The organism is Corynebacterium guangdongense, from assembly GCF_030408915.1.
GTDB lineage: Bacteria > Actinomycetota > Actinomycetes > Mycobacteriales > Mycobacteriaceae > Corynebacterium > Corynebacterium guangdongense.
In genome coordinates, this window is sequence record NZ_CP047654.1 from 2,096,676 (window position 1) to 2,210,786 (window position 114,111).

104 protein-coding genes (2 of these 104 running past the window's edge) are annotated in these 114,111 nt (G+C 69.2%); 34 read left to right on the top strand and 70 right to left on the bottom strand.

The annotated features are described in order from the left end of the window. Nucleotides 1-1,632, top strand: the 3' portion of a protein-coding gene (locus tag CGUA_RS09875) for a TPM domain-containing protein (protein WP_290195213.1). The gene continues 423 nt to the left of window position 1, outside the view; the window shows 1,632 of its 2,055 coding nt (coding positions 424-2,055); its start codon lies off the left edge, out of view; the stop codon is at nucleotides 1,630-1,632. On the opposite strand, the gene CGUA_RS09880 is transcribed toward CGUA_RS09875, so the two are convergent. Genes CGUA_RS09880 through CGUA_RS09890 form a run of 3 tightly spaced genes read right to left on the bottom strand, consistent with a single transcriptional unit; the run spans nucleotide 1,629 to nucleotide 4,051 of the window. Then, nucleotides 1,629-2,123 carry a hypothetical protein gene (locus CGUA_RS09880; protein ID WP_290195215.1) on the bottom strand — a complete coding sequence of 165 codons (495 nt, stop codon included), beginning with the start codon at nucleotides 2,121-2,123 and terminating at the stop codon, nucleotides 1,629-1,631. The two genes, CGUA_RS09875 and CGUA_RS09880, sit on opposite strands and share 4 nt — an antisense overlap. Nucleotides 2,124-2,156: 33 nt before the next feature. Further along, nucleotides 2,157-2,669: a hypothetical protein gene (locus tag CGUA_RS09885; RefSeq protein WP_290195217.1), complete on the bottom strand. Its 513-nt coding sequence runs from the start codon at nucleotides 2,667-2,669 to the stop codon at nucleotides 2,157-2,159. Then, nucleotides 2,669-4,051, bottom strand: coding sequence for a glycine--tRNA ligase (locus CGUA_RS09890; protein ID WP_290195219.1), 1,383 nt, complete (start codon nucleotides 4,049-4,051; stop codon nucleotides 2,669-2,671). The genes CGUA_RS09885 and CGUA_RS09890 overlap by 1 nt, the downstream gene beginning before the upstream one ends. A 268-nt stretch (nucleotides 4,052-4,319) precedes the next feature. Here CGUA_RS09890 and CGUA_RS09895 point away from each other — a divergent pair, with 268 nt between their 5' ends. Continuing rightward, complete coding sequence (locus CGUA_RS09895; protein ID WP_290195221.1) at nucleotides 4,320-4,874, top strand: ArsR/SmtB family transcription factor; 555 nt, start codon at nucleotides 4,320-4,322, stop codon at nucleotides 4,872-4,874. A 73-nt stretch (nucleotides 4,875-4,947) separates the two neighbouring features. Beyond that, nucleotides 4,948-5,388, top strand: a complete 441-nt coding sequence (locus CGUA_RS09900; RefSeq protein ID WP_290195224.1) for a Fur family transcriptional regulator — start codon at nucleotides 4,948-4,950, stop codon at nucleotides 5,386-5,388. Here CGUA_RS09900 and CGUA_RS09905 read toward each other — a convergent pair. The 13 genes from CGUA_RS09905 to hemW form a co-directional block, all read right to left on the bottom strand. Continuing rightward, entirely contained in the window at nucleotides 5,385-6,485 is a 1,101-nt protein-coding gene (locus CGUA_RS09905; protein ID WP_290195226.1) for a VIT1/CCC1 transporter family protein, read from the bottom strand. The two genes, CGUA_RS09900 and CGUA_RS09905, sit on opposite strands and share 4 nt — an antisense overlap. Beyond that, nucleotides 6,485-7,246: an isoprenyl transferase gene (locus tag CGUA_RS09910; protein WP_290198368.1), complete on the bottom strand. Its 762-nt coding sequence runs from the start codon at nucleotides 7,244-7,246 to the stop codon at nucleotides 6,485-6,487. The genes CGUA_RS09905 and CGUA_RS09910 overlap by 1 nt, the downstream gene beginning before the upstream one ends. 22 nt (nucleotides 7,247-7,268) lie before the next feature. Then, nucleotides 7,269-8,015, bottom strand: coding sequence for a DNA repair protein RecO (gene recO / locus CGUA_RS09915; RefSeq protein ID WP_290195229.1), 747 nt, complete (start codon nucleotides 8,013-8,015; stop codon nucleotides 7,269-7,271). Nucleotide 8,016: 1 nt separating this feature from the next. Beyond that, nucleotides 8,017-8,937: a GTPase Era gene (gene era / locus CGUA_RS09920; RefSeq protein ID WP_290195230.1), complete on the bottom strand. Its 921-nt coding sequence runs from the start codon at nucleotides 8,935-8,937 to the stop codon at nucleotides 8,017-8,019. A 158-nt stretch (nucleotides 8,938-9,095) separates the two neighbouring features. Then, nucleotides 9,096-9,944 (bottom strand): pyridoxal kinase PdxY, encoded by an 849-nt coding sequence (gene pdxY / locus CGUA_RS09925; protein WP_290195232.1) that lies wholly within the window; start codon nucleotides 9,942-9,944, stop codon nucleotides 9,096-9,098. A gap of 48 nt (nucleotides 9,945-9,992) precedes the next feature. Beyond that, nucleotides 9,993-11,369 carry a hemolysin family protein gene (locus CGUA_RS09930; protein ID WP_290195234.1) on the bottom strand — a complete coding sequence of 459 codons (1,377 nt, stop codon included), beginning with the start codon at nucleotides 11,367-11,369 and terminating at the stop codon, nucleotides 9,993-9,995. After that, nucleotides 11,369-11,974: an rRNA maturation RNase YbeY gene (gene ybeY / locus CGUA_RS09935; RefSeq protein ID WP_290195236.1), complete on the bottom strand. Its 606-nt coding sequence runs from the start codon at nucleotides 11,972-11,974 to the stop codon at nucleotides 11,369-11,371. Before ybeY ends, CGUA_RS09930 begins: the two co-directional genes overlap by 1 nt. Beyond that, nucleotides 11,971-12,963, bottom strand: a complete 993-nt coding sequence (locus CGUA_RS09940; RefSeq protein ID WP_290195238.1) for a PhoH family protein — start codon at nucleotides 12,961-12,963, stop codon at nucleotides 11,971-11,973. The genes ybeY and CGUA_RS09940 overlap by 4 nt, the downstream gene beginning before the upstream one ends. Before the next feature lie 31 nt (nucleotides 12,964-12,994). Next, nucleotides 12,995-13,705 carry a 16S rRNA (uracil(1498)-N(3))-methyltransferase gene (locus CGUA_RS09945; protein WP_290195240.1) on the bottom strand — a complete coding sequence of 237 codons (711 nt, stop codon included), beginning with the start codon at nucleotides 13,703-13,705 and terminating at the stop codon, nucleotides 12,995-12,997. Further along, nucleotides 13,702-14,829 carry a molecular chaperone DnaJ gene (dnaJ, locus tag CGUA_RS09950; RefSeq protein WP_290195242.1) on the bottom strand — a complete coding sequence of 376 codons (1,128 nt, stop codon included), beginning with the start codon at nucleotides 14,827-14,829 and terminating at the stop codon, nucleotides 13,702-13,704. The genes CGUA_RS09945 and dnaJ overlap by 4 nt, the downstream gene beginning before the upstream one ends. Nucleotides 14,830-14,856: 27 nt before the next feature. After that, nucleotides 14,857-15,888 carry a heat-inducible transcriptional repressor HrcA gene (gene hrcA / locus CGUA_RS09955; protein ID WP_290195244.1) on the bottom strand — a complete coding sequence of 344 codons (1,032 nt, stop codon included), beginning with the start codon at nucleotides 15,886-15,888 and terminating at the stop codon, nucleotides 14,857-14,859. Between the two features lie 155 nt (nucleotides 15,889-16,043). Next, entirely contained in the window at nucleotides 16,044-17,000 is a 957-nt protein-coding gene (locus CGUA_RS09960; protein WP_290195245.1) for a type IV toxin-antitoxin system AbiEi family antitoxin domain-containing protein, read from the bottom strand. Nucleotides 17,001-17,010: 10 nt separating this feature from the next. Continuing rightward, nucleotides 17,011-18,138, bottom strand: coding sequence for a radical SAM family heme chaperone HemW (gene hemW, locus CGUA_RS09965; protein ID WP_290195248.1), 1,128 nt, complete (start codon nucleotides 18,136-18,138; stop codon nucleotides 17,011-17,013). Between the two features lie 117 nt (nucleotides 18,139-18,255). On the opposite strand from hemW, the gene CGUA_RS09970 reads away from it, so the two are divergent. Both CGUA_RS09970 and CGUA_RS09975 read left to right on the top strand, forming a co-directional pair. Further along, the gene (locus CGUA_RS09970; RefSeq protein WP_290195250.1) at nucleotides 18,256-19,653 is read left to right on the top strand and encodes a hemolysin family protein; all 1,398 of its coding nucleotides are present in this window, start codon (nucleotides 18,256-18,258) and stop codon (nucleotides 19,651-19,653) included. Next, entirely contained in the window at nucleotides 19,653-20,723 is a 1,071-nt protein-coding gene (locus CGUA_RS09975; protein WP_290195252.1) for a CNNM domain-containing protein, read from the top strand. The genes CGUA_RS09970 and CGUA_RS09975 overlap by 1 nt, the downstream gene beginning before the upstream one ends. Nucleotides 20,724-20,731: 8 nt before the next feature. Here the strand turns inward: CGUA_RS09975 and CGUA_RS09980 are convergent, their stop codons facing one another. Next, on the bottom strand, nucleotides 20,732-21,418 hold the full coding sequence (locus CGUA_RS09980) for a hypothetical protein (protein WP_290195254.1): 687 nt from the start codon (nucleotides 21,416-21,418) through the stop codon (nucleotides 20,732-20,734). A 138-nt stretch (nucleotides 21,419-21,556) separates the two neighbouring features. After that, complete coding sequence (locus CGUA_RS09985; RefSeq protein WP_290195256.1) at nucleotides 21,557-23,413, bottom strand: AMP-dependent synthetase/ligase; 1,857 nt, start codon at nucleotides 23,411-23,413, stop codon at nucleotides 21,557-21,559. Between the two features lie 142 nt (nucleotides 23,414-23,555). Between CGUA_RS09985 and malQ the strand changes: the two genes are divergently transcribed. Then, nucleotides 23,556-25,697 carry a 4-alpha-glucanotransferase gene (malQ, locus tag CGUA_RS09990; RefSeq protein ID WP_290195259.1) on the top strand — a complete coding sequence of 714 codons (2,142 nt, stop codon included), beginning with the start codon at nucleotides 23,556-23,558 and terminating at the stop codon, nucleotides 25,695-25,697. A 59-nt stretch (nucleotides 25,698-25,756) separates the two neighbouring features. On the opposite strand, the gene CGUA_RS09995 is transcribed toward malQ, so the two are convergent. From CGUA_RS09995 to CGUA_RS10005, 3 genes are read right to left on the bottom strand one after another with little or no spacing between them, the layout of a single operon-like run. After that, nucleotides 25,757-25,897: a hypothetical protein gene (locus CGUA_RS09995; RefSeq protein WP_290195261.1), complete on the bottom strand. Its 141-nt coding sequence runs from the start codon at nucleotides 25,895-25,897 to the stop codon at nucleotides 25,757-25,759. 44 nt (nucleotides 25,898-25,941) lie between these two features. Beyond that, nucleotides 25,942-26,127: a hypothetical protein gene (locus CGUA_RS10000; protein WP_290195263.1), complete on the bottom strand. Its 186-nt coding sequence runs from the start codon at nucleotides 26,125-26,127 to the stop codon at nucleotides 25,942-25,944. Beyond that, nucleotides 26,124-28,136, bottom strand: coding sequence for a M3 family metallopeptidase (locus CGUA_RS10005; protein ID WP_374725042.1), 2,013 nt, complete (start codon nucleotides 28,134-28,136; stop codon nucleotides 26,124-26,126). Before CGUA_RS10005 ends, CGUA_RS10000 begins: the two co-directional genes overlap by 4 nt. 48 nt (nucleotides 28,137-28,184) lie before the next feature. Between CGUA_RS10005 and CGUA_RS10010 the strand changes: the two genes are divergently transcribed. Then, nucleotides 28,185-29,474 (top strand): carboxylesterase family protein, encoded by a 1,290-nt coding sequence (locus CGUA_RS10010; protein WP_290195265.1) that lies wholly within the window; start codon nucleotides 28,185-28,187, stop codon nucleotides 29,472-29,474. Nucleotides 29,475-29,601: 127 nt separating this feature from the next. Here the strand turns inward: CGUA_RS10010 and idi are convergent, their stop codons facing one another. Then, the gene (gene idi / locus CGUA_RS10015; protein ID WP_290195268.1) at nucleotides 29,602-30,150 is read right to left on the bottom strand and encodes an isopentenyl-diphosphate Delta-isomerase; all 549 of its coding nucleotides are present in this window, start codon (nucleotides 30,148-30,150) and stop codon (nucleotides 29,602-29,604) included. 10 nt (nucleotides 30,151-30,160) lie between these two features. Beyond that, nucleotides 30,161-30,727: a hypothetical protein gene (locus tag CGUA_RS10020; RefSeq protein ID WP_290195270.1), complete on the bottom strand. Its 567-nt coding sequence runs from the start codon at nucleotides 30,725-30,727 to the stop codon at nucleotides 30,161-30,163. Between the two features lie 142 nt (nucleotides 30,728-30,869). Here CGUA_RS10020 and CGUA_RS10025 point away from each other — a divergent pair, with 142 nt between their 5' ends. The 5 genes from CGUA_RS10025 (at nucleotide 30,870) to brnQ (ending at nucleotide 38,508) form a co-directional block, all read left to right on the top strand. Continuing rightward, nucleotides 30,870-32,768: an ABC transporter ATP-binding protein gene (locus CGUA_RS10025; RefSeq protein WP_290195272.1), complete on the top strand. Its 1,899-nt coding sequence runs from the start codon at nucleotides 30,870-30,872 to the stop codon at nucleotides 32,766-32,768. 35 nt (nucleotides 32,769-32,803) lie between these two features. After that, nucleotides 32,804-33,943 carry a MalY/PatB family protein gene (locus CGUA_RS10030; RefSeq protein WP_290195275.1) on the top strand — a complete coding sequence of 380 codons (1,140 nt, stop codon included), beginning with the start codon at nucleotides 32,804-32,806 and terminating at the stop codon, nucleotides 33,941-33,943. A 181-nt stretch (nucleotides 33,944-34,124) separates the two neighbouring features. Further along, a complete protein-coding gene (gene treS, locus CGUA_RS10035; RefSeq protein ID WP_290195277.1) occupies nucleotides 34,125-35,927 on the top strand; it encodes a maltose alpha-D-glucosyltransferase in 1,803 nt (600 codons plus the stop codon). Then, nucleotides 35,920-37,032, top strand: a complete 1,113-nt coding sequence (locus CGUA_RS10040) for a phosphotransferase (RefSeq protein WP_290195280.1) — start codon at nucleotides 35,920-35,922, stop codon at nucleotides 37,030-37,032. Before treS ends, CGUA_RS10040 begins: the two co-directional genes overlap by 8 nt. A 69-nt stretch (nucleotides 37,033-37,101) precedes the next feature. Then, entirely contained in the window at nucleotides 37,102-38,508 is a 1,407-nt protein-coding gene (gene brnQ, locus CGUA_RS10045) for a branched-chain amino acid transport system II carrier protein (RefSeq protein ID WP_290195282.1), read from the top strand. Between the two features lie 58 nt (nucleotides 38,509-38,566). Here the strand turns inward: brnQ and CGUA_RS10050 are convergent, their stop codons facing one another. From CGUA_RS10050 to CGUA_RS10080, 7 genes are all read right to left on the bottom strand, one after another. Further along, the gene (locus CGUA_RS10050; protein WP_290195284.1) at nucleotides 38,567-40,411 is read right to left on the bottom strand and encodes a BCCT family transporter; all 1,845 of its coding nucleotides are present in this window, start codon (nucleotides 40,409-40,411) and stop codon (nucleotides 38,567-38,569) included. A 154-nt stretch (nucleotides 40,412-40,565) separates the two neighbouring features. Beyond that, complete coding sequence (locus CGUA_RS10055) at nucleotides 40,566-41,585, bottom strand: zinc-binding dehydrogenase (RefSeq protein ID WP_290195286.1); 1,020 nt, start codon at nucleotides 41,583-41,585, stop codon at nucleotides 40,566-40,568. 3 nt (nucleotides 41,586-41,588) lie between these two features. Continuing rightward, entirely contained in the window at nucleotides 41,589-42,269 is a 681-nt protein-coding gene (locus CGUA_RS10060) for an HAD family hydrolase (RefSeq protein ID WP_290195288.1), read from the bottom strand. Between the two features lie 33 nt (nucleotides 42,270-42,302). After that, complete coding sequence (phnE, locus tag CGUA_RS10065; RefSeq protein ID WP_290198370.1) at nucleotides 42,303-43,931, bottom strand: phosphonate ABC transporter, permease protein PhnE; 1,629 nt, start codon at nucleotides 43,929-43,931, stop codon at nucleotides 42,303-42,305. Between the two features lie 35 nt (nucleotides 43,932-43,966). Beyond that, entirely contained in the window at nucleotides 43,967-44,827 is an 861-nt protein-coding gene (gene phnC / locus CGUA_RS10070; RefSeq protein WP_290195290.1) for a phosphonate ABC transporter ATP-binding protein, read from the bottom strand. A 42-nt stretch (nucleotides 44,828-44,869) separates the two neighbouring features. Beyond that, on the bottom strand, nucleotides 44,870-45,796 hold the full coding sequence (locus CGUA_RS10075; protein WP_290195292.1) for a phosphate/phosphite/phosphonate ABC transporter substrate-binding protein: 927 nt from the start codon (nucleotides 45,794-45,796) through the stop codon (nucleotides 44,870-44,872). A 136-nt stretch (nucleotides 45,797-45,932) separates the two neighbouring features. Continuing rightward, nucleotides 45,933-47,054 carry a TIGR03364 family FAD-dependent oxidoreductase gene (locus CGUA_RS10080; RefSeq protein ID WP_290195294.1) on the bottom strand — a complete coding sequence of 374 codons (1,122 nt, stop codon included), beginning with the start codon at nucleotides 47,052-47,054 and terminating at the stop codon, nucleotides 45,933-45,935. A 212-nt stretch (nucleotides 47,055-47,266) separates the two neighbouring features. Here CGUA_RS10080 and CGUA_RS10085 point away from each other — a divergent pair, with 212 nt between their 5' ends. The 6 genes from CGUA_RS10085 (at nucleotide 47,267) to CGUA_RS10110 (ending at nucleotide 54,296) form a co-directional block, all read left to right on the top strand. Further along, a complete protein-coding gene (locus CGUA_RS10085; protein WP_290195297.1) occupies nucleotides 47,267-48,025 on the top strand; it encodes a GntR family transcriptional regulator in 759 nt (252 codons plus the stop codon). Nucleotides 48,026-48,157: 132 nt separating this feature from the next. Next, entirely contained in the window at nucleotides 48,158-49,192 is a 1,035-nt protein-coding gene (locus tag CGUA_RS10090; RefSeq protein WP_290195300.1) for an LLM class flavin-dependent oxidoreductase, read from the top strand. Between the two features lie 388 nt (nucleotides 49,193-49,580). Then, the gene (locus CGUA_RS10095) at nucleotides 49,581-51,107 is read left to right on the top strand and encodes an ABC transporter substrate-binding protein (RefSeq protein WP_290195301.1); all 1,527 of its coding nucleotides are present in this window, start codon (nucleotides 49,581-49,583) and stop codon (nucleotides 51,105-51,107) included. Next, complete coding sequence (locus tag CGUA_RS10100; RefSeq protein WP_290195304.1) at nucleotides 51,108-52,058, top strand: ABC transporter permease; 951 nt, start codon at nucleotides 51,108-51,110, stop codon at nucleotides 52,056-52,058. After that, nucleotides 52,055-52,888 (top strand): ABC transporter permease, encoded by an 834-nt coding sequence (locus CGUA_RS10105; protein ID WP_290195306.1) that lies wholly within the window; start codon nucleotides 52,055-52,057, stop codon nucleotides 52,886-52,888. Before CGUA_RS10100 ends, CGUA_RS10105 begins: the two co-directional genes overlap by 4 nt. A 1-nt stretch (nucleotide 52,889) precedes the next feature. Continuing rightward, a complete protein-coding gene (locus CGUA_RS10110; RefSeq protein WP_290198371.1) occupies nucleotides 52,890-54,296 on the top strand; it encodes an ATP-binding cassette domain-containing protein in 1,407 nt (468 codons plus the stop codon). A 101-nt stretch (nucleotides 54,297-54,397) separates the two neighbouring features. On the opposite strand, the gene thpR is transcribed toward CGUA_RS10110, so the two are convergent. The 3 genes from thpR to CGUA_RS10125 are packed head-to-tail and all read right to left on the bottom strand — an operon-like array spanning nucleotide 54,398 to nucleotide 55,601. Next, nucleotides 54,398-54,934, bottom strand: a complete 537-nt coding sequence (gene thpR, locus CGUA_RS10115; RefSeq protein WP_290195308.1) for an RNA 2',3'-cyclic phosphodiesterase — start codon at nucleotides 54,932-54,934, stop codon at nucleotides 54,398-54,400. Beyond that, the gene (locus tag CGUA_RS10120; protein WP_290195310.1) at nucleotides 54,931-55,446 is read right to left on the bottom strand and encodes a hypothetical protein; all 516 of its coding nucleotides are present in this window, start codon (nucleotides 55,444-55,446) and stop codon (nucleotides 54,931-54,933) included. The genes thpR and CGUA_RS10120 overlap by 4 nt, the downstream gene beginning before the upstream one ends. 14 nt (nucleotides 55,447-55,460) lie before the next feature. After that, nucleotides 55,461-55,601 (bottom strand): hypothetical protein, encoded by a 141-nt coding sequence (locus CGUA_RS10125; RefSeq protein WP_290195312.1) that lies wholly within the window; start codon nucleotides 55,599-55,601, stop codon nucleotides 55,461-55,463. A 124-nt stretch (nucleotides 55,602-55,725) separates the two neighbouring features. Here CGUA_RS10125 and CGUA_RS10130 point away from each other — a divergent pair, with 124 nt between their 5' ends. Next, complete coding sequence (locus tag CGUA_RS10130) at nucleotides 55,726-56,490, top strand: aldose epimerase family protein (RefSeq protein WP_290195314.1); 765 nt, start codon at nucleotides 55,726-55,728, stop codon at nucleotides 56,488-56,490. A 4-nt stretch (nucleotides 56,491-56,494) separates the two neighbouring features. On the opposite strand, the gene CGUA_RS10135 is transcribed toward CGUA_RS10130, so the two are convergent. After that, entirely contained in the window at nucleotides 56,495-57,913 is a 1,419-nt protein-coding gene (locus CGUA_RS10135; protein WP_290195316.1) for a YeeE/YedE thiosulfate transporter family protein, read from the bottom strand. A 214-nt stretch (nucleotides 57,914-58,127) separates the two neighbouring features. Between CGUA_RS10135 and CGUA_RS10140 the strand changes: the two genes are divergently transcribed. After that, nucleotides 58,128-59,852 carry an FUSC family protein gene (locus tag CGUA_RS10140; protein ID WP_290195317.1) on the top strand — a complete coding sequence of 575 codons (1,725 nt, stop codon included), beginning with the start codon at nucleotides 58,128-58,130 and terminating at the stop codon, nucleotides 59,850-59,852. Nucleotides 59,853-59,889: 37 nt separating this feature from the next. Here CGUA_RS10140 and CGUA_RS10145 read toward each other — a convergent pair whose 3' ends face one another. Then, nucleotides 59,890-60,525, bottom strand: coding sequence for a DsbA family oxidoreductase (locus tag CGUA_RS10145; RefSeq protein ID WP_290195320.1), 636 nt, complete (start codon nucleotides 60,523-60,525; stop codon nucleotides 59,890-59,892). Between the two features lie 239 nt (nucleotides 60,526-60,764). On the opposite strand from CGUA_RS10145, the gene CGUA_RS10150 reads away from it, so the two are divergent. From CGUA_RS10150 to CGUA_RS10160, 3 genes are all read left to right on the top strand, one after another. Then, entirely contained in the window at nucleotides 60,765-62,585 is a 1,821-nt protein-coding gene (locus tag CGUA_RS10150; protein WP_290198372.1) for a BCCT family transporter, read from the top strand. 186 nt (nucleotides 62,586-62,771) lie between these two features. Then, nucleotides 62,772-64,667: a BCCT family transporter gene (locus CGUA_RS10155; protein WP_290198373.1), complete on the top strand. Its 1,896-nt coding sequence runs from the start codon at nucleotides 62,772-62,774 to the stop codon at nucleotides 64,665-64,667. A gap of 152 nt (nucleotides 64,668-64,819) precedes the next feature. Continuing rightward, complete coding sequence (locus tag CGUA_RS10160; RefSeq protein WP_290195322.1) at nucleotides 64,820-65,968, top strand: alpha/beta hydrolase; 1,149 nt, start codon at nucleotides 64,820-64,822, stop codon at nucleotides 65,966-65,968. A gap of 25 nt (nucleotides 65,969-65,993) precedes the next feature. On the opposite strand, the gene CGUA_RS10165 is transcribed toward CGUA_RS10160, so the two are convergent. Genes CGUA_RS10165 through lepA form a run of 3 tightly spaced genes read right to left on the bottom strand, consistent with a single transcriptional unit; the run spans nucleotide 65,994 to nucleotide 69,650 of the window. Continuing rightward, entirely contained in the window at nucleotides 65,994-67,007 is a 1,014-nt protein-coding gene (locus tag CGUA_RS10165; protein ID WP_290195324.1) for a DNA adenine methylase, read from the bottom strand. After that, nucleotides 67,004-67,786: a DNA adenine methylase gene (locus CGUA_RS10170; protein ID WP_290195327.1), complete on the bottom strand. Its 783-nt coding sequence runs from the start codon at nucleotides 67,784-67,786 to the stop codon at nucleotides 67,004-67,006. Before CGUA_RS10170 ends, CGUA_RS10165 begins: the two co-directional genes overlap by 4 nt. A gap of 16 nt (nucleotides 67,787-67,802) precedes the next feature. Then, nucleotides 67,803-69,650, bottom strand: a complete 1,848-nt coding sequence (gene lepA / locus CGUA_RS10175) for a translation elongation factor 4 (RefSeq protein ID WP_290195329.1) — start codon at nucleotides 69,648-69,650, stop codon at nucleotides 67,803-67,805. 133 nt (nucleotides 69,651-69,783) lie between these two features. On the opposite strand from lepA, the gene CGUA_RS10180 reads away from it, so the two are divergent. After that, a complete protein-coding gene (locus CGUA_RS10180) occupies nucleotides 69,784-70,428 on the top strand; it encodes a type II toxin-antitoxin system PemK/MazF family toxin (protein WP_290195331.1) in 645 nt (214 codons plus the stop codon). A 174-nt stretch (nucleotides 70,429-70,602) separates the two neighbouring features. Further along, nucleotides 70,603-70,866 (top strand): 30S ribosomal protein S20, encoded by a 264-nt coding sequence (rpsT, locus tag CGUA_RS10185; protein ID WP_290195333.1) that lies wholly within the window; start codon nucleotides 70,603-70,605, stop codon nucleotides 70,864-70,866. Nucleotides 70,867-71,088: 222 nt separating this feature from the next. Here the strand turns inward: rpsT and CGUA_RS10190 are convergent, their stop codons facing one another. The 15 genes from CGUA_RS10190 to obgE form a co-directional block, all read right to left on the bottom strand. Continuing rightward, nucleotides 71,089-71,736, bottom strand: a complete 648-nt coding sequence (locus CGUA_RS10190; RefSeq protein WP_290195335.1) for a LysE family translocator — start codon at nucleotides 71,734-71,736, stop codon at nucleotides 71,089-71,091. After that, nucleotides 71,733-72,152 (bottom strand): ankyrin repeat domain-containing protein, encoded by a 420-nt coding sequence (locus CGUA_RS10195; protein WP_290195337.1) that lies wholly within the window; start codon nucleotides 72,150-72,152, stop codon nucleotides 71,733-71,735. Before CGUA_RS10195 ends, CGUA_RS10190 begins: the two co-directional genes overlap by 4 nt. 20 nt (nucleotides 72,153-72,172) lie before the next feature. Continuing rightward, nucleotides 72,173-73,141, bottom strand: coding sequence for a DNA polymerase III subunit delta (gene holA, locus CGUA_RS10200; RefSeq protein ID WP_374725043.1), 969 nt, complete (start codon nucleotides 73,139-73,141; stop codon nucleotides 72,173-72,175). A gap of 10 nt (nucleotides 73,142-73,151) precedes the next feature. Further along, nucleotides 73,152-74,780 carry a ComEC/Rec2 family competence protein gene (locus CGUA_RS10205; protein WP_290195342.1) on the bottom strand — a complete coding sequence of 543 codons (1,629 nt, stop codon included), beginning with the start codon at nucleotides 74,778-74,780 and terminating at the stop codon, nucleotides 73,152-73,154. Between the two features lie 4 nt (nucleotides 74,781-74,784). Further along, nucleotides 74,785-75,417 (bottom strand): ComEA family DNA-binding protein, encoded by a 633-nt coding sequence (locus tag CGUA_RS10210; protein WP_290195344.1) that lies wholly within the window; start codon nucleotides 75,415-75,417, stop codon nucleotides 74,785-74,787. A gap of 88 nt (nucleotides 75,418-75,505) precedes the next feature. Next, nucleotides 75,506-76,345: a DegV family protein gene (locus tag CGUA_RS10215; RefSeq protein ID WP_290195347.1), complete on the bottom strand. Its 840-nt coding sequence runs from the start codon at nucleotides 76,343-76,345 to the stop codon at nucleotides 75,506-75,508. Between the two features lie 3 nt (nucleotides 76,346-76,348). Next, nucleotides 76,349-77,005, bottom strand: a complete 657-nt coding sequence (locus CGUA_RS10220) for a histidine phosphatase family protein (RefSeq protein WP_290195349.1) — start codon at nucleotides 77,003-77,005, stop codon at nucleotides 76,349-76,351. A 26-nt stretch (nucleotides 77,006-77,031) separates the two neighbouring features. After that, entirely contained in the window at nucleotides 77,032-77,526 is a 495-nt protein-coding gene (rsfS, locus tag CGUA_RS10225; RefSeq protein ID WP_290195351.1) for a ribosome silencing factor, read from the bottom strand. Between the two features lie 105 nt (nucleotides 77,527-77,631). Then, nucleotides 77,632-78,249: a nicotinate-nucleotide adenylyltransferase gene (nadD, locus tag CGUA_RS10230; RefSeq protein ID WP_290195353.1), complete on the bottom strand. Its 618-nt coding sequence runs from the start codon at nucleotides 78,247-78,249 to the stop codon at nucleotides 77,632-77,634. Between the two features lie 72 nt (nucleotides 78,250-78,321). Further along, a complete protein-coding gene (locus CGUA_RS10235; protein WP_290195355.1) occupies nucleotides 78,322-79,269 on the bottom strand; it encodes a hypothetical protein in 948 nt (315 codons plus the stop codon). Between the two features lie 101 nt (nucleotides 79,270-79,370). After that, entirely contained in the window at nucleotides 79,371-80,666 is a 1,296-nt protein-coding gene (locus CGUA_RS10240; RefSeq protein ID WP_290195357.1) for a glutamate-5-semialdehyde dehydrogenase, read from the bottom strand. 24 nt (nucleotides 80,667-80,690) lie between these two features. Continuing rightward, complete coding sequence (locus CGUA_RS10245; protein WP_290195359.1) at nucleotides 80,691-81,611, bottom strand: D-isomer specific 2-hydroxyacid dehydrogenase family protein; 921 nt, start codon at nucleotides 81,609-81,611, stop codon at nucleotides 80,691-80,693. Then, entirely contained in the window at nucleotides 81,612-82,523 is a 912-nt protein-coding gene (locus CGUA_RS10250) for a D-isomer specific 2-hydroxyacid dehydrogenase family protein (protein WP_290195360.1), read from the bottom strand. A 20-nt stretch (nucleotides 82,524-82,543) separates the two neighbouring features. Then, entirely contained in the window at nucleotides 82,544-83,773 is a 1,230-nt protein-coding gene (gene proB, locus CGUA_RS10255; RefSeq protein WP_290195362.1) for a glutamate 5-kinase, read from the bottom strand. Nucleotides 83,774-83,819: 46 nt separating this feature from the next. After that, nucleotides 83,820-85,334 carry a GTPase ObgE gene (gene obgE, locus CGUA_RS10260; protein ID WP_290195364.1) on the bottom strand — a complete coding sequence of 505 codons (1,515 nt, stop codon included), beginning with the start codon at nucleotides 85,332-85,334 and terminating at the stop codon, nucleotides 83,820-83,822. A 104-nt stretch (nucleotides 85,335-85,438) separates the two neighbouring features. On the opposite strand from obgE, the gene CGUA_RS10265 reads away from it, so the two are divergent. Continuing rightward, complete coding sequence (locus tag CGUA_RS10265) at nucleotides 85,439-86,173, top strand: hypothetical protein (protein ID WP_290195366.1); 735 nt, start codon at nucleotides 85,439-85,441, stop codon at nucleotides 86,171-86,173. Between the two features lie 210 nt (nucleotides 86,174-86,383). Here CGUA_RS10265 and rpmA read toward each other — a convergent pair whose 3' ends face one another. The 6 genes from rpmA to CGUA_RS10295 form a co-directional block, all read right to left on the bottom strand. Next, a complete protein-coding gene (gene rpmA / locus CGUA_RS10270; protein WP_290195368.1) occupies nucleotides 86,384-86,686 on the bottom strand; it encodes a 50S ribosomal protein L27 in 303 nt (100 codons plus the stop codon). 20 nt (nucleotides 86,687-86,706) lie between these two features. Continuing rightward, nucleotides 86,707-87,012, bottom strand: coding sequence for a 50S ribosomal protein L21 (gene rplU, locus CGUA_RS10275; protein ID WP_290195370.1), 306 nt, complete (start codon nucleotides 87,010-87,012; stop codon nucleotides 86,707-86,709). Between the two features lie 187 nt (nucleotides 87,013-87,199). Then, a complete protein-coding gene (locus CGUA_RS10280; protein WP_290195372.1) occupies nucleotides 87,200-90,775 on the bottom strand; it encodes a translation initiation factor IF-2 N-terminal domain-containing protein in 3,576 nt (1,191 codons plus the stop codon). Nucleotides 90,776-91,213: 438 nt separating this feature from the next. Further along, nucleotides 91,214-91,828 carry a TetR/AcrR family transcriptional regulator gene (locus CGUA_RS10285; protein ID WP_290195374.1) on the bottom strand — a complete coding sequence of 205 codons (615 nt, stop codon included), beginning with the start codon at nucleotides 91,826-91,828 and terminating at the stop codon, nucleotides 91,214-91,216. Between the two features lie 120 nt (nucleotides 91,829-91,948). Then, entirely contained in the window at nucleotides 91,949-92,359 is a 411-nt protein-coding gene (gene ndk / locus CGUA_RS10290; protein WP_290195377.1) for a nucleoside-diphosphate kinase, read from the bottom strand. A gap of 28 nt (nucleotides 92,360-92,387) precedes the next feature. After that, entirely contained in the window at nucleotides 92,388-92,708 is a 321-nt protein-coding gene (locus CGUA_RS10295; RefSeq protein WP_290195378.1) for a hypothetical protein, read from the bottom strand. Nucleotides 92,709-92,742: 34 nt separating this feature from the next. Here CGUA_RS10295 and CGUA_RS10300 point away from each other — a divergent pair, with 34 nt between their 5' ends. The 4 genes from CGUA_RS10300 (at nucleotide 92,743) to CGUA_RS10315 (ending at nucleotide 96,236) form a co-directional block, all read left to right on the top strand. After that, complete coding sequence (locus CGUA_RS10300) at nucleotides 92,743-93,774, top strand: pirin family protein (protein WP_290195381.1); 1,032 nt, start codon at nucleotides 92,743-92,745, stop codon at nucleotides 93,772-93,774. After that, complete coding sequence (locus tag CGUA_RS10305; protein ID WP_290195383.1) at nucleotides 93,771-94,085, top strand: GNAT family N-acetyltransferase; 315 nt, start codon at nucleotides 93,771-93,773, stop codon at nucleotides 94,083-94,085. Before CGUA_RS10300 ends, CGUA_RS10305 begins: the two co-directional genes overlap by 4 nt. Further along, nucleotides 94,082-94,570 carry a carboxymuconolactone decarboxylase family protein gene (locus tag CGUA_RS10310; RefSeq protein ID WP_290195384.1) on the top strand — a complete coding sequence of 163 codons (489 nt, stop codon included), beginning with the start codon at nucleotides 94,082-94,084 and terminating at the stop codon, nucleotides 94,568-94,570. Before CGUA_RS10305 ends, CGUA_RS10310 begins: the two co-directional genes overlap by 4 nt. A 328-nt stretch (nucleotides 94,571-94,898) precedes the next feature. Further along, nucleotides 94,899-96,236, top strand: a complete 1,338-nt coding sequence (locus CGUA_RS10315; RefSeq protein WP_290195386.1) for a PhoX family protein — start codon at nucleotides 94,899-94,901, stop codon at nucleotides 96,234-96,236. A gap of 134 nt (nucleotides 96,237-96,370) precedes the next feature. On the opposite strand, the gene CGUA_RS10320 is transcribed toward CGUA_RS10315, so the two are convergent. The 5 genes from CGUA_RS10320 to CGUA_RS10340 form a co-directional block, all read right to left on the bottom strand. Further along, the gene (locus CGUA_RS10320; RefSeq protein ID WP_290195388.1) at nucleotides 96,371-96,802 is read right to left on the bottom strand and encodes a DUF4233 domain-containing protein; all 432 of its coding nucleotides are present in this window, start codon (nucleotides 96,800-96,802) and stop codon (nucleotides 96,371-96,373) included. Continuing rightward, nucleotides 96,799-98,214 (bottom strand): bifunctional tetrahydrofolate synthase/dihydrofolate synthase, encoded by a 1,416-nt coding sequence (gene folC, locus CGUA_RS10325; RefSeq protein ID WP_374725075.1) that lies wholly within the window; start codon nucleotides 98,212-98,214, stop codon nucleotides 96,799-96,801. Before folC ends, CGUA_RS10320 begins: the two co-directional genes overlap by 4 nt. 219 nt (nucleotides 98,215-98,433) lie before the next feature. Further along, the gene (locus CGUA_RS10330) at nucleotides 98,434-101,154 is read right to left on the bottom strand and encodes a valine--tRNA ligase (RefSeq protein WP_290195390.1); all 2,721 of its coding nucleotides are present in this window, start codon (nucleotides 101,152-101,154) and stop codon (nucleotides 98,434-98,436) included. 58 nt (nucleotides 101,155-101,212) lie between these two features. Next, a complete protein-coding gene (locus tag CGUA_RS10335; RefSeq protein ID WP_290195392.1) occupies nucleotides 101,213-102,694 on the bottom strand; it encodes an Hsp70 family protein in 1,482 nt (493 codons plus the stop codon). Between the two features lie 61 nt (nucleotides 102,695-102,755). Next, nucleotides 102,756-103,736 (bottom strand): malate dehydrogenase, encoded by a 981-nt coding sequence (locus tag CGUA_RS10340; RefSeq protein WP_290195394.1) that lies wholly within the window; start codon nucleotides 103,734-103,736, stop codon nucleotides 102,756-102,758. A gap of 310 nt (nucleotides 103,737-104,046) precedes the next feature. Between CGUA_RS10340 and CGUA_RS10345 the strand changes: the two genes are divergently transcribed. Next, on the top strand, nucleotides 104,047-104,847 hold the full coding sequence (locus CGUA_RS10345) for a TetR/AcrR family transcriptional regulator (RefSeq protein WP_290195396.1): 801 nt from the start codon (nucleotides 104,047-104,049) through the stop codon (nucleotides 104,845-104,847). A 53-nt stretch (nucleotides 104,848-104,900) separates the two neighbouring features. Here the strand turns inward: CGUA_RS10345 and clpX are convergent, their stop codons facing one another. Beyond that, a complete protein-coding gene (clpX, locus tag CGUA_RS10350) occupies nucleotides 104,901-106,217 on the bottom strand; it encodes an ATP-dependent Clp protease ATP-binding subunit ClpX (protein ID WP_290195398.1) in 1,317 nt (438 codons plus the stop codon). Between the two features lie 216 nt (nucleotides 106,218-106,433). On the opposite strand from clpX, the gene CGUA_RS10355 reads away from it, so the two are divergent. Next, nucleotides 106,434-107,729 carry a benzoate/H(+) symporter BenE family transporter gene (locus CGUA_RS10355; protein WP_290195400.1) on the top strand — a complete coding sequence of 432 codons (1,296 nt, stop codon included), beginning with the start codon at nucleotides 106,434-106,436 and terminating at the stop codon, nucleotides 107,727-107,729. 11 nt (nucleotides 107,730-107,740) lie between these two features. On the opposite strand, the gene pdxR is transcribed toward CGUA_RS10355, so the two are convergent. Next, a complete protein-coding gene (gene pdxR / locus CGUA_RS10360) occupies nucleotides 107,741-109,003 on the bottom strand; it encodes a MocR-like pyridoxine biosynthesis transcription factor PdxR (RefSeq protein ID WP_290195402.1) in 1,263 nt (420 codons plus the stop codon). A 68-nt stretch (nucleotides 109,004-109,071) separates the two neighbouring features. On the opposite strand from pdxR, the gene pdxS reads away from it, so the two are divergent. Then, nucleotides 109,072-109,968, top strand: coding sequence for a pyridoxal 5'-phosphate synthase lyase subunit PdxS (gene pdxS / locus CGUA_RS10365; protein WP_290195404.1), 897 nt, complete (start codon nucleotides 109,072-109,074; stop codon nucleotides 109,966-109,968). On the opposite strand, the gene CGUA_RS10370 is transcribed toward pdxS, so the two are convergent. The 4 genes from CGUA_RS10370 to CGUA_RS10385 all read right to left on the bottom strand — a co-directional run bounded on the left by CGUA_RS10370 (nucleotide 109,969) and on the right by CGUA_RS10385 (nucleotide 113,931). After that, nucleotides 109,969-111,102 (bottom strand): RNase H family protein, encoded by a 1,134-nt coding sequence (locus tag CGUA_RS10370; RefSeq protein WP_290195407.1) that lies wholly within the window; start codon nucleotides 111,100-111,102, stop codon nucleotides 109,969-109,971. 78 nt (nucleotides 111,103-111,180) lie between these two features. Continuing rightward, the gene (locus tag CGUA_RS10375; RefSeq protein WP_290195410.1) at nucleotides 111,181-112,314 is read right to left on the bottom strand and encodes a saccharopine dehydrogenase family protein; all 1,134 of its coding nucleotides are present in this window, start codon (nucleotides 112,312-112,314) and stop codon (nucleotides 111,181-111,183) included. A gap of 235 nt (nucleotides 112,315-112,549) precedes the next feature. Next, entirely contained in the window at nucleotides 112,550-113,188 is a 639-nt protein-coding gene (locus CGUA_RS10380; RefSeq protein WP_290195411.1) for a 3-oxoacid CoA-transferase subunit B, read from the bottom strand. Continuing rightward, a complete protein-coding gene (locus CGUA_RS10385) occupies nucleotides 113,188-113,931 on the bottom strand; it encodes a CoA transferase subunit A (RefSeq protein ID WP_290195413.1) in 744 nt (247 codons plus the stop codon). The genes CGUA_RS10380 and CGUA_RS10385 overlap by 1 nt, the downstream gene beginning before the upstream one ends. A 70-nt stretch (nucleotides 113,932-114,001) precedes the next feature. Between CGUA_RS10385 and CGUA_RS10390 the strand changes: the two genes are divergently transcribed. Beyond that, nucleotides 114,002-114,111, top strand: partial view of an IclR family transcriptional regulator domain-containing protein gene (locus tag CGUA_RS10390; protein WP_290195415.1) — the 5' end (the start) only. The gene runs 604 nt beyond the window's last position; only the first 110 of its 714 coding nucleotides appear in the window; it begins with the start codon at nucleotides 114,002-114,004; its stop codon lies off the right edge, out of view.

Sequence of the window (114,111 nt, forward strand, 5' to 3'; positions counted from 1 at the left end):
TGGAGCTCCGCGGAACTCGATGACGTCTACAACGCGATGTACGGTCCCCTGGTCAACTCCGACTGGGCCGGCGCCGGCTTCGCCGCCGTCGAGGCGGCCGCCAGCTCGGGGTCCATCTCCGGTGAGTCCGCCGCCTGGCTCGGTGCGGCCGGCGTCGGCGTGGTCGCCGCCGGCGGCGGCATCTGGGCGGCCAACAACCGCCGCAAGAAGCGGGCCACCGCCGACAACCTCGCCACCGCCCGCGAGCTGGATCCGGGCGACACCCACTCCCTGGCCCGGCTGCCCATCCCGACGCTGGCCGCCCGTGCGGAGGAAATCATCGTCGGCACCGACGAATCCGTGCGCCGCGCCCGTGAGGAGCTGGGGTTGGCCGTCGCCGAGTTCGGTCCCGAGCGCACCCGCCCCTTCAACCGCGCGATGAACAACGCCAACTCGGCACTGCAGCGCGCCTACGAGACCCGGGCCCAGCTCAACGACTCCATCCCGGAGACCGAGCCGCAGCAGCGCGCGATGTACCTTGACATCATCTCCTCCGCCGGGCAGGCGGAGCAGGCCCTGGGCGAGCAGGCCGCCCAGTTCCAGGAGCTGCGCAACCTGCTCATCAACGCCGAGTCCAAACTGGACGAGCTGACCCAGCGCACCGTCGACCTGCGGGCCCGCCTCGCCCCGGCCAAGCTGACCATGTCCGACCTCACCGAGGAATTCTCCGCGGACATCCTCGAATCCATCGCCGACAACGTGCCCATGGCCGAAGTCTCCCTCGGCGAGGCCGAGAAGCACATCGATGCCGGCCGCGCGCTCGCCGCCAAACCGGCCGGCCAGCAGCAGGGCCTGGTCGAGGAGATCAAGGAGTCCGAGCGCGCCATCGAGCTGGCCGACCGGCTGCTCGGTGGCGTCGAGCGGGCGGAAGCCAACATCGCCGCCGCCCGGGCCAACCTCGGTGCGCTGATGCAGGAGGTCGCCCAGGAGCTCCGGGAGGTTGCCGATCTCAAGGCCAGCGGCACCGCCAAGGGCGTCACCGCCGACTGGGCGGCCCTGGAGTCCGCCGCCGACAACGCCGCCCAGGTGCTTTCCCAGGCGCAGACCGACGGCGAGCGCAACCCCCTCGGCGCCTACACCGGCCTGGTCTCTGCCGACACCGCGCTGGATGAGCAGCTCGACCTGGTCCGGGCCGTCACCGCCGACCACGATCAGCTCCTGCGCCTGCTCGACCAGCAGGTCGCGGCCTCGGCGGCCCAGATCCAGTCGGCGGAGGATCTCATCGCCACCCGGGGCCGCGTCATCGACGCCCAGGCGCGCACCTTCCTCGCGCAGGCCCAGCAGCTCAACGCGCGGGCGCTGAACATGCGCACCACCCATACCCGCGAGGCCATCACCGCCTCCCGCCATGCCAGCCAGGCCGCCCAGCGGGCGATCGGCCGGGCCCAGGCCGACATCCGCGCCTACCAGAACCGGGTCAACGCCCAGCGTGCCTCGGGGGTGGGCGACCTGGTCACCGGCATGGTGCTCGGCCAGATGCTCGGCGGCGGAGGGCGGGGCGGCTTCGGCGGTGGGTTCGGCGGTGGGTTCGGCGGCGGAGGCGGCTTCGGTGGCGGGGGCGGCGGCTTCAGCCACCGCGGCGGAAGCTTCTAGATCCGCAGGTTATGGCCCGGTGAGTCGACGAGCTTGCACCCGAAGGACATGAACGCCACGTCCAGCAGGTTCACGTTGCCCAGGCCGGAGCCGTCGTGCAGTTCGACGGTGCCGTCGAAGCGGGGACGCACCCGCGCGACCCGGTCTCCGGAGGCCAGGTCTGTGATGATCCGTTCCTTGCGCCACGGCTTGTGGCGGGTGAGCACGTAGCGGCGGCCCTGGCAGTCCGCCTCCAGGTGGGCGACGGTGAAACTGCTCTGGGTCAGCAGGTAGACGGTGCCGTCGACCGCGGTTCCGCGCAAACCGAAGGACATCCGCTCGGGTGAGCGTTCCAGCAGCAGCCGGTGCCGGTCGGCGCGCAGCACCTCGGCCCGCACGTCGGCGATCATGACGCCGTGCTCGTCGTAAAGCTCATCGCCGCGCCAGGCCCAGGACCCGTTTGCGGGCCGGCCGTCGAAGCGCCCGGCCCGGTGGGTGGAGGTGTCGTTCACAGCCCTCAGCTTAGCGGAGCCGCCGAAGAGTGCTTAAGTCAACCAAACAATCACGGCGACGAGCGCGAGCAGCAGCATAAAGATGATGAGGACGTTGTTGCCCTTCTCCATCCTCGACTCCAGCACCGTGCGGGCGAACCAGCTCAGCGCCACGATTTCGTTGGGCGCCAGCTCCGTCTCCCCCTCGAATTCGAGGATGGCGGCACGCACGCCGGAGTTCTGCCCTGAGAACTGGGCGACCTTGTCCCCGTTGGCATCCTCGATGATCCAGTGGCTGGAGTTCTCGTTGATGAGGGTGAACGAGCGCCCGTCGAGCGAGGCGTTGAGCTCCTCGTCCTTGGCGAGCCGGCCCGCCAGGCGGTAGACACGTCCGTCGTCGAGCGTCGCGGACGCGCCCATGTCCTTGTCGACGGCCAGGCTCCAGGTCTCCGCGCCGACACTGGCCGTGCCGGCCTGGGTGTCGAAGACCCCGAGCTCCAGCGGGCCCTCCTCTGCGAGCAGACGGGGCTTGTCGCGGTCGCCGCGATCCCAGCTTGTGTAGCGCATCAGCAGCCGATCAGTCGGGCCGCGAGGTATGCCTCGAGCTCCTCGAGCTTGACGCGCTCCTGCTCCATGGAGTCGCGCTCACGCACGGTCACGGCGTTGTCCTCGAGGGTGTCGAAGTCGTAGGTCACGCAGAACGGGGTGCCGATCTCGTCCTGGCGGCGGTACCGGCGGCCGATGGCCCCGGAGGTGTCGTAGTCGACGTTCCAGAAGTCGCGCAGCTTGTCGGCGAGCTCGGCGGCGGGCTCGGCCAGCTCCGGCTTCTTCGACAGCGGCAGGACGGCGACCTTGACCGGGGCCAGGCGACGATCCAGCTTGAGCACGACGCGCTTGTCGACGCCACCCTTGGAGTTGGGAGCCTCATCCTCGGTGTAGGCGTCGATGAGGAAGGCCATCAGCGCACGGCCGAGGCCGGCGGCCGGCTCAATGGTGTACGGGGTCCACCGCTCCTCGGCCTCCTGGTCGTAGTAGGACAGGTCCTCGCCGGAGCCCTCGGAGTGCACGCGCAGGTCGTAGTCGGTGCGGTTGGCGATGCCCTCGAGCTCGCCCCACTTGGAGCCGGTGAAGCCGTAGGCGTACTCGATGTCGACGGTGCGCTTGGAGTAGTGGGACAGCTTCTCCTTCGGGTGCTCGTAGAGGCGCAGGTTCTCCGGGGCGATGCCCAGGTCGAGGTACCACTGGTGGCGCAGGTCGATCCAGTACTGGTGCCATTCCTCGTCGGTGCCCGGCTTGACGAAGAACTCCATCTCCATCTGCTCGAACTCGCGGGTGCGGAAGATGAAGTTGCCCGGGGTGATCTCGTTGCGGAAGGACTTGCCGATGTTGGCGATGCCGAACGGCGGCTTCATGCGCGCGGCGGTCATGACGTTCTTGAAGTTGACGAAGATGCCCTGGGCGGTCTCCGGGCGCATGTAGTGCAGGCCCTCTTCGTCGTCGACGGGGCCGAGGAAGGTCTTGACCAGGCCGGAGAATGCCTTGGGCTCGGTCCAGCTACCCGGCTGGCCGGTCTCCGGGTCATTGATGTCGGCCAGGCCGTTGGCCGGCGGGTGGCCGTGCTTCTCCTCGTAGGCCTCGATCAGGTGGTCGGCGCGGTAGCGCTTGTGGGTATGTAGGGACTCCACCAGCGGATCGGAGAAGACCTCGACGTGGCCGGAGGTCTCCCACACCTGACGGGGCAGGATGATGGAGGTGTCCACGCCGACGACGTCACCGCGCTTGGTGACCATGGTGCGCCACCACTGCTTCTTGATGTTGTCCTTGAGCTCCACGCCCAGCGGACCGTAGTCCCACGCGGAGCGCGAACCACCGTAGATCTCACCGGCCTGGAAGATCAGCCCGCGACGCTTACACAGGTTGATGACGGTATCAAGAACGGAGGCGGCCATGGATGAATCATTCTCCTCTGGTAGGGGGATCATGCGCTGAAAGCATTGCAGAGCCACAGTGTAGCGCGAACGGTGCCGACGGAACCGAAGGGACCACACGTTCCCCCTAAGTGGGACAACTGTATAATTTTGTATATTCAACCGGGGCGCACCCTGACGTTCATGGACGGCCGCATTAATTCATCCGGTACTTTCATCGTATAATTGACCTAGATGACCCTCCACCGTCTGATGTACAGCCGGTCACAAATGAAGGATGTGGGTGAGGATGAGGACACAGCTCACCGGCGACGGCGGCGCGCCCCCGCTAATCTACGACGAGGAGGCGCTGGACGGACTCACGGACATCCTCGGGGCGCTCGACTCGAAACTTCGCATCCGGATCCTCCTCGCGCTGCGGCAACGTGAGCACGTCGTCCACGAGCTGGTCGTCGCCCTGGGCAAGTCCCAGCCCCTCATCAGTCAGCACCTGCGCGTGCTCAAGCGGGTCGGCATCGTCGAGTCCGAACGCTCCGGCCGCGAGGTCGTCTACCGCATCAACAGCGAGACCGCGGTGAGCATCATCGACACCGCCGCCGAGGCCGTCGCCGAAATTCAGGCGGCCGCCGATTCCCCTGCGGGCGATGACGCCGGGCCCGCCGCGCGGGATGACCTCGCCGTCAAGCGCCGGCACCAGAATGACCAGCACCAGAATGACCAGCAGCGCGATGAGCAGCACGGCAGCGACCGAGGCGCCGCCGCTTTCCTCGGCCCGGACGACCGCGCTCCGGAGCCCGGTCTGACGCCGAGCACCCCGACTCCGCCCGAGCCCGGCGCCCGCTGACTGCACTAGGGTGGAGGCCCAGGGCCGGGGAAGGTCCTCCCCCGGCCGATTACCGCAGAAGGATGAGGTGACCGTGGCTTCCGTCAGCAGTTCCGCACCCAGGCTGGGCGCCCGCAATACCCGCCAGCGCACCGCGGTGGTTGAGCTCATGAAGGATCTGGACAACTTCGCCTCCGCGAAGGACATCCACCACGAGCTCAGCGAGCGCAACGAGAAGGTCGGCCTGACCACCGTCTACCGCACCCTCCAGTCCCTGGCGGAGATCTCCGCGGTCGACGTGCTGCACATGGCCTCCGGGGAGACCCTCTACCGCGCCTGCCAGACCGACCGCCATCACCATCACCTCGTGTGCACCGAGTGCGGCCGCACCGAGGAGATCGACGGCGGCCCGGTCGAGGAATGGGCGCGCAAGGTCGCCGACCAGTACGGATTCGAGCTGAGCACCCACGACGCCGAGATCTACGGCATCTGCCCGGAGTGCCGGGACCGGCCCAGCGACCGGACCTCCGCCTAGGCGACCACCGCGCCGAAGAGCATGCCCAGCAGGTAGGTCACCGCGGCCGCGCCGAGGCCGATGAGCAGCTGGCGCAGGGCGCGCCGGAACGGCGCCTTGCCGGAGAGGACGCCGGTGATGCTGCCGGTGAGCAGCAGCGCGATCGACACCAGGACCAGCGCGAGGATCGCCGCCGGCCGGACGGCCAGCCCCGCGATGAAGGGGATCAGCGGGATGAACGCGCCCACCGCGAAGGACACGAAGGAGGAGCCGGCGGCCACCCACGCGCCGTCGCCGTCCTCCTCGCGCTGCCGGGCGGCCGCCTCCGCCGCCTCCTGCTCGGCCAGCGCCTGACGGCCCAGCTCGATGTCGCGGAAGCGCTTCTGCGCCTTCTCCTCGGCCTCCCCCGGGCTCATGCCGCGGGCCTCGTAGACCAGGGCGAGTTCATTGGCGTTGACGTCCACCAGCTGCGGGAGCTTGAGGACGGCCTCGTGGTCGGGCGTGGAGGCGTCGAGAAGCTCGCTCTGGCTCTTGACCGAGACGTACTCGCCGGCGGCCATGGACAGCGCGCCGGCCAGCAGGCCGGAGATGCCGGTGAGCAGGATGGCGCCCGAGCTCATGCCCGAACCGAGCACGCCGAGGACCAGCGCCACGTTGGACACCAGCCCGTCGTTGGCCCCGAAAACGGCGGCGCGGAAGCCGCCGGAGATGCGCTCGCGGCCGCGGGTGGCCAGCGCCCGGACGACCTCGGCGTGCATCCGCTCGTCGGCGGCGATCTGCTCGGAGGCGTCCTCGTCGTCGATGTAGGGGCTGCGCGACTCGGCCGTCTGCATCAGCGCCAGCGTGAAGACCGAGCCGAAGTGCTTGGCCATGAACGCCAGGAAGCGGGTGTTGAGATCCGGCTGGCGAGGCATCCCGACGTAGGGGCCGAGCTTCTCGCGCCAGTACTGCTCGTGGCGCGACTCCGCGTCGGCGATCTTCATGAGGATCTCGCGTTCCGGGCCGTCCTTCTTTCGTGCCAGGCGCCGGTAGGTGGCGGCCTCGGCACGCTCGTTGGCCAGGTAGCGGCGCCAGCGCTTGATCTGCGCGGAGGTGGGTCGCTCCTGCTCAAGTGGCATTATTTGGTTCCTCCGAATCGGCGGTCACGACGGGCGTACTCCTCGATCGCGGCGAACATGTCCTCATGGGTGAAGTCCGGGAAGAGCTTGTCCTGGTAGACCATCTCCGCGTAGGCGGACTGCCAGATGAGGAAATTCGAGGTGCGCTTCTCCCCCGAGGGACGCAGGAAGAGGTCGACGTCCGGCATCCCCGGGTCGTAGAGGTACTGCGCGAGCAGCTCCTCGCTGATCCGCTCGGGCACGATCTTGCCGTCGGCGGCGTCCCGGGCGATCTTCCGGGCGGCGTCGACAAGCTCGGCCCGGCCGCCGTAGTTGATGCACAGCCCCAGCGTCATCGTGGTGTTGTTCCTGGTCAGCTCCTCGGCGGCCTCGAGCTCGCGGATGACCGAGCGCCACAGGCGCGGGCGCCGGCCCAGCCACACCACGCGCACGCCCTTCTCGTGGAGCATGTCGCGCTGGCGACGCAGGACGTCGCGGTTGAAGCCCATGAGGAAGCGCACCTCGCTGGCGGTGCGGCGCCAGTTCTCCGTGGAGAAGGCGTAGGCCGAGAGGTAGGGCACGCCCATCGCCAGGCAGGCGTCCACAGCGTCCATGAGGACCGCCTCGCCGCGCTTGTGGCCCTCGGTGCGCGGCATCCCCCGCTCCTGCGCCCAGCGGCCGTTGCCGTCCATGACGAGTGCGATGTGCCTGGGGATGAACTCCGCCGGGATGTCCGGGGTGCTCAGCCCGGCCGGGTTGGTCGGGTTCGGGTTAACGTCCATGTTCACGGTTACCCATTGTGCCCTACCGCTGATCCATCACCTTCAGACTGGTGATCTTCGACTCGAGGTGCCACTGCAGGTGCGCCATCGTCAGGCGGTGCGCCTCGCTCTCCAGGTACGGGGTGGCCTCGGCGATCGCCCGCGCGTCGTCGTCGTGGCCGTGGGCGAGCAGCCACATCAGGTGCAGGCTCTCCTCCTCCACCTCCGCGCTTCCCGACGGCCGACACTCGTGGCAGGCCGCCCCGCCCACCGCCGGATGGAAGGCGTGGTGCGGGCCCCGTCTGCCGCACTGGGCGCAGTCGAAGAGCTGCGGGGCCCAGCCCGCGGCGCCCATCGCCTGCAGCGCGAACTGGTCGAGCACCAGCGTCGGATGCGTCGTGGTCTGCATCCGCTCGAGGGCTTCGGTCACCCGCTCGAACAGGCCGGGATCCCCCTCGGCGGCGACGTAGGCCAGCCGCTCGGCGGTCTCCAGGACCACCGACGCGGCGGTGTAGCGGTCGTACTCCTCGATGATGCCCGCGCCGTAGTAGGCGACGGTGTCGGCCTCGGCGATGGTGGCGAGGCTGCCCCCCCGGTAGAGGTTGACGTCGAGGTGAACGAAAGGCTGCAGCCGGGAACCGAAGCGCGATTTCGCCCGGCGCACGCCCTTGGCCACCCCGCGCACCAGCCCGTGGGTGCGCGTGAGCAGCACGACCACCCGGTCGGCCTCGCCGAAGTCGTAGGTGCGGATGACGACCGCCCGGTCGCGGAACGACGGCCGGCCCGCCACCCTAGAACCCCAGTCGGCCGAGCTGCTTGGGGTCCGACTGCCAGTTCTTGAGCACCTTGACGCGCAGGTCGAGGTACACGTTGCGGCCCAGCAGCTCGAGGATCTCCTTGCGGGCGCGGTGGGTGATCGAACCCAGCCGGCGACCGTCCCGGCCCTCGATGATCGGCTGCTGGCTCGAGCGCTCCAGGTAGATCACGGCATAGATGTTGAGGCGGTCGCGCTCCTCGTCCTCGAGCATCTCGTCGACCTGCACGGCCACCGAGTGCGGCAGCTCCTCCCGCAGACCGCCGAGGGCCGCCTCGCGGATGAGCTCGGAGATGCGGGTCTCCATGTCCTCGTCGGTGAGGTGGTCGTCCGGGTAGAACTTCGGGCCCTCGGGCAGCTTCTCGACGATGACGTCCAGGAGCACGTCGATCTGCTCGTTCTTCACCGAACTGACCGGCACGACGGTCGCGTCGCCCCCGCCGAGGAGCTCGTAGAGCGCCATGAGCTGCTCGGCGACCTGGTCCCGGGAGGCCTTGTCCGTCTTGGTGACGATGCCGATGACGGGTGTCCTGGGCGCGATCTCGCGGACGTTGTCCAGGATCCACCGGTCGCCCGGGCCGATCTTCTCGTCGGCCGGGATGGTCAGGCCGATGACGTCGACGTCGGCGTAGGTGTCCTTCACCGTCTCGTTGAGGCGCTCGCCCAGCAGCGTGCGCGGCTTGTGCAGACCCGGTGTGTCCACGACGATGATCTGCGCGTCCTCGCGGTGGATCAGTCCACGGATGGCGTGGCGGGTCGTTTCCGGCTGGTCGGCGGTGATGGCGATCTTCTGCCCGACGAGCGCGTTCGTCAGCGTCGATTTGCCCGTGTTCGGGCGGCCGACGAAGCTGACGAAACCGGAGCGGAAGCCCTCCGGGGTGTCCGTGAAGCTGGTCACTGCTCTCCTAGTGTTCGAGGTCGTTTCTCCCGTTCAGGGTAGCAGCAGCGACCGCGTTCACCGAACGCCGATTTCGACCCCGATGTGGGCACAACCATTGCCACTGGGCCTGCTTTTCGACGAAAAACCGGCCCAGTGGCAGTGGTTGTGCCCGGAACCTAGATCTCGCGCACCGTGAACTGCAGGCGCGGGTGCGCGTAGTAGTCCTGGGCGTCGATGAGCTTCAGCTCCCGGGAGTCCGCCTGGTAGGTGGTCTCCAGCAGGTCATAGACGCTCGAGGCGGTGGCCGCGAGCGCGGCCGCGCCGTCGCGGGAGGAGACGTAGTGACCGGCGAAGAGCGCGGAGGTGACGTCCCCGGAGCCGTTGATCTTGAAGGGCAGCATCGGGGTCTCGACGATCCACCGACCCTTGTCGTCGACGACGATCATCTCGATGGTGCCCTCCTTGCGCTCTGGGCGCAGGACGCTGGTGACCAGCACGGTGTTCGGACCCATCGCCCGCGCCGCCTCGACCGCCGCGAGGGTGGAGTCCAGGTCGGTGGCCTCCACGCCGGTGAGGAATCCCAGCTCGAACTGATTGGGGGTGATGATGTCGGCGTGCGGGACGACCGTGTCGCGCAGCAGCGGCGGGATCTCCTCGGAGACGAAGCAGCCGGACTTCTCGTTGCCCATGACCGGGTCGCAGGAGTACAGCGCGTTCGGGTTCTCCTTCTTCACCGCCTCGACGGCCTCGACGATGACGCCGGCGATGTCGGGGCCGCCCTGGTAGCCGGAGATGATCGCGTCGATCTCGCCGAACTGGCCGCGCTCGCCGATGCCCTCGATGACCGCCCGCACGTCCTCGGCGGAGATGATCGGACCCTTCCAGGAGCCGTACCCGGTGTGGTTGGAGTAGTTGACCGTGTACACCGGCCAGACCTCGTGCCCCAGGCGCTGCAGGGGGAACACGGCCGCGGAGTTGCCGACGTGGCCGTAGGCGACGGCGGACTGGATGGAGAGAATGTTCATGGGCCCCAATTGTGCACCCACCCGGGCCCGGGACGTCAATCAGCCCCGCTATTCTTCCCCGCCGCCCCGGTCCCCGCCGCCCCGGTCCCCGGCGGCCTGGACGCGATCCGCGTCATCGGCCGCCGCCGAGTCGGCCAGCACGTCGACGACGACGCTGCGCACCTTCATCCGGCCCCGCCGATCGCGGCCGCCCTCGGCGGTCAGGCGCAGGCCGGCGACCTCGACGGAGGAACCCGGCAACGGGACCCGGCCCAGTTCGTAGGCCAGCAGGCCGGCGACGGTGTCGACCTGGTCCCGGACCTCGTCGGAGTACTCGACCTCCAGGTCCAGGTCCTCCTCGATGCGCTCGGAGAGATCCTCCAGGGAGAGCCGGGAGACGACGCGGTAGCTGCGCCCGGCCAGCTTCTCGACGGGGGCGACCTCCTTGTCGTCGTATTCGTCGGTGATCTCGCCGACGATCTCCTCGAGGATGTCCTCCATGGTGACCAGCCCGGCGATGCCGCCGTACTCGTCGACGAGCATCGCCATGTGGGAGTTGTCGCGCTGCATCTCGTGGAGCAGCTCATCGAGGTTCTTGGTGTCCGGCACGAAGGTCGCCGGGCGCAGGACCTCCCCGACGCGCACGCCCCCGCCCCCGTCGGTGCGGTGGTAGGTCCGGGCGACGAGATCCTTGAGGAAGACCACACCCAGGACGTCGTCGACGTTCTCGCCGATGACGGGCATGCGGGAGTGGCCGGAGCGGATGAGCAGGTTGGTGGCCTGGCCGGCGTTCTTGTCGGCCTCGATCCAGATCATCTCCGGGCGCGGGACCATGACGCTGCGCGCCGTGGTGGTGGCCAGGTCGAAGATGTTCTGGATCATGCGCCGCTCCTCGACCTCGACGATGCCGCGCTCCTGGGCGATGTCGACCATCTCGCGCAGCTCCACCTCGGTGGCGTAGGGCCCCTCCCGGAAGCCGTGGCCGGGCGCGATGACGTTGCCGACGCGGATGAGCAGCGTGGCGATCGGGCCGAGCAGGGTGCGCAGCACCGACAGCACCCGGGCCGAGTTCAGTGACACCGAGTAGGGGTTCTGGCGCCCCACCGTGCGGGAGAAGACCCCGACCACGGCGAAGGAGAGCAGGGCGACGGCGACGATGGCGGCGGTGATGGCCCAGGCGTCGGCGGCGATGAGCTTCTGGGCGGCCAGGGCGGCGAAGACGGCGGCGGTGGCGTCGAGAAGCGTCTTGAGCAGCACCAGGAGGTTGATGTGGTCGGCGCGGCGGTCGAGCACCCGCAGCAGGGCGGGCGCGCCGGAGACCTCGTCCTTGACCATGTCCTCCACCCGCGCGCGCGAGATCGAGGTGACGGCCGCCTCGACGGTGCCGATCAACCCGGAGAACAGCAGGGCGACGACCGCGACGACCGCGGGTAAGGCGATCTCCATTACTCGGCGCCCTCGACCGGTTCACCGATAGCGGGGATGCCGCCGCCGGGCACGATCTCGTCGAGCTGGGCGCGGTCGGCGGCGGTCGGGAAGGCGCCCGGGCCGCTCGGCTTCGGCTGGTAGTGGACGTCGCGGCGGTTGAGGTCGTCGTACCAGTCGGCGAGCAGCTCGTTCTGGAGGGCGAACATCTCCTTCTCCTCCGCCGGGGTGGCGTGGTCGTAGCCGAGCAGGTGCAGCGTGCCGTGGATGGTCAGCAGCGCCAGCTCGTGGCCCAGGCCGTGGCCGGCTGCGGTGGCCTGGCGCTCGGCGAAGGAGGGGCAGAGCACGACGTCGCCGAGCATCGAGGGGCCGACGCCCGGCCCGTCGGGTCGCCCGCCGGTGCCGGGGGTCAGCTCGTCCATGGGGAAGCTCATGACGTCGGTGGGCCCCTCGAGGTCCATCCAGCGCACGTGCAGGTCGGCGATGGTGTCCTCGTCGACGCAGGTGATGGTCACCTCGGCGTCGGGGTGGACGTCCATCTGACCGAGGGCGTAGGAGCAGGCATCGATTAGCATTTCCTCGTTGACGCCGTCGTAACCGGACTCGTTGATGACCTCGATGCTCACTGCTCTTCCTTCCGCTTGGCGCGCTTCTTGGCCAGCTCGTCGTCGTAGGTGTCGTAGGCGGAGACGATGCGCCCGACCAGCTGGTGGCGGACGACGTCGCCGGAGTAGAGGTCGGAGAAGTGGATGTCCTCCACCCCGTCGAGGATCTCGCGGACCACCCGCAGCCCGGACTTCGTGCCGCGCGGCAGGTCCACCTGGGTGGCGTCGCCGGTGACGACCATCTTGGCCCCGAAGCCGAGGCGGGTGAGGAACATCTTCATCTGTTCCGGGGTGGTGTTCTGGGCCTCGTCGAGGATGACGAAGGCGTCGTTGAGCGTGCGCCCGCGCATGTAGGCCAGCGGCGCGACCTCGATGACCCCGGCCTCGATGAGCTTGGGGATCATCTCCGGATCGAGCATGTCACGCAGCGCGTCGTAGAGCGGGCGCAGGTAGGGGTCGATCTTGTCGGAGAGGGTGCCGGGCAGGAAGCCGAGCTTCTCCCCCGCCTCCACCGCCGGGCGGGTGAGGATGATGCGCGAGACCTGCTTGGACTGCAGCGCCTGCACCGCCTTGGCCACCGCCAGGTAGGTCTTGCCGGAGCCGGCCGGGCCGATGCCGAAGACGACCGTGTTCTCGTCGATGGCGTCGACGTAGCGCTTCTGGCCGGCGGTCTTGGGCCGCACCACCTTGCCACGCCGCGCCACGATGTCCGCGCCGAGAATCTCGCCGACCGACTGCGGCGCGTCGACCGTGACGATGTCGAGGGCGCGCTTGACCGCGTCGGAGGAGATGGCGTGGCCGCGCCGGGCCATCGCCTCGAGCTCGCCCAGCACGCTCGCGGCGCGGCGGACCTCGTAGCCCGGGCCGGTGATGGTCACCACGTGCCCGCGCGCGAAGAGGTCCGCGTCGATGAGGTTGTTGAGCACGCGCAGGTGATCGTCGTTGACCCCGAGGACGCTGTTCGCATAGGCCGAGTCCAACTCGACCTTGTGGCTGACTAGATCGCTCACGTATGCCTTTCTGCCGGTGATGACACCCAACTTACCAGCGCCGGAGTGCGCCGATGGCCGAGAGTGCCACCATCGCCGCGCTCGCCGTGCGATAGACCTCGGGCCCGAGGCTTATCGACGCCACGCCGAGAGTCGCCAGCTCGTCGGCGCCGATCCCGCCCTCCGGCCCGACCAGGAGGTAGATCTCCTCGGCGTCGAGGTCGATCTCGCGCACGCTCAGCTGCGCGTCCTCGTGGAGGATGTAGGCGGTCTTCCCCTCCAGGTACCGGCTGAGTTCGCGGGTCGTCATCGGCTGGTGAATCCTCGGCACGGTGAAGCGCCGCGACTGCTTGGCCGCCGACGCCGCCGCCGACGCCCACTTGGCGACATGCTTGTCGACCTTGCCCCCCACCCACTTCGCCTCACAGCGGTTGGCCTGCCACGGAATGATCTCATCGGCGCCGGCCTGGGTGGCCAGATCCACCGCCAGCTCGGAACGCTCCGACTTCGGCAGCGCCTGCACCACGACCACGCGCGGGCGCGCGGTCCGGGCCTCCTGCCGGGCGACCACCCTGCCGACCAGGGTGTCCCGGCCACTGACGTCGGTGACCTCGACCTCGGCGGCGAGGCCCGTGCCGTCGGCAAGCAGCACGTGCTCACCGGGCTGGATGCGCTTGACCGTCACCGCGTGCCGGCCCTCGGGCCCGGTCAGGGTGAGCATGTCGCCCTCGAGCGAATCCGTCAGGAAGACCGGGAGGCTCATCGCGCGAACTTGCCCCGCAGCCGGGAGAAGAACCCGCCCTCGTCCTCCTCGTCGACGGAGGAGTTCTCGCCGCGCAGACCGCGCAGCTCCTCCAGCAGCTCACGCTCGCGCTTGTTCAGATCCTCGGGGACGGTGACATTGATGTGGGCGATGAGGTCGCCGTGGCCCTCAGAACGCAGGCGCGGCATGCCCTCGCCGTTCAGAACGATCTCCTCGGCCGGCTGCACGCCCTGCGGCACGTCGAGGGTGATGGTCTCGCCCGCCAGATCCGTCATGCTCAGGGAGGTGCCCAAGGCGGCGTCGACCATGGGGACCTTGACGTTGACGTGCAGGTTGTCGCCGTCGCGCAGGTAGGTGGCGTGCGGCTTGAGGCGGGTCTCGACGTACAGGTCACCGGCGGGGCCGCCGCCGTGGCCGACCTCGCCCTGACCCGCCATGCGGATGCGCATACCGTCGGCGATGCCGGCCGGGACGGTGACGGTCAGGTCGCGGCGCTTGCGGATGCGGCCCTCGCCGTCGCACTTGCGGCACGGATCCTCGATGATCTCGCCGTAGCCCTGGCACTGGTGGCACGGACGGGTGGTCATGACGTTGCCCAGGAAGGAGCGCTGCACCTCCTGGATCTCACCCGCGCCCTGGCAGGTCGGGCAGGTCACCGGCTTGGCCTTGGACTCCGAACCGGTGCCGGTGCAGTGGTCGCACAGGACGGCCGTGTCGACTGTGATGTCCTTGCGCACGCCGGCGTAGGCCTCCTCCAGCGTGATCTCCGTGCGCAGCAGGGCGTCGTTGCCCGGCTGGACGCGTGAGCGCGGGCCGCGCCGCGTTCCGCCGCCGCCACCGAAGAACGCCTCGAAGATGTCGCCGAAACCGCCGCCGTAGCCGCCGGCGCCGGGCTGCCCGCCGCCGTTCTCCAGCGGATCGCCGCCCATGTCGACGATGCGGCGCTTCTCCGGGTCGTTGAGCACCTCGTAGGCGGTGGAGAGCTTCTTGAACATCTCGGCGCCCTCCTCCGTGTCATTGACGTCCGGATGGTACTTGCGAGCCAGCTTGCGGTACGCCTTCTTGATCTCCGCGTCCGTCGCGTTCTTGTCGACACCGAGGATGCCGTAATAGTCACGAGCCACTGTCGTTGGATTCCTTACTAATTAGTTTTATTCACTGCCCAGAATTCGGCCGACATATCTGGCAACGGCCGAGACCTTCGAGATTGTTCCCGAATAGTCCATGTATGTGGGCCCGACCACGCCCAGCCCGCCCAGCGGCCCGTCGTCGAGGCTACCGTAGGCCGTGGTCACCACCGAGGTGGAGTGCAGCTGCGCGTCCTCGTTCTCCTCACCGATGAGCACGCTGACGTTGCCGAGCTCCGGCAGGTCGGCCATGAGCTTGAGCACCACGACCTGCTCCTCCAGCGCGTCGATGACCTCCGCCAGCCCGGCCGGGAAATCCCGGGCCAGCCTGGTCAGGTTCGACGCCCCGGCCATGATCAGCCGGTCGCTGGGCTGCTCCACCAGCGTCTCGATCAACGTCGTCGCCGCCTTGAGCACATGATGGGCCATGTCCGGGGGCGAGCTCAGCGCCAGTTCCGCCAGGCATGTCGACGCCTGCGCCATCGTCTTGTGCGCCAGCGCATTGTTCAGCATCTCCTTGAGCCGCTGCACCTGGCCCGGCTCGATGACGTCGTCGAGCTCCACGTTTCGCTGATCCACCCGGCCGTTGTCGGTGATGAGCACCAGCAGCAACCGAATCGGACTGAGCGCGACGACCTCGCAGTGCCTGACCCTGCTCGTCTTCAGTGTCGGCACCTGAATCACCGCCGCCTGATGGGTGAGCTGGGCCAGCAGCTGCACCGACCGCCGGAGGACATCCTCGAGATCGACGCCGCCCTCCAGGAAGGACACGATCGCCCGCCGCTCCGGGGAGGACAGCGGCTTGACCTCGTGCAACGTGTCGACGAACGCGCGGTAGCCCTTCTCCGTCGGAACCCTGCCCGACGACGCATGCTCCTGGGTGATGAAGCCCTCCGACTCCAGCACCGCCATGTCGTTACGGATGGTCGCCGAGGAGACGTTGAGCTTGTGCCGCTCCAGAAGAGCCTTGGAACCAACCGGCTCCTGTTCCGCGATGTAATCCGCGATGATCGCACGCAACACATCCGCCCGGCGTTTATCGGTGGTTCCCGCCACTTGGCACTCTCCTTCCTCGATTGCTAACTTCTCAGTTTAACCCTCCGAGACGATTGGGCAATACCGCTGGTGAGGCGGGGCGTTTGGGCATAACCATTGCCACTGACCCCGGATTCGGCCGGAAAACGGGGTCAGTGGCAATGGTTGTGCCCACATCACCGCCAGCGACGGCGCTCCTCCTCCGCAAATTTCGCCCGGGTCCGGATGACGTCCTGGTGCCAGGTCCACACCGGGTTCGACTCCCGCTCCAGCAACGGGACGTCACGAAGCCGGTGCCGGCTCTCCCGCACCGCCGCCTCGATCTGGTCGACGCAGAACTCCAGGTGGTGATCGATGTCCGAGTCCGAGTAGCGCAGCACCAGATACCCCATCCGTTGGGCGACGTTGGATTTGTGCCGGTCCCGGATGAAGGTCTCCCACGTTTCGGGCGTGCCGGCCGTGTACGCCGAGTGGTAGCCGTAGCCGTCGGCCTCCACCAGCACCGACCCTTCCACCCTGCCGTCGTAGCGGTACCCGTTGAACAGGACGTTCTGCTCGACTTTCAGGCCGCGGTGCCGGACGGCCTGGAACAGGGTGCGCTCCAGCTGGCTGTCGCCGCCGATGGGTGCGGTGCGCAGGGCGTCGACAAGCATGGTGTTGGGCTTGCCCGCGGCGGCGATGTCCTCCTCCAGGCGGGCGGCGCCGTCCTTGCCCGCGTACTGGCGACCGAGCAAGTGCGCGGCCCGGGCGGGGTCGGGCAAATACATCGCCGCCCGGACAGGCGTGACGACCCGTAGTCCGTCTACCTCGCGGAAAGGGACCCGGCGCGCGCTCCGGAACTCCACGAGGTCGCTGGGCTCCGGGGCGCTCACGCCGCGGGGGACGATGGCCTGGACCGGACGCGTGACCTTCCGCAGCTTGAGGTAGACCTCATACGCGGTCAGCCCGGTCAGCGCCGCCTCCGGCTTGCCGTCGCAGACCGCCGCCAGCAACGTCCGCCCCGTAGGCGGCGAGGTGGTGTAGACCCCGCGCATCACGCGAAACAGCTTCCCCTGCCGCACCTCGCGGCTGACCTGGGACGAGCCCAGCCCCCGCGCCCGCAGTTCACCCGTGGTGAGAATGTCCCCCGACATGCATGCGAGCTTAGCCCTCCTCGGCCACGAGGATGTCGGCGATCATGCCGTCGACGAGGTAGCGGCCTTCGCGGGTGACGGCGACGCGGTCGCCGACGCGGGTCATCATCCCCTTGGCCACGAAAGAATCCACCACGGCCCGCCCGGCCTGGTTGATGCGGGAGGCGGGCACTCCCTCGGCCAGGCGCAGGGCGAGCATGAGGTCCTCGGTGTGGATGTCGGCCGGGGTCAGGTTCTCGGTGTCGGCGATCGGCAGGACGCCTTCATCGAGCGAGGCGTAGTAGCGCGCCGGGTGCTTGACGTTGTAGAAGCGCCGGGTGCCGATGCGTGAGTGTGCGCCCGGGCCGGCGCCCCACCACTGGCCGTTGCGCCAGTAGGTGAGGTTGTGCTGGCATTCGCCGCCTTCCCGGGCCCAGTTGGACACCTCGTACCAGTGGAAGCCGGCGTCCTCGAGGGTGTCGGAGATGAGTCCGTAGCGGTCGGCGTAGACGTCCTCGTCGGGCTGGGGCAGTTCACCGCGGCGGACCTTGCGGGCCATGGCGGTGCCGTCCTCGACGATGAGCGAGTAGGCGGAGACGTGGTCGACGCCCGTCGACAGCACCGCGTCCAGCGTCTGGCGCACGTCGTCGTCGGTCTCGGTCGGGGTGCCGTAGATCATGTCCAGGTTGACGTGGCTGAAGCCGGCGTCGATGGCTTCCCGAGCGGCGGCGACCGCGCGACCCGGGGTGTGGGTGCGGTCCAGGACCCGAAGCACGCTTGACGACGCCGACTGCATCCCCAGGGAGATGCGGTTGTAGCCCGCGTCGAGAAGCCCGTCGAAGAAGGCCGGGGAGACGGACTCGGGGTTGGATTCGGTGGTGATCTCGGCGCCGTCGGCGAGCCCGAAGGAGCCCCGGACGGAGTCGAGGACGCGGGTCAGGCCCGCGGCGCCCAGCAGCGAGGGCGTGCCGCCGCCGACGAAGACGGTGCCGGCCGGGCCGGGCGCCTGGGCGGCGGCGAGCTCCAGTTCGCGGGCGAGCGCGTCAAGGTAGGCGTCGGTCGAGGCGGCGGAGCCGAGTTCGCCCGGGGTGTAGGTGTTGAAGTCGCAGTACCCGCAGCGGGTCGCGCAGAAGGGCACATGTATGTAGACGCCGAGCATGGACTACACCCTATCCGCTAAGTTTGTCTGCATTGAACCCGAACGAGAGGATCGCACGACCGTGCCCGACCGAAGTTGCAGCCCCCGACCCGCCGATCGGCCGGAAGGGGGTGGCACATGCTGGAGGCAATCCTGACGCTCTTGCTCGGCGTCGCGGTGATCGGGCTGATCATCGCGTGGAACGGTTTCCATGTGGCGCAGGAGTTCGCGTACATGTCCGTGGACCGCAACGAGCTGCGCGCCGCGGCGCGGGCCGGTGACAAACGTGCGGACATGGCGTTGAAGGTGACCAACCGCACGTCCTTCATGCTCTCGGGCGCGCAGCTGGGCATCACCGTCTCGGGCCTGCTCATCGGTTTCATCACCGGCCCGCTCATCGGCGAGGCGCTCGGCGACGTCTTCGCGGGCTTCGACGTTCCGCGCTCGGTGAGTGTGGGGGTCGGCACCGTGGTGGCGCTGGCGGTCACCACGCTCGTGCAGATGCTCTTCGGCGAGCTCTTCCCCAAGAACTACACGCTCGCCGCCCCGATGACGTCGGCGCTGGCGCTGGCCCGGCCGACGCTGATCTATCTGAAGTTGACCGGCTGGCTGATCGCCTTCTTCGACTGGGCCTCCAACACCCTGCTCAAGGCCTTCGGCATCGAGCCGGTCGAGGACGTCGACTCCTCCACCGACCGCGACGACCTCAGCCGCGTCATCGAGTCCAGCCACGACTCGGGCGACATCGACGAGAACACCTACCTGGTCCTGGACCGCATGCTCGACTTCCGCGACCAGGACGTCGACCACGCGATGATTCCGCGCTCCCGGGTGGCGGTGCTCGAGCCGACGGTGAGCGTCGCCCGGGCCCGGGAGCTGATGCACCAGTCGCACACCCGCTACCCGGTCATCGGCGAGGACCACGTCCCGGTCGGCGTCATCCACCTGCTCGACGTGCTGGACCCCGCGCTCGACCCGGCGGCACCGGTGTCGGCGGTGATGAAGGAGCCGGTCATCGTGCCCGAGCTGATGGCGCTTCCCGACGCCGTCCACGAGATCCGCGACGCCGACGACAAGATCGCCTGCGTCATCGACGAGTACGGCGGCTTCGTCGGCATCGTCACGCTGGAGGACCTCGGCGAGGAGGTGCTCGGCGACATCACCGACCGCTACGAGCCGGCCGACACCGAGGAAATCCACGCCACCGCCGCCGCCGAGTGGCTCGCCGACGGTGACACCCCGCTCGACGAGGTCATCCGCGCCGTCGGCTACGACCTGCCCGACGGCGAGTACGAGACCCTCGCCGGCCTACTCATGAACGAGGCCGGCGGACTCATCGACGAGGGCGAGACCGTCACCGTCGCGCTCGAGGCCCTGCCGGAGGACTACGTCGACGGTGACGTCAACGACCTCCCGCAGCGCCAGCTGCGCGCCGAGGTTCTCGAGGTCGAACGCAACGTCCCGAGCGAGATCAGACTGACGCTCATCGCCCCCGACCACTCCGACAACCGCACCCACCAGGAGGAGGAGAACTGATGGTCACCTGGTACATCGCCCTGCCCGCGACCGTCCTCATCATCGCCGCGAGCGCCTTCTTCGTGGTCATCGAGTTCTCGCTGCTCTCCGCCCGCCGGCACCGCCTGGAGGAGCAGGCCGAGACCTCCCGCTCCGCCCGGGCCGGCCTGCGCGGCCTCAACGAGTTGACCATCATGCTGGCCGGCGCGCAGCTGGGCATCACCGCAGCCACCTTCGCCCTCGGCGCGATCACCGAGCCGTGGGTGCACCACCTGCTGCTCGACCTCTTCGGCGCCGTCGAGTTCGTCGGCGCCCTGGCCAACGTCCTCGCCTTCGCGCTGGCGCTGTTCGTCGTGACCTTCCTGCACCTGGTCATCGGGGAAATGGCGCCGAAGTCGTGGGCCATCGCCCACCCCGAGCCCGCGCTGAGGATCGTGGCGGTGCCGGCCCGCTGGTTCGTCACCGTCTTCCGGCCGCTGCTGCTGGGGATCAACAGCACCGCCAACCGGCTGGTGCGCGCCGCCGGCGAGGAACCGGTCGACCGGGCGGCGGCGAAGGGCTACGACGCGGAGACGCTGCACCACCTGGTCGGCCACTCCGCGGACACGGGCACCCTGGACCGGGGCTCCGCCCGGGAAATCCAGGGCGTGATCAGGCTCAAGCTCACCCCCGTGGGCGAGGCCGTCGCCGAGTACGGCTCACCCGTCGAGGTGCTGCCGTCCGGGGCCACCGTCGCCGACGTCCAGCGCCGCGCCCGCGACCTGGGGTCGCTGCGTGTCCTGCTCGACGACCCGGACTCCGGGCTGCCGGTGGTGGTCCACGTTCGCGACACCGTCACGCTGGCCCCGCAGATCCCGGCCCGCGGGGTCGCCACGACACCGCTCATGCTCGAGGCCGGCACCGAGGTCCAGGAGCTTCTCGACGCCATGCGCGAGCACAACGAGCAGCTGGCGCTGGTCGTCGACGAGCCGGGCGAGCTGATGGGGGTGCTGACCTGGGACGACATCATGAACCGCCTGTGGCCGGAGATCCAGCGGGTCACCGGCGCGGAGGAAAGTCCCGCCCAGGAGGCGAACCAAGAGGCGAACTAGGAGGCGAACTAGGAGGCGAAGTTGCGGCCCTCGGCCGCGGCCTTCTTGGCGGCGACCTTCGCGACGATCGCGTCGACGCGGGCCCGCTCCTCCAGGAACGCCGGGGGGTTCCCGCCGCGGCGGGAGCGCGTGTAGGCGCGATGGGTGTCGGCCACGGTGCTCAGCCAGCCCTCCGTGACCTCGCTGACCAGGGTGCCGATCCGCGCGTACATGTGCGGCAGGGACACGGCGTCGAGGTTGCGGGCCACGCGGTCGGTCTGCTGCAGCGTGAACTCCACCAGCTCGCTCAGGTGCTGGACGGTCAGCTCGGTGCGGGCGTCGAGGGCGTCGTGAAGCTGGGAGATGGCCAGCGGCGTGGCGCCGGTCGGGTGGAGCTCCTCGAGGCCGTGGGCGTCGAGAAGCTCGGGCTCCGGCAGGCGGGCGTGGTCGGAGGCGGAGGCCGAGAGGATGCCGGCGCGCACGCCCGAGGTCAGCGCCTGGCGCAGGCCGATGAGCTCGCCGACGATGCGGCGGGCGTCGCGGCGGGCGTCGTCGACGATCTCGTCGAACTCGGCCAGGCAGTCTCCGGCCAGCTCGCCGTCGAAGTCGGCGACGGACTCGGCGATGTGCTCGATGTACTCGGCGACCTCGTCACCGATGTTGTAGATTTCCTGGGTCAGTTCCCGGTGACGCAGCTGCGCAGCAATTTTCTGCATGGTGAGCGGGCCACCCCTTCCCAATCCGGCGTTACTGACCCCCGGCCGACGCCGGGGTCCTGCTTGCTGTTCGTTGACTCTAAGACACTTGCTGGCAAATAACTGGACGACACGCGGGAGACGCCGGGGACCGCCCCCCTAGCGGTCCCCGTAGAGCGCGTCGATGTCCTCGGCGAAGCGCTGGAAGACGACGTTGCGCTTGACCTTCAGGGTCGGGGTCAGCTCGTTCTCCTCCTCCGAGAGATCGCGGTCGAGGATGCGGAACTTCTTGATGGCCTCCGCGTTGCTGACGGTGGCGTTGGCGACGTTGATCGCGTCCTGCACCTCGGCCCGGAGCTGGGAGTCGGCCGCCAGGTCCTTGAGGCGGGTGTGCTCCGGGATGTTGCGGTCGGCCTTCCAGCGGGCCAGCTCGTCCGGGTCGAGGGTCACCAGCACCCCGATGAAGGGCTTGCCGTCGCCGACGAGCAGCGCCTGGGAGATCAGCGGGTGCTGGCGCAGCAGCTCCTCCATCGGTCCCGGGGAGACGTTCTTGCCGCCGGCGGTGACGATGAGGTCCTTCTTGCGCCCGGTGATGGTGATGTGGCCGGATTCGGCGATCTCGCCGAGGTCACCGGTGTTGAACCAGCCGTCGTGGAAGGCTTCCGCCGTGGCCTCCGGGTTGTGCCAGTACTGGGTGATCACGCCGCCACCGGTGAGGAGGATCTCGCCGTCCTCGTTGATCCTGGCCCCGTAGCCGTTGAGGGGCTTGCCGACGGTGCCGATCCGCTGGGGCTCGAAGTCCACGGCCGCGGCGGCGGTGGTCTCGGTCAACCCGTAGCCCTCGTAGACCGGCACGCCCAGGCCGCGGAAGAAATGGGAGAGCTCGGCGGACATGGCCGAGCCGCCGGTGATGGCGTACTGCACCTGGCCGCCGAGGGCGTCCCTGATCTTGGAGTAGACCAGCCGGTCGTAGAGGCTGCGCTGGGTGCTCAGCAGACGCGACGGCCCCTCCGGGGTGTCCAGCGCCTGGGAGTACTCGACGGCGACGCGCTCGGCCCGCTTGAAGATCTGCAGCGACAGGCCGCCCTTGTCGGCGGCCTTGTTGTAGGCGCCGTTGCGGACCTTCTCGAAGACGCGCGGCACGCCCAGGACCAGGTCCGGGCGCATCCGCTGCAGGGCCATGGTCAGGGTGGAGGTGTCCGACCAGTGCGACTGGGTGGAGCCGGCCACGGTCATCGCCAGCGACACGGCGCGGGCCAGCACGTGCGCCATCGGCAGGTACATGACGATGCGGGTGCCGTGGCCGGCGATCTGGCCGATCTCGGCGGTCAGGATGGCCCGGACCTGGAAGATCCAGTTGTAGTGGCTGATGAAGCAGCCCTTGGGCTTGCCGGTGGTGCCGGAGGTGTAGACCAGGCTGGCCAGGTCCTCGTGGCGGATGCCGGCGACGCGCTCATCGATCTCGGCGTCGTCGACGGAACGGCCCTCGAACTTCAGGGTCTCGACGCCGCCGGTGTTGATCTCGAGGATGCGGCGCAGCTGGGTCGGGGAATCCGCCAGCTTCGGGGTCCCGTCCTCCTGCAGCAGCAGGTGCTCCAGCGAGGCGGTGTTCTCCCGGGTCTCGGCGATCGCCAGGACCGCGCCCGAGTCCTCGATGATCCACTGGATCTGGTCGTGGGAGGAGGAGGGGTAGATCGGCACGGAGGCGGCGCCGGCGGCCCAGATGGCGAAATCCAGCAGGGACCACTCGTAGCGGGTGGCCGAGAGCAGGGCCACGCGATCGCCCGGCTGCACGCCCATGGCCACCAGCCCCTTGGCCACCTCGTAGACCTCGGCGGCGAACTCCCGGGCGGTGACGTTGACCCACTCGTAGTTGGCGGGGCGGTTGAACAGCAGCACGTGCGGGTGCGCCTTGGCCCCGGCCAGCAGCGCGGAGAGGCAGTTCTCGTCCTCGCGCAGTTCGAAGCCTGCGGGGGTGTGGAACTCCCGGGCCGTGTTGTCACTGGTCTCGCTCACGAGGTCCTCCTGTGGCTGTCGAAGAGTGGTCGAAAAAGGGGTGGCGCTGGGTGGCTTTCAACGCTACCCAATGATGGGGGGTGGAGGACACACCCACGCGTTCCGGGCGCATTAATTCTGGTTGTTTGGCACTATTGGACCCGTGACTTATGAAGAAGCGTTGAAGGAACTGGCAACTTCCTACGGGATCGCGCCCCAGTACACCTCCATCTCTGGCCAGCAGGTCGTCGCCAGCACCGACACGCTGGTGAAGTTGCTGCGGGCGATGGGCGTGGACCTCGGGGACTCGGAGACGCCCACCGGGGAGGAGGTCGCCGCCGCCGCGGCCGCCCACCGCGCCGCACAGGCCTCGCTCCCCCTGCCGGAGACCATCGCCGTCGTGGAAGGCGATCCGAAGATCTTCAACGTGCACGTGCACCACGGTGCCCCGGCCCGGGTCGACGTCGAGCTGGAGGACGGCGGGACCCGCGAGGTCGCCCAGGAGGAGAATTGGAGCGAACCGGTCGCCGTCGGGGAGGTCACCTGGGGCGAGGCCACCTTCCGCCTCCCGGCCGATCTGCCGACCGGCTACCACCGCCTCCGGCTGACCTCCGGCGAGCGCACCCACGAGGCCCGCCTGATCGTCTCGCCGGCCCGCTTGGCGACGACCGACCGTTTCGTCGAGGACAAGCGCTTCGGCGTGATGGCCCAGCTCTACTCCGCGCGCTCGGCGGAATCCTGGGGCATCGGCGACTTCCACGACCTGGGCCACCTCGCCGAGGTCCTGGCCGAGGAGATCGGCGCCGATTTCCTCCAGATCAACCCGCTGCACGCCGCCGAACCGCTGCCGCCGGTCGAGGACAGCCCCTACCTGCCGACCACCCGTCGTTTCACCAACCCGATCTACCTGCGCATCGAGGACATTCCGGAGTACGGACAGCTCGACGCCGAGACCCGGGCCGAGATCCAGGCCGCCGCGGACGTGCTGCGCGCCGGCAACACCTCCGCCGAGCCCATCGAGCGCAACCCGATCTACCAACTCAAGCTGGACACCCTCCACGTCCTCCATGAGCTCGACCGCAGCCCGCAACGGCAGCGCGCCTTCGAGGACTACGTCGCCACCGAGGGCCCGGGCCTGGTCGACTTCGCCCGCTGGTGCGCGCAGCGTGAACTGGACCAGCAGTGGGCGGAGCGCCGCCACGCCATCGCCCCGGAGATCACCGAACTGGCCGGCTTCTACATGTGGCTGCAGTTCCTCTGCGACGAGCAGCTCGCCGCCGCCCAGCGCCGCGCACTCGACGCGGGCATGGCCATCGGCATCATGACCGACCTGGCCGTGGGCGTGCACCCGGGCGGCGCCGACGCCGAGACCCTCCGGCCGTGGCTCGCTCCGGACGCCTCGGTCGGCGCGCCGCCGGACCCCTTCAACCAGCAGGGCCAGGACTGGTCCCAGCCGCCGTGGAACCCGGCGGCCCTGCCGGGCGCGGAGTACGAGCCGTGGCGCGCGATGCTGCAGACGGTGCTGCGCCACTCCGGCGGCATCCGCGTCGACCACGTCATCGGCCTGTTCCGGCTGTTCTGGATGCCGCGCATGGAGCACCCCTCCACCGGCGCCTACGTCAACTACGACTTCGAGGCGATGCTCGGCGTCCTCACCCTCGAGGCGGAGCGGGCCGGCGCCGTCGTCATCGGCGAGGACCTGGGCACCGTCGAGCCCTGGGTCCGGGACGTCCTCGCCGCCCGCGGCGTGATGGGCACCTCGGTGCTGTGGTTCGAGTCCGGTCAGGGCGGCGAGCCGCTGGCCCAGGGGGACTACCGCACGCTGGCGCTGGCCAGCGTCGGCACGCACGACCTGCCGCCCACCGCCGGCTACCTCCAGGCCGAACACATCCACCTGCGCGAGCGCCTGGGCCTGCTGGAGACCGACGCCGACAAGGAGGACGCCGACGACCTGCACTGGCAGGGCCGCGTGCTCGCCACCGCCCAGGCGGCCGGAGCCTTCGCGGGCACCGGCTCCGCAGACGTGGACTTCCACCGGGCGGCCCGCGATCAGCGCGGCAGCGTCGAGGACCTCATCGTCGGTCTGCACCGCTTCATGGCGGGCACGCCGGCGGCGCTGATGGTGACCAACCTCGTCGACCTGGTCGGCGAGACGCGCACCCAGAACCAGCCGGGCACCAACTCCGCGCAGTACCCGAACTGGTGCATCCCGCTGGCCGACGCCGAGGGCGACGCCGTCCTCATCGGCGACCTCGCGACCCGGGATCTGCTCCACCGCGTCGGGCAGGCCTCGGCCCGCTCCTAGCCCTGGGATCACAACAGGCGCGGCCCCACCGGTTGGTACCGGTGGGGCCGCGTTCGCCTCTAGAGCAGGGAGATCAGGTAGCCGACGAGGACGATCGCCAGCATGACCCAGAGGGATTTCGTCACGAGGGACTCCGGGTAGCGGCGCCGCTGCTTCGGCAGCTTCTTGTCCTGCTTTCGCAGTTCCTCGGGATTAGCCATGCGTCCCACTGTACCCAGCCCCGGCGGCGGGACCGAAACCCCGGTCACCCCTGGTCGGAGAACTGGCGGCGCAGCCAGGCCCAGCCCTCGTCCAGGAGCCACAGCAGGACCCAGGCGATGACGGCGGCCATGCCCACCAACACCACCAGCACCAGCGGGACCTGCACCCACAGCGGCGCGGCGGTCAGGTGCTGGGCGATCCAGTCCCCGATCGCCGTCACCCAGCTCATCGCACGTCCGCGCCGACCAGACCGCGGCGCTCCAGCAGCGGACGCACGTCCTTGTCGCGGCCGCGCAGCGTCGCGAAGGCGTCGCCGTAGTCGCGCGAGGCCCCGGTGGCGAGGATGAGCTCGCGGAAGCGCTGGCCGGCGGCGCGCTTGTCGTCCTGGCCGCTGAACCAATCGAAGCCGTCGGCGTCGAGGGCCTCGGCCCACAGATAGGAGTAGTAGCCGGCGGAGTAACCGCCGCCGAAGATGTGGTTGAAGTACGCGGAACGGTAGCGCGGAGCGAGCTCCTCGACGACCAGGCCGGCCTCCCGCAACGCCTCGGCCTCGAAGGCGTCGACGTCGCTGACCGCGGCGGCCTGGGCCGGGCTGAGGCGGTGCCAGGCCAGGTCGATGATGGCGGCGGCGAGATACTCGGCGGTGGCGAAGCCCTGACCGAACTGGCGCAGGTCACGCACCGCGTCGAGAAGTTCCTCGGGGATGACCTCCCCGGTCTCGACGTGGCGGGCGTAGTGACGCACGACCTCGGGCTCGAAGGCCCAATTCTCGTTGATCTGGGAGGGGAACTCGACCCAGTCGCGCGGGACGTTGGTGCCGGAGAAGCGCGGGTAGCGCACGTCGGAGAGCAGGCCGTGCAGGGCGTGGCCGAACTCGTGGAAGAGGGTGGTTACCTCATCGACACTCAGCAGCGGCTGGGAGCCGTCGGTGGGCATGGTGATGCTCATGACGTTGACGACCACGGGGCGGGAGCCGGTCAGCCTCGACTGCTGCCGGAAGGTGGACATCCACGCTCCGCCGCGCTTGGTCGGGCGGGCGGAGTAGTCGGTCAGGAGCAGACCCAGTCCCTGTCCCCCGTTGTCGGGGGAGTCGAAAACCTCCCAGACGTGGACGTCCTCCCGATAGGCCTTCAGATCCTCGCGACGCTCGACCGTGATCCCGTAGAGCAGGTGGGCGGCGTGGAAGACGCCGTCGACGAGGACGCGGTCGAGGGGGAAGTACGCGGCCAGCTCGGCGGTGTCGACGTCGAGCTCCTCCTCCGCCCGGCGCGCCTGCCAGTAGGGCCAGTCGGCGCCGTCGACCTCTCCGCCGGCGAGTTCGCCGGCAAGCTTGCGTTCGGCGGCGGCGTTGGCGCTGGCGGCCGGGGCCAGATCGCGCAGCAGGTTGGCGGCGGCCTCCGGGGTGCCCGCGGTCTCCTCCTCGATGACGTAGTCGGCGTGGGTGTCGTAGCCGAGCAGGCGCGCCTTCTCCGCGCGCAGGCGGACCTGCTCAAGGAGATTCTCCTCGTTGGCGCCGCGCCCGCGCAGCTGGGAGGCCTCGTAGAGGCGGCGGCGGGCCTTGGCCGAGCGCAGGCTCTCCTGCCGGGACTGGACGCTGGGCAGCTCGATGGCGATGACGTAGCCGCCGGTGCCGGTGTCGATGCCCAGCTGGCGGGCGGCGTTGATCTGGGACTGCGGCAGGCCCTCAAGCTCGGCGACGGTGTCGAACCTGACGGCCAGTTCCCGGGTGTGGGTCAGCAGGGTGCGGCCGAACTGCTCGCTCAGGACGGACAGGCGCTGGTTGATCTCGGAGAGGCGGGCCTTGTCTGCCTCGCCGAGGTCGGCGCCGCGGCGGCGGAAAGCACGCAGGAGGTGCTCGTGGAGGCGGCGGGACTCCTCGTCCGCGGGCACCTCGACGGCCTGCAGCCGGGCGTAGAGCCCGGGGTTCTGGTAGATCGCGTCCGCGTGCGCGGAGAGGGCCGGCACGATCTCCTCGGCGACCTCCTCGAAGCCCTCGTCGACGTCGGTGCCCTGCAGGTTGAAGAACCAGGCGGTGGCACGGTCGAGCACCGCGCCGGAGCGCTCCAGGGCCTCGACGGTGTTCTCCCAGGTCGGCTGAGTCTCCGCGAGGATGGCGGCGATTTCGGCGTTCTGCCGGGCAATCCCCTCGGTGACGGCGGGGGCCACGTGCTCGAGGCGGAGGGCGGCGAAGTCCGGGAGGCCGTACGGCAGGGTCGACTCAGTCAGGAAAGGATTCATGGGGAACATGCTAGCTGTCGCGTCCGACACGCCGTTATGCTCAGTCTCGTGAACACCGTTGCCCCGCGCCCCCTGCGCCCCGTCACCGTCGACTGCCCGGCCGGCGCCGTCACCGGACTCGACGACGGACAGACCCACCGCTTCCACTCCATCGAGTACTCCCTCATCGGCGGCCCCTTCGACGACGCCGCCCCACGCCCGGGCGGCCAGGTCATCGACGCGACCGCGCCGCGGCCCGAGGCCATCGCACTCTCGGTGACCACGCCCTCGGGCGCGCAACCCCTCGCCGATCTGCCGGTCATCGTCTACATCCACGGCGGCCGCTACGAGAAGGGCTCGCACACCGACCCGCGCGCCGACGGCGGCCCCAACGCCGCCCACGGCATCATCACCGTCCAGATCGGCTACCGCACGAAGCTTCCCGGTTTCGTCCGTTTCCACGACGACGCGCCGACCCACTACCGCGGCATCGACGACTGCCTCCTCGGCCTGGAGTGGGTGCAGGAGAACATCGAGGCCTTCGGCGGGGACCCCACCAACGTCACGCTGGTGGGACAGTCGGCGGGCGCGTCGACGGCGATGTGGCTGACCCGCCGGGACCACTACCGCGGCGCTTTTCGACGCGTCGTGGCCCTGTCCCCCAGCTTCCCGCGCAACTCCTTCGAGAAGCGCAAATGGCTCCTGCGCCAGACCACGGGCCTGCCCATCACCCGCGACCACCTGCACCGCTGGGCGCGGCGCAACCCGAAGCGGCTGGACCGCGGCTACGGGCGCTTCCGTTTCTGGCTGGGCCTGGGCATGGCGCTGGGCCCCTACCCGCTGGACCCGGGTCAACAGGCCGACGTCCCGATCGTGGTGAGCTCGACCGCCGACGAGTTCTACACGATGCCCGCCGCCGAGAAGCTGGACCGGATGGGCCTGGGCGTCCTCGGCGTGCGCGTCATGGGCCGGCTCATGGGCACCAAGAAGGTCGGCGCCTGGCTTCGGGGCGCCCGGGCCATCGACCCGAAGCACGTGGCGGGCCGGCTGGTCGGTGACGTCAACACCCGCCGCTGGGTGCTGCAGATCGCCGACCACACCCCGGGCCCGCTGTGGATGGTGGAGTTCACCGGCGAAGCGGATCAGCCGGCGCTGCACTCCCGCGACATCCGTCCCCTCTTCGGGGTCATCGAGTCGCCCATCCACGACTGGCTGGTCAATTTCGCCACCACGGGTGAGCCGGGCTTCCCGCAGTACCACGAGGGCAAACAGGCGCTGCGGGTACGTCTGGCCACCGGGGAGACCTCACCGGCGGTGGATCCGCTCGGCTACATCCGGGGCACGATGAAGGACGTGTAGGGCGCCGCGGTTCGGTCGGGGCGTCCTGCAATATCACGCACCCCGAGCCCGGGCCTACTGTGCAATTACACGGTAAGCACCAACTCCGGGGTCGTGTAATTACACGCATCCCCGGCAGTGGCCTTTCCTACCCCTGCAGCAGGCGCTCGCGCAGACGCGGATCGGCCAGCTCCTCGACCAGCCAGGGGCTGAAGGCGAAGGGGGTCGCGTCGACGGCGTCGAAAAGCTGCTGCGGCGTGGCCCAGTCGTGGGAGTCGATCTCCTGGGGGTTCGGATCCAGCAGCGCCGGATCCGAGATCCGCACGACGAAGACCGGGCAGATCTCGTTCTCCACGATCCCGGAGGAGTCCACCGCCCGGTAGCGGAACTCCGGCAGCACCGTCTCGACCTCGCCAAGCGCGGCCGCCGGGATACCCATCTCCTCGAGGCCGCGGCGCACGACGGCCGCCTCGTTGGACTCGCCCGGGCCCGGGTGGCCGCAGTAGGAGTTGGTCCACACCCCCGGCCAGGTGCGCTTGCCCAGGGCGCGGCGGGAGAGGAGGACGCGTCCGGCGTCGTCAAGCAAGTAGGCCGAGAACGCGAAGTGCAGCGGCGTCTCGGCGGTGTGAATGGTCGCCTTGTCGGCGGTGCCGGCGGGCAGTCCCTTGTCGTCAGCGAGAACCACGAGTTCAGTCATGTCTACGACCCTAGATGATGAGGTCCCCGGCAAAAATAACGTTGCCGATCCGGAACTCCGCGTCCCACAGGTTGCCGCGCGAGACGTCGTAGGTGAAGTGCAGGTTGGTGGTCGCCCCCGCGCCGAGCGGAAGATCCAGCGGCACCTGCACCGGCGGCGAGCCCGCCGGGACCTCGACCTGCAGCGTCGACGCCTCCTCCATGTCCCCGCCGCCGGCGTTGTAGCGCAGGGTGGGGGTGGCCAGTTCCTGCGGCGGCAGCGGCACGTCGTTGAGGTTGGTCACCGCCACCGAGACGACGGTCCCGCCGTAATCGCCCAGCGTGGTCCCCTGGAAGTGGTACTCGACGTTGAGCCCCTCGTCCACCACCGGCTCCCGGAACTCCGAGCGCGGCACCTCCTTGGGCGCCACCTCACGGGTCTCCGGAGCCGGGTTATTCGTCGTCGGGCTCACTTCCAGCGACTCCGTCGGCGTCAGCTGGGTCGACGCGCCGTTGTCCGAGCCACAGGCCACGAGCAGCAGGGCGGAGGCGGAGAGGGCCGCGGCAATGGCCGGTCGAGCGACAGTCAGGTGGCGCACTGGCTTGCCTTTCTAGGAACGCACGGGGGCAACAACAATGGGTGGCAGTCTAGTCTCCCCGATCGTATGCGCGGGACTGGGCCGAGGTTGCTACGATCACCATTCTCTTGTCCACCACCCCCACGTGAGGAAACCACCGCCCGTGTCGTCACTGGTCCGCATCCTGCGCAGCACCTCCGCGCTGGCGCCGCTGTACACCGCCATCTTCCTGACCGCGACGGTCAGCGCCGTGCTCGGGCTGGTCAGCCCCTTCATCCTGCGGGAGGCGACCGACACCATCGTCGCCACGCTGCAGGGCGAGACGGCCGCGGCGGCCGCGACCCGCACCATCGTCCTGCTCGCGCTGGGCCTGCTCGCCGCTGACCTGACCCACTCGGTGCTCAGCAACGTCGGCGGCTACTTCGGCGACGTCATGGGCGCGCGCCTGCGCCAGATCCTCTCGACGCGCTACTACGCCAAGCTGCTCTCCCTGCCGCAGTCCTACTTCGACGGCCAGGTCACCGGCACGATCATCGCGCGCCTGGACCGCTCCATCACCGGTGTGACGCAGTTCCTGCAGTCGATCTCGAACAACTTCCTGCCGATGATCATCCAGACCGTGGCGATCCTGGTCATCACCACGTTCTACTACTGGCCGCTGACGATCCTGCTGGCCCTGCTCTTCCCCATCTACATGTGGCTGACGGCGCTGACCTCGAAGCGCTGGCAGAAACTCGAGCGCCGCAAGAACGAGCAGATCGACCTCGCCGGGGGCCGCTTCTCCGAGACCGTCGGCCAGGTCAAGGTGGTCAAGTCCTTCACCTCCGAAATCCGCGAGCTGGCGACCTTCGGCGGCCGCTACGCGAAAACCGTGGAGATCACCCGGCCGCAGTCCTCGTGGTGGCACCGCATGGACACGCTGCGCCAGGGCGCGATGAACGTCATCTTCTTCCTGATCTATCTGCTGCTCTTCTTCCAGACCCTCAACGGCCGTTTCACCCTCGGCGACATGGTCATGCTGCTGACCCTGGTCAACATGGCCAAGCAGCCGGTGTTCATGATGAGCTTCGCCGTCGACGCGGCCCAGCGCGCCATCGCCGGCTCCCGCGACTACTTCGAGGTCCTCGAGGAGGTCCCCGAGCCCACCGCCAACCACCAGCTCATCGAGGCCACCTCCGGCTCCGGCATGCCCGACCTCGACCTGGGCGTCACCGCGCCACTGCAGCCGGCGCCGGGCGCGCCCGTCATTGAGCTCGAGGACGTGACCTTCGCCTACGAGCGGGGCAAACCCGTCCTCAGCGACGTCTCCTTCACCGCTCACGAGGGCGAACGCATCGCCCTGGTCGGCGAGTCCGGCGGCGGCAAGTCCACCATCGTCAACCTGCTGCTGGGCCTGTACCGCCTCTCCGAGGGCAGGCTCTCCCTGTGCGGCCGCGACACCGCCGGGCTCTCCGCCGAACAGCTGCGGTCCTCGGTCGGCGTGGTGTTCCAGGAGCCCTTCCTCTTCTCCGGCACCATCCGCGAGAACATCGCCTACGGCAAGCCCGACGCCACGCAGCCCGAGATCGAGGCCGTCGCCCGGCGCGCCAACGCCCACGACTTCATCATGGCCTTCCCCGAGGGCTACGACACTGTCGTCGGCGAGCGCGGCCTGCGCCTGTCCGGCGGCCAGAAGCAGCGCGTCGCCGTCGCCCGCGCCATGCTCAAGGACGCCCCGGTGCTGGTCCTCGACGAGGCGACCAGCGCCCTCGACAACCGCTCCGAGCGCCTGGTCCAGGCCGGGCTCGACGAGTTGATGAAGGACCGGACGACGCTGATCATCGCCCACCGCCTGTCGACGATCGCCGACGTGGACACCATCATCACCCTGGATCAGGGTCAGGTGGACGAGATCGGCTCCCCCGCCGAGCTCGCCACCTCCGGCGGAATCTATTCACAGCTGCTGGCGCTGACCGAGTCCACCTCCAAGGCCGACCGCGAACGCCTCAAGCAGTGGGGCTTCGTCGGCGACGCCGGGCTGACGGATGAGGACTACGACGAGGCGGAGGACGAGGCGCGGTAGCGGTGCGCTCACGGCCGGTGGGTACTCTGACACTCATGGAATTTCCGAGTCTCGAGGAACTGAAGGCACGCCAGACCCGCAAGTGGACCGTCTACGACGACGACGTCCTGCCCCTGTGGATCGCGGAGAGTGACTTCCCCACCGATCCGCACGTGAAGAAGGCCATCAGGGACGCCGTCGACAACGAGGCCTTCGGCTACACCCCGGGCTCCAGCGGACTGCCCGAGGCCCTGGCCGACTTCTACCAGGAGCGCTTCGGGTGGCGCCCGGACCCCGCCAACATCCGCACCATCGGCGACGTCATCCGCGGCATGCTGCTGGGCCTGCAGTACTTCACCCGCCCCGACTCCCCGGTGCTGGTGCCGGTCCCGACCTACCCGCCGTTCCTGGAGCTGCCGGAGACGGCCGGGCGCCGGCGCGTCGACATCTCCGCCGAGGGCGGCCTCGACCTCGACGAGGTGGAGGCCGGGTTCAAGGCCGGAGCGGGGGCGCTGCTGCTGGCGGCGCCGAACAACCCGCTCGGCTACCTCTACGACGAGCCGACGCTGCGCGCCCTCATCGACCTGGCCGACAGGTACGACGCCCGCCTCATCGTCGACGAGATCCACGCCCCCATCGTCTTCGAGGGCAGGCACATCCCGCCGGCGTCGCTGGGCCCGGTCGCGGCGAAGGTGTGTTTCACCGTCACCGCCACCTCCAAGGCCTGGAACATCGCCGGCCTCAAGTGCGCGCAGGTCATCCTCACCAACGAGGAGGACGTGGCCGTCTGGAACAGCCTGACCGGCGTGGCCAAGGACGGCACCGGCACCCTCGGCGTCTTCGCCGCGGAGGCCTGCTACAGCCGCGGCGGCGAGACGCTGGACGCGCAGGTGGCGCACCTGCGCCGCACCCGCGACTGGGTCGCCGACGAGCTGGAGAAGGCCGTCCCGGGTCTCAGGGCCACCCGCCCGGCCGCGACCTACCTGATGTGGCTCGATTTCTCGGACACAGCCATCGCCGGGGAGGAGCGCCCGGCGGCCTGGCTGCGCAGGCACGCCCGCGTCGCGCTCAACGAGGGCACCTCCTTCGGCCCGGGCGGCGCCCACCACGCCCGCCTCAACTTCGCCACCTCCGAGGAAATTCTGGCGGAGGCGATCAGCCGCATCGCGACGGCCTTCGAGGAGCTGGGCAGGTAGCCCCGTCGCGGGCCGGGGCGCCCCCTGCCTGAGGGGATCGCCGTCGGGGCGTCGATAAGCGGCGCCCCTCACGCAGGGGGTGCTCCCCGACCGCACGGGCAGCGGAAAAGCACCTGAAAGAACCCGGGCAAAGGCCGGAAGCCCCCGGCAACCCCACCGGAACTTGCCTACCCTGGTGGCCATGACTGCTGAACCACTGGACGTTGCCAATTCCCAGGACACCCTGCTCGAGCCGCCGCGCGCGCAGACCGACGCCGCGGGCTTCATCGTCGAGCACGAGTCCCAGGACTACGACACCCCGGCGCCCGCCCCGGGAGACAACCCATGGGAGCGCCCGGACCACGACTGGTACAAGGACGCCGTGTTCTACGAGGTCCTGGTCCGCGCCTTCTACGACCCGGACAACACCGGTTCCGGCACGCTCAAGGGCGTGACCCAGAAGCTGGATTACCTGCAGTGGCTGGGCATCGACTGCATCTGGCTGCCGCCGTTCTATGATTCGCCGCTCAAGGACGGCGGGTACGACATCCGCAATTTCCGCGAGATTCTGCCGGAGTTCGGCACGGTCGACGATTTCGTCGAGCTCATGGACGCGGCCCACCGGCGCGGCATCCGCGTCATCACCGACCTGGTCATGAACCACACCAGCGACCAGCACGCCTGGTTCCAGGAGTCGCGGCACGACCCGGAGGGGCCCTACGGCGACTTCTACGTGTGGGGCGACGACCCGACCCGCTACTCCGAGGCCCGCATCATCTTCATCGACACCGAGGAGTCGAACTGGACCTGGGACCCGGTGCGCAAGCAGTACTTCTGGCACCGTTTCTTCTCCCATCAGCCGGATCTCAACTACGACAACCCGGCGGTCCAGGAGGCGATGCTGGACGTCATGCGCTTCTGGCTGGATCTCGGCCTGGACGGCTTCCGCATGGACGCGGTTCCCTACCTCTTCGAGCGCGACGGCACCAACGGCGAGAACCTGCCGGAGACGCACGCGTTCCTCAAGAATGTGCGTCGGGTCATCGACAAGGAGTACCCGGGCCGCGTGCTGCTGGCGGAGGCGAACCAGATGCCGGAGGAGGTCGTCGACTACTTCGGGGACAAGGACAAGGGCGACGAGGCGCACATGGCCTTCCACTTCCCGGTGATGCCGCGCATCTTCATGGGCGTGCACCAGCAGTCGCGGACGCCGGTCTCCGAGATCATGGCGCAGACCCCGGACATCCCGAAGACGGCGCAGTGGGGGATCTTCCTGCGCAACCATGACGAACTCACCCTCGAGATGGTCAGCGACGACGAGCGCGACTACATGTACGCCAGCTACGCCAAGGACCCCCGGATGAAGGCCAACGTCGGCATCCGCCGTCGCCTGGCCCCGCTGCTGGACAATGACCGCTCCAAGATTCACCTGCTCACCGGCCTCCTGCTGTCCCTGCCGGGTTCCCCGGTCCTCTACTACGGCGACGAGATCGGCATGGGCGACAACATCTGGCTCTCCGACCGCGACGGCGTGCGCACCCCGATGCAGTGGACGGCGGACCGCAACGGCGGTTTCTCCCGGGCCGACCCGGAGCGCCTGTACCTGCCGCCGATCCAGAACGACCAGTACGGTTACTCCTCCCGCAACGTCGAAGCGCAGATGAAGGGGACGAACTCGCTGCTGAAATGGATCCGTCAGCACGTTCACGTGCGCAAGCAGTCCCGGGCGTTCGGCCGCGGCACCTACCGCGAGCTCGACAGCGAGAACCAGACCGTGCTGACCTTCCTGCGCGAATACAAGAACGAGACTATCCTGTGCATCAACAACTTCTCCCCGCGCCCGCAGGCGGTGCAGCTTGATCTGTCCGAGTTCGCCGGCATCCGTCCCCGAGAGCTGACCGGCGGCGAGTACTTCCCGATGCTCGATGACCGTCCGACCACCTACACCCTGTCGCCGCACGGATTCCTGTGGCTCGAATTGACCGTGGAGGAAGAAAATGACTGACCGCAAAGCCATGCTTGCCGACGCCCGGTTCTACGGCGCCAAGTCCGAACCCATCGACGCCGTCGAGCTCATTGACTCCCATCCCCTGCGCAACGGCACCCTGGAAATCCTCGCCGTCACCCACGGCGGGGTCACCGACCTCTACCAGGTGGTCGTCGACGAGGACGGCGAGGACATCCTGGGCACCTCCGGCGCGGTGTCCTACGTCCAGGCGATCGTCGAGGGGGCGGTCGGCACGCTGCACGGCGACGCCCCGGTGGGCCACGCCGCCCGGAAGGTCGAGGGCGAGCAGTCCAACACCTCGCTGGTCACCGGCAGCGTGCTGGTCAAGGCCTTCCGGCGGCTGGAGCCGGGGCTGAACCCCGATGTCGAACTGCTCAGCGAAATCGGCCACTGCCCCAACGTGGCGAAGGTGCACGGCTGGGTCACCCGCGAGATCGAGGGAGAAGAGTACACCCTGGCCATGATCCAGGACCTCGTGCTCGAGGGCCGCGACGGCTGGGAACTGGCCCTGGACTACGCGGCCCGGGGTGAGTCCTTCGCCCAGGAGGCACGCCTGCTAGGGCGGGCCACCCGCCACGTCCACGACGCGCTGAAGCTGGCCTTCCCGACCACGACCGCGGACCTCGGCGTCTCCCTGCAGCGGCACGCTGAGGAGCTCGCCGCCCGCAACGGGGACGTCGCCGGGGTCGTCCCGCAGGCTCATGACCTCTACGCCGGGCTGCCCGAGGGGGAGGTCCAGCGCATCCACGGCGACCTGCACCTGGGCCAGGTGCTGCGCACCGCCGAGGATTACGTGCTCATCGACTTCGAGGGCGAACCCGCCCGCTCGCTGGAGCACCGTCGCCTGGCGGATTCCCCGCTGCGCGACGTCGCCGGCATGATCCGTTCCCTCGACTACGCGGCGAACTTCGGCGAGGGGGCTCCGGAGGGCTGGGCGGAGGAGGCGACCGAGGCCTTCTTGGTGGGCTACGGAATAGAGCGTGACGCGGTGCTCGACGCGTACATCCTGGACAAGGCCCTCTACGAGGTGGTCTACGAGGCCGACCACCGGCCCGAGTGGGTGAACATCCCCCTGGCGGCCGTTGCCCGCCTGATGGGATGACTTTCTCACTGCAGAGCACCCGGGTAGCGTGAGGCGCAGTTCACCCACACCCGAAAGGCACCCGCGCCAATGTCCTCCTCCCCTGCGTACACGCAGCCGAAGTCGCACATCTCCATCCTCGTGGCGACCACGCTGATGTTGTTCTCCATGTTCTTCGGAGCCGGCAACCTCATCTTCCCGCCGATGCTCGGCGTCCAGGCCGGCACCAGCTTCTGGCCCGCCATCCTCGGCTTCCTCGGCGCCGGCGTGCTGCTTCCGGTCATGGCCATCATCGCCATCGCCCTGTCCGGCAACAACGTCCGCGACCTGGCCTCCCGTGCCGGCGGCGTGTTCGGCCTGGTGTTCCCGATCCTGGCCTACCTCTCCATCGGCGCCTTCTACGCCCTGCCGCGTACCGGCGCGGTCTCCTTCGAGACCGCCATCACCCCGCTGACGGGTGCCGACGGTCTGCTCGCCTCGGGCGTCTTCAACTTCATCTTCTTCGGCGTTGCGCTGCTGCTGTCGTGGAACCCGAGCACCGTCGTCGCCACCCTGGGCCGCTGGCTCACCCCGGCCCTGGTCGTCCTGCTCGCCGTCCTCATCGGCGCGGCCCTCTTCGGCTACGACACCCAGGACACCGCCCCCACCGGCGGCTACGAGAGCAACCCGATGGCCACCGGCCTGGTCGAGGGCTACCTGACCATGGACGCCATCGCCGCCCTGGCCTTCGGCATCGTGGTCATCGCCACCTTCCGCTACAACGGCGTCTCCGAGGGCAAGCCGCTGGTGCGCTACACCATCCTGGCCGGCGTCGGCGCCGGCCTCCTGCTCGCCGTCATCTACGTCGGCCTGGGCGTGATCGGCACCCGGACCGCCGACGGCGCGAGCTACGACAACGGCGCGACCATCCTGACCGACGCCGCCGGCGACCTGCTCGGCGGTCAGATCGGCCTGGTCATCTTCGCCCTCATCGTGCTGCTGGCCTGCCTGACCACCGCCGTCGGCCTGATCACCGCCACCTCGGAGTTCTTCACCACCCTGGCCCCGGGCGTCTCCTACAAGACCTGGGCCGTCATCTTCGCGGTCACCTCCTTCGGCATGGCCACCATGGGACTGAACACCGTCCTGTCCATCGCCGCCCCGGTCATCGGCTTCATCTACCCGCCGGCCATCGCGCTGACCATCATCACCCTGATCGTCCCGATCTTCGGCCGTGCCCGCTACATGCGCTGGACCTACATCCTGGGTGTGTGGACCGCGGTCGTGTGGTCCCTGCTGGCCACGCTGCACTCCCTGGGCTGGGGCGCCGCCGCCATCGAGCCGCTCATCTCCTGGGCCCCGATGCAGGACGCCTCCCTCGGCTGGGCGCTGCCGACCGTCGTCGCCACGATCATCGGCGTCGTCATCGACCTGGCCACCCCGGCGCGCACCTACCCGCGTGCCACCGGCATCGCCGCGGAGGAGGCGCCGGCAGCCACCGAGCCCGCCCGCGCCTAGGCTCCCCCGCATGACGAAGCCCCTGTCACCGAGTTCCGGTGACAGGGGCATCGGCGTTCTAAGGCTGCCGGGCCTGCGGGGCGCGTTGCTCGACGACGCGCACACTGCGCTGCGGCCAGTCCCCGTCCCGGTCCCGGTCGACCACCTCGCCGACCACCCCGAAATCCCCGCCGACGACCACGTCGCCCGGGATGACGATGGTGCCCTCGGCGTCGTACTCCAGCACCGGCTGCGGGAGCGGCTCACCCTCCTCGGAGTAGCCGGGCGCCGGCCGGGCGTCATGCTCCTCGAGCTTCTCCGGGGAATCGGTCCGCTCCCACTGGCGGGTCCGGATCCGGTCGGCCGCCTGGGCGTCAGCGTTCATCCCCCGCACCAGGGCGAACATCATGATGAACTGGGCGAGCAGGAAGGGCAGACCCATGATGATGGCCACCTCCTGTAGCGTCGCGATGCCGGTCTCCGGGGAGATGATGAGCAGCGCCGCAGTCACCGCGCCGATGCCGACGGCGTAGGTCACCCGGTAGTAGGTCGGGGTCGTGTTCTCCTCGCCGGTGGCGAACATGTCCATGACCATGGCCGCGGAATCGATCGAGGTGATGAAGAAGACGACGATGATCAGCACCGCCAGCGGCGCGACGACGGCGGTCAACGGAAGGTTGTCCAGCAGCGTGAACAGCGCCGCCTCCGTCCGCCCGTCTTCGATGACCGGGCCGGTCATGCTGCCGGGGTCGGCGAGTTCGATCTCGATGCCCGTGCGGCCCATGATCGCGATCCAGATCATGCTGAAGATGGACGGCAGGGCCAGGACCCCTCCGATGAACTCGCGGACGGTGCGGCCGCGCGAGATGCGGGCGATGAACATGCCGACGAAGGGCGACCAGCAGATGGTCCAGGCCCAGTAGAAGACGGTCCAGCTGCCGAGCCAGCCGGGGTTTTCGGCGAAAGAGTCGGTCCAGAACATCAGCTCCGGCAGGGCGCCGGCGAAGATACCGACGCTCTCGACGGTGTGGTTGAGCAGCCTCAGCGTCGGGCCGGTGGCGAGGATGAACACGATCAGTGCGACGGCCAGCCCGATGTTGAGGTTGGAGAGGATCTTGATGCCCCGATCCAGGCCGCTCGCCACCGAGACCGACGCGACCACGGTGATGAGCAGGATGATCAGCAGCTCGACCCACCCGACCAGGGGCACGCCCCAGACGATGTTGAGCCCGGCGTTGATCTGCAGGACCCCCAGCCCGACGGAGACGGCGATGCCGAAGGTCGTGCCGATGATGGAGAGGACGTCGATGAGTTTGCCCGGCCAGCGGTAGATCTGTCCGCCCAGCAGCGGGGCGAAGACGCTGGACAGGCGCGGCGGCAGCTTGCGCTTGTAGATGAAATACCCGAGCGCCAGTCCCGGGAGCGTGAAGACCACCCACATGTGGATGGTCAGGTGGTAGAAGGCGTAGGCGAAGCCCTGCTCGATCGCCTCCTGAGACATCGGAGCCAGGTCTCCCTGGGGCGGGTTGTAGGAGTGGTGCAGCGGCTCCGCCGCGCCCCAGAACATCAGGGTCGCGCCCATGCCGGCCGCGAAGAGCATCCCGAACCAGACCATGAGCGGATAGTCCGGCCGGTCGTCGTCGTCGCCCAGCCGGAGATTGCCGAAGCGGGACACGAACACGGCGATGAGGAAGAGGAAGATTCCGGAGACGCCGCCGATGTACAGCCAGGCGAGGTTCCGGTTGAGGCCGGAGGCGATGTCGGCGAAAAACTCCTGCGCCGTCGATCCGAGGATGATCGTGATGAGAACGAAGGCGGCGATGAACCCGGCGGCCCCGAACATGATGACGGGATCGGACTGAATGCCCACCCGCCTCCTCCCCGGGGGCCGTCTCTCATAGTCCTCTTTGCTGCGTGGACTCATGGACTCTGGCTGGCTCTGGTGGGCCATGGGGTGAAGTTCCCTTCACTTCTCGGGTGCAGGTCGCGCCCCATTGTCACAGCCGCGGTGCCGCCTGTCACGTCGCGGAGTGAATCGGGCGTCCCCTCCCCCGGCGGGTGGCGGACTTCGGGCGGGGTCAGCCCAGCCGGATGTCGACGACCTCCCGGAGGCCGTCCGGTGCGGCTCGGAATGCCTCGGCCAGTTTCTCGAGCGGGTACCTGCGCCCGAGGATCTCCTCCCACGGCAGCAGACTCCCGTGCTCGCCGAGGAATCGGACTGCGCCGGACAGGTGGCGGGGCTCGTAGTTGTGCACTCCGGTGACGGTGCGCCAGCCACGGACCAGCCACTCCGGGTCGAGGTCCACCGGCTCGGTCGGGGCGACCGACCCGGCCAGGACCGCGGTCCCGCCGATGTCGAGTGACCCGAGCGTCGCCTCGACGCCCGGGCGGGCGCCGGAGAGCTCGATCGCGACGTCGACGGGCCCCCGCGCCTGACCCGGTGCGAGGACGTCGTCGGCGAGTCCGTCGACAAGCAGTCGGGAGCGTTCGTTCGGGTCGACGGCGATGACGTGTCCCGCTCCCCCGACCTTCGCGGCGGCGACGGCGGTCACGCCCAGCATGCCCAGACCGTTGACCAGGACCGTGCGTCCCGTCAGCGGGCCGGCCGCCTCCAGGCAGGCCATGACCGTGGCGACGGCGCAGCCCGCGGTCGCGGCGACCGCGTCCCCGACGTGCTCGGGAACCGTCGCGACCGCCTGGCCGGGACGCACGACCAGGTGGGTGGCGTAGGTCCCGTTGAGCCGCCAGCCGCCGTCGAAAAGCTCGTGCCCGATCTTGCGGACGTCGAGGCATTTCGCGCTGAGCCCCGCGCGGCAGCGGGCGCACTCGCCGCAGGTGTCGGTCACGGAGAAGACGACCCGGTCGCCGACCCGGACCCCGGCGCGCCGGCTGGCCGACACCTGTCCCGTCCCCTCGTGCCCGAGGATGGACGGGTGGGGTCCGGGTCGGCGGCCGGAGACCGTGTGTCGGTCGGAACCGCAGATCGTGGCCGCGGTGATCTCGACGAGGAGTTCACCGTCGTTGAGCTCAGGGAGGGGCACCTGCTCGGAGCGGAAACGATCGCCGCCGAGCCAGAGCTGAGCTGATGCGTGGGCCACGGGTCAGCCCTCCGCGCCGACGGTGACCAGGGTGGCGATGTCGGCGGCCGACTCGAGGACGTGGTCGGCGCCGAGCTCGCCGAACTCCGCGCGGCCGAGGTGGCCGGTGAGCACGCCGACGGAGGTGACGCCGGCGGCCTGGGCGGAACGGACGTCGGCGGCGGTGTCGCCGACGCTGATGACCCGGGACGGGTCCCCGACCCCGAGTTCCGCCATCACCCTCGTGATCATGTGCGGTTCGGGGCGACCGGCCTCGACCTGGTCGGCGGAGACGCTGGCGTCGAGGTTGAGCCCCACGCCCCAGCCCATCGAGTCGAGGATGAGGTCCGCGATCTCGCGGGAGAAGCCGGTGGTCAGCCCGACCCGGACGCCGCCGGCGCGGAGCTCGGCGAGGGCCTGCGCCACCCCGTCGAGGGCGACCGGCGGGTGCTCGGTGTAGGTGCGGCGCAGCTCCGCGCGGAACCAGGCCCAGGCCTTCTCGACCAGCTCATCGGTGACGGTGACGCCGCCGATCTCGAGCAGGTTGCGGATGGCCCATTTCTTCTCGGTGCCCATCCAGTCCTGGAACTGGGCGTCGGTGTAGACCGCGCCCTCGCGTTCGGTGGCCTCGCGCAGGACGCGGTAGACCTCGTCGCGGTCGTCGATGGTGGTGCCGGCCATGTCGAAGATGGCGAGTGCGTACATGGGATTGAACCTCCGTGGGGTTGGGGTGGCGGGTCAGCGGACGGTGCGGCGCAGCCACATGGAGACCAGCTCCACGAGCAGGACCACACCGACCATGAGGATGAGAATCATCGTCACCACGTCAAACTGGTTGATGCGCGAAGCGTTGAGCAGCAGGAAGCCGATGCCTCCCGCGCCGACGACGCCGAGCAGCGTGGCGGAACGGATGTTGGTGTCGAGCAGGTACATCGTGTGGGCGACGAACGCCGGAGCGGCCTGGCGCAGCGTGGCGGAGAAGAAGACCTGCACGTCGGTGGCGCCCGCGGCGCGCTGGGCGTCCTGGACCGCGGTGTCGGTCTCCTCGAGGGAGTCCGCGATGAGCTTGGACAGCAGACCGATCGCGCCGACGGACAGCGCCAGGGCGCCGGCGACGCCGCCGAGTCCGCTGATCACGACGAAGATGATCGCGAGGATGAGTTCCGGGATGCCGCGGATGACGACGATCAGGCCGCGGAAGAAGCCGTGCACGTACCTGCCGCGGACGACGTTGCGGGCGGCCAGCACACCGATCGGCACCGCGAGGACCGCGCCGATCAGGGTGGCGGCCAGGGCGATCTGGACGGTGACGATCAGGGCCTCGATGAGCGAGGGCCAGGCACCTCCCGCCGACGGCGGGAAGAACAGGGCCGTGGTGGCCGGGACGTTGGCGATTCCGGCGGCCAGGCGTACCCAGTCGAGCTCGACGATCCACAGCGCCGCGGCCAGCAGCGCCAGGACGAGTGCACCGGAAGCGAAGCGGGCGACGCGCTCGCCTGTCCAGGGCGGGCTGAGACGGAGATCGTCGCCCCGCGGCGCACGGCCCCGGTTGAGCAGGCGGTCGACCCAGGTCCCGCCCGCGGCGCCGCCCAGCAGCGCCTGGCGGATGGAACCGGAGATGATCTCCAGCACGATGCACAGCACCAGGACGATCAGCGCCAGCGCCATGCCGCGCTGATAGTTGAGCACGCGCAGCGATTCGGAGATGGCCAGACCGATGCCGCCGACGCCGACGTAGCCCAGCAGCACCGACGTGCGCAGGTTGATGTCGAAACGGTGCAGCGCCGTGGCGATGATCTGGGGCATCAGCCGCTGCGGGACGACGACCCAGACCTGCTGCCGGCGCGTGGAACCGGTGGATGCGACCGCCTGGCGGGGTCCGTCGTCGAGGTCCTCGATGGCGTCGGCGTAGAGCTTGGCGACCATGCCGACCGAGTGCACGCCCATCGCGAGGATGCCGGCCGCGGCGCCCAGACCGAAAAGGCGCATGAACACGATCGCGAGGACGAGGTCCGGGATGGCGCGGGCCAGGACGATCAGCGCGCGGGCGGCGCCCTGGGCGCCCGGTCCGCCGGTGGTGGTGCCGGCCGCGGCCAGCGACAACGGAAGGGAGAGAAGAACGGACAGGAGCGTGGCCAGGAAGACGATGGCCAGCGTCTCCGCGATCAGCGCGGCGGTCTCACCCGGCGGCGGGAAGTCGAGGGGGAACATCCGGCCCACGAAGTCGACCGCGTTGTCGAGGGAATCGGCGATCGTCGCGAGATTGATCCCGAGGGAGTTGAGCGACCAGACGCCGCCCACCAGGAGCAGCAGCAGCACGGCGACGGCCGCCACGGAGTTCAGGGTCGGCGCTGGACGGGCGGGCATGTCGGCCTGCCGCGCCGGTGCCACGGCGATGGTGCTCACGGGTGCCGCTCCTCGACGCTCACGAGAGCCGCCGACGCCGGCTCCCCCGTGTCCGCCGCGGCGACGGAGGAGTAGATGCGCGAGGCCTCCTCGGCGGTGAGGCTGGCGGTGTTCTCGTCGAGGACGATCCGCCCGGAGCGCAGGCCGATGATGCGTTCGGCGAAGTCGATCGCCAGCTGCACCTGGTGCAGGGAGGAGATGACCGTGAGGTTGTCCTCCGCGGAGATCTGCAGCAGCAGGTTCATCACCTCCTGGGCGGAAACCGGGTCGAGTGAGGCCACCGGCTCATCCGCCAGCAGGATGCGCGGGTTCTGCATGAGCGCGCGGGCGATGGCCACCCGCTGCTGCTGTCCGCCGGACAGGGTGTCGGCGCGCTGGAACGCCCGGTCCGCGAGTCCGACACGGTCGAGCTTCTCCAGGGCTTCCCGGCGCACCGACTTCGGGTACATCATCAGCGACAGGCGCGGGCCCCGGAGTGAACCGAGGCGGCCGGTGCACACGTTCTCCAGCACGGACATCGGCCCGACCAGGTTGAAGTCCTGGAAGATGACGCCGACCTCCCGGCGGAGATCGCGCAGCTGCGGCTGTGTGAGGTCGGTGAGGTCGCGGCCCAGGACCCGGATGTTTCCCGAGGTGGGGGTCGCCAGCCCGTTGATGTGGCGCAGGAGCGTGGACTTGCCGGAGCCCGAGAGACCGAGCAGGACGGTGATCTTGCCGGTGCGGAATCCGACGGTCACGTCATCGAGGCCGCGGACCCCTCCCCCGAAGTCCTTGGTGACGTCATCCATCTGCACCGCGTAGATGGAGTCCAGTTCGCGCTGCATCTCGGGGCCGGGGGGCCGGTTCTGTTCGGTCATGTCTGGGTTCCTTATTCCTGTTTGTTGGCTGGCGGGCGCCGATTATCCGACGGAGGCGCAGGCCTGCGCCTGGGTGACGTCGCAGAGCTGGCGGATGGAGTCGAAGTCGGAGTCCTCGACGGCGAGGTAGCCCCATTCGGTCTCCTCCGGCAGGGCGCAGTCCTCCTCCGACTCGCAGATGCCGGCCTCGACGAGCGCCGGCTTGTTGGCCTTCTCGCGGATCACGGTGGTGATCTGCTCGGCGAGCTCCGGGCTCAGGGACCCCGTGTTCACCGTGATCGGGTCCTCCGGGATCGGGTCGGACTCCCACACGGCTCGGAGCGCGCCCGGTTCGATCTGGCCGGACTCCTCCAGGGTCGTGAGCATGGTGTCGTGCGCGAAGGCCACGTCACAGCTGCCCGAATCCAGGGAGAGCAGGGAGGCGTCGTGGCCGCCCGCGAGGATTTGCTCGATGTCGGCGTCCATGTCGACGCCGACGTCCATGAGCCCCTTCATCGGCACCAGGAAGCCGGAGGTGGACGCCTGGTCGACGAAGCAGACGGTCGTGCCCGGGAGGTCCTCGAGGGAACGGATGTCGGAGTCCTGCCTGACGTAGGCCAGCGACGTGTACGCGGGAGTGACGCCCGGATCGTTGGTCGGTGCGGCGACGGGGTCGATGTCGACGCCGGAGTCCTTGGCGATGACGTAGGAGAAGGGGCCGAAGGAGCCCACGTCGACCTGACCGGCGCGCATGCCCTCGATGACGGCCGCGTAGTCCGACGCGTTCTGGAACTCGACGGTCACGCCCGTCTCCTGCTCGATGAGCTCGGTGATGTTGCCGAAGGTCTGCTCGAGGGTGGCCGAGGATTCCGCCGGGACGGCGGCGAAGGTGATGGTCTCTCCTGCGGATGCGGATCCGCAGGCGGCGAGTCCGAGGGAGGCGAGGGCGGTCACTGCGCCGGCGGCGAGGATGCGGGAGGGGGTGGTCATGGTCGGGAGCCTTTCTGAGGTGAGGGAGGGGTCGGGTCGACGGGCGGTACAGGACGATCTTGACCCACCTAGACCAAACTTGTCTAGTTGAGTTGGAAGTGTTCACGTACAAGTAACCGGGAGGTAACCTGCGAAATCAGAAACCTGGCACGGTTTCCCGGGAGAGCGCCACGTCGGCGACGCCAAAAGCCAAGGTCATGCCGATGCCGGAGGTGACCACCGCCACGGTGGTCCGCTCATCGACTTGTTCAAGAACAAGGTTGGTCACCGGGCTGTCCGCATAGCGCCCCTGCCACCTTTCCAGCACCCGGGGACTTTCCACGCCGAAGAGCGCACCCCCCTTGCCCAGCAGGAGATCCGCCGTCGCCGCGTCCACGAAGGGCTCCGGGCTCAGCGAGTAGCCGTGGGAGTCACCGATGAACAGGCCCCGGTCGTTGCCGGTGGCCATCAGGTTGGCGATGCAGCCGACCAGGTCCGGCTCCCGCTCGGCGAGCTCCCGCCGGAGCGCGGGAACGCTCGGCATGGCGGCGATGCCGTCGTAGCGCGCCATCGACGTGCCGGTCAGGACCGCCACCTCGGGACGGACGGCCGCCGGACGCTCGATGAGCGCCATCGCCAGGTCGCAGACCCGGACCTGGTGCCGTTCCGCCAGGTCCGGGAAGATCTGCATGAGGCTGAAACCCGGACAGACGACGACCCGCCCCGCCCGGAATCGGCCGCGCGTCGTCTCGACGATCCCGTCGGCGGCGGAGTGGACCTGGGTGTTCCAGGTGAATCTCACACCCCGGTCGGCGAGCCACCGCGCCAGCGCCGGGGCCGCCTCACGGGGGTCGACGCGCATGTCGCGCGGAAGGTGCGCGCCACCGACGGCCTCGAGCCCGGGATTGCCGAGCGCGTCGGCAAGCTCGTCGCGCCCGACCAGGCGGACCCGCTCCGGCCCGCGATGCTCGGCGAATTCGCGCAGCACCTGCATTTCCACCTCCGTCGCCGCCGGCAGCCAGGTACCGGAGGTCGCCGCCCAGAACCCGGCGGCCGCCGCGGCGCGCAGCCACCCGGCGCGGGACACGTCGGCGACGTCCTGAATGCCGTCCGCCTGCGCGGTAAAGCAGGCGTGGCCGAAGTTCTGGACGGAGGAGCCGACGACGCGGTCGGCCGCGTCGATGACGTGGACGGACTGTCCCTGCTCGTGAGCGAGGAAGGCGGTGGCCAGCCCGATGATTCCGGAGCCGACGACAATGAGGTCTGGGGAGGTATCCATGCCCCCATCTTCCCAACTCGACCACCCGGGAACAAGACTTGCCTAGACAAGTTAAAGAGTTGTTAACCGATAATTTGGCTGGACGTCGCCTAGATTGCCCAGTCACTCCAATAGTTTCCCCGCAATTTCCCGAAAACATCCCCATCTTGTCCACGTTTAAATACACTTGTCCATATCCCAGACCCCTGGGGCCCGTGGAAAGGAACCGCCTCATGCCGCCGCGTCAGCGCTACACAGAGATCGCCGCCCATCTGCGCCAGCAGATCAGGGACGGTGCGCTGGCCCCCGGGGACGAGCTCCCCTCGGAGGCGGAGCTGTGCCGGCAGTTCGACGCCGCCCGCGGCACCGTCCGCCAGGCGGTCGCGGTCCTGCGGCAGGAGGGGATCGTCTCCTCCGGCCAGGGCCGGCGCACCCGGGTGCTGGACACGGTCCCCACCCAGCCGTTCGACGACAACATCTCCTTCACCCAGTGGTGCCTGGCCTCCGGCGTGGAACCGGGGCAGGTGACCCAGTGGGTGACGAAGCGGAAGGCGGATCCGCACCTCGCCCTCCTGCTCGATCAGCCCGACGACGCCCTCATCGTGTCCGTCCTCCGGCTCCGGACGATGAACTCGGAACCGGCCATGGTCGAGAGGCTCAACTACGCCCCCGAGTTCGGCGCGCACGTGCTCACGTTCGACACGGATTCCGGTTCGATCTACCAGCACCTCCGTGACAACGGGGTGCAGATCGACTCGGCCACCCGCATCATTGACGCGCTTCCCGCCAACCAGACGGACGCGGACCTGCTCGGGGTGGAGGTCGGCACACCCCTGCTGCGCGTCCGGCGCCGGGCCTTCACCCCGGACGGGACCCCCATCGAGGCCTCGGACGACCGCTACCTCTACGACAAGGCCAGCATCACCACGACCTCGACCCGGACCTCCCCCTCCAACACGAGTCTGGTGACGGTGGATTCCGTCTCCTTCTGACGGCTCCTCGCCCGTTGCCCCTCCGCCCGGGCCGCGCCCCTCGGCGGGCCACCTCACCCACCCGGGCCACGCCCCCGGCCCCTTCCGTAGGGTGGGAGGAAAGACGACGTTTTCCCCGGAAGGTACCGCTTCATGGCATCCCGCACACCGCTCTCCGTGATCGATTTCTGCACCATCTACCCGGGCGAGACCGCCGGCGAGTCCATGTCACGCTCCGTCGAACTCGCCCGGACCGCGGAGGAGCTCGGCTATTCCCGCATCTGGTACTCCGAGCACCACAACATGGCGACGATCGCCTCCTCCGCCCCGGCCGTGCTCATCGCGCACATCGCGGCGAAGACCGAGAGGATCCGCCTCGGCGCCGGCGGCGTCATGCTGCCCAACCACTCCCCCTACGTCATCGCCGAGCAGTTCGGCACCCTGGCCGAGCTCTATCCGGACCGCATCGACCTGGGCCTCGGGCGCGCGCCCGGCACCGACATGAACACTCTGGGCCGCGCCCTGCGTCGCGACCCGAACGCCGCCGAACGCTTCCCCGAGGACATCATGGAACTGCACGGCTACTTGACCGGCGACTCCCGCGTCGCCGGGGTCCAGGCCGTCCCGGGGGCGGGCACCAATGTCCCGCTCTACGTGCTGGGTTCCTCGATGTTCGGGGCGAGCCTGGCCGCAAAGCTGGGGCTGCCCTACTCCTTCGCCTCGCACTTCGCCCCGACGCACCTGCAGCAGGCGACGACCTACTACCGCGAGAACTTCGAGCCCTCCGAGGTGCTGTCGGAACCCTACGTCATCGCCGCGGTCAACGTCACCGCCGCCGACACCCGCGAGGAGGCCGAGGAGCAGACCAGGATCGTCCACCGCAACCGGGTGCGCACGATGCTCAACCGCCAGGGCCACCACCTCAGCGACGCGCAGGTGGACCAGGTCGTCGACTCCCCGACGGGCAGGCAGATCATCGACATGCTCAAGTTCACCGGCGTCGGCACCGGCGAGGACGCCGCCGAATACCTCGAGAAGTTCACGGCGCTGGCCACAGCCGACGAGCTGATGGTGTCCTTCCAGGCGCCGGGCAGTCAGGAGGCCGTCCACGGCATGCGACTGCTGGGCAGGGCGTGGGGGCTGGACCCGGCGGACACGGCCGGCGCGCCCGGCGACTGGGGCCTCTGACAAACGTATGGCCTGAACGTTCGCCCAGATTATTGCCCGCCATTCTGGCGCTTACTGAGATTCGGCGCGACGAAGGCGGAGCAGGCGGGAAGCAGTCACATCGCCGGCTCCCGTCTCTGACCCGACCCGGGTCAGATCCGAGGCCGATGGCGCCCGCCCCGAACGGCGCCCTTGACGATCGGTGCCGCACGCCCGAATGAAAGTCAGGTCGAACAGCTAAGACCCAGCTCCCGCGGGCCCCGGAATTCCGCCATTCACGGGGACTTCGCCGCCTACCTCCGCCAGTGCGTCCACGACGGTGGGTTCGGCCCCGGCGATCCGCTCCCCTCCGAGGTGGAGCTGAGCATCTAATCACCCGGCTTTGGCGGACTCCCGATATTATTCACGCATGTCCATACGAAGGCTGATCACCCTGGGGGCGGCGACGGCGAGCCTGGCGGCCTCCCTGGCGGCGTGTTCCGCGGGGTCGACGGCCACGCAGCTGGGCCGTCCCGACGGCGGGGACGGCGACCGTCTGGTCGTCGGCACCGTCGGCCCGCCGGCCTCCCTCGACTTCACCACCACGGGCGGCGCGGCCATCCCGCAGGCGCTGATGGGCAACGTCTACGAGACGCTCGTGCGCATCGACGCCGACGGCGAGGTGGTCCCCCACCTGGCCACCTCCTGGGAAGTCTCCCCCGACGGCCTGGTCCACACATTCCACCTGCGGGAGGGGGTGACCTTCACCAACGGCGACGCCTTCACCGCGCACACGGCCGCCTGGTCCATCGAGCAGGTGCGCACCGCCTGGACCAACGGGCTGAAGTCCCGGATGGCCCCGGTCGCCGCCACCCGGGTCCTCGACGACCACACCCTCGAGGTCACCCTGTCGACCCCCTCCAACCGGTGGCTGTGGTCGATGGGCACGACGACGGGGGCGATGATGACGCCCGCGGGCGTCGACAAGCGGGCGAGCGAACCGATCGGGACCGGGCCGTATGTCCTCGACCACTTCGCCGTGGGCGAGTCCATCTCCTTCGCGCCGAACCCGGACTACTGGGGCGGGGCCGTGCAGGAGGGCGCCGCCATCCGCTACTTCTCCGACGCGATCGGCTCCGTCAACGCCCTGCGCTCCGGCGACGTCGACGTCGTCTGGTCGCTGCAGGCGCCCGAACTGCTCGACACCCTGCCCGAGGAGTACTCCGTCCAGGTCGGCACCACCAACGGCGAGGTCGTGCTGAGCATGAACAACGACGCCGCCCCCTTCGACGATCCGCGGGTGCGCCGGGCCGTGGCCCACGGAATCGACCGGGAGGCGATCAACCGGGTCGTCTGGGAGGGGCTGGCCACCGACACCGGCGGCGCGCCCGTCCCGCCCAGCGACCCCTGGTTCACCGGGCGCGACTACTACCCCTTCGACCCGGGGAAGGCCCGGGCCCTGCTCGCCGAGGCCGGCTACTCCCCCGACAACCGCCCCCGCGTGGAACTGACCGTCCCCTCCCTGCCCTACGCCGAGAGCGCCGCCGAGCTGCTCTACTCCCAGCTGCGCGACCTCGGCTTCGACGTCACGCTCACGACCGCGGAGTTCCCGGCCGTCTGGCTCGCCGACGTGATGGGCGCGAAGGACTACCAGATGTCGCTGATCTCCCACGTGGAGCCGCGCGACGTCCCGGCCCTGTTCGGCGACCCCGACTACTACCTCGGCTTCGACGACGCCCGGGTCCGCGAGGAGCTCCGGCTCGCCGACGTCACCCCGGGACCGGCCGCGCAGCGCAGCCACATGATCGCCGCCGTCGATGGCATCATGGCGGACGCTGGGGCGCTGACCCTGGTCAACGCCCCCAACATCGTGCTCACCGCGCCGGGGGTCACCGGCGTCGACGCGGACATCGTCGTCGACTCGCTGCCCCTGGCCCCCATCAGGAAGGAGGACTAGATGCGGATCCTGCTGCGCCTGAGCGCGCGTTTCCTCCTCAGCCTGCTCGCCGCCTCGGTGCTGATCTTCCTGCTGCTGCGCATCGTCCCCGGTGACCCGGCGCGCATCGCCCTCGGGGTCACCGCCACCGACGCGGCCGTGGCCGAACTCTCCGCCCGCCTGGGCACGGACCGCCCCCTGCCCGTCCAGTACCTCGACTGGCTGGGCGGACTGCTCACCGGCGACTTCGGCCTCTCCCTTTCCAGCCGGCAGGACATCACCCCCCTGGTGCTCGACCGCGCCCAGGTCTCCCTGATCCTCACGGGCAGCGCCATGGTGCTCTCCCTGCTCATCGCCGTGCCGCTGGGCGTCTGGTCGGCCCGGCGCGCCCGCCACCCCGACGGCCAGGTCATCTCCGCCCTGAGCCAGATCGGCATCGCCGTCCCCAGCTTCCTCGCCGGCGTCCTGCTCGTCGCCGTCGTGTCCATCCGGTTCGGCTGGCTGCCGGCCAACGGCTGGGTGCCGCCCGGCGTCGATTTCGGGGCCTTCCTCTCCCGGCTCATCCTCCCGGTCATCGCCCTGACGCTGGTGCAGGCCTCGATCCTGACCCGCTACGTGCGCTCCTCGGTGCTGGAGGTCCTGGGCGCGGACTACCTGCGCACCGCCCGCGCGATCGGCCAGTCCCGTTCCCGGGCGCTGCGCCGCCACGGCCTGCGCAACGCGGCGCTTCCGGTGCTCACGGTCATCGGCGTGCAGCTGAGCAGTCTCATCGTCGGCGCGGTCGTCATCGAGCAGGTCTTCGTCCTGCCCGGCCTGGGCTCCATGCTTCTCGACGCCGTCGCCAACCGCGACCTGACCACCGTCCAGACCATCGTCATGCTGCTGGTGGTGTTCACCCTGGCCGTGACGATGGTCGTCGACCTGCTCTACCGCCTCATCGACCCGCGCCTGCGCGGGAGGGCGACCGCATGAGCCGGCTGAAGCGTCTCCCCCTGACCGGCTGGCTCGGGCTGGCCATCGTGGCCCTGGTCGTGCTCACCGCGGCGCTGTCGTTGGCGTGGACCCCCTACGACCCGGTCCACGCCGTCCCCGAGCAGCGTCTCCTCGGCTCCTCCGCCGGGCACCCGATGGGCACCGACCGCTACGGGCGCGACGTCCTCTCCCGCATCATGGCGGGCGCGCGGATCACGCTGGCCGTCGGGGTGGTCGCGGTGGGCATCTCCGCGCTCGCCGGCACCGTCCTCGGCGTCTGGGCGGGCATGGCCCGCGGCTGGCCGGAGACGCTGATCATGCGCGGCGCCGACATCCTGCTGGCTTTCCCGGCCCTGCTGCTGGCCATCGTCGCCGGCGCCGCCTTCGGGGCCTCGACGACCACGGCGATGATCGCCATCGGCGTCGCCGGCGTCCCCGGTTTCGCCCGCGTCGCCCGCGCAGGCACGCTGCAGGTGATGACCCAGGACTACATCTCCGCCGCCCGGGTCTCGAACGTCCCGGGAGTGCTCATCGCCTGGCGCCACGTGCTGCCGAACATCATGGGCCTGCTCATCGTCCAGTCCACGGTGGCCTTCGCCCTGGCTGTCCTCGCCGAGGCCGCCCTGTCCTTCCTCGGCCTGGGCACCGCCCCGCCGGACCCCTCCTGGGGACGGATGCTGCAGTCGGCGCAGGCCTCCCTGGGCACCGCGCCCCAGCTCGCGTTCTGGCCGGGCCTGGCCATCGCGGCCACGGTACTCGGCTTCAACCTGCTCGGCGACGGCCTGCGCGACGTCCTCGATCCCCGCCACTCCAGGAGGTCCCGTGCCTGAGCTGCTGCGCGTCTCCGGGCTGTCCGTCGCGGGCCTGCTCCACGACGTCTCCTTCACCGTCGCCCGCGGGCAACGCCTGGGCATCATCGGCGAGTCCGGTTCCGGCAAGTCCCTCACCGCGCTGGCCGTCATGGGCCTCGTGCCCGACGACCTCATTCCCCGCCTCGGCGGCTCCGTGCTCGTCGACGGCACCGAGGTCATCGGCCTGCCCGACCGCCGCATGCGCCGGCTGCGCGGCACCGACGTCGCGATGGTCTTCCAGGAGCCCATGAACGCCCTGGACCCGATGATGACGGTCGGGCGCCAGGTGCTGGAGGCCACCCGCGGCGACGACACGCTTCGCGACGCCCTCTTCACCGAGGTCGGCCTCGACGGCAGGCAGGACCGCTACCCGCACGAGCTCTCCGGGGGCCAGCGCCAGCGCGTGCTCATCGCCATGGCCATCGCCGGCGACCCGGACGTGCTCATCTGCGACGAGCCGACCACCGCCCTCGACGTCACCGTCCAGGCCCAGATCCTCACCCTCATCGACCGCCTCGTCACCGAGCGCGACATGGCGCTGGTGTTCATCACCCACGACCTCGGCGTCATCGCCCGGATGTGCACCGACGTGCTCGTGCTGCGCGACGGCGCCGTCGTCGACCGCGGCCCCGCCGGATCGTTGCTGCGCGACCCCGGCCACGAGTACACCCGCGCGCTCATCGACGCCGCCAGACCCGGCCCGCCGGCGCCGCCCCGCCAGCACGGCCGGGTGCTCATCGACGTCGATCACGTCTCCACCGAGCACATCCTCGACGACGTCTCCCTGCAGGTCCGCCGCGGCGAGCGTCTCGGCGTCGTCGGCGGCTCCGGCTCGGGCAAGACCACCCTGCTGCGCCTCATCGCCGGCCTGGCCTCACCGACCGCGGGCACGGTTGACGTCGACGGCCGGGTCCAGGTCGTCTTCCAGGATCCCCAGTCCTCCCTCAACCCCCGCCTGACCGTGCGGAAATCCGTCGCCGAGGGCGGCCCCCGGGTGAGCGAGTCGCTGGCCGAGGTCGGCCTGCCCGCCGACGCCGGCGAACGCTACCCCCACCAGTTCTCCGGCGGCCAGCGCCAGCGCATCTCCATCGCCCGCGCCATCGCCGGCCGACCCGACATCCTGCTCGCCGACGAACCCGTCTCCGCCCTCGACGTCTCCGTGCGCGCCCAGGTCCTGGCCGTGCTCGACGAGCTGGTCACCGAGCACGGCCTGACGCTGGTCTTCGTCTCCCACGACCTGTCCGTGGTCCGCTCGGTCTGCGACACCGTCGCGGTGGTCCACGAGGGCCGGATCGTCGAGCACGGCCCCACCGAATCCGTCTGGGCCCATCCCCGGCACGAGTACACGCGCACGCTGCTGGAGGCGATCCCGACGATGGGCCGGTGACCGGCGTGAGGGGAGCGTGTAATTGCACGCTCCTGACACCCCTGCTTCCCGTGTAATTGCACAGTCCGACCCCCGGGCCGACGCGCCTTATTACACGACCACTACCCCAGCCGGAAGGACTCCAGGACCTCGTAGCGCGATCCGCCCCCGCGGCCCTCGCCGAGGTGCGACTCCATCAGGTGCAGTTCGTCGACCCGGAACTCCGGTCCGGCGTACACGGACAGCGCGTGGGCGACCTCGCGCAGGGCCCATTCGGAGCGCGGAATGGCCCTGGCGACGGTGAGGTGGGCGCGCTGACGGTGGCGCTCCTCCGGGTCGAGAAGGCAGTCGGCCATCAACTCCCGCAGACCGCGGACCTCGCCGCCGACGCCGATCCACAGGGTCCGGGAGTTGAAGGCGCCGGCGCCACGCAGGTGCAGCCGCAACGGGGCGGACAAGGCCGCCGCCCGGGCCAGGAAGTCGCCGAGGTCGCTGACGTCGTTGGGCTGCTCCCCGTAGAAGGCCAGGGTCAGGTGCCAGGCGTCGGGGTCGGTCCAGCGCAGCTCCCGGCCGAACTCCTGGCGCACCGGGCGCAGGGCGGCGGCCAGATGCTCGATGACGTCCTGGGGCGGGGTGATCGCCGCGAACACGCGTTTCATCGGCGCGGGCGGACCTCGAAGGACTGGTCCGCGGTGTGGAAGACCAGGAGCACCTCATCGCCGGGCGAGCACTCCCTGAGGAAGCGGTCGATGGGGCCGGTGACGGCGCGGTCCTCGCGCAGGGCCAGCAAGTGGGCGGATTTGGCTGAGGACAGGGGCACCTGGGACTGGCGCGGAACGGCGAACTGCGCGGCCAGGGCGCGGGGGACGGTGACCTCGCCGCCGTCGAGAAGCTCCCGCGTGACAGTGACGGGCACACCCCAGGAGCCGGAGCCGAGGTCGATGAGTCCGGACTCCCGGGCGGGGAACCAGCTGAAGTCGGGCTCGGGGACGCGCACGACGCGGAGCCGGTCGCCGTCGCGGTGGATCCGGAAGTCCCCGTCCTCGGCGACGGTGCGCACTCCCGTCGAGGGGAAGGGGGCGGCGTCCATCAGCTGGAAAAAATCGTCGCGGCCGGCGTCGATCTCGGCCGCGATCCAGGTGGGGATGTCAGGGTGGGTGTTTCCGGTCATGGGGCCAGCGTAGGTCAGCTGGAGTAGTAACGCACGAGCAGTGACGTGTCTGCGAGGTGTTCTTCGACCCGCTCGAAGACACTGGTCAGACGGATGAACTCGTCGTCTTCCTCCGCGGAGAGAGCGATGTTCTCGCGAAAATCAGGCGCCTGCATGCCCGCTACGATACTCCACCTGTCAACCTGTGGGGAACCCGGATAGCCCAGGTGTGCGAATCCGTGCGTCCGGGCCTGTGATCTGCGCCAAGTCCGACTGTGCAGGAGGCGTAGGATATGGCGCATGACAAGCATCAGGAAAGTCGGGAATCTGTCCTACCACCCCAGCGGCGCCCACGTGACGTCCCTGGAGACCGAGTGGGGTGACCTCTTCTACCTCTCCTCGGCCTCGGCCTTCGGCGCGCTGGAGGCCATCCGTGGCGGCGTCCCGATCATCGCGCCGTGGTTCGCCACCTTCCTCGGCGACCTCCAGCACGGCTGGGCCCGCCGCTCCCCGTGGACCATCGAGGAGACCGCCGACGGCTTCCACGGCGAGCTGGTCAACGAGGGCCTGTCGCTGGGCGTCGACGTCATCGCGCGCGCCGACGGCCTGAACATCCGGCTGAGCATCGAGAACACCACGGCGGAATCGCGCAGAGTCCAGCTGGGGTTCCACCCCTACTTCCGGGTCAGCGACGTCGAGGAGATCGCCGTCCGCGGCCTCGAGGGCGTCGACCTGCTCGACCGGGTCAGCGGCGACACCTTCCCCGCCGAGGGCGACCTCACCTTCGACGGGCTGGTCGACGTCATCGCCCTGGGCACCCCGGAGGTGCGGATCGTCGACAAGCACCGCGTGATCACCGTGCGCTCCCACGGTGCGGACTCCACGGTCGTGTGGAACCCGGGCGAGAAGAAAGCCGACTCCATGGGCGACATCGGCGTTCACGAGTGGAACGACTTCGTCTGCGTGGAGCCGGCTCTGCTGGGCGCGGGGCAGGAGGGCGTGCAGTTAACCCCGGGCGAGATCAACATCCTGGAGATGGACGTCACCGTCGAGGCCGCGGGCTAGCCTCCTAGATGTTCTGGCCGTCCTTGGTGACGGTGATCGTCCAGCCCGCCGCCGAGGTCTGCTGGAAGTCCTTGACGGTGTGGCCGGCGTCGGCCGCCCACTGCGGGATGGCCTCGGTGCCCTGGGTGCAGTCGAAGTCGATGACCATCTCATCGCCCGCCTCGAGGGTGCGGATGGCGTCCTTGGCCTCGACCGTCGGGAACGGGCAGACCATGCCCATCGCGTCGAGGTGGAAGCGGCCCGGGGCCAGCGGCGTGAGCTTCTCGGAGACGCTCGGCTTGGCCAGGGTGATGAGGCCGGTGGCGACGCCGAAGTTGGCGGCCGGGGTCGCCTGGGCGTCGAGGACGCGGTCCTCGGCGGAGACCGGGACGTCGTTGGTGATCGACTCCTCGGTGGAGTAGGTGCGGGTCGGGGTGGACGCCGCGGTGGTGGCCGGCTTGATCCACCAGCGGGCGCCGGCGCCGATGCCCAGCGCGATGAAGAGCATGGCGAACCAACCCTGGTAGGAGAACAGTGAGGTCTCGACCATGCCGTTGCCGACGGTGCAGCCGCCGGCCAGGGAGGCGCCCACGCCCATCATCAGGCCGCCGACAATGGAGCGGACGGTGGTGGTGGCGTCGGGGACGCGGATGCGGAATTCGCCGGAGGCTTTGGCGGCGATGAAGGAGCCGACTAGCAGGCCGAGGACCAGCAGGGTGCCCCAGTTGAAGCGGGCCGGGTCGGCGGTGACGCTGTAGGTCAGAACGTCGGCGGTCGGGGTGGTGATGCCCAGGCCGGAGTTACGGCCGGTGGCGGCGGACAGCGGCCAGGCGAGGACGCCGAGGAGGCCGATGACCGCGCCGGCGGTGTACATGTGCAGCGGCTTGCGGTACCACGGCTGATCCAGCGACACCTTCGGACGGGCGGCGTCCTTGGCCAGGAAGTGGCGGGCCGCCAGCGCGGTGCCCACGGAGATGGCGACGGCGAAGTACCACGGGGAGACGCCGAAGGTCTCCGGCAGGGTGGTCCAGCCGGTGTCCCAGGACTTCATGAAGGCGTTGAAGTCGGCGAGGACGCCGTACTTCATGGCGGCGGCGGAGACCGCGTACATCAGCAGCGCAAACCAGGAGCCGACCAGGCCCTCGCCGGAGCGGTACCAGGTGCCGGAGGCGCAGCCGCCGGCGAGGATGATGCCGAGGCCGAAGATGAGGCCGCCGACGGCGACGGCCGCCGGGGCGAAGGTGGAGTACTCCGGCGCGATGACGCCGGCGCTGGTCAGCGCGGCCAGGCCGACGGCGTGGACCGAAATGACGATGAACAGGGCGACGAGGTTGCGCCACTTGTTGTTGAGCCAGATGTCGCGGATCATGCCCGTGACGCAGAAGCGGCCACGCTGCATGACGACGCCGAGGGCGATGCCGACGGCCAGACCGGAAAGGATCATGGGAATCCCCGTTTCAATGTGGAGCGGAAGGAGGGCGTCCTTCGATGACTGGGACAGACTAGCAATTATGAACAATACTGTCTAGTAGCACTGACCCGAACGGTCTAGATCCGGCCGCCCGCCGGTGGGGCGTATAGTAATGATCATTCGTCGCCCCACCGATCACGGGCGGCTCTTTTTGTTGGTCGACCGTCGCTCGCAGAAAGGAGGGGCCTTGTCCACCCACGCCGCGGAACCCATGCCAAAACCCGCCGACCCCCGCGCGATGCTCTTCTCCCTCAACTCCTCGGCCCGCCGCTGGCCCGGCGCGCTGCGGGCCGCGCTGGCTATCTTCATCCCCGGCGCCGTCGCGCTCCTGCTCGGCTACCACTCGGAGATGTTCCTCATCGCCGCCGGCGGCTGCGCGGTCATCTACGGCGAGGGCCACCCCTACCGCGCCCGCTTCCGCGTCATGCTCGTGGCGGGCCTGCTCGTCGCGCTCGGCGCCACCGCCGGCGCGTTCGTCGGGTCCGTCGTCTGGGGTCAGATCGGCGCCGGGGGCAGCCACTGGTGGCTGCTGCTGACCGTGCTCTTCTGCTCCACCCTGGCCACCCTCGGCGGATTCCTCCAGAACGCGCTGCGCCTGCGCCCGCCGGGCTCCTTCTTCATCGTCATGGTCGCCGGCGGCTCCACCATGGTCGCCCGCATCGGCTTCAACCCGGTCGAGGTCGGCCTGTGGACCATGGTCGGCGTGGTCTCCGGCGTCATCCTCGGCATGCTGCCCGCGCTGGTGGATCCCTACGGCCCGCAGCGCACGGCGGTGATCACGCTGGACAAGGCCGTCGCCGACTTCGAGACCGCCGAGTCCCCCACCCTCGGCCAGCGGCTCAAGTGCCAGACCGCGCTCTTCGACGCCTGGACCGCACTCGGCGACGCACGGGTGATCAGCGGCGGGGAGATCATCCGCGAGGACCAGCGCCACCTCGTCGAGCGCACCCGCGAGGCGCAGATGCGCCTGGTCGTGCGCTCCGCGGAGCTGGGCATGACCGGCGCCGACACCGACCAGCTCAGCGAACTGCCGACCATGGTCGAGGCCCACCGCGCCTCCATCCCGCACACCCGCCCCTCGGCCAACTACCGCATCTACCGCTCCATGAACCGCCACTCCCACGCCATGGTCACCGCGGAGAAGATCCTCCTCGCCAGCCTGCTGGCCGGCACCACCGGCATCGCCATGGGCCTCTACCGCCCGGACTGGGCGATCGTCTCCGCGCTGCTCATGCTGCAGTGGGGCCCGGATCGCGTCCCCGGCCAGGTCCGGGGCCTGCACCGGCTCATCGGTTCGCTCCTCGGCGTCGGCCTCTTCGCCGTCTTCCACCTGCTGGAGTTCAGCGGCTGGACGCTGCTCGTCGCCCTGGCGATCTGCCAGTTCGGCGCGGAGGTCTTCGTGGTGAAGAACTACGCCGTCACCGTCATCTTCACCACGCCGCTGGCCCTGCTCCTGGGCAACGCCGTCACGGATCCGCTGGATCAGGTGGTCTACGCCCGCACCCTCGAGGTCACCCTCTCCATCCTCGCCGGTTCCCTGATTCTGTGGCTGTGGCGTCCCCGGGCCGCCAACCACGACCACCAACGGCTGGTCGCCCGCTCGAAGAAGGCGATGGGCACCCTCATCGGCGCGCTCGCCACCAAGACCCCGCAGGGCGCGCTGGAGGAACGCCGCGACCTGCAGTACGAGCTGCTCTCCGAACGTCGCGCCATCCAGTCCATCGCCCAGAACGACCGCCCGACCGCTTATCGACGCTGGGAGCACCACCAGCAGGTCCAGCGCGCCGGCTACGGGCTGCTCGACTTCTGCAACGCCAACGCCCACCGCGAGGTGTCCATCGCCGAGATCGCCGGCCTGGCCGAGAACGTCCGCGGCGTCTACCAGGCCGGAAGCACGCAGCACCCGAACTGACGGGGCCGTCGGTTCGGGTGCTGCGGGTCGGGCGTCGTTAAGCCTCCTCGGCGGCCTTGTGCAGCGCCTGCTCGAAGAGCTCGACCGGCTGCGCACCGGAGACGGCGAACTTGCCGTCGAAGATGAAGAAGGGCACGCCCTGGATGCCGAACTGGCGGGCCATGGAGATCTCCTGGGCGACCTCGGTGGAGAACTCGTCGGACTCGAGGATCTCGGCGACGCGCTCCGCGTCCAGGCCGACCTCGGCCGCGAACGCCTTGAGCTGCTCGTGGTTGGCGACGTTCTTGGCGTGGGTGAAGTAGCCGTTCTTGACCGTGGCGTCCCACTCCAGGCCCTTGCCCTGGTTGCGGGCGTAATGGGCGAGGCGGTGGGCGTCCCAGGTGTTGCCGACGATGGACTCGCGCCAGTTGAAGTCCAGGCCCACGGCGGCGGCCCGCTCGGCGAGCCCGTCGTTCATCTGGGTGACCTGCTCCTCCGGCATCCCCTTGGCGCGGGTGAAGTACTCCATGAACGTCTCGGTCGGCTCCTTCGGCGCGGTCGGGTCAAGCTGGAAGCTGCGCCAGGTGATCTCGACGTCGTCCCTGCCCTCGAATTTTTCCAGGGCAAGGTCGAGGTGGCGTTCACCGACGGTGCAGAACGGGCAGATGTAGTCGCTCCAGATATCGATCTTCATACTGCCAGTCAACCATCCGACGACTCCGGATATTCCGCCACTGGTGCTTATACTGATCAGCCACCAATTGATTTCTAGCCGGCTCCAGGTACGTCCAATGGGCCGGGCAAGGCGACCGATACTTCGTGTCCACCCCGCAAAACCCCCGTCCCGTCGACCCGCGGTACGCCGAGTGGGACGGTGCCACCGCACCCGCCCCCGGCTACCCGGACGACCTCCACCCCGGTCTCGTCCCGGGCATCGGCGTCGACCAGCAGCGCAACCGCTTCGCCGTCGACAAGACGCTGTTCACGGTCACCGCCGTCTTCATCGTCGCGTTCATCGCCTGGGGCCTGATCAGCCCGGCCGGCGTCTCCGCCGTCTCCGCCGCCGCTTTCGCCTGGGCGATGGAGAACCTCGGCTGGCTGCTCAACATCGTCATGATCCTCAGCTTCGGCGTCATGGTCTACCTCGCGTTCAGCCGCTTCGGGCGCATCAAGCTCGGCCGCGACGACGAGGAACCGGAGTTCTCCCGCTTCTCCTGGGTGGCGATGATGTTCGCCGCCGGCATCGGCGTGGGCATCTTCTTCTTCGGCCCCTCCGAACCGCTGACGTACTTCCTCTCCCCGCCCCCGGAAACCGTGGCCCCCGGCACCCCGGCGGCGCTGCACCAGGCGATGGCGCAGTCACACTTCCACTGGGGCCTGCCCGCCTGGTCCCTCTACGCGCTCGTCGGCGGGGCGATGGCCTACTCCGTCTACCGCCGCGGCCGCGTCCTGCTGATCTCCTCGATCTTCGCACCCTGGCTGGGCACCAAGGCCACCGACACCTGGGTCGGGCGCCTGATCGACATGCTCGCCATCTTCGCCACCCTCTTCGGCACCGCCGCCACCCTCGGGCTCGCGGCCACCCAGATCAGCGAGGGCGTCCAGCTGGTCGGCGGGCTCGACGGGGTCGGCAACACCATGCTCATCGTCATCATGGCCGTGCTCTCCCTCGGGTTCATCGTCTCGGCGGTCTCCGGCGTGTCCAAGGGCATCCGCGTCCTGTCGAACCTCAACATGAGCCTGACCGGCCTGGCCATCTTCTTCGTGTTCCTCTTCGGCCCGACCCTCTTCCTGCTCAACCTGCTGCCCTCCGGCGTCCTCGTCTACTTCCACGAGTTCCTCCCGATGCTGTCGAAGTCCCTGTCCTGGGGTTCCGAGTCCATCGCCTTCCAGTCCGCCTGGACCGCCTTCTACTGGGCGTGGTGGGTGTCCTGGGCGCCGTTCGTCGGCATGTTCATCGCCCGCATCTCTCGCGGCCGCACCCTGCGTGAATTCCTCCTGGTCTGCATGCTGGTGCCGACCTCGATCCTCATCCTCGCGTTCACCGTCTTCGGCGGCACCGCCATCACCTTCGCGATGGACGGCCGCCCCGGCTTCGACGGCGAATCCTCCTTCGAAGCCGTGCTCTTCGCCATGTTCGAGCAGCTGCCGCTGAACTCGGTCACCCCGGTGATCATCATCTTCATCCTGGCGGTCTTCTTCATCACCTCCGCCGACTCCGCCTCCACGGTCATGGGCACGATGTCCTCGCGCGGCAACCCCAACCCGAACAAGGCGGTCATCGTGTTCTGGGGTCTGTGCATGGTCGGCATCGCCGTCGTCATGCTGCTGGCCGGCGGTGAGGAAACGCTCTCCGCGCTGCAGGCGCTGACGATCCTCATCGCGATGCCGTTTGCGCTGGTGATGATCGCCATGATGATCGTCTTCCTGCGCGACCTCGCCACCGACCCGGCCGCCATCCGCCGCAGCTACGCCAAGACCGCCGTGGAGAACGCCGTCGTCCGCGGGCTCGAGGAGCACGGCGACGACTTCGAGCTGGCCGTCAAGTACGCCCCCGGCGAGCGCGGCGCCGGCGCCGACTTCGACTCCATGTCCGAGGAGGTCACCGAGTGGTACCGCCGAACCGACGAGGACGGCAACGAGGTCGCCTACGACTACGAGACCGACACCTGGGCGGACGGGTGGACCGAGGACACCGCCGGTGAACCGGGCCCGGACACAGATCCGGGCACAGAATCCGGGCGTGAGCGCTAGGAATCGGGCAATCGCCTGGCTGGTCGTATACTCTGCGTTCGATCACATGCAGTCGATCCGGCCACAGGTACGTCCGCGTAGGGGCCGGGCAAGGCGATGATGCCTCACATGTCCACACCAGAAGAACCAGATTCGCACCGTCTCGCCCGGGAACGGGCCGCCGCCGCGCAGGCCAGAGCCAAGGAAATGCAGGAAGGCTGGGACGGCGCCACGAAGAAGGTCCCCGAGTACCCGGACGACCTCCACCCCGGCCTCGTGCCCGGAATCAGCGTCGACGAGCAGCGCAACAAGTTCTCCGTCGACAAGCTCCTGTTCACCGTGACCGCGGCGGTCATCGTCGCGTTCATCGCCTGGGGCGTCCTCAGCCCCGCCAGCGTCTCCGCCGCCGCGGACAGCGCCTTCGCCTGGGCGATGGAAAACCTGGGCTGGCTGCTCAACATCGTCATGATCGTGGGCTTCGGCGTGATGGGCTACCTCGCGCTGTCCCGCTTCGGCAACATCCGCCTGGGCCGCGACGACGAGGAACCCGAGTTCTCCCGCTTTTCGTGGGTGGCGATGATGTTCGCCGCCGGCATCGGCGTGGGCCTGTTCTTCTTCGGCCCGTCGGAGCCGCTGGCGTACTTCCTCGATCCGCCGCCGAACACCGTGGCGCCGGGCACAGCCGAAGCCCTGCACATGGCGATGGCCCAGTCCCACTTCCACTGGACGTTGCCGGCGTGGGCCGTGTACTCGCTGGTCGGTGCCGCGATGGCCTACTCCATGTTCCGCCGGGGCCGGGTTTCGCTGATCTCCTCGATCTTCGCCCCCCTGTTCGGCACCGAGGTCAACGACAGCTGGATCGGCCGCCTCATCGACATGCTCGCGATCTTCGCGACGCTCTTCGGCACCGCCGCCGCCCTCGGCCTGGCCGCCACCCAGATCGGCTCGGGCGTCCAGCTGGTCGCAGGCCTCGACGAGGTCGGCAACACCCTGCTGATCTCCATCATCGCGGTGCTGACCGTCGGGTTCATCATCTCGGCGATCTCGGGAGTCTCCAAGGGCATCCGTCTGCTGTCGAACCTCAACATGATCCTGACGATGCTGGCCATCCTCTTCGTTTTCGTCGTCGGGCCGACGCTCTTCCTCGTCAACCTTGTCCCCTCCGGACTGATGGCCTACTTCGACGGCTTCTTCGCGATGCTGGGCCGCTCCCTGACCTGGGGCGAGGAGACCCTGGAATTCCAGTCCCTGTGGACCGCCTTCTACTGGGCGTGGTGGCTGTCCTGGTCGCCTTTCGTCGGCATGTTCATCGCCCGCATCTCCCGCGGTCGCACGCTGCGCGAATTCGGCCTGGTGTGCATGCTCGTCCCCTCCGCCATCCTCATCTTCGCCTTCACCGTCTTCGGCGGCACCACGATCAGCCTCTCCCGCGCCGGGGTCCCCGGCTTCGACGGCTCCGCCACCGGCGGCGAGGTGCTCTTCGGCATGTACGACGCTCTGCCGCTGAACCAGATCACCCCGGTCATCATGGTGCTCATCCTGGCGGTCTTCTTCATCACCTCCGCAGACTCCGCCTCCACGGTCATGGGCACCCTGTCCTCCCGCGGCAACCCCCTGCCGCACAACGCGGTCGTGTCCTTCTGGGGCCTGTGCATGGTCGGCATCGCCATCGTCATGCTGCTGGCCGGCGGTGAGGAATCACTCGACGCGCTGCAGTCCCTGACCATTCTCATCGCCATCCCCTTCAGCGTCGTGGTGCTCGGCATCATGGTCGCCTTCATCCGCGACCTCACCACCGACCCGGCCGCCATCCGCCGCACCTACGCCAAGAACGCGATGCGCAAGGCCGTGGTCCGGGGCCTGGAGGAGCACGGCGACGACTTCGAGCTGGCCGTCAAGTACGCCCCCGGCGAGCGCGGCGCCGGCGCCGACTTCGACTCCACCGCCGAGGAGGTCACCGAGTGGTACCGCCGCACCGACGAAGAGGGCAATGAGATCGCCTTCGATTACGACACGGGCACCTGGGAGGACGGCGTGGTCGGTCGCTCACGCAAGAACCCGGACGGCCCGGAGGCCGGGGAGACCCCGGACCGGGAGTCCTGAGCCCGGGGCGGTGGTGCCCGATTCCGCATCACCGGATCATCGACCTGGGGTTTTCCTGCGAGCCGCGCAGAATCGGGCACCGGCGAAGCGGCGCGAGGCCGGAGAATGCGCGCACGTCCACTACCCCATCACGAGAGTTACTGAAGGGACCCATGCGTCGATCATTGACCACCGTCATCGCCACCGCCGTGCTGGCCGCCGCCGTCACTCCGGCGGCCGCCGCACAAAGCTCGGATCCGGGGCTGGAAGCCGTCGCACTCAGCTCGCAGCAGACCGAGGCCGTCGACGCCGCCCTGTTCGCGACCCTCGACGCGGCCGAAACGCTCGACCTGACGCAGCCGAGATTCCCGAGCCAGCTGACCAGCTCCGACCCCTCCGCACCGGCGCCCGCGGCGCAGCCGATCACGGAGGCCGCGATCGTCGACAAGCAGGTCGAGGACGCCGCCGCCCGACTGGAGCGGTGGACCGTCGCCAGCCCGTCGATGGGCCGCGACGTCGAGATCCAGATCATCCGCGCCGTCGACCCCGCCGCGCCCGCACCCCACGTCTACCTGCTCGGCGGCGCCGAATCCCCGCGGGTCAGCCACTGGGTCTCCGAGGGGTGGGCGCCCGAGGTCTTCGCGCACGAGCAGGCCACGGTCATCATGCCGACGCAGGCCTACGCCTCCTTCTACTCCGACTGGCGCGCCGACGATCCCGTCCTGGGGCGTTCCCGGTGGGAGACCTTCCTCGCCGATGAGCTCGCCCCGCTGCTGGCCGCCGAGCCGGAGCTGAACTTCAACGGCGGACGCGCCCTCGGCGGGCTGTCGATGGGGGCGATCGGCGCCGTCCACCTGGCCAATTCCCGCCCCGACGTCTACGACGCGGTCATCGGCATTTCCGGCTGCTACTCGACGATGGACACCCCCGGCCAGCTCAACACGCATGTCCAGGTCGGCCTGCGCGGTGGCGACGTGGCCAACATGTGGGGGCCGGTCGGTTCCGAGGACTGGTGGCGTCACGACGTCGTCGCCAATCCCGAGGGGCTGCGCACCATGGCCGTCTACCTGTACGCGGGCAACGGCGTGCTCGGCCAGCGCGACCGCAACTACTACGCCGGGACCGCCCTCCACGAGGCGGTGGCCGGCTCACTGCAGGAACGCGGTTCGATGCACTGCACCCTGGCCCTGGACGAGTCGATGCGCGCCCACGGCATGACCCACCAGAAGGTGGTCATCGATTCCACCGGCGCCCACAACTGGAACGTCTTCGGCTCCCAGCTGCGCCCGGCGTGGGAACACGTCCGGCCCGCGCTGTACTGACCCCGTCCCGCCCCGGGGCGGGACGCTACCGCGCCTTCGGGGAAACGAAGAGATACTCCTGGACCTTGTTCTTCTTCGTGGCGGTGCGCGTCGAGAAGCTGTAACGGTGGTCGATCTCGATGAGCTCGGCCCCGCGCCCGGCGTCGGCGAACAGACCGAGGATCGTGTCCTTGTCCGGCAGCGAGTTCGAGGAGTAGCTGAGCATGAGATCGTGGTCGCGCAGGTCCGTGAACAGTCGCCCGAGCGCGTCGGTGGCGCCGGCGAGCGTCGAAAAGGGCGTCGGGTAATTGGCGAACTTCTTGGTCTTGGTGTGTTCCTGGATCTCCACACCCTCCCAGCCGCGGGCGACGCCCTCGACGAAGTGGTAGCGGCGCACGTAGTGGTTGTCGCTGGCCGGCGACCAGTACGGCGGATCCAGGTAGACGAAGGCGCCCGCGGGCACGGCCAGGTTCCGGAAGTCACCGTGCCGGGACTCGCAGGCGCGGCCGTTGTCGAAGACGGCGGCGTTGATCTTGGCCACCTGCTCCGCGAAATGCGCCGCGATCGACATCTGCAGGTCACGGCGTCCGTCGTCGTAGCGCAGGCCGGTGTAGGTGAAGATGCCGCGCGGGCGCTTCTTCAGGCAGGCGCGCACCAGCGCCGCCGTGGCGATCGCCTGCTCGTACCCGTCGAGGTGCGAGATCGCGTCGCGCAGCCGGTCGATGGCCAGGGCATCGGCCGCGGTGTAGTAGAGGTCGGTGTAGGTCTCCTGCACGAAGCGGTCCCCCTGCCCCTCGTGCGCGAGCAGCGCGTCGACGCCGCCGAGCACCACCGTCGAGTTTTCCACCATGGCCCTGGTGAACACCGCCGAGAACGCCAGCTGGTCGTTGGCCACCACCCGGTAACCCGCCGTCTTCGCCGCGTGCGCGACGACGCCGGAACCGGAGAAGACGTCGACGAAGGTCTCCGCCCCGAAGCGGGCCGCGTGCCCGAGAATGACGCCGGTCAGCTTCTCCTTGGAACCCATGAAGCGGGTCTCCGGGTAAGGGTGCGGTGTCACTGCCCGCCCACCAGAATCACTTCGAGGCCGCTTCCCCGGTTCATCGCCCGGCGAACCGCGACCTCCCGGACCGCGAACCCCTCGTAGAGCTCGCGCACCCGCGCGTGGTCGCTGTTGGAGGCGACCACCAGGCACCCCCGATCAACCAGGGTGCGGGCGAGCTTCGCGACGCGCACCTGATCGGCGTCCCCGAACTGCGCCGGGGTGTAGCGGGTGAAGTCCGAATACTCCGAGACGGGGACGTAGGGCGGATCGAGGTAGACCTGATCGCCCTCGCGCGCGTGCTCGAGGGCGAACTCCTCGACGTCCCGGTTCTCCAAGGTCACTGCCTGCAGAACCTCGGCGGCCCGGCGGAGGGTGTCGAGGGTGGGCAGGCTGGGTCTGCGGTAACCGCCGAAAGGCACGTTGAACTCGTTCCTCCTGTTGACGCGGTAAAGACCGTTGAAGCAGGTCTTGTTGAGGAAGATCAACCGCGCCGCCGCCTCGACCTCGTTCAGATCCCCGGGCTGGACCGCCCGCAGCCGGAGGAAGTACTCCTTCTCGTTGCGGTGGCGGCTCAACGCCTCGAAGACCTCCTCCGGCCGGTCCCGGACCGCCGTGTAGGTGCGGATCAGATCGGTGTTGGAGTCGTTGGCCACCGCCTCGCCCGGCTCCAGCGCAAAGAGCAGCGCCGCCCCACCGAGGAAGGGCTCCAGGTAACGCCGGGCCGGATCGAAAAGCGGCAGCAGCTCAGGGAGCAACTGCCGCTTACCTCCGGCCCACTTGAGGATGGGGTCCACTGCCCTACACTTCGCCCTATTCCTCGTCGGTGGACAGCGCTGCGACGAACGCCTCCTGCGGCACCTCGACCGAGCCAATGTTCTTCATGCGCTTCTTGCCGGCCTTCTGCTTCTCCAGCAGCTTGCGCTTACGGGAGACGTCGCCGCCGTAGCACTTGGCCAGAACGTCCTTGCGCAGGGCGCGGATGTTCTCGCGGGCGATGATCTTCGCGCCGACGGCCGCCTGGATCGGGATTTCGAACTGCTGGCGCGGGATGAGCTCGCGCAGCTTCTTCGTCATCTTCAGGCCGTAGTAGCGGGCGTCGTCCTTGTGGACGATGGCGCTGAAGGCGTCGACCGGCTCACCCTGCAGCAGGATGTCGACCTTGACCAGATCCGCCTCCTGCTCGCCGGCCTCCTCGTAGTTGAGGGAGGCGTAGCCCTTGGTGCGGGACTTGAGCATGTCGAAGAAGTCGAAGATGATCTCGCCCAGCGGCATGACGTAGCGCAGCTCGACGCGATCCTCGGACAGGTAGTCCATGTTCTTCATGGTGCCGCGCTTGTTCTGGCACAGCTCCATCGTCGAGCCGACGTACTCGGTGGGGACAATGATCGTCATGTTGACGATCGGCTCGTAGGTGGCCTGCAGCTTGCCGCCCGGCCACTCGGAGGGGTTGTGCACGCGGACCTCGGAACCGTCCTCGGCGATGACGCGGTAGTCCACGCTCGGCGCGGTGGAGATGAGGTCCAGGTCGAACTCGCGCTCCAGTCGGTCGCGGGTGATCTCCATGTGCAGCAGGCCCAGGAAGCCGCAGCGGAAACCGAAGCCCAGGGCCACGGAGGTCTCCGGCTCGAAGGAGAGGGAGGCGTCGTTGAGCTGGAGCTTGTCCAGCGCCTCGCGCAGATCCGGGAACTCGGCCTGGGAGACCGGGAACAGGCCCGAGTAGACCATCGGCTTCGGCTCGCGGTAGCCCTCGAGCGACTTCTCGGCGCCCTTGTTGGCCCAGGTGATGGTGTCGCCGACCTTGGTCTCACGGACGTCCTTGACGCCGGTGATGATGTAGCCGACCTCGCCCGGGCCCAGGCCCTTGCAGGGCTTGGCCGTCGGCGAGACGATGCCGATCTCATGGATTTCCAGGTTGGTGCCCGTGGCCATCAGCTTGACCTTCTGGTTCGGCAGCAGCCTGCCGTCGACCATGCGGATGTAGGTGACCACGCCACGGTAGGTGTCGTAGACGGAGTCGAAGATCATCGCGCGCGCCGGGGCATCGAGGTCGTACTCGCTGGTCGGGGCCGGGATGACTTCGCAGATGCGGTCGAGCAGCGCCGCGACGCCCTCGCCGGTTTTGCCGGAGACGCGCAGCACCTCGTCCGGGTCGACGCCGATGATGTCGGCGATCTCCTTGCCGTACTTGTCCGGGTCGGCGGCCGGCAGGTCGATCTTGTTGAGGACCGGGATGATCTCGAGGTCGTTCTCCATCGCCAGGTAGAGGTTGGCCAGCGTCTGCGCCTCGATGCCCTGGGCGGCGTCGACGAGTAGGATGGCGCCCTCGCAGGCCTCCATCGCGCGGGAGACCTCGTAGGTGAAGTCGACGTGGCCCGGCGTGTCGATCATCTGCAGGACGATCTCCTCGCCGGCCATCTCACCGGAGCGGACGGTCCACGGCAGGCGGACGTTCTGGGCCTTGATGGTGATGCCGCGCTCGCGCTCGATGTCCATGTTGTCGAGGTACTGGTCACGCATGTCGCGTTCGGCGACGACCGAGGACAGCTGCAGGATGCGGTCCGCCAGGGTGGACTTGCCGTGGTCGATGTGCGCGATGATGCAGAAGTTACGGATCTTGGTGGGATCCGTGAAGGTCTGCTCAGCAAAATTTTTCGCCATGGAGTGGTCCTTGGTTTCCTTCCCTAGACGTGAATCATTCCCACCTTACAGTGGGCATCCCACTTTATTTAAGCCGTGCACGCGTTATGCTGACACTCAAGGATTTATTTTTCGTTCGCTAAGGACAGGTTCGATGGGTTTCGGCGCAGACCGCACCAGCCGCGAGGAGGACTCCTCAGCGCAATCCCGCGGTCAGACGCGGCGGAGCCGGCGCCAGCGCCGGGCCGAACGCAAGCACACGCTGCACGGGGCGAAACTCACCGCCCTCGACGAGGGCCTGGCCACACTGCGCCAACGCCTGGGTTTCACCGACAAGAACCACTCCTCCCCCGTCGAGGAAAAGTCCGACTCCCGTCGCCGCCCACATCGCACGGCCGCCCCGCTGCGCGTCTCCCTGACCCGGGAGCACCCGCGCGTCATCTTCTACACCCCCGACGTCGACGGCCAGGCCGACCCCGGTGAAGTCGTCTGGTTCTGGGCGCCCGGCGACGACCCGGCGGATCCTCCCCAGGAACGCGCCATGCTCGTGGTTGGCCGCAGCCGCTCCCGCGACGTCCTCGGCCTGCTCATCTCCCCCAACGAGCAGCACGCCGACGACGAGGACTGGATGGAGGTCGGGGTCGGCTACTGGGACAACGCCGGCCGGCCCTCCTGGATCCGCCTCGACCACATCATCGAGGTCCCGGAAAGCGCCCTGCGACGCGAGGGCGCACTCTTCCCGCGCGGCCGCTTCGAGCGCATCGCCTCCGCTCTACGCACGCGCTTCGGCTGGGCGTGATTTTGGACCGCCCCATCCCCGCTGGTACCGTTCATCAAGTTATCCACCATCCGGGAGCACCGGTCAGGGCGGGCAGGACCTTGGGTCCGCTTCTTTCGATCGGCGCAGGCACGTGAACGGGTGGCACGGGAAACAGCATCGACATTCACGATCTATTCCAAGAGGTAGACCATCATGGCAAACATCAAGCAGCAGAAGAAGCGCATTCTCACCAACGAGAAGGCCCGTCAGCGCAACCAGGCCATCCGCTCCGCGGTCCGCACCGAGATCCGCAAGGTCCGTGAGGCCATCGCCGCCGGCGACAAGGCCACCGCCGAGGAGAAGCTGCGTTCCGCGTCCCGCGCGCTGGACAAGGCAGTCACCAAGGGTGTCTTCCACCGCAACAACGCCGCCAACAAGAAGTCCGCGATGGCTCAGGCTGTCAACAAGCTGGGCTAATTGTCCGTAGCTTCCCGATCAACCTCCCCTCCCTCGCGGGTCGGGAGGTTTTTCTGTTGCCCGGGGCCGCAGATCCCGGCGGCGGGGGCCAAACCCCAGGGTGAGAAACCCAGGGTGAGTCGTTTTCCGCCGGTAAAACCCAGGGTCAGCACTGACCCGGGGTTTCTCACCCTGGGGTTTGGCGAAACACGGACCGCGGGCACCACGGCACCGCGGCACCAGCTACCCGAGCACGTCGGCCACCCCCCGGACGATGAGCACCGCGCCGGCTGCCAGGAAGAAGACTCCGGCCCCGATGTCGATGTAGGCGCTGGCGCGCAGCAGCCGACGCCGGACCGTCTTCGTCGAGACGACCAGCGCAATGAGCAGCTGCAGCGCCAGCGAGGACCAGGACAGCGCCAGGATGGCCACCACCGCGGTCCCCACCGAGGGTGAGGGCGGCAGCAGCGGGGCGATGAGCGCGGCCAGGAATAGAACGATCTTCGGGTTCGACAGGTTCGTGGTCAGCCCCAGGCGGAAGGAGCGGCCCACCGGCCCCAGGCCCCCCTCGGCGTCCTCGATGTCGGCCGGCGGGTACTTTCGGGTCACCAACCCGCCGCGCAGCATGCCGTAGCCCAGCCACAGCAGCCAGCCGCCGCCCAGGATCTGGACCACCCCGAGGACGCCGGGGAAGGCGGTCAACAGCGCCGCCGCGCCCAGGACGGTGAGGGTGCACCAGAACAGGACGCCGACCTGGATGCCGAGGGTGACGGCGACGGCGTGCCGACGCGAGCGGGTCGCCGTCCGGAGGATCAGAACGATGTCGGGACCCGGTGAGGCGACCCCGACGAGGTTGAGCAGGATCAGCCCAACCAGGTCAGCCGGGCTCACTCCTGTCCGGCTGCCTTCGTGAGTCGCTCCAGGACGTCCTCACGGCCGAACATCCGGGCGGAGTCGATGGCGTTCGGGTGGCCGGCCAGCGGATCCGCGCCCGCCTCGAGCAGCACGTCGAGGACCTCGTCCTCCTTCTTGAACAGCACCCCGGCCAGCGGGGCCTGGCCGCGGCGGTTGGGGGCGTCGACGTCGGCGCCCAGGTCGATCAGCGCCCGGACCAGTTCGGGGTGGCCGTTGTAGGCGGCGAGCATGAGGAAGGAGTTGCCCTCCTGGTTCTTCAGGTCGACGTTGACGCCCTGCTTGACGTACTCGACCAGGTCGAGGTTGCCCTCCCGGGCCCAGGTGAACAGCTTGGTGACCAGTTCCTGCACGTCGGCGGGCAGTTCCTGCGGATTCTCGGTTGCTTCGCTCATGGGCACCTAGTCTAGACCCACTAGCGCGCCAGCTCGCTGATACGTCGGACGGCGTCCTCGATGGCGAATTCCGGGGTGCCGCCGCCCTGGCCCTTGACGGCGGCGTCGAGTTCCGCGACGATCACCACCGCCTTGCTGACGGATTCACCGGACCACATGCGCGCCGAGCGGTGGGTCTTCTCCAGCAGCCACGGCGCCATGCCGAGCGTGCCGGCTAGGGAGCGGTCGACGCGCCGGGTGGAGTAGAGCCGGGCGATGCCGCTGACCTTGTTGGCCAGCGCCGCGGCCAGGGCGACGGGGCTGATGCCCAGCTGCAGGGCCCGCCGGGTCGACGCCAGCGCCTGCCCCGTCTTTCCTGCCACCGCCAGGTCGGCGATATCGAAGCCCGAAACTTCGGCAACGCCGGTGTAGTAGGCGCGCACGGTCGCCACGGTGATCTCGCCCGGGGCGTCGGCCACCAGCTGGGAGACGGCCGCCGCCAGCTCACGCAGGTCCGAGCCCACCGATTCGAGCAGCGCCTGAATCACGTCCGGGGTGGGACGGAGGCCGTAGGAGCGGAACTCGTTCATCACCCAGCCGGTGCGGTCGCCGGGCTTGAGCGGCGCGGCCTCGTGGACCTGGGCGATCTTTCTGAACTTGGCCACCATGGACTTGTTCCGTCCACCGCCGGAGTGCTCCATGATGAGGGTCATGCCGGGGCTGAGGTGGAGCGCGGCGTCGAGAAGCATGTCGGTGTTCTCCTTGCTCGCCTGGTCCACCGTGAGGACGACGATGGCCCGGTCCTCCGCGAAGAGCGAGGGGCTGGTGGCCTCGAGGATTTCCGAGGCCGTGATCTCGCTGGAACGCAGGGTCGTCGTCTCGACGGTGGTGTCGCCGGGCAGCTCGTCGTTGATGGCGGCCAGGATCGAACGGCGGGTGCGCTCGGCGAGGAAGGTGTCGATGCCCTTCTTCTCGTCGCCGAGGATGAGGTGGACGGGCGCTACAGGCATATGCGCCATCTTAGAACCTCCCGTCTCCGGCCCGTTGGGTGCCGTCGACATGCACGGTGACCGGCCCGTCGCGGTTCGGAAAGAGCACGGGCATCCCCTCCCCGGTGACGGTCGGCCGCGTCGCGGGTGGGCCGGCCGGGTCGGTGACGATGATGACCTGGGTCCCGGGCGGTGCCCGGTCGACCTCGTCCACGGTCGCCACGACAACGGTCTGCAGGTCCGTCGCCACCGGAGCCGCGGGCCCGTCGACGCTCACCAGCCCCAGCCCCGCCCCGAGGAGCAGCAGCAGCCCCCACCGCCGGGCGAGGATCGCCGCGATGAGCCAGCCGTAGACCAGCAGCACCGCCGCCGGGTGCGCGCTCACGGTGGCCAGCGGCAACCCGGCGCAGAACTCCGCGACCTGGTGGATCCACCAGGTCATCGGCGAAATCAGGTGCACCGCCAGGCCGCCCGCCGGTCCCGGCAGCAGGCACAGGGCGGTGGCGATCAGGCCCAGGATCGTGATCGGCGCGGTGAGCGGGGCGACCAGCACGTTCGCCAGCACCGACACCGTGGAGACCTCCCCGGCCATGAGCGCGATGATAGGCATGGTCACGACGTCGGCGGCGATCGCCACCGCCACCGCCCGCGCGAGGATGGCCGGCATCGGGGTGCGGCCCAGCGGCCCGGCCAGTACGGGGCTGAGCACGACGATGCCGGCGGTGGCCGCCGCCGAGAGCGCGAAGCCGTAGGAGACCGCCAGGTCGGAGTCGACGAGAAGGAGCACGATCACCGACAGCGCCAGCGCGTGGACGGGTTCCATCCGGGAGGAGTTCACCACCGCCGCCAGTCCCACCAGGCCGGTCACGGCGGCGCGCAGGACGCTGGGTTCGGTCCCCACCAGCAGCACGAATCCCACCAACGCCAGCGAGGCGGCGGCCGCCTGCTCCCGCGGCCCCAGGGCCAGCGCCCGGCACAGCAGGACCGCGGTGGTCGTGATCAGCGCGACGTTCGCCCCGGAGACCGCGCTGAGGTGGCTCAGGCCCGTGGCCACGTAGAGCTGCTCCGCGGCGGCGGACTGCAGCGTCGTGTCGCCGAGCACCATGCCCGGGATGAGGCCGGCGTGCTCGCCGTCCAGCTCCCCGCGCACCGCGGCGCGCAGCCGTTCCCGGATGACGGCCGTGACCGCGCGGTAGCCCTCCGGCGGGCCGACCCCGGCGAGCGTGCCCTCCGCGACGACCGCCCCGACCCCGGGGCGGTCGCTGTCGGAGAGGGCGACGTCCACGGTCACCACCGCACCGGCGGCCACCGCCGGGTCCTCATCCAGAAACACCGGCAGCTCCCCCGGGTAGCCGGGCACCGCGAGGTTGAGCAGCCAGGCTCCGGTCACCGTCTGGGCGGGCTCCCCCACCACCCGGCCGGAGACCGCCCCGCCCAGGTCGGCCGCCGACGCCCGGGCCACGCGCACGGCCGCGACGAACACCGCCACCGCGGAGGCCCCGCCCGCCAGCGCGGCCTGGCCGGGTTGGCGCAGCAGCAGGCAGGTGGCCACCACCGCCAGCAGCACGACGCCGGTCAGCGGCAGCCGCCCGGTCACCAGGTACACGGCCACGCCCGCCCACACCGTCAGCGCCGCCGGGACCAGCCGCAGCTCACTCACTGGATCAGAGGGTGATCTCGGCGCTGATCTTCTCGAACTTCGCCGGGCCGATCCCCTTGACGTCGAGCAGCTGCTCCGGGGCGGTGAAGCCGCCGATCTGCTCCCGGTGCGCGATGATCGCCGCCGCGGTGGCCTCACCGACCCCCGGCAGCTCCATCAGCGAGGCGGCGTCGGCGGAGTTCAGCGACACCTGGGCGGGGTGTCCCCCGGCAGGGGCCGGCGCGTCGCCCACGGCGGGAACGAGGATCTGCTGGCCGTCGACAAGCAGCTGGGCCTGGTTGAGCGCGGGAAGGTCCGCCTCCGGCAACGGCTGCGCCCGGGTGAGGGCGTCGGCGACACGGGCGCCCGCGGGCAGGGTGACCAGCCCCGGTTCCGCCACCGCCCCGACCACCGAGACGACCATCTCGGCGGCCGGCTCCTCGGCGGTGACCGCGACCGGGGCCGACCCAGTGAACGTCTCGGAGGGCCGACTGCTGAGGAACACCCACGCCGCGACGGCGAGGACGATGATGAAGGCCACGGCCAGCGCCTGTCGGACGGGGACGTGGACGCGCACCTGGTCGGGATAGTCGACCCGGAGGCTGTCCTCCTGGCCGGTCGGTCGGGTCAGGTCCTGGAGTCTGTCGATGATCGCCATGGCCGAGACGCTACGGGCGCCGGCACGTGAGCGGGGGCAGGGTCAAAAACCCTGTGGATACACGCCCGAAAAAACACGACCCTGTGGACTACTCCGCCGGGAGGGTGGACGGCTGTTCGTCGGAGGCGGTATCCTGCTCGGCCGTGTAGACGGCCGAGACGCCGATCGCGCCGGCCCCGGTGTGGATGGCCAGGGCACCGGTCAGGGGCAGGACCATGAAGGAGGAACCGGCGGGGAGGATCTCCTCGAGCAGGTCACGCAGCTGGCGGGCGGCGAGCTCGGCGTCGTTGTGCTGGATGGCGACGAACGCGGGCTCACCCTTGGTGCGCTCCAGGACGAGCTCGACGAGCTTGGCGAAGGCCTTGGTCTGGGTACGGGTCTTGCCGGCGAGTTCGAGCCGGCCCTCCCGGATCTCCATGATCGGCTTGATCGCCAGCAGCGCCGCCGACATGATCGCGGTGCCGGTGGAGATGCGGCCGGACCTGCGCATCTCGTCGATGCGGTGGAGGTAGACCCAGGTGGCGGAATTGCGCAGCGTCTCCTCGGCCTTCGCCTGACACTCGTCGAGGGAGGCGCCGGACAGCGCGAGGCTGGCCGCGGCCATGGCGGCGGCGCCGACGGCCATGCCGACGCTGGCGGTGTCGATGACGCGAACCTTGTCGTCGAAGACGCCGGAGGCGGTGACCGCGGCGCTGTAGGTCGATGAGAGCTGACTCGACAGGTGCAGCGCCACCACGCCGTCGTCGCCGCCGCGTTCGAGCTGCCGGGCGTAGGCGGCGGCCAGCTCGAGGGAGCCCAGACCCGAGGTCGACGCTTCCTCCCTGCCGTCCCGGTCGAGGACGTGCAGGTCGAGAACGGTGATGCCGAGTTCCTCGACGACGTCGGCGGGGAGCCCGGAGGAGGAGTCGGTGACGATGCGCACGGCCATCGGCTACACCTCCCCGAAAACGTTCCAGCCGCGGAAGTACCACTGGGCGTCACCGCGGGTGACGTCCGGGTTTTCCACGCCGAAACGGGGACGGCCCACGAGAACGGAGGCGGCGGTGTTCTTCAGGCCGGTCAGCAGCGGGTACTGCTCCGTCCGGAAGCCGAGCAGGTTGCTGGTCAGGGCGGAGATGGCCCCGCCGTGAGCGACGATGACCACCCAGGTGCCGGGCCAGTCGCTGTGCCCGGCGAGCAGCTCGTCGATGACCGGGCGCGCGCGGGCGGCGACGTCGAGGCGGGACTCCCCCTCCGGCGGGGCCCAACCGGGGCTGTTGCGCCAGGTGGCGCGCTTTCCCGGGAACTCGACGTCGACCTCGTCATGGGTGCGTCCCTGCCAGAGGCCGAGGTGGGTCTCGCGGAGCCGGGGATCGATCTCGACGTCCATGTCCAGGCGCGCGCCGATGAGCTTCGCGGTGTCGGCGGCGCGTCGGAGGTCGGAGGAGATGACGCGGCTGATCGGCAGGTGGCCGAGCTTGTGGGCGGCCGCGACCGCCTGCTCCATGCCCCGCTCGGAGAGCTCGGTGTCGAGCTGTCCCTGCATGCGTCGGGTGGCGTTGTAGGTCGTCTCGCCGTGACGCAGCATGATCAGGCCGCGGTCCTTCATCGTGTCGTCCTCCTTTGACCTAGGTGTTAACGGAGGCTGTACAAGTCGCCGTCGTCTTCATCTTCCTCGACGGGCCCCTCGCTGGCCAGCGGAATCTCGTCGATGTCGGAGACCTCGCGGATGTTGACCTCGTCGCCGTAGTCACCGGGGCGCTCGAAGGCGGGGACGCCCTCGACCTCGATGAGTTCGCAGTCGCGGTAGAGGCGGTCCAGGCCGTAGAACTCGCGCTCCGGGGCACGCTGGACGTGGACGACGAAGTGACCGTAGTCCAGCAGCACCCAACGGTTCTCGCGGTTGCCTTCGCGGCGCAGCGGTTCGGCGCCGGCGGCGGTCAGCTCGTCCTCGACCTCCTCGACGATGGCTCGGACCATGCGCTCGCTGGCGCCGGTGACCACGACGAAGATCTCGGAAATGGCCATGATGTCGGCGACGTCGTACACGGCGATGTCGGTGGCCTTCTTCTCGTCGGCCGCGCGGGCGGCGATCGAGGCGAGGCGGCGGGATTCAGCAGAAGCAGTCAAGGGGTCGAATTCTTCCTCACGGTATGAGCGGTGGTGTGGGGGGACGGGATCACCCGGGACCCCGTCAGATTACCTGCCAGTCTCCCACGAAGTGGCGGGAAAGCGCTATTCGACCCCGCGGGAAATTCGGGGGCGGGCGTAGAGGTCATTCTTCGCGATGTACTGCACCACCCCGTCGGGCACGAGATACCAGACGGGCTCACCGCGCGAGGCCCGGTCGCGGCAGTCGGTGGAGCTGATCGCCATCGCGGGCACGTCGATGAGCGTCACGGAGTCCAGGCGGTCCTGCGGCAGCATCTGCTCGCTCAGTTCGTAGCCCGGGCGGGTGACCCCGACGAAGTGAGCCAGCTCGAGCGTCTCCTCCCAGTTGTGCCAGGTCATGATCGAGGACATGACGTCGGCGCCGGTGATGAAGAAGAGCTCCGCGTCCGGGTACAGGGTCTTGACGTCGCGCAGCGTGTCGATCGTGTACGTCGGCCCCGGGCGGTCGATGTCGACGCGGCTGACGCTGAAGCGCGGGTTCGACGCCGTCGCGATGACCGTCATCAGGTAGCGGTCCTCCGACTTGGTCACGTGTTTGCCGGCCTTCTGCCAGGGGTGGCCGGTGGGGACGAACAGCACCTTGTCCAGGTTGAAGCGGTAGGCCACCTCACTGGCGGCCACCAGGTGCCCGTTGTGGACCGGGTCGAACGTGCCGCCCATGACACCGATGCGCTTAGTCATGGGTCATCACTATACGTTCAGGCTGGGCGCGCCGACGAACACCGGCCCGCCCGCCGACGTCCCTCCCGCCCCTCAGGCGCTTCCGGCGATCCAGCCGGCGAAGGTGTCGGCGACGAGAGCGTCGGTCTCGGCGTAGGCCGGGTCGTCGAAGTAGCGGATGTGGGTCATTTCGCCGGCGGGTCTGATGATCACTCTGTCGACGGACTCCGCAGAGATGTCGCAGATAAGGTCGCCGTGCAGGCAGTAGTTGACCCGGGGGGTGTCCCAGGCGGTCTGGCGCCAGGTCCTCGGCACCGCCTTGAGCATCCCTCCGGCGGTGACCGGGTTGCCGATGATGGAGGGGTCGCCGGCCGCCAGCAGCGGGTTGCCGAGGTAGACCACGCCGCGCAGGCGTCCCTGGGAGGCCAGGCGCGCTTCCTGGGCGTTGAGCACCACCGCGCCCTGCGAGTAGCCGATGAGGATGTAGTCCGGTCGGCACCCGGTGGCCTCCTCCCAGCCGGTGACGTATCCACCGGCCATGGTGACCCCGGTGCGCACGCTCTCGAGGAAGGAGCGGGCCGCACCGTTAACCAGCTCCGGCAGCGGCCTCTCCCCGAGGACCTGGTTGACCCGGGTGAGCACCACGTCCAGCGGGAGGTTCTCCTCGTCGATGCCGATGGAGGGAATCGACAGCGTCGCCGGGTACACCGTGTCGTCGAGGGCGATGACGGGCACGTCGTGCAGCAGCGACTGCCCGGTCCGCGCCAGGTGCCGCTGCTCAGCGAGGTCGAGGAACAGGCTGATGTTCTTCGCCTCATAGCCGTTGGAGACCCACGGCGATCCCTCCGCGTAGCGACGGGGCTGAATGTCCTCGTTTTGCTCGCTGCCGCGGGCGGCGATGACCGCTACCTCCGGGCAGGCGCCGGCGGTCTCCTGGGCCACGGCGGCGGCCACGGGGGCGAGCACGGGGGCGAGCACAGCGGCCATGACCAGGGAAACCGTCAGCGTCACCTGGCCAAGGAGACGGCGAAGCAGGGGCATGGGCGCGACCTCCGGAGATCCTCAGGAACCAGAAACCTGAGATTAAGATTAATGCACCCGCCCCGGCCGCGCACCCCCCTGAACCGGAGGTCGGGGCGAATCTAGGGGCGGGTCTGCCCGGTCCCCTCCAGGATCCACTTGGTGCTGGTGAGCTCCGGCAGGGCCATCGGGCCGCGGGCGTGGAGCTTCTGGGTGGAGATGCCGATCTCCGCACCCATGCCGTACATCTCACCGTCGGTGAAGGCGGTGGACGCGTTGATCATGACGGCGGCGGCGTCGACCTCGTCGCCGAACTTCTTCGCGGTGTAGGCGTTGAGCGTGGCGATTCCCTCGGTGTGGCCGGTGGTCCACCTCGCGATGTGGGCGATGGCCTCGTCGACGCCGTCGACCACCTTGGCGGCGATGTCGAAGGAGAGGTACTCCTCGCCCCAGTCGACATCGTCGGCCTGGACGACGTCGGCGGCGCCGAAAGCCTCAAGCTCCTCGACGTCGCCGTGGACGGTGACCCCGGCGTCCTGCAGCGCGGTGATGATGCGCAGCTTGTCGGCGTCGGCGAGTGCGGCGTCGATCAGCACGACCTCGGTGGCGTTGCACACCGAGCAGCGGCGGGTCTTGCCGTTGAGCAGCATGTCGATGGCGAAGTCCAGCTCGGCGTCGCGGTCGATGTAGAAGTGGCAGTTGCCGGTGCCGGTCTCGATGGCCGGGACGGTGGCGCCGAGCACGACGGCTTCGATGAGGTTCTTGCCGCCGCGGGGGATGACGACGTCGACCAGGCCGCGGGCGGTGATGAGGTCCTGGACCGAGTCGTGGGTCTCGCACGGCAGCAGCTGGACGATCTCGGCCGGCAGGTCGTTGCCCACCGCGACGCGCTGGAGGATCTCGACGAGCTTGGCGTTGGTGGTGCGCGCGGACTTCGAGCCGCGCAGCAGCGCCACGTTGCCGGACTTCAGGGCGAGGCCGAAGGCGTCGACGGTGACGTTGGGGCGGGCCTCGTAGACCATGCCCATGACACCGAGCGGGACGCGGACCTGCTTCATGGCGATGCCGTTGGCCATGTTGCCGCCGCGCAGCACCTCCCCGACCGGGTCGGTCAGGCCCGCGACCTGGCGCAGGCCGCCGGCGATGCCCTCGATGCGGCCGGCGTCGAGGGAGAGGCGGTCAATGAGGGACTCGGCCATGCCGCGCTCCCGGCCGGCGTCGATGTCGCCCTGATTGGCGGCGAGGATCTCCTCGGTCGCGTCGATCAGCGCGTCGGCGGCGGCGTGCAGAATCTCGTTCTTGCGCGGGGTCGGCAGGGTGGCGAGGATCGGGGCGACCTTCTTGGCGGCGCGTGCTTTGCTCAGCACGTCGTCGCGCTCTGTCTGGCGTTCGGGGGAGAGATTCGTCTGCTCAGTCATGGGCACGAGTGTACATACTTCGCCCTAGTAGCCAGCCTCGATATCCACCTCGGTGGCCATCCGCTCCCCCGCCGCGAACAGGTCGGCGTTGCGTGCGGCCAGCCCGCCGACGGTGGCGTGGACGTGGTGGATCGTGTTCGCGGTGTGCGGGGTGATCACGACGTTGTCCATCCCCCACAGTGGATGACCGTCCGGCAGCGGCTCCGGGTCGGTGACGTCCAGGCCCGCCCCGTAGATGCGGCCCTGCCGCAGCGCGTCGACAAGGGCGTCGGTGTCGACGAGCGGACCACGGCCGGCGTTGACGACGATCGCGTTGGGCTTCATCCTGTTCAGCGCCCGGGCGTCGACGAGCCGGTGGGTCTCCTCCGTCAGTGGGGCCAGCAGGATGAAGGCGTCGGCGCGGGACCAGACCTCCTCCGCCTGTGACATCGCCACCGTCTCCTCCGCCTCGGCGACGGTGGCGCCGCTGCGGTTGACGGCGATGGTGCGGCACCGGAAGGGCCGCAGCAGCTCAAGAAGGCGTCGCCCGATACCGCCGGCGCCGATCACGGCGACGGTGAACTCCTCGCTGAGGAACTGCGTGGTGGCCTGCACCTGGCCGGAGACCGACCAGGTGGCGGCCATCCCGACCCGCTTGTGCTGGTGGCCGACCGCCAGCAGCAGGGCCAGGCAGGATTCGGCGACCGTCTCGTCGTAGAGCCCCTTCGCGTTGGCCCAGCGGACCCCGGATCGTTCCAGGACCCCGGCACTGTGCAGGGCGTCGATGCCGGCCATCTGGGTCTGGACGAAGCGGACGTTTGCCGGCAGCGGCTCCGGGAAGTCCGCCGGGCCGCCGTGGAAGATGAGGAACTCGGCCTTCTCGAGCGAGTCGACGTAGCTGTGGCCGCCGGCCTCGACCGCCTCGACGATCCGCTCGACGCGCTCCGGGTGCAGGGTGAATCGCATCTAGTACCCGGCCTCCACGTCGACCTCGGTGGGCATGCGCTCGCCGCGTTCGACGGCGGCGGCGTTGGCGATGATGGTCGGCGCGATCATGGCGCGGGCGACGGAGCCCAGCGCCGCGACGTGCGGGGTCAGGACGACGTTGTCCAGGTGCCACAGCGGATGCTCCTCCGGGAGCGGCTCCGGGTCGACGACCTCCAGGCCCGCGCCGCGGATCCTGCCGTTGCTCAGTGCGTCGACCAGGTCGTCAGTGACCACGAGCCCGCCACGGCCGACGTTGATGAGGTAGGCGGACTCCTTCATCCTGTCCAGCACCTCGGCGTTGACCATGCCCATGGTCTCGAAGGTCAGCGGGGTGACGAGCACGACGATGTCGGCCTCGGCCCAGACGTGGTCGGCCTCGGCCATCGCCACGGTCTCGTCGGCCCCCTCGACCGGGCGGCCCGACCGGTTGACGGCGGTGATGTGCGGGCCGAAGGGCTGGAGCATGGAGATGAGTTCCCGGCCGATGCCGCCGGCACCGAAGATCGCGACGCGCTTTTTGAGGAACAGCCAGTCCTGCCGGGAATCCATCTCCCGGCGGATGGAGAAGGAGGACGTCTCGAAGACGTACTTGTACTGGTGCAGCGAGGCGAGCATCAGGGCCATCGCGTGCTCGGCGACCGGTTTGGCGAAGACGCCGGCCGCGTTGGCCCAGCGCGTGCCCGGCTTCATCACCCCACTGCTGAGCAGCTGCTCCACGCCGGTGAACACCCACTGGACGAAGCGGACGTTCTCCGGCAGCGGGTCCGGCAGCGGGCCGCCGCTGTAGATGACGAAATCGGCGTCGTCGACGGAGTCAACGTATTCGTGGCCGGCGGCGGCCACCTCCTCAATGACGTTGTCCCAGGGCCTGGAAATCATGGTGAACTTCATGGCCCCAGGTTAGCCCCACGCTAGAGGCGGGTCGCAAAGTTGGAGAGGTAGTCCGCGTGGATCACCGGACGGCGCTGGCTCTTCGGGAGCTCCTCGGTGTGCTTGCCGATCATCGTAGCCAGCACCGACGACTTGTAGTTGACTTCACCGCGGCCGACGACGGTCCCGTCCGGCCCGAGGATTTCCACGATGTCGCCGCGGCGGAACTCACCCTCGATCGCGGTGATGCCGACCGGCAGGAGGCTGGTGCCGCCGGAGGTGACGGCCTTGACGGCGCCGGCATCGAGACGCAGCACGCCCTCCGCGTCGGCGGCGTAGAGCGCCCAGAATTTCCAGGCGGTGAGCCGACGCTCGGGGCGGGTGTGGAACACCGTGCCCACGGAGGCGTCGCGAAGCGCGGGGCCGACGTTCTCCGCCGAGGTCAGCAGGACCGGAACCCCCGCGCGGGCGGCCAGCCGGGCGGCCGAGACCTTCGAGGCCATGCCGCCGGTGCCCAGCGGGCCACCGTCCCCGGCCACGACGCCCTGGAGATCGTGACCGGTGCGGACCTCCGGGATGAAGCGGGCGTCGGGTTCCGCCGGGTTCCGGTCGTAGAGCCCGTCCACGTCGGAGAGCAGCACCAGCGCGTCGGCGCCCACCAGTTTCGCGACGATCGCGGCCAACCGGTCGTTGTCGCCGAAGCGCATCTCCGAGGTGGCGACGGTGTCGTTCTCATTGATGATCGGGATGACCCGCAGCTGCATGAGCCGTTCCAGGGTGCGCTGCGCGTTACGTGCGCGGTCGCGCTGGCCGGCGTCACCGGCGGTGAGCAGCACCTGGCCGATGGTGCGGTGGTAGCGGGCGAAACTGCTGCCCCACTCCGCGGCCAGATGGACCTGACCCACGGTGGCGGCGGCCTGCTTGGTGGCCAGATCGCGCGGGCGCGACTTCAGCCCCAGCGGCCTGGTGCCGGCGGCCACCGAACCGGAGGAGACGACGATGATGTCGGAGATCTCCATCCGGGCCTGCAGCGCGTCGACGAACTTGTTGATGCTCTCGGAGTCGACCGTGGTGTCCGGGCGCGTGACGGAGGAGGAACCGAACTTCACGACGATGCGTTTCGCCGTCGCCAGCTCCTTGCGCAGGTCCGAAGCATGCCCGGCGAAGGGGGCGGAGTCATCCGCGGACCCCTCCGGGTAGGTCACCGGGACGGAGTCGCCGGAACGGTAGGGGGTCAATGGCAGCCAGTTCGGTGTGTCCTGGGAAGTCATGCGTCCAAGTGTAGCGAGCTGGCCGGGGTTTACCCCAGGTCGGGGTTTAGCCCTGCCAGCGCTCGCGCTCGGCTTCCTCACCGTCGCCGAAGTCGTACTCGTCGATGAGTCCGCGACGTGCCTGGGAGGCGCGCTTGCGCTCCGCGGCGCTGGTGCGGTTGGAGGTCAGCAGACGGGCGTCCTCGCCGCGGTTGCCCGCGGTCGGGTCGCCGGCCAGCGACGGCTCCCAGTCGAAGGAGAACTCGCCAATGGTGACGGTCGCTCCCTCGCGGGCGCCGGCCCGGCGCAGCGCGTCCTCCACGCCGAGGCGGGCCAGACGATCCGAGAGGTAGCCGACGGCCTCGTCGTTCTCGAAGTCGGTCTGGGAGATCCAGCGCTCGATCTTGCGGCTGACGACGATGAAGCCACCCGGAATCTCCGGGTCCTCCATGAGCTCGAACTCCTTCGCGCCGCGGCGGCCCTTCTTCTCCACGGCCTTCGGCCGGATGATGGTGTGCTCCGTGTCCACCTCGGCCTTCGGGCGACGCTTCCGGGTCTTCTGGACGATGTTGAACAGCGCCCACTTGAGCTCGTCCAGGCCCTGGCGGGTGACGGTGGAGATGATGAACACCGGCCAGCCAAACTGCTCCTCCAGGTCGTCTTTGAGGAAGTCCGCCAGCTCCGCGGCCTCCGGCACGTCGGCCTTGTTCAGGACGATGATGCGGGGACGGTCCCGGAGATCGCCCAGGCCGGTGTCGACGCCCAGGTCACCCTGGTAGGCCGCCAGCTCGGCCTCGAGGGCCTCGATGTCGGACTGCGGGTCACGGCCCGGATCCATGGACGCGGTGTCCACGACGTGGGCGAGCACGGCGGTGCGCTCGATGTGGCGCAGGAAGTCCAGGCCCAGGCCCTTGCCCTCGGAGGCGCCCGGAATCAGTCCCGGCACGTCGGCGATGGTGAAGGTGTCGTGGCCGACGTTGACGACGCCGAGGTTCGGCTGCAGCGTGGTGAAGGGGTAATCCGCGATCTTCGGCTTCGCCGCCGAGAGCACGGAAATCAGGGAGGACTTGCCCGCGGAGGGGAAACCGACCAGGCCGACGTCCGCCATGGACTTCAGCTCCAGGATGAGGTCGAGCTCCTGGCCGGGTTCACCCTTGAGGGCGAAGCCCGGCGCCTTGCGCTTGGCCGTGGCCAGCGCCGCGTTGCCCAGGCCGCCGTAACCGCCCTCGGCCGCGACGAAGCGGGTGCCCGGGACGGTCAGGTCGGCGAGGATTTCGCCGTCGGCGCTGCGCACGACGGTGCCCACCGGGACCTCGAGGATGAGGTCCTCACCGCGGGCGCCGTTGCGGTGGTCGCCCTCGCCGTTGGCGCCGCGGCCGGCCTTGATGTGCGGCCGGAAATGGAAATCGAGCAGGGTGTGAACCTGGGGCGACACCTCGAGGACGATGTCGCCACCGTGGCCGCCGTTGCCGCCGTCCGGGCCGCCGAGCGGCTTGAACTTCTCGCGGTGGACGGACACGCAGCCGTGGCCGCCGTCGCCTGCCAACAGATGCAGGACGGTGCGGTCAATGAACTGGGCCATGAAAATGGTGTCCTTTCGGGGGTGTGCTAGCTGCACACAGGGTAGCACCGCTACCCTGACATACAATTACGCCGACTATTTCAAGAGATATTGGAGAAACCCGCATGAGCTACGACTTCCTGGTATTCGTGCCGGAGGAGAACATCACCGTCGACGACGGCGACTGGACCCGGCTGCGCCTGCGCGCCGACCGCGTGACGGTCACCGGGCACCCGAAGCTGGAGTCGCTGCGGGAGGCGATCAACGCCGGCGAGCTTCCCGACGACGTCACGCTCGCCGACGGCCACGTCCGGCTCCTCGGCGACCGCTGCCTGCTCATGGCGGTCGAGGAGTCCTCCGTCCCGGCCGCCGGCCGGTGGCTGTCCGCCCTGTGTCTGGAGAACGGCCTCGGCCTGGCCAGCGCCACCGAGGAGGCGGTGATCTTCCACGGTGACGAGACCGAGGAGTTCACCACCGAGACCGCCGCCATCGAGATGCCGACCTATTCCCCCGCCGCCCTCGGTTACCTGCTGGACAGCGTGAAGCAGGTGCAGGTCGAGGGCTACGCCGAGGACGGCCCGCAGGATTTCGCCGACGACTTCCTCATCGTCAGCCAGGCCGGCAAGCCGGAGTACTACATGCAGGCGGTCTACCGTCCCGGCGAGGGGCGCTGGCAGGTGGAGTACCGCCTCGGCGCCCAGACCCGGCACTTCCTGACCACCATGTCCTCGAGGGAGGACGTCGAGCGGGCCTACGCCGACTGGACCGCACGCTCCACCGGTTACCAGTCGCGCCACGAGTGGACGCTGCTGGAGTTCCCGGAGGCCGTCATCGACTACTCCCGGGAGCACCACCACTAGAGCGGTGCCCGATTCCGCATCCCCTAGGACACGAACTGGGAAAACACCCCGGCTGATGCAGAATCCGGCACCGCCCGGTGCTGCAGATGACATCCAGTCACCTAGAACCCCAGTTGGCGGATCGACCAATGTAATCCACAGCACCGAACCCGGGAAAACCCTCAACCCCGCAGGAACCGAAGTCCTGCGGGGTTGAGGAGGCCGCGAAAACTACTTTGCGGCGGCGGCCTCAGCCGGAGCGACAGCGGCGTCGCCCTCGACCTGGGCCGGAACGATGTTCACGACGCGACGGTTGCGCTTGATAGCGAACTCGACGGAGCCGGTCTCGAGGGCGAAGAGAGTGTCGTCGCCACCGCGACCGACGTTCTCGCCCGGGTGGAACTTGGTGCCGCGCTGACGGACCAGGATCTCACCAGCGTTGACCTTCTGACCACCGAAGCGCTTGACGCCAAGGCGCTTTGCCTCGGAATCGCGGCCGTTCTGGGTGGACGATGCGCCCTTCTTAGTTGCCATGTCGGATTCCCTCCCTTGCCTTACTTGATTCCGTTGATCTTCAGAACCGTCAGCTTCTGGCGATGGCCCTGACGCTTCTTGTAACCGGTCTTGTTCTTGTACTTCAGGATGTCGATCTTCTTGCCCTTGGTCTGGTCGACGATCTCAGCGTCGACGCTGACCTTGGACAGATCCTCGGCCGTGGCCTTGACATCAGCACCGTCGACGAGAAGAACCGGGGTCAGAGCCACGGCAGTGCCCGGCTCACCCTCGATCTTCTCGACCTTGACGAGGTCACCTTCGGCGACCTTGTACTGCTTGCCGCCGGTCTTGACGATCGCGTACATAGGTACCCCTTCTTTCTCGGCTCAGCCCCGGCACTGATACCGAGTCTGAATGGACATAGTGTTTCTTTTGCGTTTTCAGGCGCGCGCGGGCAACCCAGGGTGCCACGCCTCATACCTGAAAACAGCGACTGACCAAGAGTAGCGTGAGCACGGCCGTTTTACCAAACCGCCTACACGACACACGTTGCTAGGCTCCACTCCTGCGGGTGGCGCGTCGGCGCCGACGCCCGCTTGCCGACGCCGGCTGATCCGCCGCCGGGGTCTCCGGGCGTCGGGACGCACTGGCCGCGGCCTCGGGCTGCGGCTCCGGCCGCTGGGCCGGCTGCTCGGGGCTCAGCCGGCGAACGGCGCGGCGGCGGCCACGGCGGGTGCCGGTGGCCTCCTCGCGGTTCTTTGTCCCGGCCTCGACCCGCGGCGCCTCCTGCTTCCCGGTCTTCACCTCCACGGTCTTCACCTCCCCGGTCTTCGCCTGCACTGCATCCTCCTTCGCGGTCTTCCGCTGGGACGCTTCCTGGGCGCGGCCGGAACGGCGACGGCCGGAGCTGGCGCGCGGCGGCTTCGGTTCAGCACGCTGCGCGGACTCGACCTTCGCGTTCTGTTCCCTGTCCTCCGCCGACTCGGGGGAGTCGGGCTTGGTGGCGACGGCGAAGTCCTCGCGCTGCGGACGGTGGTCCGAACGGGAGTTGCCGCGGGTGCGACGGCGCCGGCGCGGTGAGGCCTCGAACTCGGCGACGGCCTGCTCGTAGGACTGGGTGCCGGTGACCGCGGCGGTTTCCTCCGGCTCCGCCTCGTCGGCGCGCTCGGTGGCGGCGGCCGCGATCGCGGCGACCTCGTCGACGGTGGTGGTCGGCCGCTCCTCCTGGCGCTGCTCCTGCTCCGGGCGTCCACCCCGGCCCCGGCTGCGGCCGCGGCCGCCGCGGCGGCGGGACCTGCGTCCCTCCGCGGCCGGCTCCTCCTGATGGGTGTCCTCGCGGGTCTCGGCCGTCGGCTCCTCCTCGCGGATGACGGCGGCGGCCAGCTCCTCGAAGTCGGTCTCGCTCGGACGGGACGGCTGCGGGGCGGGCTCCTCGCGTCGCGGGGCGGGCTCCGCATGTCCCTTGGTGAGGTTGTGCTTGTGCTTGCGGGAGTAGGCCTTGGCCTCCTCGGCCTCGTTCGGGTCGACCGGATCCTCGTGGAGGATCAGGCCCCGGCCGTCGCAGACCTCGCAGGTGGTGGAGAAGGTCTCGAGCAGGCCGGTGCCCAGTCGCTTGCGGGTCATCTGCACCAGGCCGAGGGAGGTGACCTCGGAAACCTGGTGGCGGGTGCGGTCGCGGCCCAGCGCCTCCTTGAGGCGGCGCAGGACGAGGTCCTGGTTCTCGGGCAGCACCATGTCGATGAAGTCGACGACGATCATGCCGCCGAGGTCACGCAGGCGCATCTGGCGGACGATCTCCTCAGCCGCCTCGAGATTGTTGCGGGTGACGGTCTCCTCGAGATTGCCGCCGGAGCCGGTGAACTTGCCGGTGTTGACGTCGATGACGGTCATCGCCTCGGTGCGGTCGATGACCAGCGAACCGCCGGAGGGCAGCCAGACCTTGCGGCCCAGCGCCTTCTGCAGCTGCTCGTCGATGCGGTGGCGGGCGAAGGCGTCGTGGCCGTCGTGGTCGCGGCGGTCGTAGCGCTCCAGGCGGTCGGACAGGTCCGGCGCCACGGAGTCCACATAGGACCTGATGGTGTTCCAGGCACGACGACCGTCGACGACGAGGCTGGTGAAGTCCTCGTTGAAGAGGTCACGGACGACCTTGACCAGCATGTCCGGCTCCTCGTAGAGGGTGACCGGCTTGGCCCCCTTGGACGCCTTCTCCCCCGCGGCGCGGTCCTGCAGGTCCTCCCACAGGGTGTGCAGGCGGTTGACGTCGGCGGCGATCGCCTCCTCCGGCACGTTCTCGGCGGCGGTGCGGATGATGGCCCCACCCTCACCGGGGATGACGCGGCCGAGGATGTCCTTGAGGCGCTTGCGCTCCGGGGCCGGCAGTTTACGGGAGATGCCGGCGGAACGGCCGCCCGGGACGTAGACGAGGTAGCGGCCGGCCAGGGAGATCTGCGTCGTCAAGCGGGCGCCCTTGTGGCCGAGCGGATCCTTGGAGACCTGCACCAGCACCTGGTCTCCGGACTTGAGCGCCTGCTCGATCTTGCGGTTGCGGCCCTTGAGCCCGGCGGACTTCCAGTCGACCTCGGAGGAGTAGAGCACGCCGTTGCGGCCCTTGCCGATGTCGATGAACGCGGCCTCCATGCTCGGCAGCACGTTCTGGACGCGGCCGAGATAGATGTTGCCGGTCATCGAGGCCTGCGCCTCACTGGTGACGAAGTGCTCGACCAGCAGGTCATCCTCGAGCACCGCGACCTGGGTGATCAGCGCCGGGTTCGTCGGATCCTCGACGTGCTGACGCTCGCGCACCACCATCGTGCGCTTGACGGACTCGCGGCGCGCCAGGAACTCCGCCTGCGACACGATCGGCGCCTTCTTGCGGCCGGCCTCCCGCATCTCGGTGCGGCGGCGCTTCTGCGCCTCCAGGCGGGTCGAGCCCTTCAGGGCCACCGGCTCCGCCGGAAGGTCCTCCGCCGTCTCCTCATGGTCCGTGTCCGGCTCGACCTGCAGGGTGACGGCCTCGGAGGTGACGGCCTCGGGCGTGATGGCCTCAGCCTTGCCGACGCTGGAACGGCGGGTCGTCCGGCGTGCGGACCGGCGACGCCGGCCGCCCCTGGCCTCCCCGTCTTCCCCGGCGTCGGCGTCCGTGTCGTCGTCACCGGCGCGGGGGACGACGAAAATCGGCGCGTAGGCGGCGGTCGTCGGCGCCTCGGTGGGGGCCGGGACGATCTCGGGCAGGACGTCCTCGACGGCGTCCCCCCACTCCTCCCCGGCGTCCCCCTGGACGCCTCCATGGGCGTCGCCCTCGGCGAGGTGCTCGGTGTCACCCTCGGCGTCATCCTTGGCGTTCGCCCCAGCTTCGGCAGCGCTGTCGTCCCGGGCCTCAGCTTCACCGACGGACTCGGGCTCCCCCACCACGGCGGCGAGGTCGGCCTCGACCTTCTCCTCGATCTGGTGGATCTCGTTGGCGACGTTCTTGCGCACGCGGGTGCGGATGCGCTCCTCGCTCTCATCCGCCGGGGCATTCTGCTCCTCCACGGGAGCCTCGACCGGGGCCTCCTGCTCCGGCGCCTCCGGCGCGGCCGGCTCGGGGGCCGGTGCCATCGGTGCGGACTTGCGCTCGAGATGATCAAGCACGCGGTTCATCTCGTCCAGGGACAGGGAGGACTGGGCGACCTTGACCAGACCGACGGCGTCGAGGGCGACGATGAGGTCCTTCGAGGAAATACCGATCTTCTTGGCCAGGCTGTAGACGCGCTGACGCTCACCGAGGGCGGCGCGGTCGATCAGCGTGGTGACCTCCGCGGCCTGCGGGGTAGCAGCCTTCGGCCCGGTGGTCTCCTGGGCCGCCGAAGAGTTCGTGTCGGTCGTGTTCTCCGGTGACTTCTTCGCCGACTTCGTGGCGGCGCGCTTCGTGGTGGCGCGCTTCGTGGTGGCGCGCTTCCCGGCCGGGCTTTTCTCGGCCGTGGCCTTGGCGGCCGACTTCTTCGCGGTCGTCTTCTTCGCCGCAGTCTTCTTCGCGGTGCTCTTCCGCGTGGACCGGCGGGCGGCCCGGCGTTCGCCGGACTTCTCCTCCCCCACGGTTCCGCTGTTCCCGTTTTCAGTTGCCGGGCTGGTCGTTTCTTCGCTGTTCACCACGAATGCGTCTCCTGACAGTCAATATGGTGCGCATCAACCCACGGTCACCACCGCGGCCACTGAGTGTGGCCTCTGTCCGGGGTTCCGGGCGCTGGCAGGTCTCCCGGCTGAAACAGCCCAGGGTCCGTGCCGCCGCCTCACGGAGCGACAGTGCGGTTCCGGGGTCATGCGTCAACACGTGTGCAGTTGTAGAAAGTTTCTCCGCGGCCGCCCCCCGTTGCGGGAGACAACCACTGCGGTCCATTGTGTCACACCCGCACCCGTTCCTGCCCGCCGTCATGCCGGCAGTCGACCGGGCCGCCCCTGCGGTGGCGCCGCGGGGCCATTACGACGGGGCGACGCCGCAGGCCGGCTTCCTGGGCGACGGCCTGCGGGAAGGAGACCTGGGCGGGAGCGGTGCCCGGGCACCCGGCCGGTGACGGGGTCGGGTGGGCGCTACTCCGCGCAGCGACCCAGCAGTTCCACGAGATTGTCTCGGGTCGTCCCGACGCAGTCGGCGTCACGGTCGACCATGCACAGGACCACGGCTCCGGCGACGGTGACGATGACCGAGTCGGCGCTGAACTTCGCGAACCCGGTCGCTTCCAGGGCGGCGGCGATGTCGGCGCGGAGCTGGTCGCAGGGGCTGCGGAGGGAGTCGTTGAGTTCCTCGGATTCACGGGTGCAGTCGACGCCCGTCGCCAGCCAGCTGCGCAGCGCGGATTCCGAGACGCAGTGGCCGAGGAGGACCTCGAGAAGCAGGTCGGCGGCCTGCTCCGGAGTCGTGGGGGCGCTGACCTTCTCAATCAGCTGCAGGGCGTGCCGGTGGCGCCGGTCGCCCAGCCGGGCGATCGCAGTGGCCACCAACTCTTCGCGGGTGTTGTAGTAGTAGCCGATGGACCCGACCGGGACGCCGGCGCGGGCCGCCACCTGGCGGTGGGTGACGCCACGAAGGCTGTTCTCCAGCATCAGCTCGGCGGCGGCGTCAAGGATCAGACGCTTCTTCTCCAGCGCCCGGGTCTGCTGCCCGCGCCGGACAACCGCCGTGTCACACTCTCTCGCCGAACTCATGCACGATAACTTATTAAATCCGGGGGCCGTTGGCAATTTTGCGTGGGTCACCCGGCGCGTCGGCCGGAAAACGTCGAGACCGCACCCCGGCAACAGGATGCGGTCTCGACGGAGGAAAACCTAGAGGTTCGGGAACCAGATGCCGATCTCGCGCTCAGCGGACTCCGGGGAGTCGGAACCGTGGACGACGTTCTCGCCGACGGTCAGGGCGAAGTCGCCGCGGATGGTGCCCGGGGTGGCCTTGGACACCGGGTCGGTGCCGCCGGCCAGCTGACGCCACGCCTCGATGGCACGCTCACCCTCGACGACGCCGGCGATCAGCGGAGCGGAGGTGATGAACTCGACGAGCTCGCCGAAGAACGGACGCTCCTTGTGCTCCTCGTAGTGCTTCTCCGCGGTCTCGCGGTCCGTGACGCGCAGGTCCAGAGCCGCGAGCTTGAGGCCCTTGCGCTCGATGCGGGCGATGATCTCGCCGACGTGGCCGTTGGCGACGCCGTCCGGCTTGATAAGGATGAGAGTACGTTCAGTCATGGCCGACACTCTACCGTCCGCCCCGCGCTTACTTCAGCTCACGGACAATCCGACCGGCTTTCTCGGGGGTGGCCTGGGGGTACCACATGCGCAGCTGGGCGATGGCGCCGGCCGTATCCCCCTCGTCGCGCTTGGCCCGGAGGACGTCGCGGCGCTCATCACTCAGGACGATGGGCTTCGGCTCGTTCTCGCCCGCCCGGACGAGGAACCCGAGGACCAGCGCGCCGCCCGCGATGACCATGGCCGCCGTCGTCGTCCAGTCCGGCGAGCCCAGGAACTCCGAGAGAATCGCCACAATGGAGAAGACGGCCGCCAACCCGAACGCCGCCCACATCAACACCTTCTTCATGGCAACAACCCTAATACCTGGATAGGATGATGACATGTCTACTACCGAGGAGAACCCGCCCGAGATTCAACTGCAGCCGCGCGAGGCCACCTGCGCCGACGGCGCCCGGGTCGAGATCATCACCGCCCGCGAGGTCCCGCTGGGCGGCCCCCGAGCCATGACCGTCTACCGCACGCTGCCCCAGAAACAGCGCTCACTCATCGGAGCCTGGTGCTTCGCCGACCACTACGGCCCCGACGACGTCTCCGCCACCGGGGGCATGGACGTCGCGGTCCATCCCCACACCGGCCTGCAGACCGTCTCCTGGCTCTTCGAGGGCGAGGTCACCCACCACGACTCCGGCAACCACCACGCCGTCGTCCTGCCCGGCGAAGTCAACTTCATGACCGCCGGCGCCGGCATCTGCCACTCCGAGGTCTCCACCCAGGCCACCACCGTCCTGCACGGGGTGCAGCTGTGGACCGTGCTGCCCGACCACGCCCGCCACGGCGAGCGCCGCTTCGACCACTACGCCCCCGCGCTGCTCGAGCTCGACGGCGGCCAGGCGCTCGTCTTCGTCGGCTCGCTGTTCGGCGAGACCTCCCCCATCCCCACCTTCACCCCGCTCGTCGGCGCGGAGCTGCGCGTCGACGCCGGCGCCACCCTCGAGGTGGAGCTCAACCCCGGCTTCGAGCACGGCCTGCTTGTCGACGCCGGGGACGTGGACGTGGAAGGCGCCGTCGTCCGGCCCCGTGAGCTCGCCTACGCCGGCACCGGCGAAACCCGCCTGCGCATCCGCAACAACGGCCCCGAGAAGGCCCGACTGGTGCTCATCGGCGGCGAGCCCTTCACCGAGGACGTCGTCATGTGGTGGAACTTCATCGGCCGCGACCACACCGAAATCGCCCGTTACCGCGAGGAGTGGGAGAACCACTCGGAACGGTTCGGGGTGACCCACGGCTACATCTCCCACGACGCCGACGGTCTCGACCGCCTTCCCGCGCCGACGTTGCCCACGTCCCGGCTGCGCCCACGCACCAACCCCGAACCGGTCGCCCGGCCGGAGATGAGGATTGACCGATCATGACCGACTTAAATAGGGTCGGCGGCTCCTTCACGATCACCGCCGACGACGGCCACGTGGCCGGCCGCACCGACTTCCGCGACCGCGGCGACGAGCGGGTGTTCTTCCACACCGAGATCGACGACGCCTACGGCGGCCAGGGGCTGGCCGGCACGCTGGTCCGGGCCGCCCTCAGCGAGACCGCCGCCGAGGAGAAATCCATCGTCGCGGTCTGCCCCTTCGTCCGGGGCTGGCTGGAAAAGCACCCCGGCGAATTCAGCTGGCGCCGCCCCACCCCCGAAGACATCGACTGGATTAAGGATCAGCTCTCGTGACCGACCACACCCCCACCCCCAAGCACGGCCCCTACCTGGACAAGTACTTCCCGCAGATCGCCAAGGCACAGAACAACGTCGTCACCCAGCTCAAGAAGATCTACCCCGAGGTCGACCTCGGCCGTGACCTCATCGAGCTGGCCATGGTCCGCGTCAGCCAGATCAACGGCTGCGGCGCCTGCCTGTCGGTGCACGTCCCCGCCGCTCGCCGCGCCGGCGTCCCCCAGAACAAGCTCGACGTCCTGCCCGCCTGGCGCGAACTGGACGGCTACTTCAGCGAGCAGGAGTACGCCGCCCTCGAGCTGGCCGAGGAGATCACCCTCCTGCCGGCCGGGAAGCGCCACGCCGACGCGCCGCTGCGCGCCATGAGGGTCTTCGCCGAGGAGCAGGTCGCCGCGCTCGAATGGGCCATCATCCACATCAACACCTACAACCGCATCTCGATCTTCTCCGGCCACCCGCCGGTTTTCCGCGAGGAGGCCTGACCGCCCACCCTCTGCGGATTCGGCGACCACGCACGAGTGGCCCACGAATCCATTCCCCGGACCCCGAGGCCCGCGTCCCCACCAGGGAGGACGCGGGCCTCGTACTTTCCGGCGCCCCGCCGCGCACCCCCCGGGGACCGCAACTCGCGCTGCGCAACCGGGGACCTTCTATTAGTCTCCCCTTTTGCACGACGATTGGTTTTTAAAACCAGACTATGGATTCGTGCCATGGTAGGGGGTGCCCATGAGCGCCCCCAGCCATGTCTCCATTCACTTTTGCCCTGGGTCGCACCACGGCTCACGCACGACGACGAGGATTACCCCCGATATGACGATCACCCCTGCCAACCTGGGCCGCCGCGGATTCCTGAAGACCGCCGGAGCATTCAGCGCCGCCACGGCCCTGTCCGCCCTGATGAGCCAGACCGCCCAGGCCGCCGAGGGCCGCAAGAACGGCGTCGACACCATGCAGGCCCCCAACAACGGCGGCTACGGCCCGCTCCAGCCCGCCCCGGGCGGCGAGCTTCTCCTCCCGGCCGGCTTCACCTACGTCGCCTTCGGCCACACCGGCACCCCGATGAGCGACGGCACCCCGACCCCGGGAATGCACGACGGCATGGCCGCTTTCCAGGGCGAGAACGGGATGATCAACCTCGTCCGCAACCACGAGAACAACCAGGGCCCCGCCTTCGGCGAGAACCCCTACGACCCGCAGGCCGCGGGCGGCACCACCAACCTGGTCTTCGACCCGGTCAAGATGGAGCTCGTCGCCGCCTACCCGTCGCTGACCGGCACCATCCGCAACTGCGCCGGTGGCCCGACCCTCAACGGCACCTGGCTGACCTGTGAGGAGACCTTCACCGGCCTCGACGTCGAGACCCCGCACGGTTACGTCTTCGAGGTCCCTGCCGACGCCACCTCCCCGATCGAGGCCGTCCCGATCAAGGAGATGGGCCGCTTCACCCACGAGGCCGTCGCCATCGATCCGGCCACCGGCATCGTCTACCAGACCGAGGACCGCGGCACCTCCGGCTTCTACCGCTTCGTGCCCAACGACCGCAACGACCTCACCGCGGGTGGCAAGCTGCAGATGATGGCGATCAAGGCGCGCCCGAACTACGACACCCGCTACAGCCAGAACGCCGGCCGGCCGCTGCCCTGCGAGTGGGTCGACATCAACGAGCCGGACCCGGACAGCACCGACTCCCTGGCCGTGTTCAAGCAGGGCTGGGAGCAGGGCGGCGCGGTCTTCGCCCGCCTGGAGGGCGCCTGGTACGGCGACGGCTCCGTCTACATCAACTCCACCAGCGGCGGCGACGCCGGCCTGGGCCAGGTCTGGCGCTTCACCCCGCGCGGCAACTCCGGCGGCCAGCTTGAGCTGGTCTACGAGTCCATCGACCCGGACGTGCTGGAGAGCCCGGACAACCTGTGCGTGTCCCCCAACACCGGCGGCCTCGTCCTGTGCGAGGACGGCAGCGGCAAGGACCTGCTGCGCGGCGTGACCACGGACGGCCAGATCTTCGATCTCGCCGAACTGAACTCCGACAGCACCAGCGAGCTCGCCGGCGCCACCTTCAGCCCGGACGGCTCCATCCTGTTCTTCAACGTTCAGAGCCCGGGCATCACCTACGCGATCACCGGACCGTGGGGCAACGGCGCCCTCTAAACCCGGCTGTCGTGGCCTGATCACGCACACGTGTGCGTGATCGCCCGGGCCACCGCAGGTGCCTGGATCCGGAAAAACCCGTGCCCCACCGGTTGGTGGGCCACGGGTTTTTCGGGCGTCGGGAAGCGGCGGGGCTACTTCGCGTCCAGGTGCTGGGTGGTCAGCAGGCCGCGGCGCATGCGCTCGATGAGATTCCGGCGCAGGGTCAGCACGTACCACCAGACCAGGATGAAGATCACCACGACCACACCGATGGACCAGTGGATGAGGAAGCCGGCCAGCCCGATGACCTGCAGGACCAGCGCGGCCGGCAGTCCCCAGCTGAAACGCTGAAGGAAGGCCAGCACCAGGTGGGCCAGGGCTAGCCCGCCGACGAACGCGATGTTCGGGGTGGTCCACATGGCGCCGGCGTCCACCTTGAGGATGACCAGCATCGCCAGGCCGAGGACGATGGCCTCCATGATCAGGGTGCCCGACAGCACGCCGCGCAGACCCTTCAACGGGTCCTTCGCCGGGGCGTGGCCCGGGCCGAGGGGGCCCACCTCGGGGGAATCGGTGCTGCTCATTGCGGGTCCTTTCCGAACATGGTGCGGGCCTCGCCGGCGGTGACGACCGAGCCGGTGATGATCACGCCGGCGCCCGACTGGAGGTCGGCGTCCTCGGCGAGTTCCACGGCCAGGGCGTAGGCGCCGGGGAGCGACTCGTCGACGTGGACGCGTTCCTCGCCGAAGATGTCGCGGGCGGTCTCGGCCAGCTCGTAGGCGTCGATGGCGCGCGGCGAGGAGTTCTGGGTGACGACGACCTCGCTGAGGTACGGCTCCAGCTCGCGCAGGATGCCGGCGTGGTCCTTGTCGTCGAGGACGCCGATCACGCCGATGAGGCGGGAGAAGTCGAAGTCGCGGTCCAGGGCCAGGCCCAGCGCGTGGGCTCCGTGCGGGTTGTGGGCGGCGTCGATGAAGGTGGTCGGTGTCGAGCGCACGCGCTCGAGGCGGCCGGGAGAGGTGACCGTCGCGAAGCCTTCGCGCACGGTCTCCAGGTCGAGGGTGCGTCCCCCGCCGGCGCCGAAGAAGGTCTCGACGGCGGCGAGCGCCACCGCGGCGTTGCGGGCCTGGTGCTCTCCCGCCAGCGGCAGGAAGAGATCCTCGTACCGGCCGGCGATGCCGCGCAGGGTCATCGTCTGGCCGCCGACGGCGACCGCCGACTCGACGACCCCGAACTCCACGCCCGCGCGGGCGACGGAGGCGTCGACGTCGACGGCGCGCTGGAGAATGACGTTCATGGCCTCCGGCTCCTGCTCCGCGATGACGGCGACATTGTCCGGCGGGCTGAGCAGATCGTCGGCGTCCCAGCGGGACTTGATGATGCCCGCCTTCTCCGCCGCCACCTGCTCGATGGTGTCGCCGAGGTAGTCGGCGTGGTCCAGCCCGACCGGCATGACGACGCTGACGTCGGCGTTGATGACGTTGGTGGCGTCCCAGGTCCCGCCCATGCCGACCTCGACGACGGCGACGTCGACCGGGGCGTCCGCGAAGGCCGCGTAGGCGATGGCGGTGAGCACCTCGAACTTGCTCATCGGCACGTCAGAGCGGGCGTCGACGAGCTCGACGAAGGGCTTGATCTCCTCCCAGACGCGGACGAAGTCGGCCGGGTGGATCGGCTCACCGTCGATGGCGACGCGCTCGGTCACCAGCTGCAGGTGCGGGCTGGTGGTCCGGCCGGTGCGACGGTGGAAGGCACGCAGCAGCGACTCGATCATGCGCACGGTCGAGGTCTTGCCGTTGGTGCCGGCGACGTGAATGGAGCGGAAGGAGCGCTGCGGGGAGCCCAGGAAATCCATGAGCATCTCCATGCGATCCAGGCTCGGCTCGATCTTGGTCTCGGGCCAGCGCTGGTTGAGCTCCGCGTCGGCGGTCGCCAGCGCGATGAGATCCTCCTCGCTCACCTCGCGGGAGGGAGCCTCCTCGCGCTGCTCGTCGATGTTGGCGCCGCCCAGATTGAGGGTGATGCCGGCCTCGGTGACCTCGACGCGCCCGAACTCGTTGGTCGGATCGAGTTCCTGGTCCAGATCATCCAGGTCCTCCGGATCCTGGGGGTCCTCGAGATCCTCCTCACCGAGGGCCGCGTCGCCCAGCTGACGCTTGAGCTGCTCCAGCCGCGCGAGCTCCTCGGGGGTGAGCTCCGATTCCTTGTCAGCCACTTACTTCAGCCCCTCCAGGCGCGCGGTGAGGCGATCGACCTCTTCCTGGGCGATCTTCTGGCGGCCACGAATTTCCTCGACGACGTGGTCCGGCGCCTTGGCCAGGAAATTTTCGTTGCCCAGCTTCTTGCCCGTGTTGTCGAGTTCCTTGGCGGCGTTGGCCAGTTCCTTCTCCAGGCGCTTGCGCTCGGCGTCCTTGTCGACGGTGCCGGAGGTGTCCACGGCCACCTCGATGGTGGCCTGGGACAGGCGCAGCTCCAGGGTCGCGGAGACCTCGAAGTCCTCGCCCGGGACCTCGGCACGGACCAGGCTGCGCACGGCCTCCTCCTGGCCGGCCAGGTCAGCGGCGCGGAAGTCGATCCGCGCCGGGACCTTCTGGGAGGGCTTGAGGCCCTGGTCGGAGCGGAAGCGACGCAGCTCGGTCACCAGCTTCTGGGTGTCGGCCAGGCGACGGGCGGCGACCTCGTCGGTGGCGACGCCGCCGTTGGTGTCCGCCGCGCCCGGCCACGGGGCGATGACGATGGACTCCTCCCCGGTCAGCGTGGTCCACAGGACCTCCGTGACGAAAGGCATCGACGGGTGCAGCAGTCGCAGGATGACGTCGAGGACGCGGCCCAGGACGATCTGGGTGTTCTCCGCGCTCCGGCGTGACGCGACGTCGGCCGCCTCCCGCGGGATCTGGGTCTTGGCGATCTCCAGGTACCAGTCGCAGAAGTCGTCCCACGTGAAGTGGTAGAGTTCCTCGTTGGCCTTGGCGAACTGGTAGTCGTCGAGGTAGGCGTCCACCCGGGAGCGGACCTGCTCGAGGCGGTCGAGGATCCAGCGGTCGGCGTCGGTGAGCTCCTCGCGCGGCGGCAGCTCGTCGACGGCGGCGCCGTTCATGAGGGCGAACTTGGTGGCGTTGAAGAGCTTGGTCGCGAAGTTGCGGGAGCTCTGGGCGTTGTCCTCGCCGATCGGCAGGTCGACGCCCGGGTTGGCGCCGCGGGCCAGGGCGAAGCGCAGCGCGTCGGCGCCGAACTTCTCCACCCAGTCCATCGGGTCGATGCCGTTGCCGAGGGACTTGGACATCTTGCGACCGTGCTCGTCGCGGACCAGGCCGTGCAGGTAGAGGTCGTGGAACGGGATCTGCGGGCGCCCGTCGGTCCCGGCGCCCAGCACCTCGGGGGTGATCGAGCCGGCGAAGGTGCCGAACATCATCATGCGCGCGACCCAGAAGAAGAGGATGTCGTAGGCGGTGACCAGCACGTTGGTCGGGTAGAACTTCTCCAGATCCGGGGTCTTGTCCGGCCAGCCGAGCGTGGAGAAGGGCCACAGCGCGGAGGAGAACCACGTGTCGAGGACGTCCGGGTCCTGGGTGTAGCCCTCCGGGGCCTGCTCATCGGGGCCGACGCAGACGATCTCACCGTTGGGTCCGTACCAGATCGGGATGCGGTGGCCCCACCACAGCTGGCGCGAGATGGTCCAGTCGTGCATGTCGTCGACCCAGTCGAAGTAGCGCGGTTCCAGCGCCTGCGGGTGGACGGTGGTGTCGCCCTTACGGATGCCGTCGCCGGCCATCTGGGCGAGTTTGTCCACCTTGACGAACCACTGCAGCGACAGGCGGGGCTCGATGGCCTCGCCGGAGCGCTCGGAATGGCCGACGGAGTGGGTGTACGGGCGGATCTCCTTGACGATGCGCCCCATTCGGCTCAGCTCCTCGCGCACGGCGACGCGGGCCTCCTCGCGGGTCAGGCCGTCGAAGCGGGTGCCGGTGTCGCTGATGCGGCCGGTCTTGTCCATGATGGTCGGCATGTCCAGTCCGTGGCGCAGGCCCATGGCGTAGTCGTTCGGGTCGTGGGCCGGGGTGATCTTCACGGCGCCGGAGCCGAACTCGGGGTCGACGTAGTCGTCGGCGATGACCTTGAGCTTGAGGTCCTCGCGGAAGGGGTGGTCGAATTCCATGCCCACCAGATCCCGGTAGCGCTCGTCGTCCGGGTGGACGGCGATGGCGACGTCACCCAGCATCGTCTCGACCCGGGTGGTGGCCACCACCAGGTGCGGCTCGTCGTCGTTGAGCGAGCCGTAGCGAATGGAGACGAGTTCGCCGTCGACGTCCTTGTACACGACCTCGATGTCGGAGACGGCGGTCTCGAGCACGGGCGACCAGTTGACCAGTCGGTTGGCGCGGTAGATCATGCCGTTGTCGTAGAGCGCCTTGAAGATGGTCTGGACCGCGCGAGACAATCCCTCGTCCAGGGTGAAGCGGTCGCGGGACCAGTCGACGGAGTCGCCGATGGCGCGCATCTGGTTCTGGATGGCGCCGCCGTACTGCTCCTTCCATTCCCAGACCTTGTCGATGAAGTCCTCGCGGGAGTAGTCGTAGCGGTCCTTGCCCTCGGTCTCCTTGAGCATCTGCTCGACCTTGGTCTGCGTCGCGATGCCCGCGTGGTCCATGCCCGGCAGCCACAGGGTCTCGTAGCCCTGCATGCGCTTGCGGCGGATGATGGAGTCGATGAGCGTGTGATCGAGGGCGTGGCCCATGTGCAGCTGGCCGGTCACGTTCGGCGGCGGGAGCACGATCGAGAACCCGGGCTTGTCGCTGGTGGCGTCGGCGTGGAAATAGCCGCGCTCCTCCCAGCGCTGGTACAGCCCAGACTCGTGGTCGGACGGCTCCCACGACTTCGGAAGCGCATCGGCGCGGTTGACTCCCAGGTTCTTGTTCGCTTCAGTCACGCGGACCATCCTAGCCGGTGGCCACGCCCACGCCCTCACCCCGGGCCACCTGTGCTCCCGGCGCTTCTCAGCGCGCGACGGTGAGGCCGATCTCCGGGACCTCGATGGTTATCGACGCGATGCCGTCCGAGCTCACGCGGATCTTCTCGATGACCTCTGGGCCGTGGTCACGGCGCTCCACCGGGACCCGGGAGAGGTCGCGGCCGGCGGGAAGTCCGCGCTCGAAGGGCACGGCGATCTCGCTGAGGAGGCTGACGTCCCCCGGGTGGCCCTCCCCGTCGATGGCGGTGAACTCGACGAAACGGAAGATGCCGACGTTGTGCGCGGCCCGGTAGCGGCGCTGGATGCGGATGACGCCGTCGTCGTCGGGCTCAGAGTCGACGGTGACCAGCGGGTCGAAGGCCACCGCGTTGCCGCTGTCCCGCTCCCGGAAGACGCCAATGCCGCGGGCGCGCTTGTCGTGGAGGTTCATGTCGGTGCCCGGATCCGCGGCGATGGCCAGTCCCACGGCGGTGGAGGCGCCCGGCATGGGTGACCGGTGCACGCGGCGGGAGTAGCGTTCCCGGACGACCCGCGGAACCAGCGGCAGCTGGGAGCCGCCGCCGACCAGGTAAATGCCGGCGATGTCGGTGTCGGTCAACGACTCCTCGTGTCCGATGACCTCCGCCAGCACCTCCATGGTCTGCTCCACCAGGGGCTCGGCCCGACCGTAGAACTCCTCGGTGCTGACGATGGCGTCCTGGCCGCCGAGCTCGAGGATCATCCGGCGGGTCTGGGGACGCAGGCGTTCCTTGGCGGAGCGGGCCTCGTCGAGCAGTCGGCGCTGGACGCGGTCGCCGAGGGCGACGTCGGCGGAGCCGATCTTCTCCAGCGCGAGGTCGAGCAGCACGGCGTCGAAATCGTCGCCGCCCAGGCGGCTGACCCCGCGGGAGTTGGTGACGCGGTGTTCAGCGGCCTCGATGGTGACCAGCGAGACGTCGAAGGTGCCGCCGCCGAGGTCGTAGACGAGGATCGACTGTCGGCGACTGTTGAGGGTTCGGCCGTGGCGGTGCGTGTACTCGAAGGCCGCGGCGGAGGGCTCGTTGACGAGGCCCAGCACGCCGATGCCTGCGCGGGTGAAGGCGTCGATGGTGAGCAGACGCTGGGCGCTGGAGGCGTTGGCGGGGACGCCGAGCATGGCCATGATGCCGCCCGTCTCCCCCAGGTCATTCTGGTACTGGCGGATCGTGCGGGCGGCCTCCTGGGCGATCGCGAGCAGGACCTCGCTCAGCGGGCGGCTCTCGAGACCGATGCGCACCGGCGTCGACGCCGTCACGTCCTCGGCGCCCAGCAGCCGCTTGAAGGAGCGCGCGAAGTCCGCGCCCTCGAGGGCCGCGGCCTCCCAGCCGGCGACGAGTTTCCCGCCGTTGGCCTCGTCGATGGCCACCACGGAGGGGATGTAGTCGTGGTAGTCGCCGTGCGCGTCCTCACATCCCAGCACCGGATAATTACCTCGGTCCACCGCTGCGATGACCGTGCGGGTGGTGCCGAAATCAATTCCGAAGCGCATGTGGGGTGACCTCGTCTTACTGGGATATCTTGCTGGGCTGGCAAATGGTGTGCATGCCAGACTAGCCGAGGAGGTCGGCCACCGCGTCCCGTTCTTCACGAAGTTCTGCGACGGAGGCCTCGATACGGGCCTTCTGCTCCTCGCTGAGCTCCAGCCCCGGGACGATCTTCCAGGTGCCGCCCTCGGCGACGGTCGGGAAGCCCGCGATCAGCCCCTCGTCAATGCCGTAGGAGCCGTCAGAGACGATCGCCGCGGTGGCCCACTCGCCGTCGGTGCCGTGGATCCAGTCGCGCAGGTGGTCGACGGCGGCGGAGGCGGCGGAGGCTGCGGAAGACTTGCCACGCACCTCGATGATCTCGGCACCGCGCTTGGCGACGCGCGGAATGTACTCCTCGTAGTACCACTCGGCGGCGACCCGGACCGGCTCACCGTTGACCTCTGCCCAGGTCAGGTCCGGGAACTGGGTGGCGGAGTGGTTGCCCCACACGACGACCTTCGACAGGTCGCGGGTGCGGACCTCGAGCTTCTGTGCCAGCTGGGAGAGCGCCCGGTTATGGTCCAGGCGCATCATGCCGGTGAAGCGCTCGGACGGGACGTCGGGGGCGTTGCGCTGGGCGATGAGCGCGTTGGTGTTGGCCGGGTTCCCGACGACCAGGACGCGGATGTCCTCCGCGGCGTGATCGTTGATGGCCCTGCCCTGCGGGCCGAAGATGCCGCCGTTGGCCTGGAGCAGGTCGGCGCGCTCCATGCCCTTGGACCGCGGACGGGCGCCGACCAGCAGCGCCGAGTTGGCGCCGTCGAAGGCGACCGCCGGGTCGTCGGTGACGGTGATCTTTCCCATGTTCGGGAAAGCGGAGTCGCTCAGTTCCATGGCCACGCCCTCGGCCGCCCCGACGGCGGCCGGGATTTCCAGCAGGTTAAGATCCACGATCGTGTCCGGGCCGTAGACGGCGCCTCCGGCGATCTGCCACAGCAGCGAGTAGGCGATGTTCCCGGCGGCGCCGGTGACGGTGACGGTGGCGCGGTTCTGGGGGGTGGTCACGCTGTAATCCTCCTGGAGAGTCGGGGACGAACGCCCCAGCCCTCTCCGCGAGGATCTGCAGACGTCGACATTGGCACCATCCTAGCGATATTGCTAACCACCCCCGATATGGGCCAACCTGGGGCAAGAAACCCCTCATTCCTACCCCCGGTCGTCCTGCGATTATTCTTGTGTGTCGTCAACTTTCTGCGATCGGGCATCCCATCTCACCCACCCATGGGGCACGATGGACACCACATGTGGCCCGAACCAACGGCTGGAGATTCCGACACTCCACTTCCCACCGCAGCAACGATCAAGAGAGATACCGATGAGTAATCAGGAGTCAGGCATTCCCCAGGAGTCGGCGCAGTTCACCGCGTCCGGTGCCACGCCCCCGGCGGATTCCGCGGCGGCGCGGGTCACCAGCGTGGCGCTCGATTACTTCGCCGAATACGGCTACGAAGGGACCAAGCTGGAAAGCATCGCCCGCGACGCGGGGATGTCCAAGCGAATGATCCACTACCACTTCGGCGACAAGCGCGGGCTCTACGAGCAGGCGCTCATCGCGGCGATCAACCGTCTGCACCCGCTGCAGGACGCCTTCCTGGTGGAATCGGACGTCCCGGTCGAGGGCATGCGGGTGCTCGTCGACGCGCTCTTCGCCCAGTTCCTCCAGCACCCGGAGGCGGTGCGGATGATCGTCATGGAGAACCTCACCCAGGTGCTAGACATCGCCAGCCTCCCGCCCCTGTCGGATGAATCGACCATCAAGCTGCACGTGGACCGCCTGCTGCTCGCCGGCCAGGACGCCGGGGCCTTCCGCCCGGGCATCAGCGCCGACGACATCTTCACGCTGGTCGCCTCGCTGGCGTTCTACCGGGTCACCAACACCAGGACGACCGCCAACCTGTTCAACATCCACCTGGACAGCGAAGAGAACGTCGAGGGCGTCCACCGCATGATGATCGACTCGGTGCTGGCCTTCCTGACCTCGAACATCCCCAACACGGGCCAGGCCAGCTACCTGGTGGCCGACAACGTGAGCCTGGGCCGGGAGGATTCGAGCGCCGACGGGGGCCTCTACGATCCCTCCAGCACGGCCGACCTCTTCGACGAGCCCTACGAATAACGGATCAGGACAAGCACGGCCGACGCCCCGCCCGGGGCGTCGGCCGTGCGTCGTCAAGCGGTCTTTTCCTCTTCCTTCTCGTCGACGAGGACGAGCCGGGGCTCCGCCTCGCCGCGGACGACGGCGCCGGTGACGACGACCTCGGAGACGTCCTCGCGGTCCGGCACGTCGTACATGACCGGCACGAGCAGCTCCTCCATGATGGCGCGCAGGCCACGGGCGCCGGTGCCGCGCTCGAGGGCCTTGTCGGCGATGTCGCCGAGCGCGTCCTCCGTCAGCGTCAGGCTGACCCCGTCCATCTCGAAGAGGCGCTGGTACTGGCGCACGAGCGAGTTCCTCGGCTCGGTCAGGACGCGCACCAGGGACTCGCGGTCGAGTTCGGTGACCGTCGCGACGATCGGCAGGCGGCCGATGAACTCCGGAATGAGACCGAACTTGATCAGGTCCTCCGGACGGACCTGCGAGTACAGGTCGGCCTTCTCGCGGTCGGAGGCGGTTTCCAGCTCGGCGCCGAAACCGAGCCCCTTCTTGCCGACGCGCTCGCCGACGACCTTCTCCAGGCCGGCGAAGGCGCCCGCGACGATGAAGAGGATGTTGGAGGTGTCGAGCTGGATGAACTCCTGGTTCGGGTGCTTGCGCCCGCCCTGCGGCGGGATGGAGGCGACGGTGCCCTCGAGAATCTTCAGCAGCGCCTGCTGCACGCCCTCGCCGGAGACGTCGCGGGTGATCGACGGGTTGTCCGACTTGCGCGAGATCTTGTCGATCTCGTCGATGTAGATGATGCCGCGCTGCGCGCGCTCGACGTCGAAGTCCGCGGCCTGGAGCAGCTTGAGCAGGATGTTCTCCACGTCCTCGCCGACGTAGCCGGCCTCGGTGAGGCTGGTGGCGTCGGCGATGGCGAAGGGGACGTCCAGCAGACGCGCCAGGGTCTGGGCGAGGTAGGTCTTGCCCGAACCGGTCGGGCCGAGCAGCAGGATGTTCGACTTGGCGATCTCGATATGCTCGTCGCCGTCGGCGTCGCGGCGCTTCTTCGCCCGGGCGGAGACGTCCGCCCCGGCGATCTCCTCCGCCCGGATGCGCTTGTAGTGGTTGTAGACGGCGACGGACAGGACGCGCTTGGCGTCCTCCTGGCCGATGACGTAGCGGTCGAGGAAGGCGGAAATCTCCGAGGGCCGGGGCAGGGCGACCTCGTCGGCGGTCTCGGACGCCTGGGCCGCGCCGAGCTCCTCCTCGATGATCTCGTTGCACAGCTCGATGCACTCGTCGCAGATGTAGACGCCGCCACCGGCGATGAGCTTCTTCACCTGCTTCTGGCTCTTTCCGCAGAAGGAGCACTTGAGCAGGTCGGCGCTTTCTTGCATACGTGCCATTCGGGTTTCGGTCTCGCTTCGTGTCGGGAACGTGTGCCTTCACTCTAGTAAAGAGGTCAAGTCGGCCCACCCGGGCCATGCGCCCGCCCGTCGTGGACGGCGAGCGCCCGGACACCGGGGGTGATAGGACGGTTGCCCCAGCGACGCGGGTCGCTTCCCCTGGCAGACTGTCGACGATCGCCACGCCACCCAACACCCCAGACACGGAGGGCCCCGATGACGAACGTCGACAGCGACCTCTCGCAGGACACCGAACAGGACACCGAGCAGGGCGCCGGGTCCGCACCGACCCCCGCCTTCCCGCTCAGCGCGATTGAAAAGCCGCTCGCCCGGCCACCGGGCCTACGCGAGATCGCCCGCGACCTCACCCCGGAGGAGGCCGGCAACGGCCTGGTCGCGCTGATCTTCTCCGCCTCCGGCCCCCTGGCGGTGATTCTCGCCGCCGCCGCGGCGGGCGGGCTGAGCGCCGAGCAGTCCTCGTCGTGGATCTTCGGCGCCTTCTTCGGCAACGGCCTGCTCACCCTGTTTCTGACCTGGTACTACCGCAGCCCCCAGGCCTACTTCTGGACCATCCCGGGCACGGTCCTGGCCGGCGATGCGCTGACCCACCTCAGCTACGCGGAGGTCATCGGCGCCTATCTCGTCACCGGCGTCCTGGTCGCGGTCCTCGGCTGGACGGGCCTGGTGGGTCTGATCATGCGGGCCATCCCCCACTCGATCGTCATGGCGATGGTCGCCGGCGTCTTCCTGACCTTCGGACTCAACCTGGTCACCTCGACCGAGGCCTCCCCGCTGCTCGGCCTTCCCATGATCGCGGTATTCGTCGCCCTGTCGATGATGCCGCGTCTGGGCGCCGTCTTCCCGCCCGCCCTGGCCGCCGCCGTGGTGGGCACGGTCATCGCGATCGTCGCCGGCCGCTTCGAAGGGGACGTGCTGGCCGACGGCGTCATCGCCCGCCCGGTCCTCACCGCCCCGGAGTTCAGCGTCGCCGCCATCGTCGAGCTGGTCATTCCCCTGGCGATCACCGTCATCATCGTCCAGAACGGCCAGGGCGTGGCCGTCCTCAGCGCCGCCGGACACACGCAGGGCCCGAACCTCTCCGCCTTCGCCTCCGGCCTGTGGGCCATTCCCCAGGGCCTGATCGGCGCCTCCCCGACCTGCCTGACCGGCCCCACCAACGCCCTGCTCGTCACCTCCCGCCACGCCGAGCGCCACTACACCGCGGCGCTGACCAACGGCGCGACCGCTCTGCTGGTCGGCCTGATCGCCCCCATCACGGTCGCCTTCATGCTCGGCATGCCCGGCGAGTTCATCGCGGTGCTGGCCGGCGTCGCCATGCTGACCCCACTACGGGCGGCTTTCCTCGCGGCCTTCTCCGGCCGCACCTCCACCGGCGCGCTGGTCTGCCTGCTCGTCACCGTCGCCGACCTCACCCTGCTGGGAATCTCGGCGCCGTTCTGGGGCATCGTCATCGGCTGCCTCGTCGCCTGGCTGCTCGACCGCAGTTCCTGAGCCGGGAACCGCTAGCCACGGATCACGTCCGCCAGGCGGCCCAGGGCGGTGCGCAGCCGGGCGTCGTCGAGCCCGCCGACCCCGAGCACGACGCCACCGCGCTCCGAGGCGGTCCAGTAGTCAGCCAGCCCCGCGACCCCGAAGCCCGCCGCTCGGCACCGCGCGACGACGTGCTCCTCCACCGTGCGGTTCGCTACCTCGATGACCGCGTGGAGGCCGCCGTCCATGGGAACGGCCTCCGGCAGCACTTCGCTGACGATCCGGCGGCGGCGCCGGTAGATGCGGCGCATTTTGGCGGTATGCCGACGCAGCCCGTCCTCCGCCATGAAATTCGCCATCGCGTCCTGCACCACCCCCGAGACCGGGGCGGTCGCCGCACCCGCAGCCTCCACGAGGTGCTCCGGGACGATGAGGAACCCCAGGCCCAGCGCGGGGGTCAGCGTCTTGGCGAAGGACCCGAGCAGTACCGCGTGTTCATCGAGGCCGGCCAGCGCGGCGTGGGCGGGGCGCAGCTCCGAGTCGTAGTCGTCCTCGACGATGAGCGCGCCGGAGCCGCGCGCCCACTCGATGAGCTCCAGGCGCCGCGACGCGGGCATCTGCGTGCCGGTGGGATAGAGGTGGTTGGGCATGACCAGGACGACGGAGGGGTTGGCCTCGGCGAGCGCGGTGACCGACATGCCCTCGGCGTCGGCGGCGATGGGCACGACCTCCCGACCGAGCGCGCGCGGCACCGCGTGGAGGGTGGGAAAACCCGGGTCGTCGACGCCGACGGGCCCCTCGGTCACGCCCATGATGGTGCGTAGCCCGTCGCGGGCGCCCGCGGTGATGACGACGTTGTCCGCGGTCACGGAGACCGAACGGGTCAACCGGACATGGTCGGCGATCTGCTGGCGCAGCCGCCGTGACCCGGGGGCCGGGTGCGCCGCGGGTTCGGCGGCGGCCATCCGCCAGGCCGCGCGCCAGGTGTGGGTGGCCAGCTCGCTGGTGTCGGGCACGCCCGGGGCCAGGAGGGTGGCCGCGCTCCGCACCGGCCGCACCGCGGTGCGGGCACGGCGGGCCGGCAGATCGGGGTTGACGCGGGTGCCCCCGCGGTCCGCGACGAGGAAACCCTCTCCGACCAGCTGCTCGTACGCCGTGACGACGGAGCCCCGGGACACCCCCATCTGTTTGGCCAGCGTACGGGTGGATTCCAGGCGGTCGCCGGGACTGAGTGTGCCGTCGTCGAGACGGCCGCGGACCAGGTCGACGATGCGCGCCGGGAGGGACTGGGTCATGTGGTCCAAAATTCCTGTCAGTTTTTGGCCTTCATCGTAGTCCACGGCGTTGCGCACAATGAACCACCATGACTGAAAACTCTGCACCACACGGTTCCCCCCTGGTCAAGCGCGGCCTCGCCGACCACCTCACCGGCGGCGTCATCATGGACGTCGTCACCGCCGAGCAGGCCCGCATCGCCGAGGAAGCGGGCGCCGTGGCCGTCATGGCGCTGGAGCGCGTGCCGGCAGACATCCGCGCCCAGGGCGGCGTAGCCCGCATGTCCGACCCGGACCTCATCGAATCCATCCAGGCCGCCGTCTCCATCCCGGTCATGGCCAAGGTCCGTATCGGCCACTTCGTGGAGGCCCAGATCCTCGAGTCCCTCAACGTCGACTTCGTCGACGAGTCCGAGGTCCTCTCCCCTGCCGACTACGTCAACCACGTCAACAAGCACGACTTCGAGATTCCCTTCGTCTGCGGCGCCACCAACCTGGGCGAGGCCCTGCGCCGCATCGCCGAGGGCGCGGCGATGATCCGCTCCAAGGGCGAGGCCGGCACCGGCGACGTCTCCGAGGCCACCAAGCACATCCGCAACATCACCCGCGAGATCCGCGAGCTCGCCGCCAAGGACGAGGACGAGCTCTACGTCTGCGCCAAGGAACTGCAGGCCCCGCTCGACCTCGTCCGCGAGGTCGCCGCCGCCGGCAAGCTTCCGGTCCCGCTGCTGGTCGCCGGTGGCGTGTCCACCCCGGCCGACGCCGCGATGATGATGCAGCTCGGCGCCGACGGCGTCTTCGTCGGTTCCGGCATCTTCAAGTCCGGCAACCCCGCCGCCCGCGCCAAGGCCGTGGTCGCCGCGACGAAGAACTTCACCGACCCGAAGGCCATCGCCGAGGCCTCCCGCGGCCTCGGCGAGGCCATGGTCGGCATCAACGTCGCCGACCTGCCGGCGCCGCACCGCCTGGCCGAGCGCGGCTGGTAGTCACTCCGTCCTCGAACCGCCGCCCCGACCGCCCCGACCGCCCCGGCGACGCCTCCTGCGTCGCCGGGGCGCCGTCGTCTTCACGGCGGACGTGACGCCCGTGGCGTCGCGCAGCGACTTGTCGATCCCCTTCTTCAGGGCCGCCTCCGACGCCTCCCGCGGGTGAATCGTCGCCCGCATCGCCAGGTAGGCGATCTGGTCGGCGGCCTTGTTCAGGGGATCGCCGGAATGGCCGAGCACCCGCTCGATGCGCAGATCCATCGACTCCTTCGCCGCCTTCCACGCCCGGTGATACTCGCTACGGACACTGCCCCGGATGCCGCCCCGGCGCCGACCGTCGGAGCCCCGCTTGTGCATGCCGGTCGCGGCCGCCAGCGCCCCGGCCGAGTCGCTCTCGATGACCGCCGACTTCGCCCCGACCCGCACCGCGTAGCGCAGCGCCTTCGTCAGCGCCACCATCTCCAGGTCGTCGATGCTCGCCGAGGTGGACCTGGTCTCCACCTCGAAATCCCCCGTCGAGGCCACAAAACACACGCTGCCCGTGGAATGGGTGTCGGAGGAGGCGTCGCAGGAGATCGTCACCGTCTCGACCTGGGTCGCCTCCATCCGGGAATAGCTCGGCAGCCAGCGGGTCTCCGGCGCCGCCGCCCGCGCCTCCTGCTGCCGCCGACGACGCTCCTGACCCGACACCTGGATCGTCGTCGCCTTCCGACGTCGTTGCATGATGCTGTTGGCCCGGCGCACCGCCCGGTTCTGCGGGGAGAAGGACCCCGACACGTCGAAACCGGCCTTCTCCAGCAGGGAACGCAGCGCCATCTGCCGCTTGCCGGTCACCACCCACACGTTGCGGGGCGACAGGCGCAGCCGCTGCAGCTCCTGCTGCAGCGCCTCGACGGCCAGCGGGTCCGGGTCCCGCTTCGCGACCCCGTCCTCCAGCACCGCCCGCTTGCCCTTGCCGCCGTCGACGGCGATGATCCAGCCCTGCTTGTCCGCGTCCTTGCCCGACTTCCACGGCTCCTCCCACATCGCGATCGCGACGTGGACCGGGCGGGCCACCTGCCCGGCGGTCACCTCGCGGGTGGCATAGGTCCGCGAGGACGAACCACCCAACTCACCCAGCGAAATCTTGTCCATGTCCTCCACGGTATCGGTATCCGGGCCGGCGCCTCACATCGGCACTGGTGCCGGTCGTCTTCCAGGCCAGCCCCTCGGCTAGGGCCCGGTGATTTCCATGCCCGCGTCCCGGAGGCGCTCGACGTAGGCCTCGCCCAGCGTCGCCGGCGTCCCCACTCCCGGGGCGCCGGCGCCATCGAGAAGCGAGTACGCGGCCTCGACGATCATGAGCGCGGCGCCCTCGTAGCCGGGGTCCATGTCGAGCCGGACCCGCACGGCCGCGCCGCTGTCGACGTCGGTGGTCGTGACGGTGAAGGAGCCCTTCTCGCGTTGCGCCCGGGACGGTCCCTCCCCCGGTTTCGGCAGGAAGCGGCGCATGATCGCACGCCCCCACTTGCGCCGGATGAGCTGCGCGATCAGAACCAGCCCGAGGGCGAACCCGGCGGTCCGGATGCGGCCGCCGATGCGCTGGTACTCGACGTAGCTGAAGTTCTCCCCGTAGTCGAGCAGCTGCGCGGACCGCCGCACCAGGCGCGTGTTGTAGCCGGCCATGAAGAAGGGCGCGTCCCAGGGCCGGAAACCCGTGGCCACCACCCGCTGATCCGAGCTCTCCCCGGGAGCCAGGGCGAAGGGGGAACGGATCGCCTGCCGACGCTCCGGGGACGAGATCTCTGAACTGGCCGCCTGGTAGGAGTCCAGCATCGAGGCGACAGTGCCGCCGGAGACGCCGCCGTTGAGGTCGGAGATGACCATTTCCACCTCGCCCAGCTCGTCGACCATCCGGCTGAGCTGGAAAACGGCGATGTCGGAGGGGACGGAGTCGAAGCCGGCGGAGTGGATGATCCTCGCGCCGCTGTCGCGGGCGATGTCGTCCAGCTCGACGACACTGTCGTGGACGAACACGACCTCGCCACACAGGTCGACGTAGTCGGTGCCGTTCTCGGCGCAGGCGCGGATCAGGGTGCGGCCGTGGAGGTTGTAGGGCCCGACCGTGGTCAGGACGACCTTCGCCGAGCGTGCCAGCCTGGCCATGGCGTCGGCGTCGGCCGCGTCGGCGACGATCATGGGATAGGGCGCATCGAGCGCGGCCAGCTTCCTCCGGTTGCGCCCGGCCACGGCGATCCGCATGCCGTCGGGGGCGGTCCGGCACACGTAGTCGACGATGAGCTTGCCGACGAAACTCGCGGCCCCGAATATGACGAGGTCATAGGACGGCTGACTGGGCTGTGTCATGCCCTAGATGGTAGGTGCGTTACCCGGGCCTCGCCATCACGGGGCCGTCGCACCGCCGGTGCACAGCCATTGCACAGTCCCGGAACCTCCTGGGCGGGAGGAAATGTAATATGACGCCCCGCAGCTCCCGTCTTCTCGTGTAATTGCACGAGAAGACGGGAGCCGAGGGACGCCGTATTACAGACGCGCCCGTGTCAACGAAGACCGGGCGGCCGGGCCGATCACCGACGAGACGCTAGACGGCGACCTCGAAGTCGGCCTCGGTGACGGCGCGGACGGAGTCCACGCTCTCACCCTCGGCGACCTCGACGAGGGTCAGACCCTTGTCCTTGTCCACGGTGAACACCGCGTAGTTGGTCACGATGAGATCGACGCACTTGGCGCCGGTCAGCGGGAGCTTGCACACCGGAAGGATCTTGGACTCGCCCTTCTTGGTGGTGTGGTCCATCATGACGATGATCTTCTTGGCGCCGTGGACCAGGTCCATCGCGCCGCCCATGCCCTTGACCATCTTGCCCGGAATCATCCAGTTGGCGAGGTCACCGTGCTCGGAGACCTCCATGGCGCCGAGGACGGCGACGTCGATGGAGCGCGAACGGATCATGGCGAAGGAGTCGGAGGAGGAGAAGAAGCTCGCGCCCTCCCCGGCGGTGATGGTCTCCTTGCCGGCGTTGATCATCTGCGGATCGACGTCCTCGTCCAACGGGTACGGGCCGACGCCGAGAATGCCGTTCTCGGAGTGCAGGACGACCTCGAGGTCCTCGGGCAGGTAGCCCGGAATGAGGGTCGGCATGCCGATGCCGAGGTTGACGTACTGGCCGTTCTCCAGCTCGAGTGCCGCGCGGGCGGCCATCTGCTCACGTGTCCAGGTCATTAGTTACGCACCGTCCTGTTCTCGATACCGGTTTCCTGCGGGCCGACGACCACGACGCGGTCGACGTAGATGCCGGGCAGGTGGACCTCGTCCGGGTGGATTTCGTCGACCTTCTCCTCGACCTGGGCGATGGTGATCTTGCCGGCCATCGCCGCGTCCGGGTTGAAGTTGCGGGCGGTCTTCTCGAAGACGAGGTTGCCGAAGCGGTCGGCCTTGGCGGCGTGGACGAAGGCGAAGTCCGTGCGGATGGATTCCTCGAGCACGTAGAGCTCACCGTTGAACTCGCGGGTCTCCTTGGGCTTGGAGGTTTCGACGATCTCGCCCTCGGCGTTGTAGCGGACCGGCAGTCCGCCGTCGGCCAGCTGCGTGCCGACGCCGGCCTTGGTGTAGAACGCCGGGATGCCCGCGCCGCCGGCGCGCATGCGCTCGGCGAGGGTGCCCTGCGGGGTGAACTCGACCGAGAGCTCACCGGAGAGGTACTGGCGGGCGTACTCCTTGTTCGAACCGATGTAGGAGCCGATGGAACGGGTGATCTTGCCGTCTGCCAGCAGCAGGCCGAGGCCGAAGCCGTCGGTGCCGAGGTTGTTGGAGACGATGGTCAGGTCACCGGCCCCCTGGCTGCGCAGGGCGTCGATGAGGCGGGCGGGGATGCCGACGAGGCCGAAACCACCGACGGCGATTGACGCCCCGTCGGAAATGTCGGCCACCGCATCACTGATTGATTCGATGGTCTTGTCAAGCATGATTCTCAGCGTACACTGGAGTTCGGTGAACGCACAAGGGTTCACCAAGCGAACAGAAAGGGGTCCGGCCATGGGCACACCCGCACCGGCGTCCGACACCCACGTGCAGTCTTTTGCCCGTGGGCTGCGCGTCATCACGACCTTCGACGCCACCCGTCCCCGGCAGACGCTCACGCAGGT

Bases quoted from the DNA above. Each gene is read 5' to 3' on its own strand.
- CGUA_RS09885 (WP_290195217.1), bottom strand. From the start codon at position 2,669: ATGCGCTACACAAGCTGGGATCGCGGCGACCGCGACAAGCCCCGTCTG.
- CGUA_RS09890 (WP_290195219.1), bottom strand. From the start codon at position 4,051: ATGGCCGCCTCCGTTCTTGATACCGTCATCAACCTGTGTAAGCGTCGC.
- CGUA_RS09895 (WP_290195221.1), top strand. From the start codon at position 4,320: ATGAGGACACAGCTCACCGGCGACGGCGGCGCGCCCCCGCTAATCTAC.
- CGUA_RS09905 (WP_290195226.1), bottom strand. From the start codon at position 6,485: ATGCCACTTGAGCAGGAGCGACCCACCTCCGCGCAGATCAAGCGCTGG.
- CGUA_RS09910 (WP_290198368.1), bottom strand. From the start codon at position 7,246: ATGGACGTTAACCCGAACCCGACCAACCCGGCCGGGCTGAGCACCCCG.
- pdxY (WP_290195232.1), bottom strand. From the start codon at position 9,944: ATGAACATTCTCTCCATCCAGTCCGCCGTCGCCTACGGCCACGTCGGC.
- CGUA_RS09930 (WP_290195234.1), bottom strand. From the start codon at position 11,369: ATGGAGATCGCCTTACCCGCGGTCGTCGCGGTCGTCGCCCTGCTGTTC.
- CGUA_RS09945 (WP_290195240.1), bottom strand. From the start codon at position 13,705: ATGAGCCTCCCGGTCTTCCTGACGGATTCGCTCGAGGGCGACATGCTC.
- CGUA_RS09960 (WP_290195245.1), bottom strand. From the start codon at position 17,000: ATGTCGGGGGACATTCTCACCACGGGTGAACTGCGGGCGCGGGGGCTG.
- hemW (WP_290195248.1), bottom strand. From the start codon at position 18,138: ATGCTCGGCGTCTACATACATGTGCCCTTCTGCGCGACCCGCTGCGGG.
- CGUA_RS09970 (WP_290195250.1), top strand. From the start codon at position 18,256: ATGCTGGAGGCAATCCTGACGCTCTTGCTCGGCGTCGCGGTGATCGGG.
- CGUA_RS09975 (WP_290195252.1), top strand. From the start codon at position 19,653: ATGGTCACCTGGTACATCGCCCTGCCCGCGACCGTCCTCATCATCGCC.
- CGUA_RS09980 (WP_290195254.1), bottom strand. From the start codon at position 21,418: ATGCAGAAAATTGCTGCGCAGCTGCGTCACCGGGAACTGACCCAGGAA.
- CGUA_RS09995 (WP_290195261.1), bottom strand. From the start codon at position 25,897: ATGGCTAATCCCGAGGAACTGCGAAAGCAGGACAAGAAGCTGCCGAAG.
- CGUA_RS10000 (WP_290195263.1), bottom strand. From the start codon at position 26,127: ATGAGCTGGGTGACGGCGATCGGGGACTGGATCGCCCAGCACCTGACC.
- CGUA_RS10005 (WP_374725042.1), bottom strand. From the start codon at position 28,136: ATGAATCCTTTCCTGACTGAGTCGACCCTGCCGTACGGCCTCCCGGAC.
- idi (WP_290195268.1), bottom strand. From the start codon at position 30,150: ATGACTGAACTCGTGGTTCTCGCTGACGACAAGGGACTGCCCGCCGGC.
- CGUA_RS10030 (WP_290195275.1), top strand. From the start codon at position 32,804: ATGGAATTTCCGAGTCTCGAGGAACTGAAGGCACGCCAGACCCGCAAG.
- treS (WP_290195277.1), top strand. From the start codon at position 34,125: ATGACTGCTGAACCACTGGACGTTGCCAATTCCCAGGACACCCTGCTC.
- CGUA_RS10040 (WP_290195280.1), top strand. From the start codon at position 35,920: ATGACTGACCGCAAAGCCATGCTTGCCGACGCCCGGTTCTACGGCGCC.
- brnQ (WP_290195282.1), top strand. From the start codon at position 37,102: ATGTCCTCCTCCCCTGCGTACACGCAGCCGAAGTCGCACATCTCCATC.
- CGUA_RS10050 (WP_290195284.1), bottom strand. From the start codon at position 40,411: ATGAGTCCACGCAGCAAAGAGGACTATGAGAGACGGCCCCCGGGGAGG.
- CGUA_RS10060 (WP_290195288.1), bottom strand. From the start codon at position 42,269: ATGTACGCACTCGCCATCTTCGACATGGCCGGCACCACCATCGACGAC.
- phnE (WP_290198370.1), bottom strand. From the start codon at position 43,931: ATGCCCGCCCGTCCAGCGCCGACCCTGAACTCCGTGGCGGCCGTCGCC.
- phnC (WP_290195290.1), bottom strand. From the start codon at position 44,827: ATGACCGAACAGAACCGGCCCCCCGGCCCCGAGATGCAGCGCGAACTG.
- CGUA_RS10075 (WP_290195292.1), bottom strand. From the start codon at position 45,796: ATGACCACCCCCTCCCGCATCCTCGCCGCCGGCGCAGTGACCGCCCTC.
- CGUA_RS10080 (WP_290195294.1), bottom strand. From the start codon at position 47,054: ATGGATACCTCCCCAGACCTCATTGTCGTCGGCTCCGGAATCATCGGG.
- CGUA_RS10085 (WP_290195297.1), top strand. From the start codon at position 47,267: ATGCCGCCGCGTCAGCGCTACACAGAGATCGCCGCCCATCTGCGCCAG.
- CGUA_RS10090 (WP_290195300.1), top strand. From the start codon at position 48,158: ATGGCATCCCGCACACCGCTCTCCGTGATCGATTTCTGCACCATCTAC.
- CGUA_RS10095 (WP_290195301.1), top strand. From the start codon at position 49,581: ATGTCCATACGAAGGCTGATCACCCTGGGGGCGGCGACGGCGAGCCTG.
- CGUA_RS10100 (WP_290195304.1), top strand. From the start codon at position 51,108: ATGCGGATCCTGCTGCGCCTGAGCGCGCGTTTCCTCCTCAGCCTGCTC.
- CGUA_RS10105 (WP_290195306.1), top strand. From the start codon at position 52,055: ATGAGCCGGCTGAAGCGTCTCCCCCTGACCGGCTGGCTCGGGCTGGCC.
- thpR (WP_290195308.1), bottom strand. From the start codon at position 54,934: ATGAAACGCGTGTTCGCGGCGATCACCCCGCCCCAGGACGTCATCGAG.
- CGUA_RS10120 (WP_290195310.1), bottom strand. From the start codon at position 55,446: ATGACCGGAAACACCCACCCTGACATCCCCACCTGGATCGCGGCCGAG.
- CGUA_RS10125 (WP_290195312.1), bottom strand. From the start codon at position 55,601: ATGCAGGCGCCTGATTTTCGCGAGAACATCGCTCTCTCCGCGGAGGAA.
- CGUA_RS10130 (WP_290195314.1), top strand. From the start codon at position 55,726: ATGACAAGCATCAGGAAAGTCGGGAATCTGTCCTACCACCCCAGCGGC.
- CGUA_RS10135 (WP_290195316.1), bottom strand. From the start codon at position 57,913: ATGATCCTTTCCGGTCTGGCCGTCGGCATCGCCCTCGGCGTCGTCATG.
- CGUA_RS10145 (WP_290195320.1), bottom strand. From the start codon at position 60,525: ATGAAGATCGATATCTGGAGCGACTACATCTGCCCGTTCTGCACCGTC.
- CGUA_RS10155 (WP_290198373.1), top strand. From the start codon at position 62,772: ATGCAGGAAGGCTGGGACGGCGCCACGAAGAAGGTCCCCGAGTACCCG.
- CGUA_RS10160 (WP_290195322.1), top strand. From the start codon at position 64,820: ATGCGTCGATCATTGACCACCGTCATCGCCACCGCCGTGCTGGCCGCC.
- lepA (WP_290195329.1), bottom strand. From the start codon at position 69,650: ATGGCGAAAAATTTTGCTGAGCAGACCTTCACGGATCCCACCAAGATC.
- CGUA_RS10180 (WP_290195331.1), top strand. From the start codon at position 69,784: ATGGGTTTCGGCGCAGACCGCACCAGCCGCGAGGAGGACTCCTCAGCG.
- rpsT (WP_290195333.1), top strand. From the start codon at position 70,603: ATGGCAAACATCAAGCAGCAGAAGAAGCGCATTCTCACCAACGAGAAG.
- CGUA_RS10195 (WP_290195337.1), bottom strand. From the start codon at position 72,152: ATGAGCGAAGCAACCGAGAATCCGCAGGAACTGCCCGCCGACGTGCAG.
- holA (WP_374725043.1), bottom strand. From the start codon at position 73,141: ATGCCTGTAGCGCCCGTCCACCTCATCCTCGGCGACGAGAAGAAGGGC.
- CGUA_RS10210 (WP_290195344.1), bottom strand. From the start codon at position 75,417: ATGGCGATCATCGACAGACTCCAGGACCTGACCCGACCGACCGGCCAG.
- CGUA_RS10215 (WP_290195347.1), bottom strand. From the start codon at position 76,345: ATGGCCGTGCGCATCGTCACCGACTCCTCCTCCGGGCTCCCCGCCGAC.
- CGUA_RS10220 (WP_290195349.1), bottom strand. From the start codon at position 77,005: ATGAAGGACCGCGGCCTGATCATGCTGCGTCACGGCGAGACGACCTAC.
- nadD (WP_290195353.1), bottom strand. From the start codon at position 78,249: ATGACTAAGCGCATCGGTGTCATGGGCGGCACGTTCGACCCGGTCCAC.
- CGUA_RS10235 (WP_290195355.1), bottom strand. From the start codon at position 79,269: ATGCCCCTGCTTCGCCGTCTCCTTGGCCAGGTGACGCTGACGGTTTCC.
- CGUA_RS10240 (WP_290195357.1), bottom strand. From the start codon at position 80,666: ATGACTGAGCAGACGAATCTCTCCCCCGAACGCCAGACAGAGCGCGAC.
- CGUA_RS10245 (WP_290195359.1), bottom strand. From the start codon at position 81,611: ATGCGATTCACCCTGCACCCGGAGCGCGTCGAGCGGATCGTCGAGGCG.
- CGUA_RS10250 (WP_290195360.1), bottom strand. From the start codon at position 82,523: ATGAAGTTCACCATGATTTCCAGGCCCTGGGACAACGTCATTGAGGAG.
- proB (WP_290195362.1), bottom strand. From the start codon at position 83,773: ATGACTTCCCAGGACACACCGAACTGGCTGCCATTGACCCCCTACCGT.
- obgE (WP_290195364.1), bottom strand. From the start codon at position 85,334: ATGGCCCAGTTCATTGACCGCACCGTCCTGCATCTGTTGGCAGGCGAC.
- CGUA_RS10265 (WP_290195366.1), top strand. From the start codon at position 85,439: ATGAGCTACGACTTCCTGGTATTCGTGCCGGAGGAGAACATCACCGTC.
- rpmA (WP_290195368.1), bottom strand. From the start codon at position 86,686: ATGGCAACTAAGAAGGGCGCATCGTCCACCCAGAACGGCCGCGATTCC.
- rplU (WP_290195370.1), bottom strand. From the start codon at position 87,012: ATGTACGCGATCGTCAAGACCGGCGGCAAGCAGTACAAGGTCGCCGAA.
- CGUA_RS10285 (WP_290195374.1), bottom strand. From the start codon at position 91,828: ATGAGTTCGGCGAGAGAGTGTGACACGGCGGTTGTCCGGCGCGGGCAG.
- ndk (WP_290195377.1), bottom strand. From the start codon at position 92,359: ATGACTGAACGTACTCTCATCCTTATCAAGCCGGACGGCGTCGCCAAC.
- CGUA_RS10295 (WP_290195378.1), bottom strand. From the start codon at position 92,708: ATGAAGAAGGTGTTGATGTGGGCGGCGTTCGGGTTGGCGGCCGTCTTC.
- CGUA_RS10300 (WP_290195381.1), top strand. From the start codon at position 92,743: ATGTCTACTACCGAGGAGAACCCGCCCGAGATTCAACTGCAGCCGCGC.
- CGUA_RS10305 (WP_290195383.1), top strand. From the start codon at position 93,771: ATGACCGACTTAAATAGGGTCGGCGGCTCCTTCACGATCACCGCCGAC.
- CGUA_RS10315 (WP_290195386.1), top strand. From the start codon at position 94,899: ATGACGATCACCCCTGCCAACCTGGGCCGCCGCGGATTCCTGAAGACC.
- CGUA_RS10320 (WP_290195388.1), bottom strand. From the start codon at position 96,802: ATGAGCAGCACCGATTCCCCCGAGGTGGGCCCCCTCGGCCCGGGCCAC.
- CGUA_RS10330 (WP_290195390.1), bottom strand. From the start codon at position 101,154: ATGGTCCGCGTGACTGAAGCGAACAAGAACCTGGGAGTCAACCGCGCC.
- CGUA_RS10335 (WP_290195392.1), bottom strand. From the start codon at position 102,694: ATGCGCTTCGGAATTGATTTCGGCACCACCCGCACGGTCATCGCAGCG.
- CGUA_RS10345 (WP_290195396.1), top strand. From the start codon at position 104,047: ATGAGTAATCAGGAGTCAGGCATTCCCCAGGAGTCGGCGCAGTTCACC.
- clpX (WP_290195398.1), bottom strand. From the start codon at position 106,217: ATGGCACGTATGCAAGAAAGCGCCGACCTGCTCAAGTGCTCCTTCTGC.
- CGUA_RS10355 (WP_290195400.1), top strand. From the start codon at position 106,434: ATGACGAACGTCGACAGCGACCTCTCGCAGGACACCGAACAGGACACC.
- pdxR (WP_290195402.1), bottom strand. From the start codon at position 109,003: ATGACCCAGTCCCTCCCGGCGCGCATCGTCGACCTGGTCCGCGGCCGT.
- pdxS (WP_290195404.1), top strand. From the start codon at position 109,072: ATGACTGAAAACTCTGCACCACACGGTTCCCCCCTGGTCAAGCGCGGC.
- CGUA_RS10370 (WP_290195407.1), bottom strand. From the start codon at position 111,102: ATGGACAAGATTTCGCTGGGTGAGTTGGGTGGTTCGTCCTCGCGGACC.
- CGUA_RS10375 (WP_290195410.1), bottom strand. From the start codon at position 112,314: ATGACACAGCCCAGTCAGCCGTCCTATGACCTCGTCATATTCGGGGCC.
- CGUA_RS10380 (WP_290195411.1), bottom strand. From the start codon at position 113,188: ATGACCTGGACACGTGAGCAGATGGCCGCCCGCGCGGCACTCGAGCTG.
- CGUA_RS10385 (WP_290195413.1), bottom strand. From the start codon at position 113,931: ATGCTTGACAAGACCATCGAATCAATCAGTGATGCGGTGGCCGACATT.